A 98,359-nucleotide genomic window follows, 5' to 3' on the forward strand; every position below is an offset into this window, starting at 1 on the left:
ACGTCGGGCTTGGCGCCTCGGTCTGGTCCTCCGATCCGGCCCGCGCACGTGCGGTCGCAGCCCGCATCGAGGCCGGCACCGTGTGGATCAACAAGCACGGCGCAGTTGACCCCCGCGTCCCCTTCGGCGGCGCCAAACAATCCGGGTACGGCCTGGAATTCGGCGTCGAAGGCCTCAAAGCCCTCGGCATCCCCCAGGTCATCAACGGCTAACGGGTCACCTACCCTCGGCAGAAGAGCCGACGTCGCTCCATGCGACGGCGGCTCTTCTTCGTCCTCGCGAACCATTTTCAGCCGGGAACCAGACCCGCCGGGGAACGCCGGCTAACGCTACTCCCCGAGTCACAACAACCAGTTTCGGTTTGCAGTCAATGGTCACGAACCGGTAACGTTGGCGACTGGTCCAGAGGACCTGGCCCCAGAGGGGCCCCGGATGCCCGAATGCTGGGCCCGGAGCGTCGAGTGGCGATACAGCCGCTACGACCCCCTGCCAAGGGGGGCCGAAAAGAGCTTCCCCCACGCGGTCATCACCTCGTTGTGGTTACATACGTGTGCGCCTGTCTATGCCCCGGAGGGTCTTTTGTTCAATAGAAAACTAGCCATTGCAATGACCATTGGTGCCGTGTCCCTGACCGGATGCGGCGCTGCAACGACCCACCAGGCATCAGCGCCCGGTTCCGCGGCCCCGGCTGTCTCCGCCGCGGCTGCGACGGCCCCGACGGCCGGAGTCTCAGCTGCTGCCAAGGCGCCGGCGTCCGCCGCCGCGAACAAGGCAAAAACCGCCCACGCCGCGGCAACCGCTAAGCGCGCGGCAGAGAAGGTCCCCGCCGCAGCAGCCCCCGCGCCCGTGGCCAAGACTGCTGCGCGCCAGGTAGCGCCCGTTGCTGCTGCCCCCGCTACGGCAGTGGCGGCGAAGGCCGCGGAGGCAGCCGCCCCTGTCAAGGCAGCTCCACCCGCGCCGTCAAAGCCGGCACCTGCGGCTCCCGCACCCGTCGCACCGGCCAAGCCGGCGCCGGCAGCCCCCGCACCCGTCGCCACCGCGGGCAACGGCACCCAAGCTGCCACCACCCACGGGTGGGGTCCGGTTGTTACCGGCGATGAGTTCTCCTACGCCGGCGCTCCGGACCGCACGAAGTGGGGTGTCTACAACGGTTCAGGCCACGCGGGCAAGGGCGTCCGCAGCCCCCAGGCCTGGTCGGTCGGCAACGGTGTGGCCACCGTGAGCGGCAACTCCGCCGGAACCACGGGCGGCATGTCAGCCAAGTTCGCTCAGCAGAAGTACGGCCGTTGGGAAACGCGCATGAAGACCAACGTCCGGGACTCTGAATACCATCCGGTCCTTATCCTTTGGCCCAATAACAACGCTTCCCCGAACTGCGCCGAGATCGATTACGCCGAGAGCACCTCGGACACCGCTCTGATGAAGTTCTTCCTGCACTATGCCTGCGGCGGCGGCGCCCAGACCACGATGGCGAAGCCGGTGGATAGCACGCAGTGGCATAACTACGCGGTGGAGTGGACCCCCGCCGGCATCACCGGGTACATCGACGGCGTGAAGACGTTCACCGACACGAACCCGGCGCACCAGCCCTCCGTCGGCATGCACCAGACACTTCAGCTCGACTGGTTCCCTGACGGCTCGGCCACGTCACCGTCGCAGATGCAGGTCGACTGGGTGCGCGTCTACAAGTAGGCCAGCACCGACAAAATCAGCCAAGCAGGATGCCGGCGCCCGCGAGGGTGCCGGCATCCTTTCTTTGTGGCCGGCTGCGAGCCGCCCCTGCCGTGGCAGGGTCTAGGCCAGCACCTTGTCGAGCTTGGTAAACGAGGTACCCCAGCCCTCGCGCGTCATGTCCACCCATTCGGTACTGTCGAACGGGCCCTGCGTAAGGTGCAGCCGGGTCCGGCCTCCTCCGAGGTCCTCGAACTCAAGTCGCATTTCGACTTGGCGGGTGGTGCCGGTGTCGGGCTCTGCCCTCTGCGTGGCCACCAGCAGCGACGGCGGGTCGTAGGCGGAGATCACGGCGTCGATGGGCCCCTCCTTGGCGACGCCGTCCTCGTCCCAGACCATGACCAGCTGCCAGGCTCCGCCGACACGGGGTTCGACGACGATCCGCTCCCGGGGCGAGTCCACTCCCTCCGGGCCGAACCATGCGGCGAGCTGGTCCGGATCAGTGAAGGCTTTGAAGACCAGTTCGCGGGGAGCATCAAACTCCCTGGTCATGGTGAGGGTGTGGGACTCAGTGGTGTTCTCTTGGGTGTTCATTGCCTGACTCCTGATTCTTCGGATCTTGTTGGATCTTTCGCAAATGCGCATCGAGACGGCTGAAGCTGTCGTCCCAAAAGCGCCTGTACCTGTCCATGTATTCGGCGGCCTCGCGCAGCGGTGCGGCCTCGAGCTTCGAGGAGCGCCATTGCGCATTCCGGCTCCGGGTGATCAGACCGGCGGTTTCGAGCACCTTAAGGTGGCGGGAGATCGCCGGAAGGCTGATGTCGAAGGGCTCTGCCAGCTGATTGACGGTGGCTTCGCCCTCCGCCAGCCGGGCCAGGATCGCCCTGCGAGTGGAGTCGGCGAGCGCCGAGAAGATGAGGCTGAGCCGGTCGGATGACATCAGAGGGCGCCTTTTATACTTAACGCTTTTGCTAATTAACTAATACGTTAAATATGTGCTCCGTGGGTCCCGCTGTCAAGGGTTCCGCAGGACGCCTTGCCTACTGAACCTGCTCGATGGCCTGCCCGCCACCTCGTTTGTACACACGGTAGGCAGTAATGACGATTACGAGCCAAGCCCCACCCAGCGCCCAACCCGCCAGGACATCAGTGAGCCAGTGGTGGCCGAGGTAGACCCCGCTGAGGCCCATGGTCACGGCGAACAGGACCGCAACGGAGGCGGCGAGCACACGGCTCCGCGTCCTATCCACGCGCAGCGTGATCAAGTAGGCGATCATGCCAGCGATGACAACCGAGTTCAACGCATGCCCGCTGGGAAACGAGGCGGAGAAATCATAGGGCGGTACAGCCTCGAGCAGAGGTGGGCGGATGCGGACCACGAGCCGCTTGCCGACGATCGTCATCAGCAGCGAACCGGCCGATGCCGTGACTATGTGGGTTGCCGGGATCCAGGACTTCCACCTGATGGCCAGTATCCCTGCGGCAGTCACGACAAGAACTGGCATCCCAACCGTGTCACCGAAGAAGGCGTAGGCAGTGACCAGGACATCCAGCGCGGGAGTCCACCGACCCGGACACCCAGACGAAGAAGCAAATCAGGCCCAAAGCGGTCGCCGAGCCAGGCAGCAGCGTCCGGGGCACTGCCACAATGACAGCCCCGGCTTGGAAAAAGTTTGGGCAGCCCTCAAGAAAAGGTTGCCGGAGGCCACTAACATGGGGGGGTCAGCGCGCTGACGCCGAAGCGGTTGTTGCCTGCCCGGGATTAATCCGTAGCTGCGGCCGGACGGGACGCGCCAGCCGAACCGTCGCCTCTTGCCCCCGAGCGCTTCGGGGAGCACCATGACAAATGACGACAGGGACGGCCCCTAAGACATCGTCCCCGTGACCAGCGAGGGAGGATCCATGATCCGGGACAACAGCGCGGCCCACGAGCCGCAATCATGACCATCAAAGGAGCTCTTGCCGCCGGGGCTCTGGCGGGAGCCGCAGGCACTACCGCCCTGAACACCGTCGCGTACCTGGACATGGTCTGGCGGGCCCGCGCCGCCAGCAGCACTCCCGAAGCCACCGTGAAGAAGCTTGCGGACGTCACTGGCATTCCGATCCCGGGCACCGAGGACGAACGCACGAACCGCATAGCCGGATTGGGGCCATTGATGGGCCTCATGGCGGGAATCAGCGTCGGTGCCGTTCTCGGGCTGGTCCGCGGGGCCGGATACCGGCCCGGTCCTCTCGGTACTTGTCTGGCCGCCACGGCCGGGGCGCTCGTCGTCGGCAATGGCCCCATGACCGCGCTCGGAGTGACCGACCCCCGCACGTGGTCCCGTACGGACTGGCTAAGCGATATCTTCCCGCATCTGGCCTACGGGATCACCGCGGCGGCCGCGCTGCGGGCATTGGACCCGGAGCCATCAGCAGGTTAGACGCCCGGCGCTGGATGTCCCGCCCTGCGTCCCCGGCCGGCTCCGGCCACCGACACTGCAGGCTGCACCCGAATGGGCGCAGCCTGCAGTTCATAAGTGGATAAGGAGCCGGTTTACTCAGTGGTCCAGGAATTCGGGGACGCGCTTGCCTGCTCGCAGGAGGGGCGCGAAGAAAGCGGCGAGTTCCGCCGTCGCCGTCAAGGGCAGGACGTTCGCTACGTACTGGTCCGGGCGCACCACCACGACGACCCCGCCGCGGTCGATGCCGCGCAGTTCGAAGATATCCGCCGCCGGATCGGTGGCGTAGACCTTCTCGAGATAGGTGAGCTGGAACGGACCGACCTCCGGCTTGAACACCGCCGGGACGGTGCCGATGTCGATGTTCGTGTGGTCCTGCTGGTAGATCATCTTCACGTCGAACCATGCGTCACGGTCGGCTCCCGACGGCGTTGCGGACAGCGGCGAGTCAGGTGAGTTCGCGATCCACTCGGCAAAGTCGGCCACGGGCGACGGGGCGCCGGCCGCGGCCGGGTCGGCAAAGACGTAGATGCGCCACCGGCCGTCGGCAGTGGCTTGGTGCCCGAGCTGCAGCGGGTTTGTGTCGCAGACACGCACGACGGGCGCGGACTTGAAGCGCTTCCCGATGGTGAAGCCGGTGGCCAGGTCTTGGTGTGCGGACTCGGCGATGAGCATTGAGGGGGAATACTGGGTCATGAACCCTGCCGGGAATTCGGCGGTGCTGACATAGAAGTCCTCGAGCTCGGAGGGGTTGTCGAATTCCTCCGGCTTCTTCGCCATGAGTGTGGACCACTCCTTGTCGAAGTCGATAAGGTTCTTCGCGACGACCTGGCGCTCGGCCGAGTACGTGGACAGCAGGCTCTCCGGGCTGCGGCCCTCGAGGACGTGGCCGAGCTTCCATCCCAGGTTGAAGCCATCCTGCATGGAGACGTTCATCCCCTGGCCGGCCTTGGCGCTGTGCGTGTGGCAGGCATCACCGGTAATGAACACACGCGGCGTGCGGGTGCCGCGCTGGTCCGGGAGGACGTCGTCGAACCTGTCGGTAAGGCGGTGGCCCACCTCGTAGACGCTGTGCCACGCCACATTGCGGACGTCGACGGTGTAGGGATGGACGATCGCGTTGGCCTTGGCGATGATCTGCTCGATGGTGGTCTTGCGGACGGCTCCACGGTCGTCCGCGGCCACCTCGCCGAGGTCGACGTACATGCGGAAGAGATGGCCGCCCTCGCGCGGGATCAGCAGGATGCTGCCGCCGTCATGGGACTGGATGGCGCACTTGAGGCGGATATCGGGGAAGTCCGTGGTGGCGAGCACGTCCATGACCCCCCATGCGTGGTTGGCCTGGTCTCCTGCCATGGTGCAGCCGATCGACTCCCGCACCTTGCTCCGCGCACCATCCGCGCCCACAACATACTTGGCCCGGACCACACGCTCCTTGCCCTCGTCGGGGCCGGACGTGTGAGCAAGCGTCACTGTGACCGGGTACTCCCCCTCGCCGACTTCCAGCCCGCGGAACTCGTAGCCGTAGTCCGGCGACATGCGCGTTGGGGCTTTCGCCATGACATCGGCGAAGTAGTCCAGCACACGGGCCTGGTTGACGATGAGATGCGGGAATTCGCTGATCCCGGCCGGGTCGTCGAGCGTGCGGGCGGCCCGGACGATGTTTGAGGGGTTCTGGGGGTCCGGCTTCCAGAACGCCATTTCGGTGATCCGGTAGGCCTCGGCGATGATCCGCTCCGCAAAGCCGAAGGCCTGGAAGGTTTCGACGCTCCGGGCCTGGATGCCGTCGGCCTGACCGATCTCGAGCCTCCCGCCGCGGCGCTCCACGATGCGGGTGGTGATGCCGGGGAACTGGGACAGCTGCGCGGCCGTGAGCATGCCTGCGGGCCCGGTGCCCACGATCAGCACGTCGACCTCGTCGGGAAGCTCCGTGGGCCGGTTGATGCCGACACCGGCGGCCGGCTGGAATCGCGGGTCACCGGATACGTAACCGTGATGGTGGAAATGCACGGGGATTCCTCACTTCGTTGTGTGGCTGTTTAGGGCAGTCAATTGTGTTCGATATCAGAACTAATCGTTCTATAATAGAAATCTTTGGATGATTCAAAACTGTACGCAGATATGACCTGCGTTACAAGTGCCCTTGAAAACACCCGAGAAATCAGGGGTTGACGTTCGGTGGCTCCTAGGCAATAGTGATTGTATACGATTTCGTACTCGATGAGGAGTAACTCTTGGAACAGGTCACCGACCACATCCTGGCCGCGGCCCGCAAGGTCATCGCGGTGCACATCAACTACCCCAGCCGGGCAGCCCAGCGCGGCCGCACTCCGGAACAGCCGTCTTACTTCCTGAAGCCATCCTCCTCCCTGGCCCTCAGCGGCTCAACGGTGGAACGCCCTGCCGGCTGCGAACTCCTCGGCTACGAAGGCGAGATCGCCCTGATTATCGGCAAGCCTGCCCGTCGTATCGGAGTGGAGGACGCCTGGAGCCACGTCGAATGGGTCACCGCGAGCAACGACCTCGGCGTCTACGACCTCCGTTATGCGGATAAGGGCTCCAACCTCCGGTCCAAGGGCGGCGACGGCTTCACTCCCGTCGGCCCCGGACTCATCGCCGCGGACGCCGTCGACCCGGCCGGCTTGCGCATCCGTACCTGGCACAACGGCGACCTGGTCCAGGACGACACCACCGAAGACCTGTTGTTCCCTTTCGCCCGGCTCGTCGCTGATCTTTCGCAGCTGCTCACGCTCGAAGAGGGCGACATCATCCTTACCGGCACGCCGGCCGGCGCCTCCGTTGCCAAGCCAGGCGACGTCGTCGAGGTTGAAGTCAGTACGACGACGGCGGGAACCGGCGGCGCCGAACTCACCGGCGCCGGCCTCGCCACCGGCCGTCTGGTCACCCGGGTGGAGGAAGGTACGACGCCGTTCGCCGATTTTGGTGCACGGCCCAAGACGGATGATCTCCAGCGGGAGGAAGCCTACGGCTCCCGGGAAGCCGCCGGTCTGGCAGCCGGGGCGGCGACGGTGTCGGTACTGACGCCGGAGCTGAAGGCCAAGCTAGAGAGCGTCTGCACCGCCACGCTGTCCTCCCAGCTGCGCAAGCGGGGCCTGAACAACGTCAGCATCGACGGCCTCAGCTCCACCCGGCCGGATAGGCGGATCGTGGGCCTCGCCCGGACCCTGCGCTACGTGCCCAACCGCGAGGACCTCTTCAAGACCCACGGCGGCGGCTTCAACGCGCAGAAGAAGGCGATCGATTCGGTCAACGAGGGCGAGATCCTCGTCATGGAAGCCCGCGGCGAGAAGGGCACCGGCACCATCGGCGACATCCTAGCCCTCCGCGCCCAGGTCCGCGGTGCCGCAGCCATCATCACCGACGGCGGGGTCCGTGACTTCTCCGCGGTGGCCGCCATGGACATGCCCACCTACTATTCCAACCCGCACCCCGCCGTCCTGGGCCGCCGGCACATTCCCTGGGACACGGACATCACCATTGCCTGCGGCGGCACCACCGTGCAGCCCGGAGACATCATCGTGGCTGACTCTGATGGCATCCTGGTCATCCCGCCGGCCCTTGCCGCAGAGCTCGCGGACGATTCGATCGCCCAGGAACGCGAGGAAGTCTTCATCGCCGAAATGGTGCAGCAGGGCCACAGCGTGGACGGCCTCTACCCGCTCAACGCCGAATGGCGGGCACGCTACGAGGAATGGGAAGCGGGCACCAAATGACTGAAACAGCCACTGCAGGCACGCGCGCAGGCAGCAAATCAGAACAGGCCTACGCGGCCGTCAAAGCGCGGATCGTGGACGGGACCTACTCCCCCGGCTACCGGCTGGTTCTCGCCAAGATCGCCGAGGACCTCGGGGTCAGCGTGGTTCCGGTCCGCGAAGCCATCCGCCGGCTCGAAGCCGAAGGGCTGGTCAAGTTCGAACGGAACGTCGGCGCCACCGTGTCCGGGATCGACCCCACCGAGTACCTCTACACGATGCAGACCCTGAGCATCGTCGAGGGCGCCGCCACCGCACTGTCCGCCCCGCTGATCGGGGAGGCTGACATTGCCCGTGCCCGGGCAGTGAACGCCGAGATGCGCGAATGCCTGGAACACTTCGACCCCGTCCGGTTCACCCGGCTGAACCAGGACTTCCACAGCGTCCTGTTCGAGCACTGCCCCAACCCGCACATCCTGGACCTTGTCCACCGGGGCTGGAACCGGCTCGCGTCCCTGCGGTCCTCCACGTTCCGCTTCGTCCCCGGCCGCGCTCATGACTCAGTGGCCGAACACGAAGCCCTGCTCCGGCTCGTCGAAACCGGCGCCAGTGCCGACGACATAGAAAAGGCGGCCCGCCTGCACCGCAGCGCCACACTGGACGCCTACCTGGCCCAAACCCCGGCAGCAGTGCAGGCCGCTGCAGCCGACCACCCGACCCCGCAGACCTCCCAGCAGTAAGGAAAGTAACAATGACGTTCACTGCCGCAGAAACCACGGCCCACTACGTTCCGCAGGATCTTCCCACCCACATCCAGCACTACATCAACGGCGAATTTGTCGATTCCGTGGGCGGCAAAACCTTCGACGTCCTGGACCCGGTCTCCAACACCAACTACGCCACCGCCGCCGCGGGCCAGAAAGAGGACATCGAGCTCGCTGTTGCCGCCGCCCGCGAAGCCTTCACCAACGGCCCGTGGCCTAAGATGAAGCCCCGCGAGCGCGCGCGCGTCCTGAACCGGATCGCGGACGCCGTCGAGGCCCAGGAGGAACGGCTCGCAGAACTGGAGACCTTCGACACCGGCCTGCCCATCACCCAGGCGAAGGGCCAGGCCCTCCGTGCAGCCGAGAACTTCCGCTTCTTCGCGGACCTGATCGTGGCCCAGTTCGACGACGCCATGAAGGTCCCCGGCTCGCAGATCAACTACGTGAACCGCAAGCCGATCGGCGTCGCCGGCCTCATCACGCCGTGGAACACGCCGTTCATGCTGGAGTCCTGGAAGCTCGCCCCTGCACTGGCGACCGGCAACACCGTGGTCCTCAAGCCGGCCGAGTTCACCCCGCTCTCGGCCTCGCTCTGGGCACAGATCTTCAAGGACGCGGGCCTGCCGGACGGCGTCTTCAACCTGGTCAACGGCCTCGGTGAGGAGGCAGGCGACGCGCTGGTCAAGCACCCGGACGTCCCGCTGATCTCCTTCACCGGCGAGACCACCACGGGGCAGACGATCTTCCGCAACGCCGCGGCCAACCTCAAGGGCCTGTCCATGGAACTTGGCGGCAAGTCCCCGTGCGTCGTGTTCGCCGACGCCGACCTCGACGCCGCGATCGACTCCGCGCTGTTCGGCGTGTTCTCCCTCAACGGGGAGCGCTGCACCGCCGGCTCCCGCATCCTCGTCGAACGCGCCATCTACGACGAGTTCTGCGAAAAGTACGCGGCCCGCGCAAAGAAAATCGTGGTCGGCGATCCGCACGATCCCAAGACCCAGGTCGGTGCCCTGGTCCATCCCGAGCACTACGACAAAGTGGCCTCCTACGTGGAGATCGGCAAGTCAGAAGGCCGGCTCCTGGCCGGCGGCGGACGCCCGGAGCACCTGCCCGAGGGCAACTACATCGCCCCCACCGTGTTCGCCGACGTCGCCCCGGACGCCCGGATCTTCCAGGAGGAGATCTTCGGCCCCGTCGTCGCCATCACGCCGTTCGAGAACGACGACGAAGCGCTGGCTTTGGCGAACAACACCCGTTACGGCCTGGCGGCCTACATCTGGACCCAGAACCTCACCCGGGCCCACAACTTCTCCCAGAACGTGGAAGCCGGGATGGTGTGGCTGAACAGCCACAACGTCCGCGACCTGCGCACCCCGTTCGGCGGCGTCAAGGCCTCCGGGCTGGGCCACGAGGGCGGCTACCGCTCCATCGACTTCTACACCGACCAGCAGGCCGTGCACATCACGCTCGGCACCGTCCACACCCCGAAATTCGGCGCCTAAGTCTTTCGTCAGCGCCCAACCAGACCCCTTTCAAAGAAGAGAGAATCCCATGAACCGCCAAATTTCACAGGACAACATCATCCCCAAGCCTTCCGTACCGGCGCCTGACATCGTCCGCTGCGCCTACATGGAAATCGTGGTCACCGACCTCGCCAAGTCCCGCGAGTTCTACGTGGACGTCCTCGGCCTGCACGTCACCGAGGAAGACGAGAACACCATCTACCTGCGCTCCCTCGAGGAGTTCATCCACCACAACCTGGTCCTGCGCAAGGGGCCGATCGCCGCCGTCGCCGCCTTTGCCTACCGGGTGAAGTCCCCCGCCGAGGTGGACGCCGCCGAGGCCTACTACAAGGAACTGGGCTGCCGCACCGAACGCCGCAAGGATGGCTTCACCAAGGGCATCGGCGACTCCGTCCGCGTAGAGGACCCGCTGGGCTTCCCCTATGAGTTCTTTTACGAGACCGAGCACGTGGAGCGCCTCACCCAGCGCTACGACCTCTACTCCGCCGGGGAACTGGTCCGGCTGGACCACTTCAACCAGGTCACCCCCGACGTTCCGCGCGGCCGCAAATACCTCGAGGATCTTGGCTTCCGCGTCTCCGAGGACATCCAGGACTCAGACGGCGTCACCTATGCCGTGTGGATGCACCGCAAGCAGACCGTGCACGACACCGCACTGACGGGCGGCAACGGCCCGCGCATGCACCACGTCGCATTCGCCACGCATGAGAAGCACAACATCATCCAGATCTGCGACAAGATGGGCGCCCTGCGCATCAGCGACCGGATCGAGCGCGGCCCCGGCCGGCACGGCGTCTCCAACGCGTTCTACCTCTACATCCTGGACCCGGACGGCCACCGCATCGAGATCTACACCCAGGACTACTACACCGGCGACCCCGACAACCCCGTGGTGACCTGGGACGTCCACGACAACCAGCGCCGCGACTGGTGGGGCAACCCCGTCGTCCCGTCCTGGTACACCGAGGCGTCCCTGGTCCTTGACCTGGACGGCAATCCTCAGCCCGTCATCGAGCGCACCGACGCCTCGGAGATGGCCGTCACCGTGGGCGCCGACGGTTTCTCCTACACGCGCAAAGACGGAGCCGACGCCGAGGGGTTCAAACTCGGGGCGCAGGTCTAGCCAGACAGCGCTGCCGGCCCCGCGCCATGGCGTGCGGGGCCGGCAGCCGTCCGACGGACTGACCTGCCCACCATTGAGGAGCGCATGAATGCTTGACCCGAAAACAATCGAGGCGATCGCCGACGAACTCGTGGAGGCCGGCCGCAGCCGGACGCCGGTGCCGCGCCTGACCGCCCGCTACCCGGACATGACGGTGGAGGATTCCTACGCCGTGCAGCAGCTGTGGCGGCGGCGGAACGAGGAAGCCGGCCGGAAGCTCGTGGGCCGCAAGATCGGCCTCACGTCCAAGGCGATGCAGGCGGCCACGGGCATCACCGAACCCGACTACGGCGCGATTTTCGACGACATGGTCCTCGAAACCGGCTGCTCCGTTCAGTGGGACAGGTACACACACCCGCGGGTCGAGGTGGAGCTCGCGTTCGTGCTCAAGCAGGACCTCTCCGGCCCCGGCTGCACCATCTTCGACGTCCTCAACGCCACCGACTACGTGGTCCCGGCGCTCGAAATCCTGGACTCCCGGATCGAGATGGAGGGCCGGACCATCGTGGACACCATCGCGGACAACGCGGCCATGGGCGCCATGGTGGTGGGCGGCAATCCCGTCCGCCCGGACGCCGTCGACCTCCGCTGGGTATCCGCGATCCTCTACAAGAACCAGACGGTGGAAGAGACCGGCGTGGCCGCCGGCGTCCTGGACCATCCCGCCGCGGGCGTGCACTGGCTCGCCAACAAGATTGCCGCCCACGGCGACGGCATGAAGGCCGGGGACATCATCCTCGCCGGCTCTTTCACCCGACCGCTGTGGGTCTTCAAGGGTGACACCGTCCACGCCGATTACGGACCCCTCGGGAGCATCACGTGCCGATTCGAGTAGAACCCGATGCAACATTCCGAGACGCCTTGGCAGCCGCGGACAGGCCGCTCGCCGGCATGTGGGTCTGTTCCGGCAGCCCGCTCGTGGCCGAGATCTGCGCCGGGGCAGGCCTGGACTGGCTCCTGATCGACGCCGAACACAGCCCCAACGGCCTGGAATCAATCCTGGCCCAGCTCCAGGCAGTGCACGGCTACCCCGTCCAGACCCTGGTCCGTCCCCCGGTCAACGACACCGTGGTGATCAAGCAGTATCTGGACCTCGGCGTCCAGAACCTGCTGGTCCCCATGGTGAACTCAGGGGCCGAGGCCGAAGCTGCCGTCGCCGCCACCCGTTACCCGCCGCACGGCGTCCGCGGGGTCGGCTCCGCGCTGGCCCGCGCCGCCCGGTGGAACCGCATTCCGGACTACCTGGCCCGCGCCTCCGAAACGGTGAGCGTGACCGTGCAGATCGAATCCGAATCCGCCGTTGCCGCGGTGGAGGACATCCTGGCGGTGGACGGTGTGGACGCCATCTTCCTGGGACCGTCAGACCTCGCCGCCTCGATGGGCCTGCTGGGACAGCAGGAACACCCAAAGGTGCGCGCCGCCGTCGAACACTGCATCGCCGCCGCCAACACGGCGGGCAAACCCGCCGGCGTGAACGCCTTCAGCCCGGACACCGCCCGCAGCTACCTGGCGGCCGGCGCCGCGTTTGTTCTGGTGGGCGCCGACGTGGCAATCCTGGCCCGCGGCTCCGAAGCACTAGCCGCCGAGTACATCACGCGGGACGCGGTAACTGAGCCTGCTGAAACCCCGACCAGCTACTGACTCGAACCGCTGGTTGAACCTGTCGAAACCGCTTCCCCTGGTAGAACCTGCCGAAACCGCTTCCGCTGGTTGAGCCTGTCGAAACCCCGACCAAAACTTTCTGAGGAGACTCCCGCATGTCCACTTCGCCCGCACTCTCCCCTGCCATCTCACCCGCCCGTGAGACTGATCTTCTCGCCTCCGTCCCCACCGGCCTGCTGATTGGCGGGCAGTGGCGGCAGGCGTCCGACGGCGGCACGTTCGACGTGCACGACCCCGCCACCGGGGAGGTACTCGCCACCCTGGCCTCCGCCACGAGCGCAGACGCACTGGCCGCTCTCGACGCCGCAGACAAGGCCCAGGCCTCCTGGGCCCGGACGGCGCCGCGTGAACGTGCCGAAATCCTGCGCCGCGCCTTCGACCTCGTGACCGCACGGGCCGAGGACTTCGCCCTGCTGATGACCCTGGAAATGGGCAAACCGTTGGCCGAAGCCCGCGGCGAAGTTACCTACGGCGCCGAATTCCTGCGCTGGTTCTCGGAGGAGACAGTCCGTGATTACGGCCGCTACCTCACCACACCGGAGGGCAAGAACAAGATCCTGGTCCAGCACAAGCCCGTGGGCCCCTGCCTGCTCATCACTCCGTGGAACTTCCCGCTCGCCATGGCCACCCGCAAGGTCGCCCCGGCCGTCGCAGCCGGCTGCACCATGGTCCTCAAGCCAGCCAAGCTCACCCCGCTGACCGCACAGCTGTTTGCCCAGACCATGCTCGACGCCGGCCTGCCCGCCGGCGTCCTGAACGTCGTCTCCTCCTCCAGCGCTTCGGGGATCTCAGGGCCGCTGCTGAAGGATTCCCGGCTGCGGAAGGTCTCCTTTACCGGCTCCACCCCGGTCGGCAAGCGCCTCATGGCCGACGCCGCACAGAATGTCCTGCGCACCTCCATGGAACTCGGCGGCAACGCCCCGTTCATCGTGTTCGAGGACGCCGACCTGGACAAGGCTGTGGACGGAGCCATGGCCGCCAAGATGCGGAACATGGGCGAAGCCTGCACCGCAGCCAACCGCTTTCTGGTCCAGGAATCCGTGGCGGCCGAGTTCACACAAAAATTCGCCGCTGCCATGGGAGCCCTGGTCACCGGCCGCGGGACGGAACCGGACACCAAGGTCGGCCCGCTGATCGACGCCGGCGCCCGTGACGACGTGCACGCACTGGTGAGTGCCGCCGTCGAGGCCGGCGCCACAGCGGTTACCGGCGGCGCACCGGTAGCGGGCGCTGGCTACTTTTACCAGCCCACCGTCCTGGCCAACGTGCCGAATGACGCCGAGATCCTGCGCCAGGAGATCTTCGGGCCGGTGGCTCCCGTCACCACCTTCACCACCGAATTGGACGCCATCCGGCTCGCCAACGCCACCGAATACGGTCTGGCGTCCTACGTCTACAGCCGGGACTTCAACCGGCTGCTCCGTGTGGCCGAACAGATCGAGTTCGGCATGGTTGGCTTCAACGCCGGCGTCATCTCCAACGCCGCCGCTCCGTTCGGCGGCGTCAAGCACTCCGGGCTCGGGCGTGAAGGCGGCTCCGAAGGCATCGCCGAATACACCACCACGCAGTACATCGGCATCGCCGACCCGTACGCTTCCTGACTTTCTGGACTTCGTCAAAAGCCACCGCTAGCGGGACACACCGACGTGCCCGCAGGAAAGAGACACAATGAGCGCCCTGTCGCATCAACAACGCAATTCGGCACCGCAACGAAATTCGGGACGGGAAAACCGTCGCGTAGCGTTTGCCACCATCGTCGGGACCACCGTCGAGTGGTACGACTTCTTCATCTACGCGAACGCTGCCGGCCTGGTTTTCGCCAAGCTTTTCTTCGAACCCGCCGGCAACGACATAGCCCTGTTGGTTTCCTTCGCGTCAGTGGGTCTGAGCTTCCTGTTCCGGCCCTTGGGCGCATTCCTGGCCGGACACTTCGGAGACCGACTGGGTCGCCGGGCCATGCTGGTCCTCACCATGATCCTCATGGGAGCCGCCACCACCCTGATCGGCGTGCTGCCCACCTACGAGACCGCCGGCCTGACTGCACCCGTCCTGCTGCTGCTTCTGCGCATCCTGCAAGGCATCTCTGCGGGCGGGGAATGGGGCGGTGCGGTCCTCATGGCCGTGGAACACGCGCCCAGTTCCAAGCGCGGACTGTTCGGTTCGTTCCCGCAACTCGGCGTCCCCTTGGGCATGCTGCTTGCGGCCGGCGTCCTGGCCCTGATGTCCGGCGTGGTCTCGCCCGGTGCGGCTTTCGTCGAGTGGGGCTGGCGTGTCCCGTTCCTGCTCAGCTTCGTGCTGATCATCGTGGGCTTCATTGTGCGTCGGAGCGTAGACGAGAGCCCTGTCTTTGCGGAAATCGCCACTCGGAGGCAGCAGACGCGCGTTCCGATCGTGGAGCTGTTCAAAAAGCACTGGCTGCTGGTCCTCCTTGCGGCGCTGGTCTTTGCAGGCAACAACGCCGCCGGGTATATGACCACCGGCGGCTATATCCTCAGCTACGCCACCGCCCCGAAGGGACTGGCCATGGACCGCACCCAGGTGCTCCTCGCCGTCACGGCCGCGGCCGCCCTGTGGTTCGTCTTTACGCTCATCGCCGGCTTCCTCGCCGACAGCATCGGCCGCAAGAAGACCTACCTCATCGGCTATGGCTGCCTGATGGTCACGTTCTTCCCGCTGTTTTGGCTCATCAATAGCGGCAACATCTGGGCCATGTTCCTGGGCCTGGCCTTGTTCAGCGTCGGACTCGGCCTCACCTACGGACCGCAGGCCGCCCTCTACAGTGAACTCTTTCCGGCATCCATCCGTTTCTCCGGAGTGGCCATCTCCTATGCTCTGGGCGCGATTATCGGCGGTGCCTTTGCTCCGGCGATCGCCACCGCACTGGTCCAGGCGACGGGGACCACCATGTCGGTGTCTGCGTACCTGCTCGTTGTCGCGCTGATCTCAACGGGCGCGGTGCTGATGATCCGCGAACGGAAGGGCATCGACCTGGGCATCGATAACCAGGCCGAGCAGGAAGTCGGCGCCACCGTCTTCGACCGGCGCAGCCCCGTCACGAACGAGGTCTGATCCCCGGTAGTGAGCCTGTCGCCCCCCGGTCCTCGACAGGCTCACTACCGGCAGTAGGGCTACCCGGCCTGCCGCGGCAATGTCGGGGTCGGCTCCGGCAATAGACTGAAGCCATGGCCCAGACAGGACTCTCCGCAAGCAGACGGTTCCTGCGAGGAAGGATCCGCACGGGGGTGGTCCGGAGCCGCAACTCGCTGGTCCCTGCCATCCAGATGACGGTCTGCGCCGTGGGTGCCTATGCGTTCGCCGAGTACATCCTGGGGCACACCGGTCCCCTGTTCGCGGCCACGTCGTCGCTGATTGCCCTCGGGTTCTCCCGGGATCCGCGCCTCCGCCGGGTGGTGGAGGTTGGCCTGGGCTGTACCCTGGGCATCGTCGTCGGCGACCTGCTGCTTCACTGGCTGGGCGCCGGAATCTGGCAGGCCGCCGTCGTCCTTCTTTTCTCCATCCTGCTGGCCCGCTTCCTGGACAGCGGCACCATCTTCACCACCCAGCTCGGGCTGCAGTCCCTGCTCGTGGTGCTGCTGCCGGCGCCGGCCGGCGGGCCGTTCACGCGGAGCATCGACGCCGTGGTGGGCGGTGTTTTTGCGCTGCTGGTCACCATTCTGGTGCCCAAGGACCCGCGCCGTGAGCCCCGGAAGGACGTCCAGAAGCTCCTGCACGAACTCGCGGAGGTGCTGCGCGAGTGCGCGTCGGCCCTGCTCCACAGCGATTCCACCGAGGCGTGGCATGCGCTGGTGCGCGGCCGCAACTGCCAGCCGCTGGTGGATGCGATGAGGCAGTCGCTGCGGGCGTCCGGCGAGGTGGCTACCCTGGCGCCGGCCTACCGCAGGCACCGGGACGAGCTGGACCGGCTGGAACAGTCACTGGATTTCATTGACCTCGCGCTGCGCAACAGCCGGGTCTTCGCGCGCCGGCTGACCAGCGCCATCAACCACGCGGCGCTCTCCGACGAAGCCGTCGAGAATATTGCCGAGGTCCTGCAGGAGACGGCTGCGGCCATCGATGAGCTCTCGCTGGGGCTAGCGGAGGTCCACGACGGCGTCCGCCGCACCCATCTGCGCACGGCCCGCGTCGACCTGAGCGACATCGCCGGGCGGCTGCACCCGAGGATGCTCAAAGTGCAGCGGCTGGAGGGTGAAACCGTGGTGATGCTGTTCCGGCCGCTCATGGTGGACCTGCTCGAGGCCACCGGCATCGACCCGCGCGAGGCCCGCGACATCCTGCCGCCGCTGTAGGAGGCCGCTGGCTGAGTTCGCCGTGTATCCGAGGACGCCTGACGCGCAGCGCATGACGTTGGATCAGTGCCGAACAGTGTCCAAGGGATCGGCAGTTGCAACCACGGGGTGGAAGCCCGGGCGCTGCGGTTCGTGGGTCATGCGGTCATTTTCGCATGCGGCCATTTTGCCGGCCCCACTAACGGGCTGGCGTCATCAGCTCAGCAGTTTGGGTGGAGGTGTTTTTCCTCGCTTCGGAAAGCGCTAGATTCCACGCCAAGCCAAGCGATAGACCAGTTCATTGGCAAATATTTTGTGAGACAGGTGCGGTTACGAGACATTTCGGCCGCTTCCCTCCGGTGACGAGGTCCGCCGGGAGAGCGCAGCGAGGGCTTAGGACCGGTGGTGGTCCATGAGCAGCTCGGCCATGGCCCTGGCGCGGCCAGCGGCGCGGGAGTCGCCCTCGGCCGCGGCGACGATGGCTCCCTTGATCAGGATGTGAATGGACCAGGCGAAATCGTGCGGGTCGTTAAGGCCAGCGGATTCTGCGAGTTCCGCAATCTGTTGCCGCGTCTGGTCCATGTACCGGATGCTCGCTTTCCCGAGGGGGTGGTCGGGGCCCATTTCCATCATCACGTGCAGGAAGGAGCTAACCTGGGCCGCGCCTTGGCGGAACCAGTCGTCGAAGACATCGAAGATCGTCAGCATGGCTGCCTCGTCGCTGGTCCCGCGCCGGGCGATTGCGTTCTGGATCGCGGCCGTGCGTTCCAAGTACCACTGCTCGAGGAAGGCAAGGACGACATCGTCCTTGGAGCGGAAGTGCCTGTAGAAGGTTGCCTTGGCCACGCCTGACGCACGGATCAGTTCGTCGACTGCGACATCGCGGATCCCGCGACGGGCGAACAGTTCGTAGGCGGCGGCAACGATCTTCTCCCGAGGCCTGTCCATTGCAGGGCGCCTTGACTGTTCAGCTCTGCTCTCGGGGGTCTGCACACATGGATAATACACAATCCCCTTGGGCCGAGACAGACCGTTCTGTCTAGGGCGTCCCGACTGCATCAGTTCGACGACGGGGGCTGGATTCCGATGGCCCCGTCAGCCCAGCCGTTCGGGCAGCTGACCGTTCCGACACCGATGACTGTCACCATGATCCGGGCTTTTTTGAGGCCGCAACTCGAGGGCTCAGAACTGGTCGGCCAGGGCCCGGTTCACAGCGGGGATATCCAGGGAGGCAGGGTCGAACGGTTCATTTGAACCGGTGATCTCGGTCACCCACGCGGAATATTCGGCGTGATCGGGATGGGCCGGGTCGGCCAAAGCGTCCATGATCGCCTCGTAGCCGGGTAATCCGCCGGAGTCCTCCAGCGGACCGCGGCGTTCACCGTCGGTCAGCAGGGCCGGCGGAGCATCTGCTTCGGCCGGCCGGCCGGAGACTAGTTCAAGGGAGAACAGCTGCTCCAGGGTGCAGTCCTCCTCGGGCCTGTCCTCCGGTTCTTCACACTCCCGGCCCGGGAGCCACTGCAGGGTCTCCGGTACTTGGCCATCGACCGGCCGCAGCGGCGCGAAGGGGTCATTCGGGGTGAACCGGTGCAGGTGCGCGTCCTCCCAGCCGAAGGCTGCCTGCAGGACCTGGTGCACCTGAGGCAGCGCCAGGGAGCCAGGCATCTCCAGCTGACGCCAAATGGAAGGCTCGCTGTCGACGAGCTCCACGCGAGCCTCCAGTATCGATTCGGCGCACCGGGTCGCCAGCCTCCAGTTTGTCCATGCAGCCCATTCTTTCAGGGCCCGCGGCTGCAATCGGAACGGTGGCGGACGCCGGAGCAATCCTTTGCTCTAGCGCACGAAGGGCGGGACGGAGGTGTCGTTGAATGGCTCGAACCAGTCCTGTAATTTCATGGGGGCGGGCCCAGTTGCATGTTCAACTCGATGTCGCTTTCGAAATCCTCCATGGCGTTCTGGTAGACCATCTCGCTGTCGGTGTCTTCGAACATGTGTTGTTCGAGAAAGCCCCGCCAGTCGGCTGCAAGATCGAGGTCATACAGGTCCTGAATGACCTCAACCTGATCGAAAAGGCAGCGGAGTGCCAGTTCCTGGGCGACGCAGGACGGACGAGTCCAGCCGCTGGTCAGCGCCCCCGGTCATGTCCGCGGCTATGACCAGAAACTGCCGGGCGAACCGGATGTCGTATTTGTCGGCGTGCCTGGATGGGAGTCCGGACAGGACGAAGGTGTTTGCGCGGGGCGGGAGCTGGAGCTGCAGCGCCTGCCGAGGTCTTGATCGCCTGGCCGGAGCAGATGATCGAGCCGCTGCTGGCCGAGGTGGCGGCCTAAGCGGGTTGTGCACCTGTTCCGTGGTCAAAATCCCTGTGGCAGGCAGTTCTCGAACTTCTTCGGCGGATCGGGAATTCCGTCCGGCCATCGCGTCGCACCATTGCAGTTGTTGGCCAGGATGGCCTTATCCAGGTTCCGGGCGCGGGAAAGATTGGCGCCGCCCAAATCGGAGCTTGAGAGATCGGCACCGTCGAGATCCGCGTCGGTGAAGTCGGCCCACGAAAGGTCCATAAGGGACAGGTCGGTGTTCTTGACGTTTGCGCCGGAGAAATCAGCGAAATCAAAGCACCTTTCCACTACTTCCTTGTCCTTGCAGCCGAATCTCAGGCCTTTCAAGCTCAGGCCCTCAAGGCCAACACCGTGGAAGGGCATCGCGGTGGAACGCTGGATGTAGACGCTTCTGACGAACTGTAGGTCGGCAGCCCTTTGTTGCCGGAGCGCTATGTTGTTGTCCCACGAAAGCGCAACGGCCGAAAGGACGGCTCCGCTTACCAGGCCGCCGATAATCCCTGCAAAGACATCGTGTAGCAAACTGTCTTCGGCGAGCCTTTGCCGAAAGCGACGCCACAACGAAAGGCGCTCGGGCTCAGCCATGGCCTGGCCTACTTAGGCGCTGGACTGCAGCAGGAAAACCAAGCCCTGGAGGTCTCCAGCGGCTAGTGTGATCAGTCATCATCGACCGCCTCTCACCGTATCCCCAGCGGTAGGTTTATGCTCCCACTGGCGGCCGAAGAGGTCGAGATTCGACGTCAGAAAATCCGCGAATTTCGGCCAATAGGGGCTTTATCAACCTCTAGAGGGTGACAGAATCTTCATTATCGGCTTTTGAATGGGTCTTCGCGACATGACCGAAGACTGGACGCTTCCGCTCCCTCGTCACCGCAGGCCTCATGGCGGTCCTCACCATGACCTCGGTGTTTGCAGGGTGGAACCGGGAAGTCAGGGCCTCAACCTGCCGACTAACACTGGCTAGTTACCAGACGGGTGTGATCCGGCTTGCACTACATGTCCATGACTTCCGGGCAGTTCCGCGGCGCGAAGGGCACTGCGATTCTCCACCGACGGCATCCCCTCGGTTAACCGGGTGTATCTGTGGGAGCAACACAACCGTGCCGTCGGGATTCTAGGGCTGCCAATGGTTGTTCTCGGGCAGCTCGGATAGGTTGATCAGCTCTAGAAACGCATGCGTCGCGGGGCTGGGATTGAATCTGCTCCAAGCTACATATTCGGATCGTGACGGCCCGTCGGTGATCGGGATGCTGACTAGGGCCGGATGGCGCGGCACATATCCTGCAGGTAGGAGCGCCACGGCCAGGTTGTGGCGGATGAGATCCACGGTGAGATCCGTAGCCATTGATTCGAAGGCTACTTCTCGGTGGATATTCGCAGCAGCGAAGGCCTGATCACTCTCGTCGCGTGCCGGAGTTCCGCCCGGAAAATCCGCAAATGTCTCCTGGGCCAGATCACATAGTCTTATTTCGCGAGAGTTTGCTAGACGATGTTCTTGGCTGGTCACAGCGACCAGCGGATCAGAACCCAAATGCCGCCACGACACTCCCTTTGGTTTACGGTTTTCCGGCAAACCGAGGAAGCCCACGTCAAGATCTCCCCGCGCGATAGAAGTTTCCAGTTCGTCGCTGCCGCCGGCCTGCAACATGATGTGGATTTGTGGATGAGCTTCTCTGAATTCTCGCAACGAGGCTGAAACGCTGATTGCGGTCACTGTTGGAATGACACCTACGCGCAGGCGTCCAGTGATGTGACCTGCCGCCGCTGCCGCGTCAACGGCGGCACGTTCTGCAGCATTGAGCGCGGTGCGGGCTGCTGCGAGGAAAGCCGTACCTGCTGCTGTCAGTTCAACGCGTCTGCTTGTCCGATCGAACAGCTTGACGCCCAATTCATCCTCCAAACGCTTGATCTGGTGACTCAATGCTGACTGCACCACGAAACAGCGCGCGGCCGCGCGAGTAAAGTTCCCTTCTTCTGCCACGGCCACGACATAGCGGAACTGTTGTAACTCCATCCATCCATGATCCATATCGATTGGTGTGATGACAAGTATGTGTTGGACTCATAGAGGTGGGCACCGGCAAGATGGCATTACACACGAAAAAGACCACGAGTGCACACAGCGTCCAAGCGATGCGGACGCAATAGCCCGTGGTCCTCTTAGATCGAGAAGGAGATCAGTTTTGATCAGGCACGTATTCATGTGGCAGGCGGCAGAAACGGCTGAAAACTCGGCCATCCTTGACCTTCTGACCCAGCTTTCAGACAAGCTGACCGTCATCCGTAGCTGGGAACCTGGCGGCCATGTCGGCGAACCCAACGAGAACGGTGAGCCGTGGGACGGTGTCCTGATCACGGACTTCGATTCCTGGGCTGACCTTGAGTCCTACTCGTCCGACCCGTTCCACGAAGAGATCGTACAGCAGTTGCTGCCGATGGTGCGCAGCCGTGCGGTCGTCGACTTCATCCGGGAGGGAGAGTAATCGTGACTGCGAATATTTCAGAAGCCAGGGCGGGCATCAAGGTCGCGATGAGCCCCTACGGTGCTGACGACGAGCTCGGAGCGCTGAACACTCTTGCTTTGGCCGCCCAGGCCAACGCCTTGGGCCGTGCAGACACCTCAAAGGTCTATGACCTGAGTGTGGACTACTTTGTGGGCATGCCAAGTTTCCAAGCGGCAGGCGACCCGTCGTACCAGATTTTCATGAGCCACACGCCGGATGGAACCGTCGTCGATAACCTAAACGGCGCAGGGGACCACGTTAATCAGCACGTCTGCTACTCGGGCGATGTCGTTTTCCTGTATACCCACACTGGCACCCACATCGATGCCCTGAACCATTTCGGCGTTGACGGTGCCATCTACAACGGCTTCACAGCCAAGGAACATCTTGGCAGCCGTAACTGGACCAAGGGTGGCGTGGACACGATTCCGCCAATCATCGCCCGCACCGTACTGCTGGACATCGCCAAGCTCAAGGGCGTGCAGTGCCTTGAGGACTCCTACGCCATCACGGTTGAAGACATCGAAGACGAACTGCAGCGCACCGGCTTGACTATCGGGCAGGGCGACGTCGTGTTTGTGCGTACAGGACGGATGGCTTTCTGGCCCGACGGCAGCAAAGCACTCGGCAACCCTCCCGGCCTCAGCCTGGATGCATCCCGTTGGCTCACTGCACAGGGAATCAGCGTCATCGGCGCGGACCAGGAATGCGTGGAGGTTGGTCCCAGCCACCATGAAGACAACTGGCTTCCCGGGCATTGCCACTTCCTGGCAGAGGCCGGCGTACCGATGATTGAGTTGCTGAACCTCGAAGAGCTCTCGGCAGACGACGTCAACGAGTTCTGCGTCATTGCGGCGCCAATTCGCCTCAAGGGAGCAACGGGTGCGCCAATCCGCCCCATGGCTCTGAAGCTGAACTAATTCGCCAACGCGGAAAGCAGTTCACCCGTTCAGGTCTTGCTTGACGTGAACGACAATCGAAATAACCACGGGAGCCCAACGGTGAACAGCAGACCGGACCCAGTGTCCAGTTTTGCTCAAGAGACCACGGGCTCTTAGTTCCAAGTTTCAAAGGAGAAACTCATGGATCTCAAGGGCACAAACAACACGGTCGAGGTTACAGACGCCTTGTACCGTACTGGTTCCGACGAGGACCAGATGGGCAAATGGTCACTGCTGATGGCGTTCTACGGCATCGCCAGCGCCATGTTCATGCTCTACATCGGCGCAGCCATGGCGGTCGCATACGGCACGGTCAACGCGATCATCGGCATCGTGCTAACCATTATCACTTACAGCCTGATCAATCGTGTGTTGGCGAAGCATTCGATCAACAACCGCACCACTGTCGCGCGGTTCTCCCGGACCATTCTGGGGAAGGCCGGCACGATTATCGCCAGTGTGATCTTGGCATTGACGGCCATCTACTACGCCGTGTTCGAGGGCGCAATCGTGGTGTACGCCTTCCAAGCGGCCTTTGGCGGCGAACATTGGATCTGGAGCCTCGTGGTCGTGGCTTACTCCACGCCCCTCATTCTGGGCGGAGTCCGACGTTTCCTGGACAAACTCAATGGTTGGCTGCTGCCGCTGTACCTGCTGGGATTGGTCGTCATGGTGGTATGGGCCGGGGTGAAGTTCGGGTTCACCGATGCCTGGCTGACCCAAACTCCCGGAGAGCTTCCCCTCGCGGCCGGCGGCCCTGGATGGCTTGCCACCTTCGCAGCATACTTGGGCGTGTGGGTGCTGCTGATGTACACCATGGATTACGCGGCGCTCGGCAAGCGGCAGGACACACGGTTCCACACCAAATACACCTTCACTTGGCCGTTCTGGACACTCACCTACGGCGTGAACGCCCTGGTAGGCATCTTCCTGACCTTCACGATTCCCGGCCTGCAAGTTTCGGAATCAGGCCTATCCGGCGGGCTGGTGGCTTTGATGGGGCCGATCGGCCTTGTCCTTGTCCTCGTCTTCCAAACCCGAATTAATACCGCCAACTATTTCATCGGCGCAGCCAACCTGCAGGAATTCGGGGAACGGCTGTTCCGAGTAAAGCTTCCAGCAGCGTTCTGGGTGATTGTCTCCTCGGTGATCATCTACCTGCTGATGCTGCTGCCGGTCATCCAATACCTTCTGCTCGCCTTGGCATGGCAGGGAGTACTGGTCAGCGGATGGGTTTCCATCGCCCTCACGCACATCCTCCTAAACCGGACACGGAAGGAAGAACACGGTCTGCTCGGAGACGAACACTACAAGCAGGTCCACTACCCGGGACTGATCGCCTGGGTCGCAGCGACCGTGGTTGGCATCTTCCTCACAAGCGCGTTCCCTTGGGGTGCAACGTGGGGCCCAATCGCAACAGTCGTTGTAGCCAGCGGCCTATATGCCGGGCTGAGGGGTGCTTTTAGGCAGCACAGTGCCCTGCACCTGGAGACCAAAGCCGGCACAACACGGGCCTTTACGGAGGCGGGGTAACCTGCGACTGAACAACAGCAGCGACCGCACCTGACCTCGGCCAGGACCCCGCCCAACCGGACCAAGGGCAGACGGCAACCAGGATCGCAGCGACCGTACGTAATTCACAACAATGAAATTGGAGAAGTAGCAATGAAACTCGGAGTCTTCCTTCCGAATGGTCAAAACGGATACATCATTTCGGAAAACGCACCGCAGTACGAGCCCTCCTTTGAACACTGCCTGGAGATCGCACAGGAGGTCGAAAACATTGGTCTCGACTTTGTCCTCTCGATGATCAAATATCACGGCTTTGGCGGCAAAACCGGTTACTGGGATGGTTGCCTCGACTCGGTCGTCCTGGCTACTGGCATCGCCGCCCTTACCAGCAAGATCGATGTCTTCGCAACGGTTCCGATCCTCGGTATTCCTCCAGTGATCGCGGCCCGCCAGCTTGCGACCTTCGATGAGATTGCCAAGGGACGGGGCGGCGTAAACCTTGTAACCGGCTGGAATCGTCCTGAATACGACCCCATGGGTCTGTGGCCAGGCGACGACTACTACGACAGGCGCTACGACTACGCAGCGGAGTACGTACAGATCCTTCGTGGGCTCTGGAGAGACGGGCGCACCACGTTCAAGGGTGAGTTCTTCGATATTCAGGACGCGACGTGCTTGCCGAGCTCGGGTCGTGAACTCCCCATTGTCACCGCCGGACAGTCAAGGAAGGGCCAAGAGTACACCGCGCACCACGGTGACTACAACTTTGTTTTTGCAGATCGTGCGCTATTGCCACAGATCACGAAGCCGATGAACGAGGAAGCAGAGCGGGTTGGGCGTACAGTCGGCAGCTATGCTCTCTTTACGATTATCGCCGCGGAGACCGACGAAGAGGCATTGGCAAAGACTCAGCACATCATTGACGGTCGTGACCTGGAAGCGCTCAAAAACGTTGCTGGCAGTGCGTCTCTCGACCCTCAGACCGGAGGCACCAGTGCACACTTCGTCGCGGGGCTCACTGCGCCTGCTGAAGAGGGCAACCTGACCTTCATGAGCTTTCCGGTCATTCACGGCTCCTACGAGAATGTGGCTGAGCAGATCGCCACGATGGAGCGTGATACGGGTGCGGCCGGCGTGCTCATGACGTTTGTGGACTACGTGCCGGATATCAAGATTTTCGGCGAGAAGGTCCTGCCGCTCATCCGCGAAAAGCTGGCCGCGCTCCAGCCTGCCTAAGAGGCCAAAGTGCACTGCCAGGCTGGTCCTGTCCCGGCGACGACGTTGCCGGGACAGGACCAGCCTGGAAGTCCCCGGCTGACCTACGGTAGGGCTTGAATTTATCAGCGTCACGTACTTAAAGGCTCGGTATGGGAAAGTTTTCGGGCACGACCACTTCAGGCCGTGAAAAGGCATACGCGCACCTGCGTGAAAGTGTCCTCACGGATCCGCAGCTGCAAGGCCAGTTCATCAACGAGACAGACCTTGCAGCCGACCTCGGCATTTCCCGCACCCCTGTCCGGGAAGCGTTGATGCTCCTCGTCTCAGAAGGTCTCGTCGAGCTGATTCCGCAGCGCGGCGCATACGTCCCAGCCATCTCTGGCAGGGAAATCTCGGAACTCATGGAACTTCGCAGCGTTCTTGAACGCTACGCGTCCCGGCTGGTCATCACGAAACAGCGTGTGCCGGCTGAAAGGATGCAAACGACACTCGACCTTCAGGCCGCCGTCCCAGATGACGATGATCCAGAGTCCGCACGCCATTTCATGCGCCTGGGAACCCTGTTTCACCAACAGCTCATTGACGCCGCTGGAAGCGATCTGATCTCCCGCACCTACAGCAATCTCCATGTCAGGCAAACGTTGGCAGGCGCTACCGCTGCGTGCAGGACCTCATGGCGGCGCCATGTCGTCTGCTCCGAACATCAGGGAATACTCGACGCCCTCATCGCGGGAGACGTTGTCCAGGCCCAAAAGGCAGTCGATGAGCATCTGGCCTCAACGAAGGACAACCTGTTCCGCAACTGACCGGAAAATTCCGGCCCACACCTCAACCACGCTTAACCGATGGGAGTTCTTCCATGCGTCTCGCAGTTGCCCAGATCATCAGCGGTGCCGACCCGACAGCGAATCTTGGCCTCATCAGGCAATACGCTGTTGAGGCCAAGAAAACTGGAGCCGAGTTGGTCGTGTTCCCTGAGGCGGTCATGCGCGCATTCGGTCACTCCCTCAACGACATCGCTGAGCCCCTCGATGGTCCTTGGGCCAACGAGGTCCGCAGCATCGCAAAAAGCTTGGATCTTGTCATCATTGCTGGAATGTTTACACCCGGCCGCGACGGCCGTGTCCGGAACACACTGCTCGTCACGGGACCCGGCATTGAAACTTCATACGACAAGGTGCACCTCTTTGATGCATTCGGATTTGCCGAGTCCGAAAGCGTCGATGCTGGGGAGAAATCGGTGACTTTCGAGGCGAACGGTACGGTTTTCGGGCTGGCCACCTGCTATGACGTCCGTTTCCCTGCGCTGTTCTCCGCCAATGCCAACGCCGGAGCCCAAGTGAACATCGTCTGTGCTTCGTGGGGATTTGGAGAAGGTAAAGCCGAGCAATGGGACCTGCTGGTCCGGGCAAGGGCATTGGACAGCACGACGTTCGTCGTCGCTTGCGGTCAGGGCGACCCGGAAACCATCGGTGCCGGGCCTGCTGGCGCAGCTCCCACCGGAATCGGTCGCAGTGCTGTTATCTCGCCGCTTGGATCCGTGCTGGCCAAACTTGGCGGCAAGCCCGAACTTGTGGTCGTTGACATCGAACCGTCACAGGTTGCCGAGGCCCGCCAAAAACTGCCGGTTCTGGCCAACGCCCACCAGTTCTAAGGTCAAGGCACGGACCATCCATATCTACTGACCACGAAGAAGTGAGAGACACACCATGACGCTGAAAGCAACGATCGTCGTAGGCAACCCCAAGCCGCAGTCTCGCACACTGGAGGTGGCCAAGAGTCTCACCGACAAGCTCCTCGTCCCGGGCACCTACATGCTGGAAATCATCGATCTCGCCGATCACGTCGCGGAAATCTTCGCCTGGCCATCGGATGAGATGGCTGCATTGAACGCCCGTGTCGCGGAGAGTGATCTTGTGGTTTTCGCCTCCCCGACCTACAAGGCCACCTACACGGGCCTCCTTAAAGCATTCCTGGATCGGTATCCAACCAATGGTCTAGTCGGTGTCACAGCCATTCCCGTGCACACAGGAGGCGATCTCACCCACGCCATGGGTCCCACGGTGAACCTCGCACCGCTGCTGGCTGAACTTGGTGCGGTTGTTCCTGGCCGCGGCTTCTACTTCGTGTCCAGCCAGATGGAGAACCTGGACGAAATTACTGCCCAGGCGGCGGCGGAGTACGCGGCTAATCTCAGCCGTGCCGCTAACATCGCCGCGTCATTGTCCGCGCCGGTTGCCTGAGGGAAGAAACACCACGTCTCTCGCCCAAACCTTGCCATGGTCCAGACCCCGGCGTTTGATCCCCGGGTTTTCCGTGACACGCTCGGGCACTACGCTTCCGGCATCACCATCATCAGCGGCATCGACGAGGACGACCCGATCGGCTTCGCCTGCCAGTCCTTCTACCCCGTCTCGACCGAACCGCTCCCGGACTCCTTCAGGTCAAGACCAACTCCCCACGGCGCCGACGAGGCCTCTACACCCGATACATAGGTATTAGTGACCCCCATGCCAATTGACCCCACCATTACGGTGCTGCTTCCACTAGGTTGGGCCTGCCGTGACTAGCGCGGGGGCTCCGGAGCACGGTCGAGAGAATGAGAATGCAATGCGAATGGCACGACTATTGACCAGTGAAGGCATTCGGCATGCCGTCTACCTGAATGAGGAATGGCATCACATAGATGATCCGTTTGCTCCGGTTCCAACGTTCTTGGGTCCAGTAACCTCGGCCGGGAAGGCCACACTGCTGGCCCCAACGTGCCCGGCGGTTATTGTCGGAATCGGGCACAATGACGGTAATCACCCGGTGCCTATACAGCCTTGGCTCAAGTCGGTCCACACTGTTGCCAGCCCGAATGATGTCATCGAGCCGCCGTGGCGGGTGGGCGCTGTGAATGTGGAAGGTGAACTTGCCGTCGTCATTGGTAAGAGTGCTGTTGACCTTACGGCGGAGAATGCTCTGGATCATGTCTTGGGCTATACCATCGCCAACGATGTCACCAACGCCACCCAGGCGGTGATTGACGAAAAACTCTTTCAAGCCAAATCAGGAACCCATTACACGCCGTTGGGGCCGTGGATTGAAACGGATATCGCAGATCCGGGGAACCTTGGCATCGACGTCACGGTCAACGGCCACGCCGAAGCCCGCTCAGGCACCTTCAACCTTATCTTCGGCGTGGTGGAGTGCTTGGTCCACGTGACGAAGTGGATGGCACTGGAACCCGGTGATGTCGTCATGACTGGAGCCCCTGGCACTATTGTCGGAGTCCAGCCCGGAGATACAGTGGCCATAACGATTGATGGGATCGGGACCTTGGTCAACGCTGTTGCCTGATCTTCGTGCGCATCCGGGCCTCTATCCCTTAGGCCGTAAGAGAACGGCCCAATCATGCAAGAAACCCCGAATAAGACACTGTTTTCGGTCCGGCAGTGTCATGTGAGTGTGGCTCCCTGGAAACCCTGCAAGCTTGGAGAAAAGGGACGGTGCCCGCTACGGAGCTTTTCTGCCTCCATGTCAGGACGTGCCACACGTGCGTGAAGAGCGCAGCCGGGACAAGATGCGGCGGGGCGACGTGGTGACTCTGACAGTGGTGCGCGGGAACGGCAGCGGAGGCCATCGAAGATTACTTGAAGACCGCAGGATGGTATTGATCCGTCTGCACGACTCACAGAGTGTGGATTGATATCCCCGACGACGCTATCGAGATTGGGGTTATAGGACAAAACGTGTGTAATTCCCGGGTGTGTCATGTGCGTCCTGCCCATCCGGTGCGGTGCCAGAGGCCTTCTTCAGGGCTGAGTCCGGTGCTGTAGAGCTCGGGGCCGGGGTCCCGTTCTGTCGGGGCGCTGGCTTTGGTCTTGGCTGGTCCGTAGTGGCGGTCTTGGATGAGCTTTGTTGGCGGTCGGGGTTGCTCGCTGTGCAGGTAGAGGTACCACTCGATGGCACGCTTCTGGTGTTCCTCGCTCGTGCCCCGGTGCGCCCGCAGCAGGAGCCGGAGCTGGGCGTTCGTGCCGCCTTCGATCCTGTTGGTCGTCGAGGCGATGTCCAGCCCGGCGTATTCGGCTTCCAAATACGTGAACAGCGTTCCGGCTTGGCTGAGGCGCTCCAGGAGCCGGTAGGCCTTGCGGAGCCTGTCATGCGTGTACCACCAGGACTGGTTGGACCGCACCCAGCCCGGACCATGGCGGTAGTGCTGCGGTAGGTGCGCGCTTTGACCAGGTGCCCGTGCTGCTGATGCCAGTCATGGAACCCGGCCAGCCAGGCTGCCGCGTCCGCCGGGGCCTTGATCCTCGTCAGCGCCCGTCCCAGCCGCAGCAACGCCTTGCCCGCATCGGTCCTGGGCCGGCCGGTCAGGTAGGTGCGCACGTTGCGCTGGACATGGACCAGGCAGCGCTGCACCGAGGTTTCGGACCAGCACTCGGACAGGGCCGCAGCGATCCCGGAACCACCGTCAGTGATCACAACCCTCGGGGCCGGAAAGCGTTCCAGCAACGCCGCCCACGCGGCCTTCTTCTCGGTGTCACACCACTGCCAACCCAGCACGTAGTCACCGGCAACAGCGATCAGGCAGCACCATGAACCCACGTAGATCCCATCGACCTGGATCTGGTCATGGACCTCGCCGGTCACCGGGATCCGCGGGGCAATGTTCCAGCACCACGCCGTGCGCCGACGCAATGACCGGGCCGTGCCGAACGAGGTGAACGATGACTGACTCGAGGTGCCCATCAGCCAGCCAAGGAACGCCTCCAATTCGGAGCGCCGGCTGACATCCGGGCGTTCACTCGAGCGGCTCGCACCGCATGCCAGACACCGGTAGCGCTGCTTACCGGCCGCCGTTTTCCCGTTCCGTACCAGCGATTGACCGCAGACAAGACATTCCAGAGATATGCAAGCACCCCAGCCACCCTAAGCGTCGAAAGCTTAGCCATCCCGGAATTCGCCCGCCAACACTGGGAAGCGAGCCCCTCCCATACACACGTTTTGTCCTATAACCCCGAGATTGTCTAACGGTGACGACGCCCCTCAAGCAAGAGGGCCACCCATCTCGCAACTTGGGTGGCCCTGACCGTTTAACTCCGGGGTAGGGGCTCACTGTGTGAGTTAGTGGAGGATTCCGCGTCGGATGGCTTGGGCGACCGCGGAGGCCCGGTCAGAGACTTCGAGCTTTTCGTAGATGTGTTGCAGATGCGTCTTAACGGTCGTCAACGAGATGTGCAGCTCGTTGGCAATCTTCTGACCCGAATGGCCATCTGCTGCAAGACGAAGAATATCGACCTCGCGGGCGGTGAGCGTCGGCCTCTTAGGGGTGTCCCGGCGAGTCCGTAGTTCACGGGCGAGAACGTCCTGCGCGAACGGGGCGATGATGGTTCCACCGGCACCAATGCGCAGGACTGCATCCGTGATCTCATCAAAGGACGCCGCCTTCTCCAGGAACCCGCGGGCTCCATGCGTGAAGGCTCTGAAGACCGTCTTGCTGTCCATGTATGCGGTCAAGACAAGAATGCTCGTCGGTGCCGCTTCAGCGAACAGCGTCTCAAGAACTTCCATGCCGCCGAGTTCAGGCAGTTGTAAATCCATGACTGCCACGTCTGGCTTCAGTTCCCGGATCGCTGCTAGTGCACTCTTGCCGTCTCCGGCGGAGCCCACAACCTCGATTTGAGGCACGTTCTTCCAGTTCTGGGCGAGGCCCTCCCTGTAGACCGGGTGGTCATCGGCGATGAAGACGGTGAAGATCTTCATGCCAGAGCTAGCGCCTGGCGAACTGTCCGCGCAAAATGCTCGATATCGAACGGTTTCGTTAGGTAGTCAAGGATTTTCATACTCCGGAGTTCGGCTATGCGCGCCGGAGTTGCATCTGCGGAAAGAATAATCACCGGGATGTCCTTCGTACGCTGGTCCTGCTGCAAGAGTTTTACGACTTCAACCCCTGACATGTCGGAGAGATTCACGTCCAGCAGGATAAGCTGAGGCGCGTTGTCCTGGGCCAAAGCTACCCCGGACTCACCACTTGTAGCGGAAATAAGGTTCAGCCCGCCCATCCCGGAAATGATGTTCTCCACCAAGCGGATATTCGCGTAAGTGTCTTCAATCTGCAGGATCGTAGCATGAGCAGCGTCGCTGGTGTCGACAGCATCTTTTTTGGGGGCCGACGTGTCGAGATCCTCCTCCGGCGCAGGCGCGAGCGGCATGTCCACGTAAAAAGTTGATCCCTCGCCCGGGGCGGTGTGTTCAATGCCCAAGGAGCCGCCCATTTCCTCCACAAGTCGCCGGGAAAGGGCAAGGCCCAAGCCGGACCCCTCAATGGAAGCCGATTGATCAAGGCGCACAAATGGTTTGAACAGCCGCTCCACGTCGTCCTCGGACATCCCAGGGCCTGTGTCCATGACCAAGAAGCGCAGCGCCCCGTCCACTACCTCGCACCAGACCCTGACAGCACCCTGGGGGTTGTTGAACTTCACAGCATTGCTCAGCAAGTTGATGAAGACTTGCCTTAGCCGCTGAGTGTCAGCTAGGACGTAACGGTGCAAGGCACCATGCAAATCGCTAGCGATCTCGATGTCCTGTGCAGCGGCCAGGGGGCGGACCAATTTGAGGGCCTGGTGGATCGAGTCGATTGCCGGTACAGGAACGGAGGCAATGCCAGGGGCGCCGGCCTCGATCCAGGTGATGTCCAGAACATCATTAACGAGTGCCAAGAGGTGCTTGCCGGCATCGAGGATATGACTTGCACTCTCGGCTGCGCGGGGGCTCAGGGGCAAATCCTGAAGCAGTTGCGCGAACCCTAATATGGCGTTCAGCGGCGTCCGCAGCTCGTGGCTCATCCTGGATAGGAATTCGCTTTTCGATCGGTTAGCACGCTCCGCGTCATGCATCGCTTCCCGCGCGGCCCTTTCTGCCCGTTTCCGGTCAGTGATGTCCGTGGAGATCGCGCCTAGAGCGTATGGCTTGCCGGCGTCATCCAGAAGCGGGAATTTTATGGACAGCCAACGGCTGTCTTCATCCAATTCGGACTGGTCCCGGTCTGTCGCCAAGAGTTCCTCGACTTCGATTGAGCTGGAGGTCCTGATGACCATGTCATCGTTGTTGGAGTAGTTGTCGGCCACGGCCTTGGGAAACAGGTCATAATCAGTCAGGCCGATGATTGATTCTGCTGTGACCCCCAGGCGTCGGGCATAGTAGTGGTTGGCAATTAGGTAACGGCCGTCCAGGTCTTTGACGTACATGAGGGCCGCTGAATTATCTAATAGATCCTTCAACTGCCTGATTGTCGAGTGTAAGTCGTGTTCGATGGAGTCCGGCTCCGCAAGCGCAGCCAACTGAACGACCATATACTCCGCAGGATCGCCGGGAATGTTGAACGTCTTGACCTGCGGGCGGAAGGCAGCCAGCTGATCGCCCAGATGAACCGTCATGGTTTGATCGTCCGCCAGTTCAGAAAGCGATGTCGCAACAAGTTTTATCAGGGCCGGTGTTGGGGCTTCATCCGGATCAACGGCGGGCTCGGTTGAGCCGTGCAGCAGTGCATCGAGCTTGCTGTTGCCTCCCAGGAACACCAGCCCTTTAGGGGATTCCTTTCGAAAGATGGCAGTGGCCAGGGGGGCCGCGTCGAAAGCGCTTTGTTTCAGCAGGCGAAGGGCCTCATCGGGGCTCACGGCAATAGTCTTTCACGGTGCTCGGTCCAGTCGGCAGGTGCTGCGTTGAATAATTCATGGATCAGCGGATCAGGCGTAAGCGCCTCCGTTGTACTCAACACTGGACCTCCAATTCATTTGTGGGAATGGAAGTCGGCCGGGTCCTTTCAGGACCAGGCCGACAAGACGTGGCGGGCCCTAGCTACCTACCCACCACGGCAAGAAGCTTTTCCCGGGACGGGTATTGCCATTCGACCCATTGCAGCGGAAGACCAACCCGCTCAGCCACAAGAGAATGTGTAACGGTTTCGGGGCCTCCTGTACCACTTATCTCCGTGATGCAGGCAATGAGAGCCGCTGTCCTTCTTTCGTTGCGTTCCCGGAGGATGTCGGCAAGGGCTCTTGCCGGTTTCGTTTTGCGTTTCTCGCGCCAAAGCGACATGTTAGATACCTCTGGCAAATTGCCAATCCAGAGTTGGTTGGTCGTAACTTTCTTGGCCATAGCCGTCGCCCCGAACCCAATGCAGTTCAGTTCGGGAGGGATAACGGCGGTGGGGTCTATACCTTGTCGTCGATACCGCGGAGGTGGCGGTACTGACCTTTGAAGTAGAGCAGTGGTTCTTCTTTGTGCCAGGTGGCTGGGCTCATTTCGTTGACGCGTCCGATGACGATGTAGTGGTCGCCGGCTTCGTGTTCTGCCCAGACGTCGCAGTCGAGCCACATCAGGGTGTCGGCGATGACGGGGTTGCCTGCGTTAGTTTGGGACCAGTCGATTCCGGCCCATTTGTCGGTGCCTTTGCGAGCGAACTGGTTTGAGACGGTGTCCTGGTCGTGGGCGAGGACATTGACGACGAACTTGCCGGTCTCGCGTAGCCGCGGGTAGGTCGTTGAGTTGGTCATGACGCTGAAGGAGACCAGGGGCGGATCGGTCGAGACGGAGTAGAAGGACTGGCAGGTGAAGCCGATCGGGCCGTCCTCGTCGATGCCGCTAATGATGGTGATGCCGGAAGCGTAGTGCCCGAGCGTGTCACGGAAAACCCGCGGATCAAACGCCGGTTCAAGGGCCGTCTTCTGGTCCAGAGTGATTGTCATATTCCTCAACTCCTTTGTGTGGTGTGGATAGTCGTTCATTCGCCGTACATGAGGCCGGCGAGAAATGGTTCAAGTTCAGGGTTGGGCTGCGTACTGCGGGCCATTGACTCCGCAGATTCGTCGCTTGGCTCGATGTAGACGCCCTCCCAGGGAAAGGCGCTGATCTGTCCGGGTGCCACAAGGGCTTGGCGGGCCTCTGCAGTCTGGAAAGACTGGTCGGCTGTTGAAGCGGGGATGGCCCTCCGCTTTGAACGGAAAGTCATGGGCAGTTGGAGCGTGATTGACATGACGGCTTCCTCCTTGAAGCGAGCTACCAATAACGTGGACAGGAATCAGGTGTTCTGTGACCCGCCCTTCAGGCCCTTACAACATCAATTCTTTCGTCAGGTGATGTGGCGCACATCGACCGGTTGGGTTTCCGATGGGATGGTCTTTTCCCGACCAAAAGGATGATGCAAGTTCCCCAAAGACTGTGATTTGGTAGGGGCAAGTCAACTTCCGGTAGGGAGGCTCCCCGGCAATATCTGCCTCTGGGTCAAATGACACTAAACATATAGTCAGTGCTTATACCTGAGAACAACTGGCCAGGAGGGCCGCGGCCGATGACCTTGCCCCAACCCACCCCTAAGCCAATGAAACGCTTCTTCCTGTGGCTCGCATCCTGGCGGATTGAACTGGCCGACATGGAGAGGCCGGGCAAGAAGGAGTGTTCTGACTGCGGACACGACTCTGGGGGAACGGCGGAAAACCTCAATTGGCTCGCCGCACTCAATGGAATCCCAGTCGAAACCATGCGTGCAACAGAGGAGCGAAACAAGGACGAGCGTTGCGGCTGCACAAACGATGCACACATCAGTTACCGAATTCTAAGTCCCTTCCCCTCACCCAGTTCCCTTAGCTGAGCTACCACCACCGGTGTTCGATCCAGCCAGCGCAAATACGGGAAAGACATATCGCCCGCCGGCTTGCGCGACGGCACTGCCCCGGTTCAGGCTGAAGCACACCCCAACCCGACTAAACGGGCCGTTACATCTTGACTTTCTTCTGACACGGGCCTAGAACTCAACCTGACAGTATGAGGGTGGAGGCGCCGGTGACTGGACAGCGGATCGGATACGTCCGCGTGAGCACGCTGGACCAGAACGAGAAACGCCAGCTCGAAGGCCAGGTTCTGGACCGGGTCTTCACGGACAAGGCCTCCGGCAGGGACACCGCCCGGCCAGAGCTCACGGAGTTGCTGCGATTCGCCCGCGACGGGGACACCGTGGTTGTGCACAGCATGGACCGGCTCGCCCGCAACCTCGATGACCTGCGTGCCCTCGTCCAGGGCCTCACCCGTAAGGGCGTGCGCGTGGAGTTCGTCAAAGAGAGACTGGTCTTCACCGGCGAGGACTCCCCCATGGCGAACCTCATGCTCTCTGTCATGAGTGCGTTCGCTGAATTCGAACGCACCCTGATCAGGGAACGCCAAAGGGAGGGCATCGCCCTGGCACAGCAGCGGGGCGTCTACAAAGGACGGAAGAAGACTCTCACGCCGGAACGGACGGCCGAGCTCGTTCAACGCTCCGGCAACGGTGTTCCGAAAGCCGTCCTTGCCCGTGATTACGGGATCAGCCGGGAGACGGTGTACCAGTACCTGCGCCGCGCCAAGCTGGAGTGAACCACTCCCCGGGCCATCGCCGACGCGGCCGTAGCCTGACGGAAGGCCCGATATCGGCGTCATTGAGCACTGCTAAAGCCGTTGCCCACAAGATCTTCCGTCATGTAATCCCCGCTCCCCCTGCGTGATGCCGGCTTTGGGCAAAACGTAAATCTAATGAATCATTGATTCAGAATTTGGAACGGGTTGGAGGCGGAATGGCCGCCTTGGACCCGCCTAATAGTTTCCGGCGTCAGCGTTTGCGAGACAGGCAGGTCTGCCAGTGACTCCTGCTGCATTCCGAGGTCCGCGTAGACAGCATGAAGGCCCGCTACCACGGCCCCCACAGCGCCGGAAAAGTCACCAAGGGCTGCGGGCAGCAGCCTCGGGGACATCCGCAGGTTGTGTTCAAGGGCGCTCTCATATCGGCCAAGGCTCGACGTCAGTGATTTGGCGATGCCTCCCCCGAGCACAATGATGTTCGGCTCGCAAGAGACCGTGATGGCCGTCAGTGCAATCAGAAGAGCATGATCGAAGTGTGCACGCAGGGTTTCAATCCCGCCCTTGTCCTTCTCAACGAAAAGTTCCGCGGGACTCAGCAGCGCAACACCTGCTTCAGCAGCCCTCCGCAGTATTCCCGGACCCGTAAGCATGTGTTCGAGTTTTGTACCAAGCGGACCCACTGGGAGTTGGCCAAATTCTCCTACAAGGCCCCTATCTCCCTGGAGGACCTTCCCATCGATGGCGATCCCTGCACCGAGCCCTGTTCCGAGGGTCAGCATCGCAGCGGTCGGCGATGTCCGTGCGGCCCCGAATCTTTGCTCGCCGAGGAGGGCCAGGTTTGCGTCATTGTCTATCATGACGACCTTCTGGACCGCTGCCTCAAACCTTTGCAGAAAGCGGGGGTCTTCCACCTGCGTCAGGTGGTGGGCGTTGGAGATAGATCTGTCGATGCGGCCGACCGCTCCTGGGAGACCTAGGCAGACGGCGCCTACGAGCCGCCAGTTACTACCAGCGGCCGAGCGCACCTCCGCCGCCAACCATTCAGCGAGATCCGGGGCGTTCAGGGCCGAGGGGGTGGCCACGTCAAGCGCCAGGATCGGGTTGGCCAGAAGATCGGCAACAATAATGCGGGTGTTCGAGGCACCTAGGTCTATGCCGACGACGTACGACCGGCCCGCGACGACGTCCAGAAGCACGGCTCGGCGGCCCCTGTTTTCGGACACGATTTCCGAGCCTTCGAGCAGAAGTCCTTCGTCAATCAGCGAGTCAACGGCCCGCGTGACAGTTGCCGTGGAAATGCCGGTGGCTTCAGCGATCTGTTTTCTGCTCGCTGGGGCCAGCCGGAAGACCTCGGCCAGCACGGTGCCACGATTCATCATCCTCGTGCTTTGAACCATCGAGATCCTCGTAGTTTTGGAATCAGCATGAAGTAAAAGATACCCGAGATCACTACTTTTCCACCACCCCAAGCACATTTTCCAAATATTTTCCCATCGCAGCCCTTGACTTTGATTGCACTCTGAAATCAAAATGGATGAACACGTCAAGGGCGACTCCGTCCAGAGGTCCGGACTCCAGCGACTGGGTGCCATGGCATCGTCCCCTGACAAGCAGCTCAAGGAAGGTCAAGGACCCGATGGAAACACTCACACTCACAAGACGGCGCCAGATGCGGTGGCTCGTCGCCGGCGCAATGGCGCTGGCACTCTCACTAACCGGCTGCTCCGGCCCCGGGGCAGCACCCGGGGCGGGAGCTCCGGCCACACAGGCAACTGAGCCCAGCCTCGCATTCGTTGGCCCCAACGGCGAAAAGCCAGGCAAGCTCGCTGACCTCGTGCTGACCGCTGACGAAAAGGCCAAAGTCAAGAGCGGCAACTACACGGCCGCGTTCGTTTGGCACACGTCCTCGGAGTTTGTTTCCGCAGTTGAAAAGGGCGCCCGTGAGCAGTTCAAGGACCTGGGGATCAAAGTCGTAGCGAGCACGCAGGCCGGCTTCGACGCTGCCACGCAGGCCAACAACCTTCAGACAGTGCTGGCATTGAACCCCGACATCATCGTCACGATCGCAGTGGACCCGGTTTCGGCGGAAGCGACATTCAAGCCGGCAGTCGAGAAGGGGATCAAGCTCGTCATCATGACCACGCCCCCCGCGCACTACAAGGCGGGGCAGCAGTTCGTGTCCATCGTGACGGAATCGCTTACTGAAGCCGGCAAGCTGAACGCCACAATCCTCGGAGACGCACTCGGCGGCCAAGGCGACATCGGCTACATGTACCACGATGCCGACTTCTGGTTCACCAACCAGCGCGACAAGGCTTTCAAGGCTTGGACGTCCTACCTCTACCCCAACGAGAAGATCGTCGCCGAGGAGGGCTTCACTGACGAATCAAAGACCCAGGAGATCGCCGCGGCGATGATAGCGCGCCACCCGGACCTGAAGGGCATCTACGTCCCGTGGGCAACTGCCGCCCAAGGTGTGCTCGCCGCCCTTCGCGACGCCGGCCGATCCGATGTCAAGGTAGTGACCAACGACCTCGACGCCACCCTTGCAGCCGACATGGCGCGGGACGGCAATGCGGCCGGCCTCGTGGGCAACAGCTCCATCTCTATTGGCAAGGGACTGGCCATCGCCTCCGCCTACGGCGTGCTGAATAAGCAGGCGCCTGCGCTCGTGGCTGCGACTCCGACGGGGATCACCAAGGACAACCTGGCCCAGGGCTGGAAGGACGATTACGGCACCGAACCGCCGTCGAGCGTCACGGGGAAGTGACCCGGCACTGATTCCGGGCCCGGCGGAAAAGCGCTGGGCCCGGAATCAGAAAAGGGTGAACCCCGTTGGCCAATGACGCGCCACATGCCCACATCACTAAGGCCCAACCTACGGGCACCTCTATAAAGGAAACTCCCATGGCACAATTTGTGCAGACCGTACTCGGTCCGGTCGACCCGGCCAGACTTGGAAAAATCCTCCACCACGAACACCTCACATCCCTGGTCCCTGGACCATGGCTGTCAGGTGGACGTCCGGAGACGCTCGCTGATCCGCACCGGCTGGTGGTTTCGCCGACCGACCCCGCCTATGCAGACGACCAGGTGTGCCAAGCCGTCGGTGCCCTTAGCGGGCTCAAGGACTTAGGCTTCGACACGGTTGTGGACCTAAGCCCCTACAGCGTCGTCGGCCGCTCGGCGCTGGGCGAAAACCTGAACATCCTGCAGCGCGTATCGGAGCAGTCCAAGGTGCACATCGTGGCGGGAAGCTCCGTCTACCTGGAGCCTTACAGCCCGGTCTGGACCGCCGAGGCGTCCCTCGAGCAGATGACGGAGCGGTTCACCCTGGACGTCTCCACGGGGATCGGTTCCACGTCGATCAAAGCCGGCGTCCTGGGTGAACAGGCCACGGGACTGAACGAAATCACAGCCCACGAAGAGAAGTGTCTTCGTGCTGCCGCGCGTGCGCACCAAGCCACAGGCGTGTCGCTGGTGACGCACACTACACACGGGACGATGGCCCTTGAGCAGATCCAGATACTGAATGAGGAGGGGGCCGATCTCAGCCGTGTGGTCATCGGGCATATGGACATCCAGCCCGAGTTCGAGTACCTGCTCAAGGTGCTGGACACCGGAGTCAACATCGCCTTCGACACCATCGGCAAGGAATTCTGGGACTTCGTACTGGAGCCCGGCCCCGCCCAGCCGACCGAAGGCGAATACTCCAAAAGGGCCTACTACCGCTCCGACGCGAGCAGGGCAGCACACCTGGCCGACCTGTCCGACAGGGGCTACGCAGGGCAAATTCTGCTCTCCCAGGATCTCACCGGCGCCGAGGTCTACCTCAACCCCAGAACCCACGGAGAGTGGGGTTACAACTACCTTGGCGCGGCCTTCATCCCGATGGCAGCCGAACTGGGACTGTCACAGGCCCATGCCGATCTGATGCTGCGGGATAATCCGCTCCGGCTCCTGACGCAGGAGGCGCCATGAGCACCGGCTCAAATCGTGCCGTCAAAGATGCGGCCTACGTGGTGGGCGTTGATCTCGGTGGGACAAAGATCAGGGCCGGCATTGCCAGCGAAACCGGGACCATCCTGGCTGACCGGAAGGTGCCCACCAACGCCGGAGGCGTCAATGTTATTGAACAGATTGTCGGCCTCGTCCGTGAGTTGTGCGCAGTCGTCGGCGCCGGCACCGATCAGGTCGCGGCGACCGGCATCGGCGGTGCCGGAGTTCCAGACAGCTCCGGGGAGAACTTCGACCAGGCCCCCAACCTTGCGGGACTGCGGGACGTGCCTTTTGCGCAGGACCTCATGCAGAGGCTCGGGCATCCCGTGATCATCGAGAATGACGTCAATGTCGCCGCTCTCGGAGAATTGCACTACGGCCTCGGACTCGGCCACTCTGACTTCGTCTTCGTGTCCGTCGGTACCGGGATCGGCATGGGCATCGTGGCGGACGGCCGGCTCATACGCGGTGCCAGCGGGGCGGCAGGGGAAATCGGTTACCTTCCCTTCGGAACGGACCCATTGACCGCGGAAAACCAGGTGCGTGGCCCGTTGGAGGAAGCGGTAGCAGGCGACGCACTGGCACGCCGGTACGAGATGGCTACAGGGTACAGAATCTCCACCCGGGAGATCTTTGCGAAGGCCCAGGACGGTGACACACACGCGCTGGCCGCCATCGACGATGAGGCACGATGGCTCGCCGCGGCCCTCGTCGCAGTCAACGCGGTCCTCAACCCGGAAGTTTTCGTGATCGGCGGCGGCATCGGCAGCAGGAAGGAGCTGTTGCCCCACCTCCACACCTGGCTGACCCGCCACGGAGTGTCTTCACTCGATATCCGCATCAGCGAACTCGGCCACCGCGCACCAGTAGCCGGCGCGGTCCGGCTCGCACTCGCGGCCGCCAAAACCGGACTGCCCAGCCCTACCGAGACCGTCTCCGCACTGCACGGCCCTGCTCAGAAAGGACACACACCGTGAGCACCACAACTCTAGCGAAACCAAATTTCCTCACCCACGTCAAGGAGATGAACTGGAGCAACTACGTCGTCTACATCGGATTCGCGCTCGTGTTCCTGTTCTTTGCAGTGACACAGACGGCGTACTTCCTCAACGCGACTAACCTGCTCAACATCGTGATCCAGGCAGCACCGATCACGATCATGGCGATCGGCATGGTCTTCGTGCTGAGTACAGGCGAAATCGACCTCTCCATCGGCTCGACCGTAGCACTGTCTGCGTTGACAACCGGCGTCGTCCTTCAAGGAACCGGGCAGTTTTGGATCGGCGCTCTGGCCGGGCTGGGGGTCGGCATCATTGTCGGGCTCGTCAACGGCTTCTTCATCACGATGGTCCGTCTTCCCTCATTCCTGGTGACTCTGGCCACGATGGGCCTGATCGCCGGCCTCGCCCGACAGCTAACAGACCTCCAATCGGTACCTGTGACAGACCGCGCCTTCGTCTGGCTCTTCGGCGGCGGTGATCTTCTCGGGTTGCCGATCATGCTGTGGTGGACGGTCTTGGCGGTCCTCGTCGGCTGGCACCTGCTACGGCAGCGCCGGTATGGCGCCCACGTTCTGGCCGTGGGCAACAGCGCGTCGGCAGCCCGGGTGAGCGGCATCAAGGTCAACCGCATCCGGCTGATGGTCTTCGTCGGTAGCGCCATGGCCGCGGCCCTCGCCGGTCTCCTGTACGCCGGCCGCCTGCACGGCGCCCGCTACACCCTGGGTGAAACCGACCTGATGACAGTCATCGCGGCTGCCATCGTCGGCGGCACCAGCCTGTTTGGCGGCAAGGGGACGGTCATCGGTGCCCTGATCGGCAGCCTCCTCATGAGCATGATCAACAACGGACTCATTCTCGCCGGCCTCAACGTCTCCCAGCAGATGATCGTCCGCGGCCTGATCATCCTCGTTGCGGTCTCCTTCTCCCTCCGCGGCAAGAAAAGCTAGAGAAAGGATCCCCATGTTCCTCGACCTGCTTCGACGACGAAACCCCCGTTTCCTCTCGGCAATTTCCCAGCTGCACACAACCGGCGACCTGCCCGTCAACTGCTACGCAATTGACCTCGACGCCGTCGAACGCAATGCTGTCGCATTCGCCGCGGAAGCGGCGCGTCTCGGACTGACGCCGTTCGCCATGACCAAGCAGATAGGCCGCAACCCCGACGTCTCCAAGACACTCGTGCGCTCAGGCATCACCCACGCCGTCGGCGTCGACCTGCAGTGCGCCGTGGCAGCGGCTTCGGGAGGCCTCCGCGTGGGGCACCTTGGCCATCTCGTCCAGATACCCAGGCACGAGGCCAACCTGGCCGCGTCGCTGGAACCTCTGTACTGGACGGTCTTCAGCGAGACCAAGGCCCGGGAGGCAGGTGCCGCCGCACTAAGGCGCGGACGCGTCCAGGATGTCCTCCTCCGCGTTTTCGCCCCCGATGACCGCTTCTACACCGGGCACGAGGGCGGCTTTGCCTTGGACGGAATCGTGCAGGCGGCCGACACCGTCGACGCTCTCCCCGGCGTGCGCTTCGCCGGCATCACCACGTTCCCCGCCACCCTCTTCAATCCGGCAACAGGGACGGCAGAGGCAACCCCGAACCGACGCACCCTCGCCCGTGCAGCGGCGCTCCTCGAAGCCAGCGGACGGACCGGATTCGCCGTGAACGCGCCCGGAACCACGTCAATTTCGGTGCTGGAGGGGCTTGCCCGCGACGGAGCCACCCAAGTGGAGCCAGGCCACGGGCTAACGGGAACCACCCCCCTGCATGCCGTGGCCGATCTGGCCGAAGAGCCTGCCATCGCGTACGTCACCGAAGTCTCCCACCTGTGGAATGACAAGGCCCACGTCTTCGGCGGAGGGTTCTACGTCGACCCGGTCCTTGGTGAAGGCACCACGCGCGCGATCGTCGTTCCCGGCGCCTCGGACGTCTCCGCCGCGCCGGCGCTTCCGGTCGAAATGCCTGCGCCACATGCGATCGACTACTACGCCACCATCCCCTTGGACCACGCAAGTCCCGTCGCAGAAGGCGACACGGTGATCTTCGGGTTCCGTCCGCAGGTGTTTGTCACCCGGGCACTGACCGCGGCCATCTCCGGCATCTCCACAGGCACCCCCCGGGTCGAGGGCATCTGGGCAGCGGACGGCTCCGCACCGCTCGCCCTGGCCCAATCCTGACACCGAAGACAGATAGGACACATCATGACACTCTCACCTTCGGCAGCCGAGGCTGCCACCCCTGAATCCGCTTCCGCTCCACCCCTCCGGCTGAAGGGCATCCACAAAAACTTCGGGGGCGTGGTAGCCATCAAGCACTTTGACCTGGAAGTAAGGGCCGGCGAGATCGTGGCCCTGGTGGGCGACAATGGCGCGGGCAAATCCACCCTGGTCAAGATCATTTCCGGCCTGTACCAGCCCAGCGACGGTGAAATCTGGCTGAACGGCGAGCAGGTCAGCTTCCGCGACGCCTCCGACGCGCGGACCAAAGGCGTCGAGGTCGTCTACCAGGACCTCGCGCTCGTAGAGGACCAGCCCGTCTACATGAACATGTTCCTCGGCCGGGAATTGACCAAGGGGCCGTTGGGCATCCTGGACAGGAAGGCCATGGCCACGCAGACCCAGGAACTCGTGGACACCCTGGACGTGCGGATCCCCTCCGCCAAGGCCACCCTGAGCGATCTGTCCGGCGGGCAGCGCCAGGGCGTCGCGATCTGCCGCGCCACGCACTGGGCCAGCAGCCTCGTGCTCATGGACGAGCCCACCGCGGCGCTTGGCGTTGCCGAGACGGCGAAGGTCGAGGAAGTCATCCTCAAGCTCCGCTCCAGGGGAGCCGCCGTGCTCATCGTCAGCCACAACATGGACCAGGTGTTCCGCATCGCCGACCGCGTCTCGGTACTCCGCCGCGGGACCCAGGTCGGCACCAAGAGGCTGGCCGAAACATCCCACAACGAGGTCGTGGCCATGATTACTGGACTGAGCTCATGACCGCCGAAGGGCACCCCTTGCCGGGGGACCACATGCGGGCCGAGATCGCCGAACAGCCGGCACGCTGGCAGGATCTCATCACGCAACAACAGCCCCGCCTCCTGGAAGCTGCGGAACTGTTCCGCACCATCAACCCGGAGCTGCTGGTCTTCGCCGCCCGCGGGTCCAGCGATCATGCCGCCATGTACGGCCAGTATCTGGCCCACAACCTCCTCGGCATACCCGCCTCGCTATCGACGCCGAGCACGGTCACGGCGTTCGGCACGGAACTGCGGTATCCGAGGTCGATCATGCTGGCCGTGTCGCAGTCCGGCGAGTCACCGGACCTCCTCGACACGGTTGGCGCCGCAAAGCGGGCCGGAGTCCCCGTTATTGCCCTGACCAACAACGAATCGAGCACGCTTGCAGCTTTGGGTGATGTGCATGTCAACCTCACGGCAGGACCTGAACTTTCAGTGGCAGCCACCAAAACCTACACGGCCGAACTGCTCGCCCTGTATGTCGTACTGACACTCGCCGCAGGCGGTTCCTGGAGCGAGATCAAAACACGGGCGAACGCAGCCATCGAAGCCGCGAACCGGGTAATCGACCGGGCCGCGTCGTGGGGGAAACGGCTTGCAGAGACCCTCCAGGACGCTGACAGGGTCCTGGTGGTCGGCCGTGGCTACTCAATGTCGACGGCAAAGGAAGGAGCGCTCAAGCTGATGGAGACCAACTCCATGGCAGCCTCGGGCTGGAGCGCCGCCGACGCGACCCACGGGCCTCTCGGACAAGTGGAGCCGGGCACGCCCGTCATTGCTCTCACAGCCAGCCCCGGAGGGCGCGAATCCGTTCACGCCTTTGCCCAGGCGGCCCGCGCCCTTGGCGGCCGAACCATCATCATCGGGCCACACGGAAGTGATGATGAGGACGACCTTCAAATTCCGGCTGCCGGTGCCTCCGGCCTCGATCCCGCGCTCCTGCCCCTGATGGAAATCATCCCCCTGCAGCAACTGGCGCTGTGCCTGGCCCTGCGCCGGGGACTGGACCCAGACCGCCCCCCGGGACTCAAGAAGGTGACAAAAACTATTTGACGACTCCCGGGGAACGGCCGCCGCGCCGCCGTCAGTAGACGTAGCGGTGGAGATGGCCACTTACAGCGCGGCGGCCACACCGGCCGTGGTTACCAACCACATACGCCCGTCCGGATTCTTGAACGTCAAGGGACCGGCCGGAGCTTGAACTCCCCCAAACGACCTCCATGAGCTCGCTGCCGGACGACCAGGACCTGTACCTGGTGCATAGTGTCCTTCGCTGATGGGTTGGTCGTGGCGGAGGGGTGGTTCTTTGTTTCATGCGTTTTTCCTCTTCGGGGCGAGATGTGGGCGAAGGGGACGATGCAGGAGCCGCCCCTAGGATCAGAGTCCTTCGCGCAGACTTTTCTCGCCGTTATTGACGTGAAGTAAATTCAAATTAAGGAGAACGTATGGCGCCGCATGTCCGCATGCCACTTCCGATCCCTGTGCTAGCGGTGCTGACTTGGTTCGATGACGAATGTCAGCTTCTAGTTCATTGTCAGGGAGACATCCCGTGTTCCGGGTCCTTCATCGTGGGGCTTGAGGTGAAAGGCGATGGCGGGGGGATCCGACACTGCTGCATCGAGTATTCAGACGCTTCGCCGGCCGGAATCTTCACTTTCGACCTTACAGAGAACCTTCAGTTTGCCCATGACGTTGCCACCGTGAACTCGAACGGATCCGTTCTCGAAGGACGGTTTCCGGCCTGGGCGGTCGGCACTCCGGGTGCCGAATGGTCTTTTTCGGCGTTTTGCATCCAAAACGGAGTGACCACCGCCCGCGGCATCGAAGTCGAGCAGTCTCGGGGCCGGGCAGGGCCGGAAGCAGTGAGTGACCTCCACCCACCTGCTACCCAGTCGAGTCGCCGGGCGACCACTGATATTCTGTCAGACCGTTTCCACTTCGAGCCCAGCTGACGGCAGAGCTTCGAGTATCTCAGGCTCTATGCCCAGCAGTTCTGTGGCAGCTGTCCGGGCGGATTCCTCGCCACGAGCGAGCTTGGTTTGGCCTTGGGAAATTAGGTGCGCGGCGGCCTTCGGTGGGTAATTTCAGACCGTTTCCACTTCCACGCCAGCTGAGCGTAGGGACTCGAGCATCTGTGGCTCTATGCCATCATCCGTTAAGACAAGGTCGATGTCGGCCAACCCGGCGTGTTTCCAATTGCTGACCCGTCCAAATTTACTGTGGTCTGCCAAGAGGATCCGGCGGCGGGCGCTGGCACACATCAGCCGCTTCACTGCGGCTTCGGCGGCGTCGGGCGTGGTGAGTCCTCGGTCGAGTGAAACGGCGCTGGCTCCCAGGAAGGCGACGTCCACGTTGATGTCGGACAGGGCGCGGGCGGCCCAGTCATCCACTTCCGCTGAAGTAACCGGGCGGACCCGGCCCCCGAGCGTGTATACCGTGAGGAGAGGCGAGTCCATCAGCGTCATGGCGATCGAGAGCGTGTTGGTGTAAACCCTCATCGACCTGTCCCGGGGAAACAAGTCAGCGAACCGTGCGGTAGTTGACCCTGCATCGATGAGCACCGACCCGTCGGCAGGGAGGTGACGGAGTGCTGCGGCGGCTATTCGGGTCTTTTCCTCTGTGAAGGCAGTCCTGGAGGCAACGGGGGGCTCGTAGGTGAGCCGTCCGACGGGTATCGCTCCGCCGTGGACCCGCTTAATGAGCCCTAGCTGCTCAAGGGCCACCAGATCCTTGCGGACGGTTTCGTTCGTGACTCCCAGCTCCAGGGCAATAGCTGTGGCATCGGCACGCCCTTCCGTCCGAAGCGTCGTCAGGATGAGTTCCCGCCTTTGGTCGGGAAAAGGGACACGGGTCTCGAGACGTGTGGTGGCCGGGTCTGCGGCTGGTGTCATGCGGCCTCCTTCAAGTGTGGCATCAGTGATGTACCCAACCGTGTCACGAAGAGTGCCCTAATGAGAAGCCAGGTTAAGACAACCTTAACTGGTTCACCGTCGGGCCTCTGATGGACGTGACACTTTAGCGACCGCAAAGGGTGCCGGGGCCATGTTTCGGCAGGAACGCCGCGCCATGATCCCCGCCCGCGCGGCCTTCCCTTGGGTATCCAGTTGGCCCCCGTTCAGTCGTCACCCGCCGTTAGATGGCGAAAATGGTCCAGTTTGCGATGTGCGTCGCCCCGGGCAGGAGGTGAACGACGTCTTTGCCGGAGTTGAATGCATCGGGCGGGCAGCTCATCGGTTCGACGGCAAGTCCGAGCCGGTGGCGCTCAGCGACCATGTGGTCGGCGGTGTGAACCTGGACCCAGTCGCAAGACCGATCCCAGCGGATTCCGACACCGGATCCGCCGGGATCCGTGAGACGAACCGTTGCATTCCCCTGCGGATCCCGGACGAGGTCGGTGAATGGATGATCGATTTCGATGTCACCCAATGTCCGTGCCTCGCGGAAGTCAAAAGGCCCGTCAGCAGCCGGGCGCCTGCCCAGGGGCAGAAGCCGGTCGGGGGTGACCTCCAGGAATGTATCGGCCGGGAGCTCAAGGCTCCAGGAATTGAATGCTGATTTCCCGGCCACCAGGTAGGGGTGCGGACAGACCCCGTAAGGTGCGGTGTGATCGCCCGTATTGGTAGCTGACACTTTTGTGTGGAAGCCGCCATTATCCAGCCGATAGGTGACGTCCAGCAACACCGAAAACGGGTAGCCTGCGCTTGGCCTGATTTGGTGCCGCAACCGGACGCCGGATGGCTCCGATGAAACCAGAGTCCACGGCCGTTCACAGACCAGGCCATGTAGGGCGGCGTCACGTTCTGGTTCGTTTACGGGCACCCGAAGCTCCCGGCCTTTATATATATAGCGTCCATCCGCGATGCGGTTTGGCCAGGGGGCCACCAACGCGCCACGGAAGTCGGGAACCGGCTCGTCTGCCATGAACCCCACAATGAGGTCGCGGGCACGGAAGCGGAGCTGTCTGACGGTAGCTCCTTGTTCGGTTACGACGGCGGTGTAGTTGGCCGCCGATATTTCGTACTGCGCCCCGGTGGCGCCGATGCTCACATTTTGGGCTGTCTTCACGGGATCTTCCTGGCTGGTCTTCTCCACTGCAATTCCTAAGCCTTGTCGGTATATTGGCTTTCTAGCCCCACGATTGTTCGGACATATGCCGGAAGGCAACCTCAAGTATCCGCATGTGCCGCGGGCGGGAGAGAGCAAAGAGCACAACCTCGGCGACATCGGCAGGAGTCATCATGTCTTCCAGTTCCGGCATGCCCGGCCGGCGCAGGCCGCGTCCCATCCCGAAATTGCTAGCGACACCTCCGGGACAGATATTCGTGCAGCGGATGCTGCTGCCCCTAAGCTCATGATCCAGCGATCGCGTGAATCCGACTTGGGCGAACTTGGTGGCAACGTACGCGGCTTCATCGGGCAGCCCCCGGCGGCCAGCTTCGGACGCCACAGTGATGATGTCCCCTGCGCCTCTTTCCTTCAGATAGGGAAGAGTGGCTTCCACGGTGTGGAAGAGGCCCGTCACATTCACCTCGGTCATCTCCTGAATGTCACTGTCGGGGGTGTCGATGAAAGGTCCCCAGGAGCCAACCCCGGCGTTGGCGACGACGATGTCGATACCTCCAAAATGCTCGGCCGCAAGCGCGGCGGCGCCCTTCATCGCCTCCCTATCCCTGACATCGGCCGCAACCGTCAAACTGTTGGGAAGCCGGGAACCCGAGCCGGATCTGGACACGATACATACGGCCGCTCCTGATTGGGACAGGGCGTCCGCGACGGCGGCACCGATGCCGCCGCTGCCTCCCGTAATGAAAGCGGTTTTGCCCAACAGCGGCCGGTTGACTGTCTCGTTCATGATTGTCCTGTCCTAGGTGAAGAAATAGCTTTCAACGCTTCACGTACGACCCGGGCGGTCCGGGTCCGCGCTGGTGCCAGGTACTTGCGGGGATCCACCAGGTCCTGGGCGCGGAGAGCCTCCCGGACGGCCTCCGTAAAGGCGATGTTCAGCATGGTCCCGATGTTGATCTTGGTCATGCCGGCCTCAATGGCAAACGCTAGTTCTGTGCTCGGAACGCCCGAAGATCCGTGCAATACGAGGGGCACGTCGACGACGGCGCGGATCCGTCTGATCAGGTCATGGTCAAGAAGCGCTGTCTGGGCGGTCATCGCATGTGAGCTCCCCACGGCAACAGCAAGAGAGTCGACGCCGGTGGACTCGATGAAGGCCGCCGCTTCCGCCGGATCGGTTCGGACGCCAGGGGCGTGCGCACCGTCTTTCCCCCCCACCTCGCCAAGCTCGGCTTCAAGATGCCAGCCCTGGGTTCGGGCAAAGGAAACCGCTCTCCGGGTAGCGGCAATGTTTTCCGCGATGGCGAGCTTCGATGCATCAAACATGGCGGAGGAGACCCCCGTCCCCATTGCTTGCTCCAGAAACTGAAACTCTTCGATATGGTCCAGGTGCAAGGAAACGCGGGCATCCGACGCTTCCGCCATGGCGGCTAGACCGGCCAGCAGCGGCCTGACCTGGCCCCGGTGGAACTTGACGCAGTTTTCGCTCACCTGCAGCACGGCAGGAAGCCCGAGTTCTTCGGCGGCTTCAACGATCGCCTCGCCATGTTCAAGATTGATGACGTTGAAGGCAGCCAGCCCGACCCCGCCGGCCATCGCCTCCCGCAACAACTCTCCGGTGTGGACCACAGGCATGCAATTCTCCTCAGTTAATTCCCCGAAACCCGGGACGAAAGCTTTGTAGGCGGCTGCGATCACAGGACTTTCAGATGTGACCTTGACAACACTCCAAGCAAACACAATAATATCCAATAGAACGCAATAAGCAATGGGAGCCAAGGAGGTGACAAAGCGATGGTGCTAACAGTCGGTCTGGATGTCGGAACTACATCAAGCAAGGCAGTAGTTGTCTGTGAAAACGGGAAGGTCCTGGCTCAGGGCCGTGCCCGAACGCCGTGGGACACCTCGCCGTCCGGCGTGCAGGTCGCCGCTTGCGATTTGTTGGAATCAGCAAAGGCGGCTCTGTCACTAGCCCTGAAGGATGCGCCCTCCGGCCGGATTGTCGCGCTCGGCATTACCAGCATGGGCGAGTCGGGTGTCCTCGTTGATGCCCAAAGCCGACCACTCACTCCCATAATCGCGTGGCATGACACCCGGGACGGCCAGGAGCTGGCGGACCTGAGGAACCATGTCACGGAGGACGATTTCGCAAGGCGGACGGGTCTGCCCTTGCGGGCCCAATGGTCCCTGACGAAACACCGGTGGTTGCTGGACCATGTCCCCGCCGCCGGCCGCGCCGTGCGCCGGTTGAATATCGCCGAATGGATAGCTTTTTCGCTTGGCGGCGAAGCGGTCACAGAACAATCTTTGGCATCCCGCACGGGCTGGCTTGACTTGGCGACCCGAGACTGGTGGAGCGACGCCCTGGAGTGGTCGGGCCTCAACGTATCCCTCCTGCCGGAGCTGGTCACGGCCGGCACCAATATTGGCACCGTTGCGGCCGAGGCGGGCTTGAGCCGTCTAACAGGAGCCGCGCTCACGGTCGCAGGTCATGACCATCAGGCCGCGGTCGTCGGCGCAGGTGCCGGCGGAACAAGAGACGTACTGGACTCCTGCGGCACCGCAGAAGCCCTCGTTCGAACGATTGATCCCGGTCTGGAGCCGGGCGCTGTCCTGAAACTGACCCGGGCGGGCATCACCGTTGGCTGGTCGGCTATTGCGAACAAGTGGACGATGTTGGGCGGCACGCAAGCCGGCGTGATCCTGCAGACCACCCTGTCCATGCTCGGGCAGTCCACCCGTGACATCCGCCGTCTGGACGGGGAAGCAGCAGGCGCCCACACTGGCGCCCTTCGACTCAGAGGCAAAGATCCCGCGGCGCTAACTCTCGAAGGGATATCGGGCCACGTGACCCCGGCCCGGGTATGGATGGCCGCCATGGACGCGGTCACAGCCCAGGCGGACGAAGTCCACTCCGCGATGAACGCCGTGGTCGGTCAGCATGCCTCCATGGTGGTGACTGGTGGATGGTCCCGCAGTACGGCACTCCTCGAGGCCAAGGAGCGCGCCTTCGGTAAGGTGCGGCTCTCCTCGGTCCAGGAGACCGGAGCGCGCGGAGCGGCCCTGTTTGGCGGAATGGCTGCGGGCCTCTTTGGAGACATTCATGACTTTCCGGTGCCGGCCCAAGCTCCCGTTGCGGCTTTCCCGCAGCAGGGCTCCCCCGCCGAGCCGGACAACGCCTCAAGAGACAGGGTGCCCTCATGACCGAAATCGAAGACATTTCCCGTCAAGACCAGCGGCTGCTCTATCCGGAACAACGCCGCGAATTCATCCTAACCATGCTCCGTACAGAGGGACGGGTCGACGCAACAGGAATCGCCGAGGACCTCGCTGTAACCAATGAAACGGTCCGAAAAGATCTGGTGTTCCTGGAACAGTCTGGCCTGTTGCGGCGCGTACATGGGGGTGCGGTGCCCGTCGGTCGCCTGACCTATGAACCCGCGGTTGCCAGACGCACTGGCTTTGCCGAAGAAAAGACCCGGATCGCCAAGGCGGCCCTGGAACACCTTCCCCCGGGCGGGTCAGTGCTGATCGACGCAGGTTCGACCACTGCGCGTCTGGCGGATCTATTCCCCCGCGACCGGGAGATGACGGTTTATACGAATACGCTCACCATCGCGGCCTCCCTACTTGACCGGCCTCTGCTGACCGTCTACACCTTTGGTGGCCGGATAAGACCACTGACGGCGGCCCAAGTGGACCACTGGGCCGCCAGATCACTCGATGAGATCAACGTTGACGTGGCTTTCCTAGGAGCAAACGCAGTGTCCGTGGATCGCGGGTTGACCACTCCGGACCCTGCAGAGGCAGCCGTCAAGAGGATCATGCTTTCCAGCGCGCGCAAGCGAATCCTGCTGACTGACCACAGCAAGTTTGGCTGCGTAAGTAACTGCAAGCACGCTGATCTGGCCGATATCGACCTCATGATTACCGACAAAGGCGCGGACAGCCGTGAACTGAAGGCCCTGAGAGCGGCGGGAGTCGAGGTGCAGCTGGCATGATTGTGACCGTTTCACCGAACCCCAGTTTGGACCGGACCATGCGCGTTGAAGCGCTGCCCCGTGGAGAGGTTGTACGCAGCCTGCGGGCCTACAGCGAGCCGAGCGGCAAAGGCGTGAATGTGGCGGTTGCATTGCACGCCCACGAGATCGACGTCCTGGCGGTTCTACCCGCAGGCGGCTTCGCCGGGACGCAGATCACTTCGATGCTGGCCGCCATGGGTGTACCCTTCCTTGCCGTACCGATCGCGGACGAGATCCGCAGCAACGTCAGCCTCGTGGAGCCCGACGCGACCGTGACGAAGATCAATGAGCTCGGCCCCACGCTCGACCGGGCGGAAGCGGCATCTCTGGTCAGCGCGGCACTGAACGGCGTCGGCGAAGGCGACTGGATGGTCGCCTGCGGGACACTGCCCGTCGGCGAAGTCGAGTCCATATACACAGACCTGGTAGTCGGCACACAGGTGCGGAACGCACGCGTCGCTGTCGATACCTCGGGCGAGGCCCTGCGGAAAGTGCTGCAGTACGGGCCGGACCTCATCAAACCCAACGCCAGCGAGCTCGCTGAGCTCACCGGCAGGGCGCTGGAGAATCTCGGTGACGTCGTCGACGCCGCTGCAGAACTCCGGCAACGAGGTGCACGGGCAGTCCTGGCCAGCTTGGGATCCGACGGAGCAATCCTCCTCGACGATTCCGGCTGCTACTACGGTCGTGCTCGGGTTGATAGCGTCGTCAGCGCCGTCGGCGCCGGCGACGCGTTGCTTGCCGGCTTCCTGGCCGGCGGCGGAAGCGGAAGCCAAGCCCTGCGGCAGGGCATGGCGTGGGCGGCTGCCGCCGTTCAGCACGAGGGCACTCTTTATCAGGGCCAGGGCGTCTCGATAAATGTGGAAATCAGCGACGATCCCGACCGTACCCGAGCCCTCAAGGAACCTTGCACTGACTGGTATCAGCCGGAAGAATGCCCCCGCTAGTCCCTGCCGGCCAACAATCTCTACGCCACGGCGGTGGTCTTACGTCGGTCATCGGGCTTGCACCCCACCAATTTGTGGCTACACCCTACCCATTTTAGGAGCATCATGCTTACAAAACGCGCTACGCGCTTCGCTCTCATCTCCTCCCTGGCCGCCGCAACAATGATTGTCGCGACGGGATGCAGCGGGTCGGCCCCAGCCGCCACCCCGTCCTCCAACGAAAGAGGCCTGATCGGCATCTCGATGCGCTTCATCGCCGGAAACTCCTGGCTAAGTACCATGTCCGACGGCGCCGTGAAGTCAGGCAAAGCCAAGGGCTACACCATGGAGGCGGTCGATGCGCAAGGAAGCGCGCAGACCCAGATCCAGCAGATGCGCACCTTCATCAACAAGGGAGCCAAGGCGATCATCATCGAACCCGTTGGTGACCGAAACGTAGCCAGCGGCATTGAAGCTGCAAAGACTGCCGGCATCCCCGTCGTTGTCGTCAACGACAGGGTCTCAGAAGAGCTCGCCAAGCAGGTCGCCTGCAACGTTCACGACGACGGCGAGGCTACCGCAGCGCTCGTGGGCGAGAAGGCAGCCGCCGCAGCCGTGGCGAAGAAGGGCGAAAACTCCACCATCAACCTGTACATCCAGGCGTTGTTCCCTCAGGAACTCGTAACGGAGAGCCGGGAGAAGGGCTTCATGGCCGGCTGGGAGAAGTACATGGCCCAGCACCCGGGTGTGAAGACCAAGCGGATCCCTAACAACTACGGCGAAGCGCTGCCGGACAAGACGCTGGCCGCCATGCGGAACGTCCTCGCCGGCAACCCGGATATCGACGTCGTGTTCAACCAGACGGACGTCGTCATGCCCGCCGTTACCGAAGCGCTCAAGGGCTCCGGGCTGATGGACCAGCAAGGCAACACCAAGGTCGTCATCGCCGGATTTGACGGCGGAATGGACGTGATCAAGAGCATGTCCACTAACCCGTCTTCACCTGTCGTGGCCGACGGCTTGAACCAGCCGGCTCTGCAGGCGGGTTACGCCGTGGATGAGGCGATCGCCGCCGTGGCCGGCAAACCGACCGGCAAGTGCAGCGGCTCACCTGCCACGCGTGTGCTCCCCGCTCTCGCTGTCACACCACAGGACGCGTCCAAGTACGTCACCGACAGCCTCGCCTTCGCCGGCGAAGAATAAGCAGGAGAAATCATGACTGCGCCCGCTGAGATTGCCTCACGGTCACTGATCGCAGTGGCCGGGGTTTCCAAGGCCTACCCCGGCACCCAGGCCCTGAGTAATATCGATCTGCACATCATGCCTGGAGAAATCCACGGAATTGCCGGGCAGAACGGTGCCGGGAAGTCCACGCTGGTAAGGATTCTATCCGGAGTGGAAAAGCCTGACTCCGGAACAGTCCTCCTTGACGGGCTCCCGGTCAGTTTCGACAATCCACATGCGGCCCAGCGGGCGCGGATCATGACGGTGCATCAGGAGTTGAGCCTGATGCCACACCTGTCCGTAGCCGAGAACATCTACGTCGGCGAGCTGCCCCGGACAGTGCTTGGAACTGTCGACTGGCGGGCGGTCCGGTCGCAGGCACGCGAACAGTTGCTCCGCCTCGGGTTCGATCTCGACGTCCGGGCCCCCGTCGGTTCCCTGCCGATCGCGCACCGGCAGGCAGTGGAAATCGCCAAGGCTGTCAGCGGCGACGCCCGGGTGCTGATTCTGGACGAACCGACCGCTACATTGCCCCGGCACGACGTCCGCCAGCTGTTTGACCTCCTCAACCAGCTGAAGAAACTTGGCATCGCCATCATCTACATCTCGCATCATTTCGACGAAATGTATGAGATCTGCGACAAAATCTCCGTGTTTCGTGATGGCAGGCGGGTGGCGGTCCATGAGGCCGACGCGAGCCGCCATGACCTGATCCTGCAAGCAATGCTGGGCGGAGTAAGCACGGAGCAGTCGGCGAAACTGCAACTGGGTTCCAGCGAGACGCCCCGGCTGGGGGTGGGCCGAACCACCGGAGAGGTAGCCCTGGCCGTCCGGGGGCTCCGGGATGGCCATGACCTCCATGGCATCGACTTGACGCTCCATCGCGGGGAGGTGCTGGGCGTCGCCGGCCTGTCCGGGAACGGTCAAAGCCAGCTGGCGGCGGCCCTGTTCGGGGCCGAGAAATCGACCCAGCAGAGTTTCGAGATCAACGGCCGGAAGCGGCACACAGCGGATCCCGCAGAATCGATCAGGCTCGGCCTCGGGCTGTTGCCGGAGGAACGCAAGACCCAAGGCCTGGCGCTGACGATGTCCGTGACCGAGAACATCACCATGGCCTCACTTGCGAAGTTTTCGCCCGGGTTCTTCCTAAACCGGGGCAGCGAACACAGGGCCGCCCTCCGCATGCGGGACGCGCTGGTCATAAAAGTGGCGTCCGTAGGGCAACCCGTCGGCAACCTCAGCGGCGGCAATCAGCAAAAGGTTGCCCTCGCCAAGTGGCTGGTCAGCGGCGTCAAGACGCTGATCATCGTGGAACCCACAAGAGGCGTGGACGTGGGTGCAAAGCTCGAAATCTATGAGCTTATCCGTCAGTTCGTGGAAGACGGCGGCAGCGTCATCGTGATCACCTCAGAAATCGATGAAGCGCTCATGTGCGACCGCGTGCTGATCCTCAGCCGTGGCCGGATCTCCGGGTCCGTGGACCGTGCCGAGATCGACGAACACGGCGAAGCCGCCGTCCTCAATCGATTCAACTGATCACCCAAGAACCAGTTCTAACAATGGAGTTGTAACTCGTGGCCCTCAATACCAGTCCAGTCACCCCGCCTCAGCCCCAGACCTCCGGTCTGTCCGCCGCCGTCAATGCCCTCCGGACATTCACCAACTCGCTTGGCTCCAAGGGATATCTCTTCGTGGTCGGAGCCCTTGTGCTGGCGGTGGGGAGCGTTCTCTCTCCCTATTTCATGACGTCCCGGAACCTGATAGCCGTGCTCATTACGGCATCGGTTGTCTCCGTGCTTGCCGTCGGCCAGTATCTGGTCATCGTCACCGGCGGCATTGATCTTTCCGTCGGGGCCGTAGCCGCACTATCCTCCGTCACTGTGGGGCTTGCCCTGCAGGCAGGCGTCTCTTGGCCATTGGCGCTGCTGCTGGCGCTGCTGGTCGCTGGCTTCGTGGGCGTCTTCAACGGTCTGATGATCATTTATGGAGGAATTACCCCGTTCATCGTGACACTCGCGATGATGAGCATTGCCCGTGGAGTGGCGTACATCCTGCAGACCGGGCGCCAGGTGGCCATCGATGATCAGGGTTTCCTGTCCGCCTTTACCGCAGATTTAGGGCCGCTGCCTGCCCCTGTCGTCATCGCCATGATCGTCATGATCGTCTTGGCCGTGACCATGTCACAGACGCGCTACGGACGTCGCCTTTTCGCGATCGGCGGGAACCCCGACGCTGCACGGCTTTCGGGTCTTCCGATCAAGCGGGACATCGTGGGTGCCTACTTCTGTTCGTCTCTGCTGGCAGGGCTCGGCGGCGTCATGATCGCCGCCCAGTTGACGGAAGGCAGCGCAATTATCGGCGAAGGATACGAGCTCAACGCTATCGCGGCCGTAGTGGTAGGCGGCGCGTCACTGTTCGGTGGTACGGGAGACCCCATCAGCGCGGTGCTCGGCGGCCTGATCATCGCCGTGATCCTCAACATCATGGATCTGCTTGGAATCCAGGCCCAGCCGCAGCTGATCGTCAAAGGTGCAGTCATCCTCCTCGCAGTGCTGTTCACCAGCGGGGTGGGAAACAAGCTCCCTGGTGCGATACGAAAGCTCGTGTTCCAGAAGCGCTACACCGGGAAGGGTTCCGACCTCCCGTCCGAAGGAAAGGAAAAGGAGAAGATCGATGCCGCCAAGTAGCGATACAACCGTGACCCAGTGGCAGTTCCTCACGCAGGCAGAGGCCGAGACAATCGAGGCCGTCTGCGAACGTATCTTCCCGAACGACGACGGCAGGGCGGGTGCCCGCGATGCGCGCGTGATTGTCTTCATCGATCGGGCCGCTGCGGACGAGGACGAAGCCTTGCGCCTGTGCTACCGAGAAGGCGTCCAAGCACTCAATGCCTTCAGTAACGACGTGTACGGGTCCCCGTTCGCCAAATTGTCCGGCGACGCCGCGGACAGCCTCCTGGAGCGGATTGAGAATGCTGAGTCCTCTACCCACCCGGATGTGCCCCACCCGCTGGCAACCTTCTTCGCGCTTGTCTGGGAACACACCATCCAAGGCATGTTCTGTGACCCGAAGTACGGCGGAAACCACGACACACTCGGCTGGCAGCTGGTCGGCTTCCCCGGAGCGCAATGGGGCTACAACGCCGAACAGATGAAGCCCGGGTTCGACTCAACCATCATCCCCATCAAATCCCTGGAAGATCTACGCAACGAATTGAGGGGCGCGAATGCCTGAAAAAGCAGAGGCCATCGTCGTCGGCCTGGGCGCATCGGGCGGCATCATCGCCGAACAGCTGACCAAGGCCGGCATGCGTGTCCTTGCCCTGGACAAGGGCCCGATGCACAGCAACGAGGAGTTCACCTTCAAGCATGACGAGGTCAAGTACTACTCCCGGGGCTCCCTCGTTCCCCAGCTGTCCACCGATCCGGTGACGTGGCGGCCGAATGAAGCGACCGAGGCCCAACTTCTGCCGTGGGCAGCCGGCGTCCGCGGCAACAGCGAACCGCTGCACCTGCCGCCGTCGATCGGCCCCGGCGGCGGAACGCTTCATTGGGGCGGTGCCTCCTGGCGCCACCGCGACTCCGACTTCCATATGAAGTCACTCATCGAGGAACGCTTCGGGCCCGAGGCGCTGGACGGCGACTCCACCATGGTGGACTGGCCGGTGAGCTACGGCGATCTGGAGCCCTACTACGACAAGGTCGAATGGGAACTCGGCGTCTCCGGCCAGGCCGGGAACGTCAAGGGTATACACAATCCGGCAGGCAGCCCATTCGAATCCGACCGCCAACGCGAGTACCCAATGCCGCCCTTGCGCCGGGCACCGGCCGACGACCGTTTCAAGGCCGCCTGTGAAAGACTCGGCTATCGCCCATTCCAGCAGCCCGCGGCCGTGGCCTCCACGGACTACAAATCACTGAAGGGCTGCGAATACTGCGGCTTCTGCCATGGGTTCCTGTGTCACGTCAACGCCAAGCAGTCCAGCCGCATCACCTCGGTGGAGATGGCGCTCCAGACGGGCAACCTCGAAATCCGCTCCTCCTCCCGCGTCTTCCGGTTGAACCGCGACGCGACAGGACGCAGCATCACCGGCGTCTCCTACTTCGACGCTGATGGCGTGGTGCACGACGTTGAATCGGACCTGGTGGTTGTCGCCTGCTACGCCCTCGAAAACAGCCGGCTACTGCTCGCTTCCGGCATCAACGCCAACGGACAGGTGGGACAGAACTTTATGACCCACAGCTTCGGCTGGTGCACGCTGGTGTTGCCGGAGTTCAGCAACCCGTTCATGGCGCCCCTGGTGGCCGCCAGTGTGGTGGATGATCTCAACTGCGACGGCGTGCCGGACAACGACGAAGGTGTTCTCTGGGGATCCGTCCTCACGAGCATCCCCGGCGACCTGCAGCCCATCGAGGCCGCACACAACCTGCCACCGGGCATGCGCCGCTGGGGCGGGGAATTCAAGGACTGGTTTTCCGAGAATTACCGCAAACTCATGGGCATCCACAACCAAATCCCGAGTTTCCCGACGAAACGGTACTACTGCGACCTTGACCCGGTGGTAAAAGACAAGTTCGGCCAGCCCGCGCTTCGAATCACCCACGACTGGTCCCAGCACGACGTTGCGGCGCTGAACTACTTCGAAAAAATAAAGCGCAACATCGCCGACGAAATGGGCGCCACCCAGTTCTGGTCCGAAGCCAACCCGCCAGCTTACCACCTTTCCACCCATGAAGTGGGCACCCACCGCATGGGCGAAAATCCCGCGGATTCCGTCGTGGACATCTACGGCGAGTCCCATGAATGCAAGGGTCTTTACGTGGTCGGAGGCGGACAGTTTCCCACGCTGTCCGGCTACAACCCCACCCAGACCCTGCAGGCCCTCGCGTACCTGAGTGCCGACCGAATTCTGGAGAAGGTCTAGCACCTCCGGGTGATGCTTCTCCAGAGCAGCAAGAGCATCTGTAAACCGAACAGTCGGCCTGAATCCGGGCCGACGGTAGTGAAGAAAAAGAAAGAGAAGAAACCAATGGTTGACCCGTATTCCATCGTGGCCCTGTCCAACGTCGTCCACACGATCAAGAAGCGCGAAGACGCGATCGAAAACACGAAGCGCATCTGCGATTTCATGGACCCGGCCGTCATGGTCGCCGCCACCGACGGCGCACCCGTAAAGCTGGTAGTCCTGCCCGAGATGGCGATCCAGGGCATGTTGCCGGACTTCAAAGCCGGCAACAAGGAAGCCCACGAAGCATTCGCCATGACGATCCCCGGACCCGAAACTGACATCCTGGGCCAGAAAGCCCGCCAGCTGAACACCTACATCGCCGGTGAGCTGTACTTGGTCAAGGACGAGGACTTCCCGGGCCACCTGTTCAACGTGGCGTTCATCATCGATCCCAACGGTGAAGTCATTTACAAGCGCTACAAGTCCACATCCGACGCCTACGAAGGGGGCGCGCTGGGCACCACCAACCCGCACGACATCTGGGACGAGTTCGTCGAAAAGCGCGGCAACGGCAGCGTGCTGGACGCGTTCTTCCCGGTGGCCAGGACCGAGATCGGCAATATCGGCTACATCATCTGCCACGAAGGCGCCTACCCCGAGACCTCTCGTGGCCTGGCCATGAACGGTGCCGAGATCATCATTCGGGGCACGCTGATCGAACCGCAGGTGGGCGCCGGCATGTGGGACCTGCAGAACCGCGCGCACGCCATGTTCAACCAGGTCGTCGTCGTCGCTCCGAACCTCGGCCCGCAGCGCAACGACGACGGCAGCCTGTTCGACCTGTTCGGCGGCCAGTCAATGATCGTGGACCACAAGGGCAACGTGCTGGTAAAGCAGGCTGGCGTCAGCGGCGGCGACTCGTTCGTGAGCTCTGTCATCGACCTCGAGGCCCTGCGCCGCTCACGCAGCGCCAACGGCGTCACCAACTGGTTCAAGGACCTGCGCACCGAAATGTACGCCGGCATCTACGAGCAGCCGATCTACGAAAAAAACCAGTACCTGACGTCACCACCCACTGAAGGCTGGCTGGCCCGCGAGGAGAAGCGCCGCGCAGGCAACATCGACAAGCTCATCGAACGCGGCCTGCTGGTTCCGCCGTCGGGCACCTCCCGCTAAGAGAGCATCCACCTGATCGAGTGACCAGGTAATGCGGGCGCCCGGGCCGCCGGGCCCGGGCGCCCGCACACCCTTTAACCATCGTCGTCCTCCGAATTATCCGGAGCACCTGAAAGCGAGCCGCATGTACGCCGCCATCCTCCGCACCCCCGGTCCCATCGAAAGCAACCCGCTGGACTACGTCGAAGTCCCCGAACCGACACCTGGCCCCGGCGAAGTATCGATCGACATACTGGCTTGCGGGGTATGCCGTTCCAATCTCCATATGATCGAAGGTGACTGGCTGCCGGGCACGCCCGCCAGCGTGCCCGTCATCCCGGGTCATGAGGTGGTGGGCAGGGTCAAGGAGCTCGGCCCCGGCGTCACCAACCTGGCCGTGGGCGACCGGATCGGCGTGCAGCCCATTTGGTCCACGTGCGGTCTGTGCATTCATTGCCTGACAGGGAACGAGCAGCGCTGCCGTGCACGCCAGATCACCGGTGAAACGCGGGACGGCGGCTATGCCGAAGTCATGCTGGCGAACGCGGCCTACGCTTACAAGATCCCCGACGGGCTCTCCGACGCCGAAGCGGCCCCGTTGCTGTGCCCTGGCATAACCGCACACGGTTCAGTAAAAAAAGCGCAACTGTCCCCGGGCCAGAAAGTGGGCATCTTCGGCGTCGGCGGCGTCGGTCACATGGTCCTACAAATGGCGGCCCTCACCGGGGCCGACGTTTACGCCGTCTCCAGGAGCGCCGCACACCGTGGCCTGGCTGAAGAGCTGGGTGCGACAGTGTCGTATGTCCCGGCCGGGCATGAAGGCGGCCCGGTGCTGCCGGACGCCTCGCTGGACGCTGCCATTGTCTTCGCTCCATCGGATCATGCCGTTGCCGATGCCATCCGCGTGGTCAGGCCAGGCGGACGCGTGGTTCTCGGGGTGGCACAGTCGGTGGGGCCCCTGGACATTGGGGACGAAAAGACAGTGGTCGGCTCCGTCCTAGGCAGCCGCTGGGAGATGTCCGAGGTGCTGGGCCTGGCCTCCGACGGAAAACTACGCTCCGTGCACGAGGACTTTCCTCTCAGTGAAGCCAACCTCGCGCTGTCGCGGTTGAAGTCCGGAGACCTTCTGGCGCGGGCCGTTCTGATTCCGGGCGCATGAACACCGACGCCAAAGTGCAACCGCACCGGTTTCTCGTCGTCGGACGCGGCTGGCGCGCCGACTTCTACTTCCGCATCGCCCGGCAACTGCCGGAGCTGTTCACCTGCGTGGGCGCGGTCACGCGGACCGCCGAGGGCGGAGCGGAGATCGAGCTGCAGTGGCGGTTGCCGACTTTCCGCACCATCGATGAGGCTGTCGAGCTTTTGCGGCCGGACGTTGCAGTGACCTGTGTTCCGCGGGAAGCCAATCTGGACGTGCTGCGGACCCTGGTCGCGCTGGGCATCCCCGTCCTGACCGAGACCCCGCCCGCGGTTGACGTTTTCTCGATGACTGAGTTGTGGAACGACGTCGGCCACACAGGACTCGTTCAGGTAGCTGAACAGCACCCGTACCTGCCTACATTTGCCGGTGTCCGATGCCTCATCGAAGACGGAGCCTTCGGCGAGGTTAGCTCCGCGTCCGTCTCCTGGACCCATGACTATCATGCCGTTGCCATCCTCCGGGCACTCATGGACACGGGCAGCGATCCCGTACGTGTCCTTGCAACCGCCCAGGATGTTCCCATCATGGCCGGGCCGGACCGAACCGGATGGCCCGAAAACCAGAATCTTGGGACCGAACGCCAGACCCTCGCCATTCTCCGTTTCGGCAGCAAGACGGGCTTCTACGATTTCACCGATACACAGTGGTTCAATCCACTGCGTAGGCGGCAGATCCAGGTTCGCGGCAGCCACGCCGAACTGGTGGGCGACCAGCTCACGTGGCTGGCGGACGACGGCGCACCTGTCAGCGCCCCGATCGTGCGCCGTCAACTCGGCATCGACGGCAACCTGGAAGGGGCCGAGCTGGACACCCTGAGCGTCGGAGGCCGGGTCATATACCGCAACCCGTTCCCGGGCGCGCGGCTCTCGGACGAAGAGATCGCCATTGCAGTTTGCCTGCTGAACACGCTTCCAGAAAATCGTTCCGAGGGATACTCCCTTGCTGACGGCTGCCAGGACCACTATCTCTCCCTTCTGATACATGAAGCTGCTGGATCCGAAGGGGGCACCAACTCCAGGCTTCAACCTTGGTCAAACGCCCAGCACTGCGCGCAGGCTCTGTCCTGACCGTAAAACTACGACTCTTGATACAACCCATGGTCGTACACAACAGATAAGCAAAGGAAAAAGCATGGAAAACCGAGCTCTTGGCCGTACCGGGCTGTCAGTCTCACCCGTTTGCGTGGGAACGAGCGCCCTGGGCAGCCATCCCACTCAGTACGGTTACGAAGTCAGCACTGACACCGCCGTTGCGACCATCCGCAAAGTCATGGAAGGTCCATTCAATTTCGTCGACACGTCCAACGAATACGGCCACGGGGGCGACAGCGAACGCCGGATCGGCCAGGCCCTCGCGGAAGCGGGCGGCGTGCCGGAGGGCTTCGTCGTGGCCACCAAGGTAGACCCGATCGTCGGGACCAGGGACTTCTCGGGAGACCGTGTCCGCCGGTCCGTGGAGGAAAGCCTTCAACGGCTCGGCCTGGACCGTCTTCAGCTCGTCTACTTCCACGATCCCGAAAAGATCACCTTCGAAGAAGGCACCGCGGCCGGCGGTCCCCTCGAGGCCCTCATTGAACTGAGAGACCAGGGCGTGATCGAACACCTCGGCGTCGCCGGCGGCCCCATCGACCTTGAGCTGAAGTATCTGGCAACAGACGCCTTCGACGTCGTCATCAGCCACAACAGATACACCCTTGTGGATCAAACAGCCGAACCGCTCATTCAGGACGCAGCCTCCCGGGGCGTGGCGTTCGTCAACGCCGCACCGTTTGGTGGCGGAATGCTCGTCAAAGGCCCCGACACCGTTCCCAACTACTGCTACGGACCGGCCAGCCAGGCCATCATCGAGCGCGTGCGAAAGATGCAGAAACTATGTGAGATGTACTCGGTGCCGCTGGCCGCCGCCGCCCTTCAGTTCTCCACCCGCGATCACCGCGTAGCATCCACCATCGTCGGCATGTCCGAACCCGGCCGCGTCGACCAAACAGCACGTCTGGCCGAATGGGACATTCCGGCTGAACTCTGGTCCCAGCTCCTTCCCCTGGCCGCTGCCGGTACGGGAGAACTGGGCTAGCCACAGGTCGTGAGTTCGACGTTTCCGCCCACTTTGACCGGTTTCTTGCCGAAGCCATCGCTGCCGACCGGGAGGCAGGACCAGGACTCGGGCCCGATGCACTGTACGGCCTGTACACCATCTGGTGCCTGATCACCCACTCCCCAAGGGCCCCTCCCTTGGTGGAATTTAAGGCGCTGAAGGACGTGCATGGCATCAGTCCCACGAGCAATGCCCTGGCCATGACCGGTCCTGCCGCGACCGATTACATCCTGGCCAGCGTGCCGAACGTCATCTGAGTTTCGTGGGTGCAGGAGCTTTGTTGGGAGCCAAGGGAAGGGCTTCTTGGATGAGTTGGCGGGCGGCAGCGTGTGCCAGGCGCGGGTAGCCGGTATGCAAAGGGGGCATGCCGAGCGCCTGCGCCCCTTCCAGGAGAAGTGCCAGCTTTCTGGCCAGCCCGTCGGGATCGGCGGCGCCGCCCTGGCGGGACATGCGAAGGGGCGCGCCGCGACCAGCTCAGCCAGGTTTTTCGGCCCCGTGAAAAAACCACGGGCCTGCATGGTCCGGAGCTCGCGGCGGTCTATTAGTGCCCGATGCTGACGGTTAGATCAATGGGATGCCGTCATTGGCGGCGAAACGAGTCCGAAGCCACGGCGCAGGGACGAGGCTCTCCGCTCGCGGCGCGGAGGTGCTACAACCCACCGCCGATAGCCGTGATTCCGTAAAGCTAATGCCAGCTCGTTTCGCCGGACCAGCCGCCCCAAGCACACTGGGCCGGCACCAGGGCGCGTATGTTCCTGCAAAGGACCGCCCGACTGATACGAATGCCACCAACCACAGCGCACCGGACGAGGGGTATGACCCGCTCATCCAGACCTTGGAGAAGCGCGACCCGCCGGACGAATGGGACCCCAATCAGGCCAAATAGTCGAGAGGCTCTCGCCGGGTTACTCCACTTGAACAACCGAGTAGCCGTAGCAGAACAGGGCTGCGGCAGCTTTGTCTTTGGTTGTGCCCTCGGCCTGCATTTTCGTCAGTCTATCCGCGAGCTGTTCGGTGGCCTGTCGGAACGCATACGCGTCGTTATAGGCCATTCCGACCGTGGCATCGACCAGGGAGCTCTGGAACTGCTCCGAGTTCTTAATCTCTCCTGCTGCCCAGGCGCAGGCGATGTCGACCCCCGCGGAGACAGCCTTGTTCTTCTTTGCGGCCTTGGCTATTTCCGCCATCCGGTCTGCACTCGCTTGAGGGATCGACCAGCCGCTGTAGTTGTCGGCTTGCCCTGCCACGGCGGTGACCTCCTCAGCAGAGGTGTGATACCGGCTGGCAAGTTTGGACGCATCAGAGGCGGCGACTTTGATTTCTCCGGCGTCGTGGCCCACTGCGCTGGAAACCTTGGACGTTGCGCTTTTCGCGAGCTGAACGGCAGCTTCCCGTTCTCCTCCGGTGCAGGCTGTCAGGCCCAAGGCGACGACCGCCACGGCCGTGAGCACAGTGAACCTTGCTCCTGGTTGTTTTCTCATCAGAGGTCCTCTCGTCGCGCAGGACCCCCCAGACCCCTCGTAATAGTGCAGTGTGGCACCCAAGCTGTTGGGTTTCAAGGGCCTCGTGGGCTGGAAGGGAAGCGCCGCCGGAGCTAAGCCCTGCGCATATGTACAGCGGGCAGATACTTCTGATACCGAAAGGCTTCAAGCGTGGCTTCCTGCACCGAGCGCACTAGGGTCAAACTGAAGTATTCGAAGTGGACTCCCTCGAGAACGGCGTTGCGGTTACCGTCGCCAGGTCGCCATCACCGAGGTCAGCCACAACAATCAGTAAAACCGCCTGACGGCGAGAAGGAGACCATCTATAGCATCGGCGTCAACCACATGCCGCCGGGTCGTGGCCGACAGGACTCTCATCAGCAGGTGAAGCGGATCCATATGCAGGTCCCTCCCCGACCATTTTAGAACGTCGATAACGGATATTCCGTCAGGCTACGGCGACTCCGGATATACGCAATGCCGGCCCGGCGGCGAAACTCATTCCAGCTTTGCGAGCCGGAGGTACTGGTAGACGGTCTCCCGGCTGATCCCGTAGTCACGGGCAAGGAGGGCTTTTGGAACACCGGTGACGGCGCGCTGAACGAGTTCGGCGGCCCGTTCTGGCGTGAGGGTCTTTTTCCGTCCTTTGTATGCGCCACGTTGCTTGGCAAGGGCGATGCCTTCCCGCTGGCGTTCCCTGATGAGGGAGCGTTCGAATTCGGCGAAGGCGCCCATGACGGAGAGCATGAGATTGGCCATAGGGGAGTCCTCGCCGGTGAAGACCAGGCTCTCTTTGATGAACTCCACTCGAACTCCTTTTCGGGTTAGGCCTTGGACAAGGGCACGCAGGTCATCGAGGTTACGAGCGAGCCGGTCCATGCTGTGCACCACCACGGTGTCCCCGTCACGGGCGAACCGCAGCAACTCCGTAAGCTCTGGCCTCGCGGTATCCCTGCCGGAGGCCTTGTCCGTGAAGACCCGGTCCAGAACGTGGCCGTCAAGCTGGCGTTTCTCGTTCTGGTCCAGCGTGCTTACGCGCACGTACCCGATCCGCTGGCCAGCCATCGGCACCTCCAACCATCGTCCTGTCAGGTTGAGTTCTAGGCTCCTTCCAGAAGAAAGTCAAGACCAGGTGTGGACATCAACAGTTTTGGGTGCAGCTAAGAATGCCCCAAAGACCTGCCTGCGCCAGATCGCGTGGCAGCTGTAGGTACAGAGGCATATCCAGGGAATTATGGTCCATCATTTTCGTCTCAGGCGGCAAACCCCTAGGGTTCGATGCCAGTGCCCGCGTTGATCAGGTAGATCCTGGAGACATGCCGGTCCTGACAGCCCGCATCCAGACGATTTCTGAGGCTTCCCGCTCTTCCAGGTTCGGCACGATCGGGATGGGCAATTAGTTCTCCCGGAAGACCAGAGAGGTCCTAAGCTTGTACGACTGGATTGGCGCCCGGCTCTGAGGATGGACATATGAGAAGCAGTTTTTCCTCCTTTCCTTCCCCTTCATCTCGAAAGGGAAGGAGGGCCCCGGGCTGGCACAACCGGCGGCGTCTACTTTCCCAGACCGTTCGCCAAACACCTTTGGGGCGGGGGGCCCATCGAGGCCGCCTCGGAGGCGGCCTTCACATCCCCCTGCTTGCTTTTGGTGCTTCCATTTTGACCTTTATGGTGGTAACACCGAGCTCCCGCTTTCAGTCAGAGAACACGGCGGGAGCGGACCTGGGATTTTGGTTAGTGACATTGGCTACGGCAGCCGTAGTGGCGCTAGTTATTCAAGCGAGCAAGGGTCCAAATGCGTGGTGGACCACTATGGCCGTGCTTATAGGGATAGTGAACACGCTTGTCGTTCCTTGGGTTCTTTGCATTACTCTGGAAATCCCCGCTGTGGTCGGCATGCCTCCGCTGATGTTTTCCTTCTGGATATCACTGGCAGCTATGGGGGTTCTGCTCGCCGTCAAGGTCCATCGCATGGATCCAGGATCTGTCACAAGGGTGGCTATCGGGGGTAGCGTTGGCCTCGCCGGTTTCGCGCTCGTGATAACCCAATTCGGGACCTCTGCGTTTGGCTACGAAGCAGTCGTGCCGCTTTCCCCGAACCCAGGGGCAGCCGGCTTGGATGTAAGGGACATATCAGCCGGAGATACCAAGCTCACCTTGAGGTATGACAGCGGACTGGTACAGCAGGCGTACTTTGACAAAGGGCTCCTACGAGTAACGAGGCCAGCCTACTTCCGTTATGTGGACTACACATTCACTAATGGACCCCGCCGGGCCCGAAGACTCCGGGCGGAGAGAGATGCGGATAGGTGCAACTTACACTGAGGCCATGCAGTTCTTGGCGACAATGGGTTTCGTTAAGCAAGTTGAAGCGGGAATTTCGGCACGAAGATGAAAACGACAAATTCGGATATACAAAGCTTGCTTAACCGTGCCGCAATAGTCCGCACGCAAAGCGCTTTTCGTTAGGGGAGCCCTTTTAGCCCCTAGCCTTACGTAACGACGCTTATCGGCGCTCCAAAATACGTGGGGGAGCGGCTTCAAGAGAGGCTGTTTCCTGCCCGCATTTGGTGGCGTTTTCTCCCAACGGGACTGTCTGAACGGTGCGTGGGTCCGGACGGTTTCATTAGTAAATGACCGGTTCGGTCCGCGGGGTGCCGGATGCGTACCTTCGCTGTGGCTCCGGCCAGTGCCGTCCGAGCACCACTTGATATTGGCACCCTTGTAATGAGCTGGCGATTCTCCCCGGCCTCTGCACATTGCCCCGATTCGCATTGCAACAGTCAGGTAAGGAGGGCATCGCTTTTGACGACGTTGATCATTGGGGACAGTAGTTCTAGAAGGTTGAGCGCCTGGACATGCGCAGCGTCGCTCTGACCAGCACACCCGTCCTCGACCACCGTCACATATCGACCTGCGTCCGCGGCACCCAGGGCGGTGGCAAGGATGCAGCAGTCAGTTGCCACACCGGTGAGGATGATCTCTTCCCCGACCGGAATCAGTTCGGCCAGCTCTTGCCCCCATTTGGAGAACGTTGGAAGGTCGATGGAGCCTCGGGTCTCAATGTCTGGAAGCTCGGTGTGCCAGATGGGATCGGCGGGATCCAGGCGCATGCTTTGCCAGCGGTCGTAGTACGACGACCACGCGCCATTCTCCGCAGGGTCGGGGATAAAGCGTGTGCTGATGGGTTCCAGTCCGGATGCCGCCAGACGTGCGATGGTTCGGGCCGCTTCGTCGTAGCGAGGGATGTGCCACTCCCCTTCTTGGCGGAAGGCACGTTGCATGTCAATCACGACCAGATGACGCTTTTGCCCGCCCGGCGGGACCACGTTCGGGCTGCCCGTCATGATTTCTGGCCTTCCCGGCCGGTGTAGGGGTCGGCAATGCCGATGTATTGGGTGGTGGTGTATTCGGCGATGCCCTCCGTGCCGCCTTCGCGGCCGAGCCCTGATTGTTTGACGCCGCCGAAGGGTGCTGCGGCGTTGGAGATGACGCCGGCGTTGAAGCCGACCATGCCGAACTCGATCTGTTCGGCCACGCGTAGAAGCCGGTTGAAGTCGCGGCTGTAGAGGTAGGAGGCAAGCCCGTATTCGCTGGCGTTGGCGAGCCGGATGGCGTCCTCTTCGGTGGCGAAGGTGGTCACCGGGGCGACGGGGCCGAAGATTTCCTGGCGGAGGATCTCGGCGTCGTTCGGGACATTAGCCAGGACGGTGGGCGGGTAGAAGTAGCCGGGACTGTCCACGGGTGTGCCGCCGGTGACGGCGGTGGCGCCGGCGGCGACGGCGGCCCTCACGAGTGCGTGGACGTCGTCGCGGGCCCTGGCGTCGATGAGCGGGCCGACTTGGGTGTCCGGTTCGGTGCCGCGGCCGGTGGTCAGGGCGCCCATGGCTGCGGCGAACTTGGCGGTGAATTCCTGTGCCACGGATTCCTGGACGAGGAAGCGGTTGGCGGCGGTGCAGGCCTCGCCCATGTTGCGCATTTTGGCGGCCATGGCGCCTTCGACGGCTTTGTCCAGGTCGGCGTCTTCGAACACGATGAACGGGGCGTTGCCGCCCAGTTCCATGGAGGTGCGGAGCACGTTCTGTGCGGCGTCGGCGATGAGTCGTTTGCCTACCGGGGTGGAGCCGGTGAAGGAGACCTTGCGTAGGCGCGGGTCCGCGAGCAGCGGACCGGAGATCCCGGCGGCACTGGAGGAGGACACCACGTTCAGCACGCCGGGGGGCAGGCCGGCGTCGAGCATGGTCCGGGCGAACAGCTGGGAGGTCAGCGGCGTGAGTTTGGCGGGCTTGAGGACCATGGTGCAGCCTGCGGCGATCGCGGGGGCGACCTTGCGGGTGGCCATGGCGAGCGGGAAGTTCCAGGGGGTGATGAGCAGGCAGGGTCCTACCGGTTTGTGCTGGACGAGGATCTTGTTTTTGCCCTCGGGGGTAGTGAGGTAGCGGCCGTAGTCGCGGACCGTCTCTTCGGAGAACCAGCGAAGGAACTCGGCGCCGTAGATGACCTCGCCGCGGGCTTCGGCCAGGGGCTTGCCCATTTCCAGGGTCATCAGCAGCGCGAAGTCCTCGGCGCGATCGGTGACCAGGTCGAAGGCGCGGCGCAGGATCTCGGCCCGTTCCCGTGGTGCGGTGTGCGCCCAGGAGGCCTGGGCGGCGTCGGCCGCGTCGAGCGCCGCGACGGCGTCCTGGCTGGTGGCCGAGGCGAGGGTGGCTATGGCCTCGCCGGTGGAGGGGTCGTGCACGTCGAACGTGCCGCCGTCGGACGCGTCCCGCCACTGTCCATTAATGAGGAGGCCGGTGGGCACGGAGGCGAGGAGCCTCGCTTCAGGCCCGGTGATTACGGTCTCGGTGGTCGTGGTGTTTCCTTCAGCCACTTAGGGCTCCTTCCAAAGTCCTTGTGAGTTGGTCATTGTGCAGCAGCCAACGTCCGGGGCAGCGGCCAAATCGCGGCGCCGTTCTCGTGCGATCCTGGCGAAACGAGCCAACGATAGTGCTGTTGTGCCCAGTTCCGGGTTGCTGTGACGTCGTGGTGCAGTTGCTCGGTGAGGGCGTTGATGGTCGAGAAGGTTTGTTGATCCCGCAGCTTGGCAGTCAGGGTGACGGTCAGCTGCCGCCCGTAGAGGTCGTCGTTGAAGTCAAGGAGGTGGGCTTCGAGCAATTTGTTCCCGGTCTGGGCATAAAACGTCTGCCGTCGTCCGATGGAAACTGCCGCGAGCCAGGGCTTTCCGGAGTCGGTCCGGATCACCGCAGCCCATACCCCGTCCTCGGCCTGGTTATCGAAGAGCTGGATGTTGGCGGTGGGGAATCCGAGTGTCCTGCCTCGTTCGTCCCCGTGTTCAACGATGCCTTGAATGACTGTCATGATCCTGTTCCGTGCTGGTCCGGTGGTACCGGGGCGGCCTCGAGGACCTGATCCAGCCACGTCACACGGTTGCTGAATCGCCTTATCTTCGAAGGCGCCGTCCAGCGGAAAGTGTCGTGTTCGTCATTGATGGTCAGCCTGCGGCGCCGGGTGACGGCTGTGAAGGTGTGCACCAACCACGGGTTGCCCTGCTTGTCTGGCAACAGAAGCGGCGTCCCCTGCCGGAAATCAGTCAGGTCGTTCTCGGTAAGCCCTGTTTCCTCGCGAAGTTCTGTGAGGGCTTGCCCTTCAGGCGTGGTGCCAGGTTCGAGATATCCGGTGATGCAATGCCAGAGTCCGCGGTCATGTCCGACGGACTGGCTTCGTTTGAACAGGGCGATCCGTCCTCGCCACTGAATGATCACGGCCACCACGGTGCGGGGCTGGCATTCTGCGAGTGCATGTGCCACTCCGCCTACCCGTAGGAGCGGTGCGATACTCATGTCGATCCTTGTCCGGCTCGGTTGTTGGGCGGATGCGGTTCTACCGTGTGGCGGTGGCGTCCATGGCTGTTGTGGATGGGACAGGTGGCTCCCCGCCTGTCGGTCGGGGAGCCACCTGGTCTTAGAGGGTTTGCCCGGCGATGCTGCGGTCGAGCATTTTGTGTCCCGAGAGGCGCTGGCGCCGGTGGGTGGCGAAGTAGACGCCGGTCGCGACGGCGGCTCCGACGTAGTAGGAGAGGTCGCCGATTTGGGGGAACGCGGCCGCGATGGGGCCGGTGTAGATCGAGGACATCCAGAATGGGGAGGAGATGACGACGCCTGCAGCCCAGGCCACGAAGCCCCATTCGAATTTCCTGCTCTTGTCGAAGAGTTCGCGGAGGCCTCGTTCGGTGCGGCGACCTCCGAAGAGGTAGTCGCACACGAGGACAGCCACGTATGGGGCGATGCAGTACGCCGTCAGATTGAGGAACGCGGTGAAACCTGCGTTGAACCCTTCCTGGCCCAACAAGGCTACGACGTATGAGGCGACGCAGATGACCACGACGGCGGTGTGGCGTTTGACGGGCACGCCCATGGTCTGGATGGATATGGCGCCGCCGTAGACGTTCAGGAAGTTTTGGGTGAAGGATGACAACGCGACGACGCCGAGTCCGATGGCGGCCCAGGGTCCCAGGACTTCTTTGAGGGCGCCGATGCTGTCGGAGGCACTGGTAGTGGATCCGAGGACGGTTCCCAGGATTCCCATCCAGACCAGGGTGATGAAGTTGCCGAGCATGGTCGCCCAGCTGGCACCGCGCCTGTTGCCCGGTGTGTTGGGGAGGTAGCGGGAGTAGTCGGAGGCGAATGGCATCCAGGCGACGATGAAGGAGAAGAACCATCCGAAGAAGACAATCCATCCGCCGATCCCGTTGAAGCCGGGGGCGGTTGTGTCGGCGACGTTGATGACTCGTCCGTTGGCGGCGGCCACGATGGTGATGAAGGCGAAGCCGATCACCAGGACGAAGGAGAGGATGCGCTGGAGGAAGTGGATCAGGTTGTATCCGATGACGGCCACTCCGAGCTGGATGCCCATGAGAATAAGGGACGAGAGCCAGAACGGAATGCCGGTCAGCAGTGAGATGGCCTGTCCGCCGAGGATGACGGTGACGGCGGCCCATCCGATGCCGGCGAAGACATTCACGTATGCCACCGGGAACAGGTTACCGATGAATCCGAGAGGTCCCCGGCCCTGCATCTGCTGTGGGACGCCGAGCCGGACGCCCATGGCGGACAGGTATCCCATTCCTGCCGAGGAGGTTATGCCGGCGAGGACGATCGCTAGGACGGCGGCCCAGAAGGGCAGCCCGAAATAGGCGGCACTGAAGCCGAGGACGACGATGGGGAAGTTCATGCCGGCCGCGAACCAGAGGAAAAACTGCGATCGGGGCTTGCCGTGGCGTTCCACGTCAGGGATGTGTTCGATGCCGTAGGGCTCGATTTTGGTGAGGCTGTCGCGGTACCCGCGGTCTTCGGCGACACTGTTTTCGGCAGCGCGCATGGTGTCTGGGCTCATGATTGTCCTAAAGTTGGATGCGCACTGCGGTGCGCTGCTTACGAGCAGATTGGGTCGGCGCGGCTGGTTTCCTGTCCGAGGGCGGTCAGCCGCGCCGGAACTTACAGTTCGGCGAGCTGTGCGCCGTCATAGAAATGCCCGGCCTTGTAGACCATGGGTGCCGTGTTGTCGATCTCGGCATGCCGTACCCGGCAGATAAAGACGGTGTGGGTCTTTGCTTGGAAGCGTTCCTGAATTTCGGCTTCGAGGGATGCGGCCGAGCCGTCCAGGAGCGGGCTTCCGTTCGGGCCCTCGTGCCAGTCGAGTTCCGCAAACTTGTCCGGGGCCTTGGAAGCGAACACACGGACTGTGTCCTTCTGCCCTGTTCCCAGGATGTTGATGCCGAGGTGGCTCGAGGAGAAGAGCGCAGGGTAGGTGCTTGAGGTCTTCTGGACGCAGACGAGCACTAGTGGCGGCTCGATGGAGACTGAGCAGTAGGAGTTTGCTGCCAGTCCTTTGGGGGTTTCGCCTTCCTTGGTGGTGACCACGGTGACGCCCGTGATGAATTGGCGGTTGAACGCCTTCATCAGGTCTGCGTCAAGTTCGGGAAAGTCGCCGCCGTCTCCAACCTCCGGCGCGGCGATCCCGCGCAAGGGGCGAATCCCAAGACCAGCGAGCAGTTCGCTCCCGTCCCACGTGACCGTTTCCTTCGTGATCTTCCCGTCTTGGAGGATCAGGATGTTCGAGCCCCTGGTCTGAACGGTAAGTCCTGTTGCCGGGACGCCGAGGTATTCCTGGGTGTGGGTGCCAGTGGAGGTCCAGAAGACGGCCACTGTTTCCGAGCCTTCGACGATGTCATCGATGGTCGTGCGCAGGTCCGGGAAGGCTTCCCGTACTGCGGCGATCTCTTCTTTGAGACCAGTGATGTCGACGGTTGCGCCTGTCGCCTTACTGGTGCGCTTGTAGCCAGCTGCCACGAGGCCGTCGAGGGCATTGAGGTCACCCTTGTCCCAAGCAGCGAGCCAGGCTGATGTGATCAGCGGTTCAAGTGTCTGTTGCATACCAATGACGGTAAGGCAGATCACACGATCGAGTCAACAAAAATCTACAAAAACCCGCAATGGCGCGGAATTTGTGAACTTAGGCAAAAGGACGCACCTCTCCCTTGACTCCCTTCTTGCATGCAACATAAGCTGTGATGCATGCAAGAAGAAACGATGCTGAGTGTTGAGGCGGCTGAGCGGGAGAACCTCTTGGACAAGATCCGGATGCTGGTCCTGGGGGGTGACTTCCCGCCGGGTGCCGTTGTTCCGGAGGCTTTCCTTGCCCAGGAGTTCGACGTCAGCCGCACCCCTGTCCGGGAAGCCCTCAAGCAGCTTCAGCATGAGGGACTGGTGGAGATACGTCCCAAGGTGGGCACGTTCGTCCGCGAGCCCACCCGCAGGGAGATCATCGAGCTGTTCCAGATCAAGGAGTCCCTCGAAGGACTCGCAGCGTCGCTGCTCGCGCGCCGCGGTGGGACAACGGAATTGTCCGCGCTCCGCTTGAACCTCGAGGACTCCGAGGCCGCAGTCCTCACGGACGACACAGAGGCCTACGCCCGACTGGTACACGAGTTTCACTGGACCATCGTCCGGGGCTCGGACAACCTCAAGCTTGTCGAGCACTATGGACGGCTGATGAACCAGCTCGCATACCAGCGGCTGGTCCTGCGCACCGTTGAACACCCGGGCCGGCTCGCAGCCTCCACCCGGGAACACCGCGCAGTACTGGAAATGATCGAACACAAAGACCCCTTCGGCGCAGAAGCCGCCATGAGGAACCACGTCCATGCCTCGTCCCGAGAGGCCCTCACCGAACCGGTGCAGTCGCTCCGGAACTGAACCAACCACGAAAGGAAGCCATGCGCTTCTCCACATTCCCGGCCCTCGGCGCCCCCGTGGACCTCGCAGCCGAGGACTACGGTTCCCCTAAGCAGTCCGCCCTAGGCGGGACCAAATGTTGAACGACCAGGGCCTGGGCATCCGCAAGATCGTCTATTACAGCGAGGAGATCCTGCTCGAAAACGGCCTCTCCCCCGCCGTCCCGGCAGTGCGCGCAACTGCCGCGGCAGTCGTAGCCAACCCCTGGTTGGGTGGAAAGGCCACCAATGACCTGAACGAGGAAGTCATCCGGCTCGCCCCGGTGCTGGCACGCAAACTCACCCACGTGCTAACTAAGGAACTCGGGGGCGTGGACGCAATCGAAGCCTTCGGCAAGGCAGCGATTGTGGGCACCGACGGCGAGATTGAACACGGCGCCGCCCTCATCCACACGCCGTTCTTCGGCAACCTTGTTCGGGAATATTTCGACGGCGAATCGATCATCTGCTTCGCCGACGACCGGGCCGACGCCGGCGCCTCACTCGTCGTACCCCTTTGGCACAAGAACGCCGCCGCCACACGCACGCACTACCAAACCATCACCACCCGGATCAGCGACGCACCCCGGCCCGGAGAGATCGTCGTCGTCCTCGGCGCATCAACCGGACCCCGCCCGCACGCGCGTATCGGGGACCGGCTCACCGACCCCATCGTTAAAGCAGAAAACCTAGGAGAACTAGTTTCATGAGCATTCGAAAAATCGTCACCCTGACCGAAGACGTCCTCATCGAAGGTGGCCGGGAGGTCGCGCCGACTGCGCGGGTCGCCGTCGTCGCCGCCATCGTCAAGAACCCCTGGGCCGGGCAGGGCTTCGTTGAAGACCTCTCCGCCGGGATCGACGCCAACGCCTCCGACATCGGCGCCCTGCTCGCACCCCGCGTACTCGAAGCCCTCGGCGCCCCCGCCGAAGCCTACGGCAAAGCCGCCATCGTGGGCCTCAACGGTGAAATCGAGCACGGTTCAGGCCTCATCCACACCCTTGCCTTCGGAAACCACTTCCGTGACGCTGCCAACGCCACCACGCTACTGCCTGCCGTGGAAAAGCGCGGACCTGCCGGCGTCGTGTTCGACATTCCGCTCAAACACATCACCGATGCGACCATCCGCTCCCACCACCAGAGCATCGAGGTCCGGATCAACGACGCACCCCATGCTGACGAAATCGTGATCGCCCTCGCCGCGGCTGCCCAGGGACGCCCGCAGCAGCGCCTCGCGGCGTTCGCCACAGAAACGAAGTAGGTGACCTCCGTCGTGAGCCGCGTCCGCGTAGCCCTGATCCACGGCGTCGGCCTCGACGGTTCGATGTGGGGACCCCTGCGAGAATTCCTCGAACCGGAATACGATGTTCAGGTTCTCGAACTACTGGGCCACGGACACCGCGGAAAAGCTGCCCCCGAAGGCGTGACACTGGCAGAGCTCGCGGCGGACGTCGCGGAGCGCCTCGAACCGGGCACCCATGTCGTGGGGTTTTCACTGGGCGCCCTCGTCGCGCAGCATCTGGCCCGGTTCCGGCCCGATCTGGTTGCCTCCCTGGTATCCGTCGGATCGGTATGCGCCCGTACGGCCGAGGAACACGCCGCAGTGATGACGCGGCTGGCCTCAGCGGAATCAGACTTTCCGGCAACGGTGGAAGCATCAATCCGGCGGTGGTACCCGGAAGGGTCCCCCGTCCCGGCCGAAATCATCGAGGCGACGAGGGAAGTCCTGCTTCGCAATGACCCCGAGTCCTTCCTGGCCTGCTACCGCGTCTTCGCAACGGCAGACGCGGAAATCGCACCCGAACTCCCCCGGATCACCGTTCCGTCCCACGCCGTGACCGGTGAGCTGGACCCGGGGTCGACGCCGGAGATGAGCGCCCGGCTCGCAGCGGCCATCCCGGGCTGCACATATTCCGTCATCAGCGGGGCTCGTCACATGATGCCAGTGGAACGGCCCCAAGAGCTCGCCAACACCCTGACCGCTTTGTTCAAGGAGCATTCACATGTCCACTGATCGCCGCTACGAACACTTCATCAACGGCGTCTGGGTTCCGCCGTCATCCGGGGAATACTTCGACAGCACCAACCCGGCCACCCTCGATGTGCTGTACCAGGCCGCGCGCGGTAACGACGCCGACGTCGACCGGGCCGTGGCAGCCGCAGCGGCAGCCTTCGAAAATCCCGCATGGAGGGACCTCAGCCAGACGAAGCGTGGGCATCTTCTCCGCCGCCTGGGTGACTTGGTGGGCGAGCACGCGGACGAACTCGCCCGCATGGAATCCGAAGACAACGGCAAGCTCCTGAGGGAAATGCGCGCTCAGCTCGCCGCGATGCCCGAGTATTACTACTATTACGCCGGCCTGGCTGACAAGATCCAGGGCGATACCATCCCTGGCTCCAGCAGAGCGGTATTGAACTACACCCTTCGCGAGCCCCTCGGGGTCGTGGGTGCCATCACGCCATGGAACTCGCCGCTGACGCTGACGACCAGCAAGCTCGCCCCCGCCCTCGCGACGGGCAACACCATCGTGATCAAACCGTCCGAATACACCTCCGCCACCGTTCTGCGCCTGGCCGCGTTGGCCGACGAAGCCGGATTCCCGCCCGGTGTCATCAATGTCGTCACCGGCTTCGGCGCGGAAGCCGGTGCCGCGCTGGTCGAAGACCGCCGGCTGGCGAAAATCTCGTTCACCGGCAGCACAGCCACAGGTGCCCGCATCGCTTCCTCAACCGCGTCCCGCTTTATCGGCTCGACGCTTGAGCTGGGCGGCAAATCCCCCAACATCGTCTTCGCCGACGCGGACATAGCCAATGCGTCCATGGGAGTGGTGGCCGGCATCTTCGCCGCGGCCGGCCAGACGTGCATCGCCGGCAGCCGCGTCTTCGCGCACAAGTCCGTCTACGACGAACTGCTCGAACGGGTCGCCAACCGCGCCCGGAGCATCGTCATCGGCGACCCGCTCCTGGACGCCACCGAACTCGGGCCGCTGGCCTTCCAGGACCAGCGTGACAAGGTCGCCAGCTATGTCGATCTCGGCGTCTCCGAAGGTGCCACGGTCCTGACCGGCGGCGGCCGGCCCAACACCGGCCTCAATGGCTACTTCTTCGAACCCACGGTTCTGACCGATGTGGACAATTCCATGCGTGTGGTCAGGGAAGAGATTTTCGGCCCCGTCGCGGCGATCATGTCGTTTGAAACAGAGGAAGAGGTCCTGGCTCTGGCGAACGACACCAGCTACGGGCTGGCCGCCGGAATCTGGACCACCAACCTTTCCAGGGCGCACCGGATGGCGAGCCGCCTGGAGGCCGGCACCATCTGGGTCAACACCTACCGCGCCATGTCGCCCCAATCACCCCGGGAAGGCTTCAAGACCAGCGGCGTCGGCGTCGAACACGGCATCGAGAGCATCCGCGAATACACCAGGGTCAAGAGCGTCTGGATCAACACCGACGAATCGCCGCTCGCCGACCCCTTCATCATGAGGAGCTGAACACCTTGCCACTTATCGAAGTCTCGATCGCCCGGGGTCGGACCCCCGACCAGCTCCGCTCGCTCATCGACGAGCTGCATCGTGCCGCCGAACGCTCGGTGGGCGCGGCACCGGAAAACACCACCGTCATTGTCCGCGAAATCGAGCATGAACACTGGTCCCGCGGTAACCAAACCATCGCCGAACGCAACGCCGCATCCCAGGAAGCGGCACCCGCCCGGGCAGTACCGGCGAACATCGCCGCAGATCCAAGGAGTAACTAATGCGCTTTTCCCTCTTCGCCCACATGGAGCGCTGGGACGAGACCGTCTCGCACCGTGAATGCTTCGAAAACTTAACGGAACTTACCCTCATCGCGGAAGCCGGAGGGTTCAGCACCGTCTGGATTGGTGAACACCACTCGATGGAGTACACCATCTCTCCCAGCCCCATGCCCCAGCTTGCATACCTGGCAGCGCGCACTTCCCGCATCCGACTCGGCGCCGGAACGATCATTGCGCCCTTCTGGAACCCGCTCCGCGTCGCCGGCGAGACCGCGCTCCTGGATGTCATCAGCAACGGCCGAATGGAAGTGGGACTGGCACGCGGCGCCTACCAGTTCGAGTTCGACCGCCTCATGGGCGGCATGTCTGCAGTCGATGGCGGCAAGCACCTGCGCGAGCTCGTCCCGGCCGTGCGCGCGCTCTGGGAAGGTGACTACGCCCACGACGGCGAGGTCTGGCAGTTCCCGACCTCCACCAGCGTCCCCAAGCCTCTGCAGAAGCCGACCCCGCCCATGTGGATCGCCGCCCGCGACATCTCCTCGCACGAATTCGCCGTCGCCAACGGCTGCAACGTGATGGTGACACCGCTTATGAAGGGCGACGAGGAAGTAGAAGACCTTGCCCGCAAGTTCGACACCGCTGTGGAGAACAGCCCCGGCGTCCCCCGCCCGGACCTCATGGTGCTTCGCCACACGCATGTCCACGCCGCTGACGAGCCCGAGGGATGGCGGCGTCCGGCCGAGGGTATCCAGAAGTTCTACCGGACATTTGATGCCTGGTTCGGAAACAAGACCACTCCCAAGAACGGTTTCCTCGAGCCCAGCCCGGCAGAGAAGTTCGCCGACCGTCCGGAGTTCACGCCCGAGTCCCTCCACCAGACCGCGATGATCGGAACGCCTGAGGAGGTTATCGAGCGGCTTCGCCACTACGAGGCACTCGGCGTAAACGAGTTCAGCATCTGGGCTGACAACAGCCTGACCCATGAGGAGAAGAAACGCTCGCTCGAACTCTTCATCAAGCACGTCGTACCGGCCTTCCAGGAGCAGACGGCTACCGCGGCACGCTGATGCCAACCAATGGCTAAGCCACGACGATGGCTCCCCGGCACTGCAGGCCGGCGTCGGTTCCAGGTGACTGGACCCGGCTCCAGCCTGCAGTGCGCAGCTAGTTAAGAGTCCACATTTCCACGAGCTGAGGCGCCTCCGCGCCATCCCCTTCATCATCCGGAGCTAGGAATATGCTCCTCGCCGACAGCGCCCGTATGCCTCGGACCCGGCAAGAGCGGACCTCCTGCTTGCCCCGAAAACTATGCGAGCGGGAGATGCTCCAAGAGGGTACTCCGGCGACTCTATCTTGCCGAAATAGCCAGGAAGCGGATGGGCAGATCCAGGAGTTCCAGCGGGCCGTGAGGGCCTTCGCCGTCGAGAAGCAGGGAGTCCCCGGCCTCCATGGTGTATTCGTAGGCCCCGTGGCCGTAAATCATCCTGCCGGAGAGCATATAGATGAATTCCGTTCCGGGATGCTGGAACAGCGGGAACACATCCGAGGCATCAGTCAGCGTGACGAGGGTTGGCTCGAGGGCGTCAGTGCGGCCTTTGAGGGTACCGAGCACACGGTATTCATGCCCGTGCTGAGTGCCGCTGCGTACGGTCAGGCTTCCCTGGCCGTTCTTGGTGAACGTCGCGTCCCGGTCGGTGTCCGCGCCGCGGAACAGGGCCGTGACCGGTATTTTCAGCCCGTCAGCGAGCCGCTGCAATGTGGTGAGCGAACACGAGGTGCTGGCGGACTCAATTTTGGAAATCATCGCCTTCGACAGCCCGGTCCGCGCTGCAAGTTCGGCCGCCGACAGCCCCTGGGCGGTCCGGTAGCGGCGCAGCTGCCCGGCTATGACACGTTCGAGCTTGCCTGCCACTCCGTCTTCTGCAGCCTCTACTGACATGCCCGTCTCCCCGTCAGTCTGGTTGGTCACCCAGCCATCATAGGCAGGGCGATGGCTCTATCCGATTATGCGGGCCTCGCCCAGCAGGCCGGCGAGAACGTCGGCCAGGGCCCGGGCCCCAGTTTCGGCGTCTGCGTCGTCGACGAGTTCCTCCGGGGAATGCGAGATCCCTGTCGGGTTCCTGACGAACAGCATGGCAGTGGGGATGTGACCGGCAAGCACTCCGGCATCGTGGCCGGCCCCGGTGGCCAGGACCGGGGCAGCCGGGAGCAGGGTCCGGAGCTGGTCACGCAGGCCGGCGTCAAAGTGGACGGTGGGGCTGAGGGATTCGACGCCGAAGGACACCGTGCAGTCTTCCTCGGCGGCGATGACCTGAGCGTTGAGGTGGACGGATTCGACGAGGGCTGCGGTGACTTCATCCCGGGGGTGCCGGACATCGATCCACATCTCAACCCGGGAGGCGATGACGTTGGTCCCTCCGGGGACGGGCTGCAGCCGGCCCACTGTCGCGCGGGCATCCTTGTAGTTCCTGGCTATATCCCGGATGCCGATCATGATCTTGGCTGCGGCGATCATCGGATCCTTGCGGTCCATCATCAGCGTCGTTCCGGCGTGGTTGCCCTGGCCCTTCACTGACAGCTTCCACCGGCCGTGGCCCAGGATGGAGGAGCCGATGGCCACCGGCTGGCGCAGGTCGATGAGGCCCCTGCCCTGTTCTACGTGGAGTTCAACGAACAGGCCCAGCTGCTGGAGGGTTTTGTGGTCGGCGCCGATGAACCGGGGGTCCTGTCCGTTGGCCGCGGCCACGTCGGCATAGGTGTTTCCGTCCGCGTCCCTGAGATTGCGTGCCTTGTTCGGATCCAGGGCGCCGGTGAGCAGGCGCGACCCCAGGCAGGCGACACCGAATCGGGAGCCCTCCTCTTCCGGAAAGATGGCGATGACCAGCGGCCTGCGGGGCCGGAAGCCCCTGTTCTTGAGAATGTCGACGGCGACCAGCGCGGAGGCCACGCCCAGTGGGCCGTCGTATTCACCGCCGCCGGGAACGGAGTCGAGGTGGCTGCCCGTAACGACGGCATCCTTCCGTGTACCGGTGGCAGTGTCCCACCACGCCCAGATGATCCCGTTGTGGTCGGTGGCGACGTCCAGTCCGCGCCGGCCGGCCTGCTCGATGAACCAGCTCCGCAGCTCGGTTTCGGCATTCGAGAAAACCGGCCGGGAATATCCGCCGCGGCGAGCGTCTGTCCCGACGCCGGAGATGTCCCGCATAAGGCCCGTTACGGTGCCGGTCGCCGGTTTGGTGGCGGAAGAAGTCACGGGCTGTTCCGTTTCTGTAGGTGTGCTTTGGAGTGCCCCGGCCTGCTGGTGCTGGCCGGTTGTTGATACTGGCCGATCAGCGGGTGCTGCTGCGGGTGGTTGCCTGACGGAACCGGGCCGGGACATCGCCGCTGCCGGTGGCCAGGCCGGCCGCCCACCGCCCGATCAGCGGCGCGAACTTCGCACCGTGCCCCGAGCACGGGGATAGGATGGTGATCCCGTCCGCCCTGTCGATGAGGAAGTCCTCATTCGGGGTGTTGGTGAACAGGCACGTGGTCTCGGCGTACGGCTCGGGGTCAACGCCGGGCAGATATTTTCGCACGTAGTCCACTACGCGGCGGCGGTTGTCGGGGTCCACGAGGCCGGTTTGGCCGGCGGCCGACGGGATGAACTTTCCGCCGTTGTACTCAGCGACTTTCTGCCCGGCGAAGCCGGCATCCCGTCCCCCGGGCAGGCCGTAGGTTTGGATGGCCGCGCTTTTGTGGATGAAGGTGGGCCATGCCGGAGCGCTGCCGGGATCGCGGTAGTGGAAGTGGTAGGCCTGCTCCTGCCGGACGGTGATCTCGGGCAGGCCGGCAAGGAACCCGGCGGGGAGATCCAGCTGTCCCAGCAGTGACGGCAGCCAGCCGCCTGCGCTGACGATCACGTTTCCGGCGTCGATGGCCTCCCCCGCTGCCGAGTGGACGCGGTAGCCGGCACCCCGCCGCTCCAGGCTCGCGACGTTCCAACCGGTCAGCAGCCTGGCGCCGTGCTTCAGTGCTTGGTCGATCATCGCGTTCACGGAACGTTCGGCGTCGATCACCCCTGCTCCCGGGTGCCAGAGCACGGGCGTGTCGAAGGCAATCTGCGGCCACCGTGATCGTGCGTCGGCGGCGCTGAGGAGTTCATGCTCCACGCCAGTGTCTGCCAGGATCCCGGCCAGGTGTTCCGGCTGCCGTTCGGGCCCGTAGTCCACGGCCCCGGCAGGGGTGATCAGGTCCAGTGCGCCGGCCCGGCCGAGTTCATCCCAAAGGGTTTTGGCTTCGATGACTGCCCGGGTGTAGAACTCGTCCGGGTAGGCATAACGGAAGATCCGGGCGGACCCGTGGGAGCTGCCGTCATGGGCCGCCGGAACTGAGCGCTCCAGGATGGTCACGTCATGGCCTTGGGAGGAGAGTTGCCAGGCGGTGGCGGCGCCGGCCAGTCCGGCGCCGACCACAACATATTCGGCGGATTCCGGCATTACGTGGCTCCGGGGATCCAGGACGTGCCAGCCAGGGGAACCCGCGCCATGGCGGATGCTTCGATGGTCAGGGCCACGAGGTCTTCGGGTTCAAGGTTGTGCAGGTGCGATTTTCCGCATGCCCGGGCGATGGTCTGGGCCTCCATGGTCAGGACGCGGACGTAGTTGGCCAGGCGCCGTCCGCCGGCGATGGGGTCCAGCCGGGAGGAGAGTTCCGGGTCCTGGGTGGTGATGCCGGCGGGGTCGCGGCCGTCCTGGAAGTCGTCGTAGTAGCCTGCGGCAGAGCCGAGGGCGGCGTATTCGGCGGCGTAGCGGGGATCGTTGTCGCCCAGTGCGATCAGCGCGGCGGTACCGATGGCCACGGCGTCCGCACCCAGGGCCATGGCTTTGGCGACGTCGGCGCCGGTGCGGATGCCGCCGGAGACGATGAGCTGGACCTTGCGGTGCAGGCCCAGCTCCTGCAGGGCCTGGACGGCCTGCGGGATCGCAGCCAGAGTGGGGATGCCGACGTTTTCGATGAAGACCTGTTGGGTCGCGGCGGTGCCGCCCTGCATTCCGTCGACGACGACGACGTCGGCTCCGGCCTTCACGGCCAGGGCGGTGTCGTAGTACGGGCGGGCGGCGCCGATCTTGACGTAGATGGGGGTCTTCCAGTCGGTGATCTCACGCAGTTCGCCAATCTTGATTTCCAGGTCGTCCGGGCCGGTCCAGTCCGGGTGGCGGCTGGCGGAGCGCTGATCGATGCCGACGGGCAGGGTGCGCATGCCGGCGACGCGCTCGGTGATCTTCTGTCCCAGCAGCATGCCGCCGCCGCCGGGCTTGGCACCCTGGCCGAGCACGATCTCGATGGCGTCCGCCTTGCGCAGGTCATCCGGATTCATCCCGTAGCGGGAGGGCAGGTACTGGTAGACAAGGTGCTTGGACTGGCCGCGCTCCTCAGGCGTCATGCCGCCGTCGCCCGTAGTGGTGGAGGTGCCCACCTCGGACGCGCCACGCCCCAGCGCTTCCTTGGCGTTGGCGGACAGCGCGCCGAAGCTCATCCCAGCGATGGTCACCGGGGTCTGCAGGTGCAGCGGACGGGAAGCATGCCGGTCACCGAGGACGACGTCGGTGTCGCACTTTTCGCGGTAGCCCTCCAGCGGGTAGCGGGACATCGAGGCGCCCAGGAACAGCAGGTCATCGAAGTGCGGGACCTTCCGTTTGGCGCCCCAGCCGCGGATGTCATATACGCCGGTCGCGGCAGCGCGCTGGATGTCCGCGATGGTGGCCCGGTCGAAGGTAGCGGACTCGCGCAGGCCCAGCTCAGCAATGTTTCGGGGACGCTCCTGGGCGGGGAGAACCGTATCCTGGGGCAGTGAGGTGATGGTCATGAGGGGTTGTCCTTTAGTACGACGTCGAGTTGTGGACGCTGAAGTGGTAGAGGCTCCGTGCCGAGCCGTAGCGTGTGAAGTCCGCCGGATTATCGGCGCGTCCGGCGGCAGTGAGCAGGCCGGCGACTTCCTCGAGGTGTTCGGATTCCATCGGCTTTTCGATGCAGTCAGCACCCAGAGACGCCACGGTCCCCTTGACGTAGATCCGGGCTTCGTAGATGGAGTCGCCCAGCGCGTCACCGGCGTCGCCGCAGACCACGAGCCGGCCGGCCTGGGCCATGAACGCAGACATGTGCCCGATATTGCCGCCCACCACGATGTCCACGCCCTTCATGGAGATCCCGCACCGGGCCCCGGCATTGCCGTCGATGACCACGAGTCCGCCGTGCCCGGTGGCCGCAGCCGATTGGGAGGCGTCGCCGTGCACGTGCACCTTGCCGGACATGATGTTCTCTGCGAGTCCGACGCCGGCATTGCCGGTGACGGTCACCTCGCCCTTTTGGTGCATTCCGGCCGCGTAGTATCCGGCGTGGCCGTTGATGGTGACGCTGACGTCGGCGTTGATGCCCACCGCGAGGCTGTGCTTGCCTTCCGGGTTGGTGACGGTCCAGGCCTGCCCGTCGGCGGCGTCATGAAGGGCATGGTTCAGTTCCCGGACCGTGCCGCCGGCCAGGTCAACGCTGAAGGAATCAAGGGTGGTTTCCAAGTTTTCGGGGGCTGTCAGAGTGACCATGTGTAGACCTTTCCGGGTTCCGGTTCCAAGATGCGGGCGTTTTCGATGCCGGGCAGGGCAGCCAGGGCCCGGTATTCGGAGGCCATGGCGACGTAGTCGGCGGTTTCGGCGATGATGGCCGGCTTGCAGGCGATCGGGTCCCGGACCACGGCCATGCTGTCGGCGGTGGTGACCACCAGGGTGTAGAAGCCGTCAAAGACCTTGCCCAGGTTGGTCAGCGCGGTTTCCAGATCATCGCCCTGCTGCAGGCGGGAGGCGATGTAACGGGCCCCCACCTCGGTGTCGTTGTCGGAGTCGAACACCACACCGTCGCGCACGAGGCCCCGCCGGATGGTGGCGTGGTTGGAGAAGGAGCCGTTATGCACCAGGCACAGGTCGTCCGCGACGGAAAAGGGGTGGGAGCCTCCGGCGGTGACGGCGGACTCGGTGGCCATGCGGGTGTGGGACAAGCCCTGGCTTCCGGCCAGGGCTTCCAGCCCGTGCTCCGCCGCGATGTCCATCGGGTGGCCCACGCTCTTCATCACGGCTACGTGCTCGCCGCGGCCGATGATCGTGGGGCCCCGGAGGGTTTCGCTGACGGCCTTCACCAGCAGACCGGTGTCGACGGCGGCGCTCACCAGGGTGGTGTCCCCCACAACCCTGACGGCGGTGGATGCGGAGACGGGCAGCAGGGTTTCCAACGCTGCGGTGATGTCACCGACCGGCATGCCCTGGTCCTTGCCCAAGAGGCTCAGGGTGGCGGTGCCCTTGGACACCAGTCCCGGGGTGTCGTAGACGGCGAGTCCGGCGGAGTCCGGTCCGCGGTCCACGATCTGGCACATCATGGAGGACAGGAGGCTGCCCATCTGGGGGTGCAGCCGGGGATTGCGCAGCTGCAGCGCGGCGATTCCGCACATATTGTGTGTCCTTTTCTAGTGGTTGTCAGATCGAGGTCAGGTAGGTTCTGATTTCCCAGTCGCTGACCTGGTTGTGCCAGCTCAGGAACTCTTCTTCCTTGGCGTCCGCGTAGTACTTTCCGATCTCGGCGTCGCCGCTGAGGCTGGCGAGGATGACCGGGTCACGACGAAGGGCCTCGACGGCGTGCAGGAGCGTCGCGGGAAGGGAGTGGGCATCCGGGCGGGCTTCACCCGGGCCCGATGGCGCACCCGGGTCGGTTCCTTTCGCGACTCCGTCCAAGCCGGCTTCGATCGCCGTGGCGATGGCGAGGTACGGGTTGGCGGAACCGTCCCCGGAGCGGAGTTCGATGCGTTTTTCGTCCGGGACGCGGATCATGTGTGTGCGGTCGTTGCCCCCGAACGAAGCCTTCCTTGGAGACCACGTGGCACCGGAGGAGCTGGTGGTCGCCCCTGAGCGCTTGTACGAATTGACCGTCGGTGCCAGGAAGGCCTGGAGTGCCGGGGCGTGCTCCAGCACTCCGCCGATAAAGGAGTAGGCGAGCTCCGACAGCCCCAGTCCGCGTTCGCCGTCGTCCCCCGGAAACAGCGCTTCCGCGCCGGACCACAGGGACAGATGGAAATGCAGGCCCGTGCCGGTCCTGTCCGTAAACGGTTTAGGCATGAACGTGGCGGTCATCCCGCGTTGTTCCGCGAGGATGTTCAGGATGTAGCGCAGGGTGACCACGCGGTCCGCCGTGGTGAGGGCGTCGGCGTAGTTGAAGTTCTGTTCGAACTGTCCGGCCGCGTCCTCGTGGTCGTTGGCGTAATTGCCCCAGCCCAGGCCATTCATCGCTTCGGAAATGGACGTCAGGTGCTCATACATGCGGGTGACGCCGCGGGCGTCGTAGCAGGGGCGGGGCGAGTCATCACGGGAATCGGCCGTGCTCAGGGAGCCATCAGGGTCCTTGTTGACCAGGAAGTACTCAACTTCCGCGCCGATCTTGGCCTGCATTCCTTTTCCTGCCAGACGGCCGAGCGTGTTCTTCAGGATCACCCTGGGGGCGAAGGGCCACGGCTTGCCGTCCACGTGCGGGTCGCAGTGGATGATCGCCAGGCCCTCCTTGATGAACGGCACAGGGGTAAATGAGGTGAGGTCGGGAACTGCGATGAGGTCCGAATCCTGGGGCTTCTGCCCGATGAGCCCTGCGGCGTAGCCGGCGAAACCCATGGCGCCGGCTTCGAGCTCATCCGCGGCTTCGACGGGAACGAGCTTGGCGCAGGGCTTGCCGGTCATGTCCACGAACGTGGCCAGGAGGAACCGCACGTCGTGGGCCTTGGCGATGTCCGCGAGGGAAATCTGTCCGGCTTCGGCCGGCACCGATTGCTCGGTGAGTACTTCAGGGGTTGCGACACTGGTCATCGGAACTGTCCTGTTCAAATTGGTGTTACCTGCGGTGAAACCTTGTTGAACCACAGTAGTCAAAGCGATGTTACGGCCGTACTCCCCGAGTGTTAAATCCGCGTGTCGCGGTATGGCGGCGAACGCAACCGGAATTTTACGTGCGCGAAACCCGCAATCGTTCACTGTCATGAATCATGGTTTCATCCCGCGGTTGCGTTGAGTTCCTCCGCTTCCGCCGGATATTGACTTCCACCCCTTTTGATTGGAGTTCCATGAATTCTGGAGACGTCGCCTGGATCCTCGCCGCAGGCGCACTGCTGTGCATCATGATTCCCGGCCTTGCCCTGTTCTACGGCGGCATGGTCGGGTCCCGCAGAATCCTGAACATGATGATGATGTGCTTCGGCGGAATGAGCATCGTCGCCGTCCTGTGGGCCGTGTTCGGCTACTCCATGGTCTTCGGCAATTCCATCGGCGGTGCCGGACTGCTTGGTGATGTCACCGAGTACTTCGGGATGGAGAAACTGCTGGCCGAGGACCCTAACGCACCCATCCCCGCGGCGCTGTTCGCGGCCTTCCAGCTGTTCTTTGCCGGTATCACCACGGCCATCATCGCCGGGGCTGCGGCGGGCCGAATGAAGTTCGGCGCGTGGGTGACGTTCGCCGCGCTTTGGGCAACCCTGGTCTACTTTCCCGTCGCCCACTGGGTATTCGCGTTCAGCTCGACGGACGGCTCGGTGACCGGCGGCTGGATCGTCAACAGCCTCAAAGCCATCGACTTCGCCGGCGGAACCGCCGTCCACATGAACGCCGGCATCGCGGCCCTCGCCCTCGCCCTGGTCCTCGGACGCAGCGCCGGCTGGCCCAAGAGCGAACACACCAAGCCCCACAGCCGGCCGCTGGTACTGGTCGGTGCCGGGCTCCTGTGGGCCGGCTGGTTCGGCTTCAACGCCGGCTCCGCGCTCACCGCCGGGCAGGCCGCCTCCGTAGTGTTCCTCAACACCGCCGTCGCCGCGTGCGCCGGCCTTCTATCGTGGGCCTTGGTGGAACGCATCAGGCTTGGCAGCGCCAGCAGCATGGGCGCCGCCTCCGGCCTCATCTCTGCCCTCGTTGCCATCACCCCGGCCTGCGGCGCCGTCAGCCCACTCGGCGCCCTCGCCATCGGACTCATCGCCGGCGCCGTCTGCTCCCTGGCAATCGAACTGAAATTCCGGCTCGGCTTCGACGATTCACTCGACGTCGTCGGCGTCCACCTGGTGGGCGGCATCCTCGGAACGCTCCTGATCGGCTTTTTCGCCACGGAGGCCGCGCCCAACAAGGTCAACGGGCTCTTCTACGGCGGTGGATTTGGACTGCTCGGCGTCCAGGCACTGGCAACCCTGGCCGTGCTTGCCTATTCCTTCGTCGTGACATGGGTCATCGCAAAGGTCCTCAACGTCACAATGGGCCTGCGCGTGCATGAGGCCGATGAACTTCGCGGCATAGACATCGCCGCACACTCGGAGGCCGCATACCTCAGCGACGAGGAACCCGTAGAACTCGGCTCCCCGAGCCGTGCCTAAGGCGGCAGAAGACAGTCCGCTGCTTCTGATGCCTCCAGGCCCCACCGGCCGCCTGCCGCGCATCCCGTGGAGGAACGCGGCAGGCATCACCCGGGAAGTTGCCGTAGATACGGCTCCGGCAGGGTCGCCATGCTTCCGATGGAGGCTCAATGTGGGCGGCATTGACCACGACGGCGCTGGTTCTGCGTGTCTAGTCCACCCGCCCCACGAAGTGCTCGTAGGGTCAAAACATGCCGAGAGGACGAGCGGAGAACGGGCCGGGAGCTCATCCCCTCTTGGTGGGCCAAACCTCGATCGATGACGTTCTGAAGGAGCAGTACGACCTGACTCCCCAACTGCCTCTGCATTGGGGCGCTTTTCAGACCACTCCACCAGGCCAACGCCGCGATCCCGCCGACTCGGAACCCGTGGCTCCAAGGGTCCGGTGAGAACCGCCAAGAACGAATCAACATCAGCACTCGTCCGAAAGACTGCGGGGACAAACGGGATTGCGGGCAGCCTCCAACCTGAGCAAGCCCAAAGCGAGGCGGCATACAGCGCGCCGGCCAGCTGCTTCGATTAGGGCGCTGTCGTCTCCCTATGGGCCAGCCACCGATAGGCGTCGTTACGTCACCTTGCGCCAGCAATCCGCCAAACACTGATTCCCGCGGCCTGAGGGTGCCATTTGCAACTACCCGGTCCTGACATATGGTGATACGCACCACACGATTTCCGTGTGGGACTAAAGGAGACTCTCATGCTGCTTTGGATAGCGATCATTATCGCAGTTCTCTGGCTTCTCGGCCTGCTCGGCAACATCGGCGGCGGGTTAATTCACATACTTTTGGTCATCGCCGTGGTCGTCTTGATCATCCACTTCATCCGCGGCAGGTCACGCGTTTAGATACGAAACTCTGGTCCGCCGCTGCGGGACGGCGAGATGTGAGCTGTTGCCGCATTCTCGGGCAAGGCTCTGAAGTTGACCACATTCTTCAATCGTCTCTGCGATCCGGTCGCCTCCGCCGTCTGTCCGCCAGATTGTCTGGGAGCTGGTGCGCAGCGTGAAGCAGCGCCCGAGCTTTAGGGAAGCCCCCAAGTAGAACCGCAGCTAGACGGATCGAGCATCCACGAAACCGCGCTGACGAATCCTCAGCTTCGGTGGAGAAATTGTGATTGGGGAATCGGCTTCGAATGCGCCAACCACGTCGACAAGGCAGCTGAGTCCTCTTCGGCTGTTTCGCCAATAGCCACCGCCTCGTGGGCGACGGCAGGACCTGAGCGAGGTTGGGAATGGCTCTAGTCGTTCTCCCATACCAGTCCGAGGAAGTGGAAGGCAGTGGTGAGTTCGTGGCTGTCGTGTTGCAGCTCTTCGGCCAGCGATTCCTGGATTCTCGGCGTGGTGGGAGAATCGCCAGGGCGCTCGAAGATCGCCCAGAGCTGGAGATCATCACCGTGGCGGGACGCGAAGGTGACGCCATCGAAGTCTGTCATCTCGTAGAGCCAAGAGGCGACAGCCTGGGTAAGGCGACGCGGGCGGGCGTCTTTCAGGGCAGCGGCGTCAAAGTCAGCCAGACCCAGACTGAGAGCCAGGCCAATGAAGTGCGGGTACAGGGCCGCGACGCTGCCTGAGGCGGTCACGGCACAGTACCGCCCGGACAGCCCTGCGGACACGGCAGCGCGCACATCAAGCCACTCCCTGGGGACCTGCCCCGGGACGATGGTGGGGTGCAGGACCTTATCCTCATCGTCCTCAACGATCTCGTCCAGCTCCATACTCAGCCGTGCATCCTTGCGGAAATGTGCCAGAACCTCCAACAGGCACGCCAGCAGGGACGAGCCGGCGTAGATGGTGCGGAAGTTGCCGTGGAGGTCATCCCACCGGCCCGGGAACCGGCCGTCTGTGGCCCATTCCCAGCCGCTCCAGGCCCACGGTTCCGGGCGGAAGCCGACACGCCAGACCCTGCCGGCGGCCTCGGCCGCCGTCAGTTCTGCAGACGCCACCCGGTCAGCCCGCGGCCGCGAATGCGCGTGCAGCGGCCAGCACCTGCGGGCCGGCGTCGTCCAGCTGGCCTTCGCGGAGCAGGCGCGCCGGCGGGACGTCCTCCAGCTGCGGGTTCATGCCCTGGAACCAGGCCTGCACTACGGCCCGGGAATCACGCTCCGCGAGCAGGGCGGCCACGTGGTAGGCGGTCCTTAACCGGTGCATCACGTCGGCGGAGGGCTTCCGTTCCCCGTCGGCCCATTGCCGGACGGCGCGGGTTTCCTTCACGGAACCGATGTAGGCGACCAGCTTTGCGCCGAGCAGGTCTCTCAGATCACGGACCAGCACGTCATCGGCCAGCCGGATGGAATCCTGGTGCGCCTTCAGCCCGCCGCGGGCGCCTGTCACTGCTGTCATGCTTCATGATCCCACGAAAACCCGTGCCGGATCAAGGTCTGAATCCCATGCAGAATCACAAGCGGTTTACGCCGATAAGCGTGATTATGTAAGCCTACGGCCGAGAAGGGGCTTCCGGCCGGGCTTTTTGCCACACCCGACGGGCCCCCCGCGTCCCGGTTCGCGGCAATAAATCCAGCTCCGGCCGGTGTGTTGCATGGATCACATCTGGTCTTGGTTGTCCGGGGTGCCACAGCGTTGTGGCACCCAACTTAGAGCAGAGAAGATTTCGTGACGACAGACAAGCTTCGAGTGCTGGTCCAGGAATTGGACTGGTGCCCGCGAAACCTTGAAGAGTTCTGCGGCGGCCACCTTCGGTCCGGGGGCTGGCGAAGAAACGGCACCGGGCGTGTAAGCCTCGCCGTCCGTGGCACCGGTTGTGCACTCTCCCGTCAAGCAACCCTGTACTGCCTGCCCGTTTAGGAAGACTCCACCGATCAGCCCTGGCGGAACTGCCCGGCCTCCGTACACGCGCAAAGCATGGATGCTGCGGTCCTCGTTGCTGCTGGTTCGGTAATGTCAGATCATGATCCCCACCGTTGCCGTGCCGGCGCTGTCCTCTTATCACTGGCTGGGCATCCCGATCGCCATGGCCGGGGCGGTCCTGCTGGCCCTGGGTACCCTGTTCCAGCACAGGGCCGTCGAAGATCAGCCCGCAGCACGGGGCCGGGCGGCCGGGAGCATGGGTGGTGGGCGCCTGCAGGCCCTCCTGGGCAAACCGGTATGGCTGGGCGGAACGGCCATGATCGGGGCGGCGATCCTTTTGCAGCTCACGAGCCTGCGGTTCTCTCCCCTGATCGTCGTCCAGCCCATCGGTGCGGTGGCCCTGGTCGTGACCACCGTGGCCACCGCCCTCACGACACGCAGGTCTCCTGGCCGCCGCGCCCTCACATCTGTGGCCCTGTGCGTGGCCGGTGTGGGTGCCTTCGTTGCTGTCGCCGCAGTGTCCGCCGAAGACGTTGAAATCAGTGACCGGCACCTGATCACGATCCTGGTCGTGCTCGGCGTCGTCCTCGCCGCACTGGCAGTGGCCTACGGGCGTTGGCGCCGCCGGTGGGGCGCCATCGTGTACACCGCCGCGGCCGGGATCCTGTTCGGCTTCGTCGCGGCCCTGGCCAAGACCGTCATCGCCCGGCTTTTCCAGGGCGACTTTGAATGGTTGTCCCTGACCTGCCTGGCCGGGCTGGTCATTGCGGCTTTGTCCGGAACGTTCCTGGTCCAGACAGGACACACGCGCGGCTCATCCGAGCTCGTCGTCGCCGGACTCACAGTCATCGACCCGCTCGTCGCGGTAACCATTGGCATCACCATTCTCGGAGAAGCCGACTCCGCCCCGCCTCTGGCGTTCATCGCCTTCCTCCTCGCCGGCGCCACAGCCATCGCCGGCGTCATCCTGCTCGCGACGGTCAAAAAGGTACCGACCACCCGAGCCGCATGACAGGGCCGGGTCAACCCCTGGCCGGCCAACGGGAGGGTGCCGGGCCATCATGCCTCGCTAGCCTGCGCCGCTTCCGGACGAGCGGATGGGATGCACTACTAGATGGCTGCTTCCCTGAATCTACCCACGCTTGCTTCGGCGGGCGTTCGTGGCCCCGACGGCTCACCCAGCCCGAGCCTCACGGGCAGTACCAAGCGGGCACACCGGAAGTCCTGATCTGCAAATGCAGCTGTCAAGGACGGCGTGTTTGGTGGCGGTTAGGGGCTTTGGCCGGGCCGCGGATGTCGAGTTGGGGGTCTTCGAGATGGGCTTCGGTGGCTACCCGGTTTGTGGGCCGCTTCGGCGGAATCTGGCCCTCGGCCGCAAGTCCTGCTGCAGGTCTCACCGCTCGGCGCCCACCGAGATGATCTGCCGGGCGTTCTGCGCACTGTGCAGCAGGTTACCGACATAGCCGTCGTCGTGAAAAATGCCCTGCGTATTCGGCTTTGAACCCTCGCGGAAGGGCTCTGCTGCCGCAACCCGCTCCGTTGGCTCTTTCGACAGTGCACTGTCCAGGGCCGACAGCCCCTCCAAGTACAGGCTTTGTTTATCGCTGTATCCATCTGGTGTGAAACCCAGCACCGTCCCAAGATCATGTCCCGGGGGGCCTAGGGGCTTCACTTCAGCGTAGGACGGAAACCGGCGGTGGAAAGCATCAACATCGTCGGGTGTGATGCCATCCTTGTAGGTGAACTCTCCCAGCTCGCCCCAGTCAAAGGGCATCTTGAAGTGCGGCTTGTACCTCTCGGTCTCCCGTGTCACCGCATAGAACTCCAGTTTGTTTCCGTCGAAGACTGCCCGGACGGTGTAGTCCTCATGCCGATAAATGTTCAGCACGGGTTCATGCGACTCCGTCGGTTTACACCCGATCTCCGAGCACAGGTCCATGGACTGGCGGGGTTCGCCCAGTCGGCTGCTTACCGACGAGATTGCATCCCCCAGCGCCAGGGAAGCCACGGCATCCTGCTCGCGCTGGTTGTGGGTGATCACGGCCCAGGCGTCGGTGCCGAGTTGGCGCACATCGTTGAAGGCCGCAATCACGGCTAGAAGAAACACGATGAGGACCGCCCAGCTGCTCTTCTTGTGTTTTTGAATTATGTGCACAAGGCGTGCGGGCACACCCTTCTCGTCTTGAGCTTCATCTGCCATGACGCCCCCTGTCTTCGGGACCCGCTCATGCCGGTAATTCTATGGTGCACCCGCACCTCCCCGCGAGGTCATGAAAATCCCCCAGATGCTTCAAGTAGGGGCGGTATTAGGTAGCTAGTCCCCCTGATGGGCGTCGGAACTGGACTTAGTGGGGTGGGCGTTCATCAATGCCCGCGGCACATTCATGATCGCCATTCGGCGTCGTCGGGCAGAACCCGGCCCCGGGGATGTGGAGCTCCCCCGCGCCGGTTCTGTCCATCTGGAACCCGAGGGACCCGGCGCTGGCCGGGATAACTTCCGCTTCGGTGACGGCCAAGCCCTTGGCCATGGCACTGAGCGTGTCCCGGTCAGGGAAGTTCTTCACCGGCCGGTTGCCGTCGGCCATCTGCTGCAGCCACCACCCGGCAGGCATGCCGCCGCAGTCTTCAGCCCGGCCAAGGCAGGTTGACGGAATATCCGTTATCAGCGTTTGAAAATAGGCGGGGAAGTTACCTAAGGGAGAGCTTGCCGTGCACCTTTTGGGGCTGGAATGGGTCACCTATAGTGGCAAGGAACTGTTAAGTAGGACGCGCAGAGTTCGCCGTCCCTAGCGGTGTGGTGTTTCCGTGAGGTGGTGTGTGGGGATCCTGTCCCTGTCGTAGGTGATTTCCTTGTAGCCGTGCGGCTCGGGCTTGCCCTGGCTGTTCAGGTTCACGAACACGATCTCCTCGATGGTGAGGATGCTTCGTCGGGTGATCATGTTCCGGACTTCCGCTCGCATGGTCAGGGAGGTCCGGCCAAATTTAGTTGCCGTTAGACCCATTTCTATAAGGTCTCCTTGGACTGCTGAGCTGACGAAGTTGATTTCCGAAATATACTTCGTCACCGCCCGGCCATTGCCCAGTTGGAGGATGGCATAGATTGCTGCTTCCTCATCAATCCATTTCAGGAGGCTTCCACCGAACAGGGTGCCGTTGGCGTTTAGGTCTTCTGGGCGCACCCATTTTCGCGTGCGGAAGGTTATATCGGAGGATTCCATGGTGTGACCTTGCTTCTGCAGTGAAGATGGTTTACTTTTCATGTCTTTGAGACGAGTTCCGGCGGACGTAGCAGCGTCCCCCATTGGTGGGCTATGGCTCGACACCGGCGAGGCTGTCGGGACGACCGGCCCAAACCTGGTCCGCAAGCGTGAGGACCGGTGGCAGGGCCGGGTTGTCCGAATCCCCGCGCCAAGCCATCCTCAGGTAGACCGGCAGTGTCTCGTCGAGCACCCGCAAGAACCGTACATGCGGGTCGGTCACGTTTTCCGCGACAGAGGAAACCGTCAGGGAGCAGCCTACTTCGGCTCCAACCAAGGCCATTGCGGTCCACGAATCAGGTGCACTTTGCACGATGTCGGGATCGAACCCGGCTCCCAGGCTCAACCGGCGCAGGCGGTCGGTCAGGACGGAACCTTCATGCGGGGGCAGTGCGACGAACGGCTCGCCAGCTAGTTCTGCGAAACGAACTTCGCCTTGCGAGGCTAGCCGGTGTGATGCAGGGACGGCCATCACGAGGTGTTCCTCCACGATGATGCGGGACTTGACGCCCGCGGGCACAAAATCCCAGCGGCCAAGACTGATATCAACTTCACCGCGGAGGACCCGGGCGAGGGCCGGGAGTGCGAAGTCCTGGCTGTTGAGGCGAACTTCTATGCCCGGGTGGACCTTTCGGACTTCCCGTGCCAGTACGCCCACAAGAACATGGGTTGACGCGCCGGCGTAGGCAAGCTTGACCATTCCCGCCTCTCCGCGGCCAGCGGCAAGTGCGCCAGCCCTTGCACGCTCCGCTGCAGCCAGGATCTCCCGGGCTGATGCCATCAGGGCCACTCCCGCCGCCGTCAGCTGGACGCTGCGTGTGCTCCGTATAAAGAGGTCGATCCCTAGATCCCGCTCAAGCTGTCGCACGATGCGGCTGACGGGCGGTTGGGCCATATGGAGCCGCGTCGCAGCGCGGCCGAAATGCAACTCCTCCGCCACGGCGAGGAACACCCGTATTTGTTGAATCTCCATCCCGCCATTATTGCAGAAGCATCAATAATCAGGCCTTCAATAAGTATTGGACGCACTGTAATCCCCGGTGGGATAGTGAAAAAGAACCCGCTATGGAAGAGGACCCATGACACTGCAGAGCAACGCCGCTCCCCTGGCTCCAGGGGCTGCTGCTCACGACCGCCAACCCGATCACGCACGCCGGGACGCCTTCGGTCGCAACGTCAGCGGTCCTTTGGCCGGAATCGTCATTGCCGACTTCAGTCGGGTCCTCGCCGGACCGTACTGCACCATGCTCCTGGCGGACATGGGTGCCACGGTCATCAAAGTCGAAAGCCCCGCCGGCGATGAAACACGGGCCTGGAAGCCCCCGGTCTTCGATGGCCAATCCACGTACTACCTCTCAATCAACAGGAACAAGAGATCCATCGCATTGGACTTCGGCGATCCCGATGACATCGACACGGCACGGAACATTGCTGCGGGCGCCGACGTCGTCATCGAGAACTTCAAACCTGGCGGGCTGGACCGCTTCGGCCTGGACTACGCGTCCATCGCCGAACGCAACCCCGCTGTGGTCTATGCGTCCATCACCGGGTTCGGCTCGGCCGGCGGAGCGGCCCTGCCGGGTTATGACCTGCTCGTCCAGGCCATGTCCGGGCTCATGAGCCTCACCGGGGACCCGGAGTTTCCCGCGTACCGTTCCGGTGTTGCGGTCTTTGATGTCATCACAGGACTCCATGCCGCCATCGGCGTCCTGTCAGCGCTGCACGAACGCAGCCAAAGCGGCCGCGGACAACGCATCGAGGTGAACCTTATGTCCTCGGCCCTGTCCGGCATGGTTAACCAGACCGGCGGATACCTGCTCAGCGGAAACGTGCCCACCCGCATGGGTAACGAGCACCCCAGCATCTACCCCTATGAACCGCTCCCCACCGCGGACGGGGAAATCATTCTGGCCATCGGCAACGACCGGCAGTTCCGGACGCTCTGCAACGTCATCGGTGAGCCCGAACTTGCAGACGATCCCCGGTTCTCCACACCCCCGGACCGCAGCCTCAACCGATCGGCGCTGCGCCCCATCCTGCAGGAACTGCTGGCCGTCAGGACCGCATCGGAGTGGTTCGACATCTTCACCGAGGCAAGGCTGCCGTGTGCTCCGATCAACGACGTCCGCAGTGGGATTGATTTTGCCCAGCGCCTGGGACTGGAACCGGTCGTGGACGTGGGCACCGGTGAGGATTCCATCCCCGGCGTCCGTAACCCGATCACCTTCTCAGCGACACCCGCCAGCTATGACCTCGTGCCGCCAGGCATCGACGCAGACCGGGGGGACATCCTCCAGTGGCTGCAGTCAGCGACGCACGGCTAGCCCTCTCCCACAAGCAGCCACCCCACAAGCACCCAGTACCCGTCCGCGGAACCATAAAGGACCTGTCATGACAACCACTACAACTGCCCGCACCGCCGTGAACTCCGACTACTTCAACCTCGACGATGAGCTGGCGCCCGAAGAGCTGGCCATCCGCGACAAAGTCCGCCAGTTCGCCGAAGAACGCGTCCTTCCCATCATCAACGACTACTGGGAACGGGCGGAGTTCCCGGACGAACTGCTGCCCGGCCTCGCGGAACTCGGCATCATCGGGACCTACATCCAGGGATACGGATGCCCGGGAATGAGCCGCAAGGGCGCGGGAATGGTCGCGCGCGAAATGGCCCGCGCTGACGGAAGCATCAACACCTTCCTGGGCGTCCACTCCAACCTCTGCATGGGCGCCCTGTACATGCTGGGCAACGAGGAGCAGCGGCAGCACTGGTTGCCTGCCATGGCCCGGCTGGAGAAAACGGGTGCCTTCGCCCTCACCGAGCCTAACCATGGGTCCGACACGGTAGCGCTGGAAACGAGCGCCCGCCGCGAGGGAGACACCTGGATCATCGACGGCCACAAACGCTGGATCGGCAACGGCCACGCGGCCGACGTCGTGGTCCTGTTCGCCCGCAACACCGAGGACGGCAAGGTCAACGCCTTCGTCGTCGAAAAGGACGCGGACGGAAACCACCCGGCCGGCTACAACCCCACCGTCATCACCGGCAAGATCGGCAAACGCGCCATCCTGCAGGCCGACATCGTCGTCGAGGGCATGCGGATCCCGGAGACCAACCGGCTTCAGAACTGCAGGTCCTTCGCTGACGTCTCCCGCGTCCTGCAGGCGACCCGTGGCGGTGCCGCATGGGAAGCAGTCGGCCACGCAATGGCCTGCTTCGAGATTGCAGCCGACTATGCCGCAAAGCGGGTCCAGTTCGGCAACCCGATCGCCAGCTACCAGCTGGTCCAGCACCGGCTCGCCAACATGCTCAGCGAGCTGACCGCGATGCAACTGATGGTCAACCGCATGGCTGAACTGGCCGAGAAAGGCACCCTGACTAACGCCATGGCGTCCATGGTCAAGATGGCCACCGCGCAAAAGGGCAAGTGGATCTGCAACGAGGCACGGGAATTGCTCGCCGGCAACGGTCTCCTGCTCGAAAACCATGTCGCCCGCCACCTGACCGATATGGAGGTCGTTTCCACCTACGAGGGCACTGACTCCATCCAGGCACTGCTCGTAGGCCGCGACATCACGGGAATCTCAGCCTTCCGCTGACC

94 protein-coding genes and 1 pseudogene are annotated in these 98,359 nt (G+C 63.1%); 55 read left to right on the forward strand and 40 right to left on the reverse strand.

Annotation, left to right across the window (positions count from 1 at the left end; all coding sequences use genetic code 11):
- Both LQ144_RS06395 and LQ144_RS06400 read left to right on the forward strand, forming a co-directional pair.
- A partial coding sequence (locus LQ144_RS06395; RefSeq protein ID WP_230117323.1) for an aldehyde dehydrogenase family protein occupies positions 1-212 on the forward strand: 212 nt, incomplete at its 5' end.
- 394 nt (positions 213-606) lie between these two features.
- Positions 607-1,692, forward strand: a complete 1,086-nt coding sequence (locus LQ144_RS06400) for a glycoside hydrolase family 16 protein (RefSeq protein ID WP_230117736.1) — start codon at positions 607-609, stop codon at positions 1,690-1,692.
- A gap of 102 nt (positions 1,693-1,794) precedes the next feature.
- Here the strand turns inward: LQ144_RS06400 and LQ144_RS06405 are convergent, their stop codons facing one another.
- The 3 genes from LQ144_RS06405 to LQ144_RS06415 form a co-directional block, all read right to left on the reverse strand.
- Positions 1,795-2,265, reverse strand: a complete 471-nt coding sequence (locus tag LQ144_RS06405) for an SRPBCC domain-containing protein (RefSeq protein ID WP_230117737.1) — start codon at positions 2,263-2,265, stop codon at positions 1,795-1,797.
- The gene (locus tag LQ144_RS06410) at positions 2,240-2,611 is read right to left on the reverse strand and encodes a metalloregulator ArsR/SmtB family transcription factor (protein WP_230117738.1); all 372 of its coding nucleotides are present in this window, start codon (positions 2,609-2,611) and stop codon (positions 2,240-2,242) included. Before LQ144_RS06410 ends, LQ144_RS06405 begins: the two co-directional genes overlap by 26 nt.
- Before the next feature lie 100 nt (positions 2,612-2,711).
- Complete coding sequence (locus LQ144_RS06415; protein WP_230117739.1) at positions 2,712-3,176, reverse strand: phosphatase PAP2 family protein; 465 nt, start codon at positions 3,174-3,176, stop codon at positions 2,712-2,714.
- A 435-nt stretch (positions 3,177-3,611) separates the two neighbouring features.
- Between LQ144_RS06415 and LQ144_RS06420 the strand changes: the two genes are divergently transcribed.
- Entirely contained in the window at positions 3,612-4,094 is a 483-nt protein-coding gene (locus LQ144_RS06420; RefSeq protein ID WP_230117740.1) for a hypothetical protein, read from the forward strand.
- A 117-nt stretch (positions 4,095-4,211) separates the two neighbouring features.
- Here the strand turns inward: LQ144_RS06420 and LQ144_RS06425 are convergent, their stop codons facing one another.
- Positions 4,212-6,122 (reverse strand): FAD-binding monooxygenase, encoded by a 1,911-nt coding sequence (locus tag LQ144_RS06425; RefSeq protein ID WP_230117741.1) that lies wholly within the window; start codon positions 6,120-6,122, stop codon positions 4,212-4,214.
- A 224-nt stretch (positions 6,123-6,346) separates the two neighbouring features.
- Here LQ144_RS06425 and LQ144_RS06430 point away from each other — a divergent pair, with 224 nt between their 5' ends.
- The 9 genes from LQ144_RS06430 to LQ144_RS06470 all read left to right on the forward strand — a co-directional run bounded on the left by LQ144_RS06430 (position 6,347) and on the right by LQ144_RS06470 (position 17,243).
- Positions 6,347-7,846 (forward strand): fumarylacetoacetate hydrolase family protein, encoded by a 1,500-nt coding sequence (locus tag LQ144_RS06430; protein ID WP_230117742.1) that lies wholly within the window; start codon positions 6,347-6,349, stop codon positions 7,844-7,846.
- Positions 7,843-8,565 carry a GntR family transcriptional regulator gene (locus LQ144_RS06435; RefSeq protein ID WP_230117743.1) on the forward strand — a complete coding sequence of 241 codons (723 nt, stop codon included), beginning with the start codon at positions 7,843-7,845 and terminating at the stop codon, positions 8,563-8,565. The genes LQ144_RS06430 and LQ144_RS06435 overlap by 4 nt, the downstream gene beginning before the upstream one ends.
- 11 nt (positions 8,566-8,576) lie before the next feature.
- Positions 8,577-10,091: a 5-carboxymethyl-2-hydroxymuconate semialdehyde dehydrogenase gene (gene hpaE, locus LQ144_RS06440; RefSeq protein WP_230117744.1), complete on the forward strand. Its 1,515-nt coding sequence runs from the start codon at positions 8,577-8,579 to the stop codon at positions 10,089-10,091.
- 49 nt (positions 10,092-10,140) lie between these two features.
- Positions 10,141-11,235, forward strand: a complete 1,095-nt coding sequence (gene hpaD / locus LQ144_RS06445; RefSeq protein ID WP_230117745.1) for a 3,4-dihydroxyphenylacetate 2,3-dioxygenase — start codon at positions 10,141-10,143, stop codon at positions 11,233-11,235.
- 88 nt (positions 11,236-11,323) lie between these two features.
- Entirely contained in the window at positions 11,324-12,109 is a 786-nt protein-coding gene (gene hpaH / locus LQ144_RS06450; RefSeq protein ID WP_230117746.1) for a 2-oxo-hept-4-ene-1,7-dioate hydratase, read from the forward strand.
- A complete protein-coding gene (locus LQ144_RS06455; RefSeq protein WP_230117747.1) occupies positions 12,094-12,915 on the forward strand; it encodes an HpcH/HpaI aldolase/citrate lyase family protein in 822 nt (273 codons plus the stop codon). The genes hpaH and LQ144_RS06455 overlap by 16 nt, the downstream gene beginning before the upstream one ends.
- Before the next feature lie 116 nt (positions 12,916-13,031).
- A complete protein-coding gene (locus LQ144_RS06460; RefSeq protein ID WP_230117748.1) occupies positions 13,032-14,537 on the forward strand; it encodes an NAD-dependent succinate-semialdehyde dehydrogenase in 1,506 nt (501 codons plus the stop codon).
- A 67-nt stretch (positions 14,538-14,604) separates the two neighbouring features.
- Positions 14,605-16,005 (forward strand): MFS transporter, encoded by a 1,401-nt coding sequence (locus LQ144_RS06465; protein ID WP_230117749.1) that lies wholly within the window; start codon positions 14,605-14,607, stop codon positions 16,003-16,005.
- 113 nt (positions 16,006-16,118) lie between these two features.
- On the forward strand, positions 16,119-17,243 hold the full coding sequence (locus LQ144_RS06470) for an FUSC family protein (protein ID WP_230117750.1): 1,125 nt from the start codon (positions 16,119-16,121) through the stop codon (positions 17,241-17,243).
- Positions 17,244-17,615: 372 nt separating this feature from the next.
- Here the strand turns inward: LQ144_RS06470 and LQ144_RS06475 are convergent, their stop codons facing one another.
- The 4 genes from LQ144_RS06475 to LQ144_RS06490 all read right to left on the reverse strand — a co-directional run bounded on the left by LQ144_RS06475 (position 17,616) and on the right by LQ144_RS06490 (position 21,575).
- Positions 17,616-18,170 carry a TetR/AcrR family transcriptional regulator gene (locus LQ144_RS06475; RefSeq protein WP_230117751.1) on the reverse strand — a complete coding sequence of 185 codons (555 nt, stop codon included), beginning with the start codon at positions 18,168-18,170 and terminating at the stop codon, positions 17,616-17,618.
- Positions 18,171-18,404: 234 nt separating this feature from the next.
- Positions 18,405-18,932, reverse strand: a complete 528-nt coding sequence (locus LQ144_RS06480) for a plasmid pRiA4b ORF-3 family protein (RefSeq protein ID WP_230117752.1) — start codon at positions 18,930-18,932, stop codon at positions 18,405-18,407.
- Positions 18,933-19,576: 644 nt separating this feature from the next.
- Complete coding sequence (locus LQ144_RS06485; RefSeq protein WP_230117753.1) at positions 19,577-20,146, reverse strand: pentapeptide repeat-containing protein; 570 nt, start codon at positions 20,144-20,146, stop codon at positions 19,577-19,579.
- 529 nt (positions 20,147-20,675) lie between these two features.
- Positions 20,676-21,575 carry a LysR family transcriptional regulator gene (locus tag LQ144_RS06490; RefSeq protein ID WP_230117754.1) on the reverse strand — a complete coding sequence of 300 codons (900 nt, stop codon included), beginning with the start codon at positions 21,573-21,575 and terminating at the stop codon, positions 20,676-20,678.
- 169 nt (positions 21,576-21,744) lie between these two features.
- On the opposite strand from LQ144_RS06490, the gene LQ144_RS06495 reads away from it, so the two are divergent.
- The 9 genes from LQ144_RS06495 to LQ144_RS06535 all read left to right on the forward strand — a co-directional run bounded on the left by LQ144_RS06495 (position 21,745) and on the right by LQ144_RS06535 (position 29,078).
- On the forward strand, positions 21,745-22,044 hold the full coding sequence (locus tag LQ144_RS06495) for a Dabb family protein (protein WP_230117755.1): 300 nt from the start codon (positions 21,745-21,747) through the stop codon (positions 22,042-22,044).
- A gap of 2 nt (positions 22,045-22,046) precedes the next feature.
- The gene (locus tag LQ144_RS06500; RefSeq protein ID WP_230117756.1) at positions 22,047-22,985 is read left to right on the forward strand and encodes a cyclase family protein; all 939 of its coding nucleotides are present in this window, start codon (positions 22,047-22,049) and stop codon (positions 22,983-22,985) included.
- 162 nt (positions 22,986-23,147) lie between these two features.
- A complete protein-coding gene (locus tag LQ144_RS06505; RefSeq protein WP_230117757.1) occupies positions 23,148-24,539 on the forward strand; it encodes a permease in 1,392 nt (463 codons plus the stop codon).
- A 132-nt stretch (positions 24,540-24,671) separates the two neighbouring features.
- Positions 24,672-25,754 (forward strand): LLM class flavin-dependent oxidoreductase, encoded by a 1,083-nt coding sequence (locus tag LQ144_RS06510; RefSeq protein WP_230117758.1) that lies wholly within the window; start codon positions 24,672-24,674, stop codon positions 25,752-25,754.
- A gap of 131 nt (positions 25,755-25,885) precedes the next feature.
- Positions 25,886-26,542, forward strand: coding sequence for a GntR family transcriptional regulator (locus LQ144_RS06515; protein ID WP_230117759.1), 657 nt, complete (start codon positions 25,886-25,888; stop codon positions 26,540-26,542).
- A gap of 53 nt (positions 26,543-26,595) precedes the next feature.
- Positions 26,596-27,390 carry a carbon-nitrogen hydrolase family protein gene (locus LQ144_RS06520; protein WP_230117760.1) on the forward strand — a complete coding sequence of 265 codons (795 nt, stop codon included), beginning with the start codon at positions 26,596-26,598 and terminating at the stop codon, positions 27,388-27,390.
- 55 nt (positions 27,391-27,445) lie between these two features.
- Positions 27,446-27,979 carry an NAD(P)H-dependent oxidoreductase gene (locus LQ144_RS06525; protein WP_230117761.1) on the forward strand — a complete coding sequence of 178 codons (534 nt, stop codon included), beginning with the start codon at positions 27,446-27,448 and terminating at the stop codon, positions 27,977-27,979.
- Between the two features lie 36 nt (positions 27,980-28,015).
- Positions 28,016-28,231 carry a hypothetical protein gene (locus tag LQ144_RS06530; RefSeq protein ID WP_230117762.1) on the forward strand — a complete coding sequence of 72 codons (216 nt, stop codon included), beginning with the start codon at positions 28,016-28,018 and terminating at the stop codon, positions 28,229-28,231.
- Between the two features lie 121 nt (positions 28,232-28,352).
- The gene (locus LQ144_RS06535; protein WP_230117763.1) at positions 28,353-29,078 is read left to right on the forward strand and encodes a fumarylacetoacetate hydrolase family protein; all 726 of its coding nucleotides are present in this window, start codon (positions 28,353-28,355) and stop codon (positions 29,076-29,078) included.
- Positions 29,079-29,490: 412 nt separating this feature from the next.
- Here the strand turns inward: LQ144_RS06535 and LQ144_RS06540 are convergent, their stop codons facing one another.
- The 6 genes and pseudogenes from LQ144_RS06540 to LQ144_RS06560 form a co-directional block, all read right to left on the reverse strand.
- Complete coding sequence (locus LQ144_RS06540) at positions 29,491-29,913, reverse strand: hypothetical protein (protein ID WP_230117764.1); 423 nt, start codon at positions 29,911-29,913, stop codon at positions 29,491-29,493.
- A 29-nt stretch (positions 29,914-29,942) separates the two neighbouring features.
- Positions 29,943-30,635, reverse strand: a pseudogene (locus LQ144_RS23075) (transposase); the annotation flags it as partial.
- A 213-nt stretch (positions 30,636-30,848) separates the two neighbouring features.
- On the reverse strand, positions 30,849-31,487 hold the full coding sequence (locus tag LQ144_RS06545; protein ID WP_230117765.1) for a response regulator transcription factor: 639 nt from the start codon (positions 31,485-31,487) through the stop codon (positions 30,849-30,851).
- Positions 31,484-33,400, reverse strand: a complete 1,917-nt coding sequence (locus tag LQ144_RS06550; protein WP_230117766.1) for a PAS domain-containing sensor histidine kinase — start codon at positions 33,398-33,400, stop codon at positions 31,484-31,486. Before LQ144_RS06550 ends, LQ144_RS06545 begins: the two co-directional genes overlap by 4 nt.
- A gap of 537 nt (positions 33,401-33,937) precedes the next feature.
- Positions 33,938-34,471, reverse strand: coding sequence for a flavin reductase family protein (locus LQ144_RS06555; RefSeq protein WP_230117767.1), 534 nt, complete (start codon positions 34,469-34,471; stop codon positions 33,938-33,940).
- A gap of 35 nt (positions 34,472-34,506) precedes the next feature.
- Positions 34,507-34,758, reverse strand: coding sequence for a hypothetical protein (locus LQ144_RS06560; RefSeq protein WP_230117768.1), 252 nt, complete (start codon positions 34,756-34,758; stop codon positions 34,507-34,509).
- An 806-nt stretch (positions 34,759-35,564) separates the two neighbouring features.
- On the opposite strand from LQ144_RS06560, the gene LQ144_RS06565 reads away from it, so the two are divergent.
- Positions 35,565-36,131, forward strand: coding sequence for a recombinase family protein (locus tag LQ144_RS06565; protein ID WP_230117769.1), 567 nt, complete (start codon positions 35,565-35,567; stop codon positions 36,129-36,131).
- A gap of 161 nt (positions 36,132-36,292) precedes the next feature.
- Here the strand turns inward: LQ144_RS06565 and LQ144_RS06570 are convergent, their stop codons facing one another.
- Entirely contained in the window at positions 36,293-37,510 is a 1,218-nt protein-coding gene (locus LQ144_RS06570) for an ROK family transcriptional regulator (RefSeq protein WP_230117770.1), read from the reverse strand.
- Between the two features lie 239 nt (positions 37,511-37,749).
- On the opposite strand from LQ144_RS06570, the gene LQ144_RS06575 reads away from it, so the two are divergent.
- The 7 genes from LQ144_RS06575 to LQ144_RS06605 all read left to right on the forward strand — a co-directional run bounded on the left by LQ144_RS06575 (position 37,750) and on the right by LQ144_RS06605 (position 45,159).
- A complete protein-coding gene (locus LQ144_RS06575; protein WP_230117771.1) occupies positions 37,750-38,883 on the forward strand; it encodes a substrate-binding domain-containing protein in 1,134 nt (377 codons plus the stop codon).
- A 137-nt stretch (positions 38,884-39,020) separates the two neighbouring features.
- Complete coding sequence (locus LQ144_RS06580) at positions 39,021-40,094, forward strand: hypothetical protein (protein ID WP_230117772.1); 1,074 nt, start codon at positions 39,021-39,023, stop codon at positions 40,092-40,094.
- The gene (locus LQ144_RS06585; RefSeq protein WP_230117773.1) at positions 40,091-41,089 is read left to right on the forward strand and encodes an ROK family protein; all 999 of its coding nucleotides are present in this window, start codon (positions 40,091-40,093) and stop codon (positions 41,087-41,089) included. Before LQ144_RS06580 ends, LQ144_RS06585 begins: the two co-directional genes overlap by 4 nt.
- Positions 41,086-42,060, forward strand: coding sequence for an ABC transporter permease (locus LQ144_RS06590; protein WP_230117774.1), 975 nt, complete (start codon positions 41,086-41,088; stop codon positions 42,058-42,060). The genes LQ144_RS06585 and LQ144_RS06590 overlap by 4 nt, the downstream gene beginning before the upstream one ends.
- A gap of 13 nt (positions 42,061-42,073) precedes the next feature.
- Positions 42,074-43,279: an alanine racemase gene (locus LQ144_RS06595; RefSeq protein ID WP_230117775.1), complete on the forward strand. Its 1,206-nt coding sequence runs from the start codon at positions 42,074-42,076 to the stop codon at positions 43,277-43,279.
- A gap of 24 nt (positions 43,280-43,303) precedes the next feature.
- The gene (locus tag LQ144_RS06600) at positions 43,304-44,086 is read left to right on the forward strand and encodes an ATP-binding cassette domain-containing protein (RefSeq protein WP_230117776.1); all 783 of its coding nucleotides are present in this window, start codon (positions 43,304-43,306) and stop codon (positions 44,084-44,086) included.
- Entirely contained in the window at positions 44,083-45,159 is a 1,077-nt protein-coding gene (locus LQ144_RS06605) for an SIS domain-containing protein (RefSeq protein WP_230117777.1), read from the forward strand. Before LQ144_RS06600 ends, LQ144_RS06605 begins: the two co-directional genes overlap by 4 nt.
- 1,031 nt (positions 45,160-46,190) lie before the next feature.
- On the opposite strand, the gene LQ144_RS06610 is transcribed toward LQ144_RS06605, so the two are convergent.
- The 4 genes from LQ144_RS06610 to LQ144_RS06625 form a co-directional block, all read right to left on the reverse strand.
- A complete protein-coding gene (locus LQ144_RS06610; protein ID WP_230117778.1) occupies positions 46,191-46,997 on the reverse strand; it encodes a DeoR/GlpR family DNA-binding transcription regulator in 807 nt (268 codons plus the stop codon).
- A gap of 241 nt (positions 46,998-47,238) precedes the next feature.
- The gene (locus tag LQ144_RS06615; protein ID WP_354962130.1) at positions 47,239-48,198 is read right to left on the reverse strand and encodes an aldose 1-epimerase family protein; all 960 of its coding nucleotides are present in this window, start codon (positions 48,196-48,198) and stop codon (positions 47,239-47,241) included.
- Positions 48,199-48,232: 34 nt separating this feature from the next.
- Positions 48,233-48,958 carry an SDR family oxidoreductase gene (locus LQ144_RS06620; RefSeq protein ID WP_230117779.1) on the reverse strand — a complete coding sequence of 242 codons (726 nt, stop codon included), beginning with the start codon at positions 48,956-48,958 and terminating at the stop codon, positions 48,233-48,235.
- The gene (locus tag LQ144_RS06625) at positions 48,955-49,950 is read right to left on the reverse strand and encodes a class II fructose-bisphosphate aldolase (RefSeq protein ID WP_230117780.1); all 996 of its coding nucleotides are present in this window, start codon (positions 49,948-49,950) and stop codon (positions 48,955-48,957) included. The genes LQ144_RS06620 and LQ144_RS06625 overlap by 4 nt, the downstream gene beginning before the upstream one ends.
- Positions 49,951-49,965: 15 nt before the next feature.
- On the opposite strand from LQ144_RS06625, the gene LQ144_RS06630 reads away from it, so the two are divergent.
- The 13 genes from LQ144_RS06630 to LQ144_RS06690 all read left to right on the forward strand — a co-directional run bounded on the left by LQ144_RS06630 (position 49,966) and on the right by LQ144_RS06690 (position 64,627).
- On the forward strand, positions 49,966-51,375 hold the full coding sequence (locus LQ144_RS06630; protein ID WP_230117781.1) for an FGGY family carbohydrate kinase: 1,410 nt from the start codon (positions 49,966-49,968) through the stop codon (positions 51,373-51,375).
- Entirely contained in the window at positions 51,372-52,172 is an 801-nt protein-coding gene (locus tag LQ144_RS06635; RefSeq protein WP_230117782.1) for a DeoR/GlpR family DNA-binding transcription regulator, read from the forward strand. Before LQ144_RS06630 ends, LQ144_RS06635 begins: the two co-directional genes overlap by 4 nt.
- Complete coding sequence (locus LQ144_RS06640; RefSeq protein WP_230117783.1) at positions 52,169-53,140, forward strand: 1-phosphofructokinase family hexose kinase; 972 nt, start codon at positions 52,169-52,171, stop codon at positions 53,138-53,140. Before LQ144_RS06635 ends, LQ144_RS06640 begins: the two co-directional genes overlap by 4 nt.
- Positions 53,141-53,245: 105 nt before the next feature.
- The gene (locus tag LQ144_RS06645) at positions 53,246-54,322 is read left to right on the forward strand and encodes a sugar ABC transporter substrate-binding protein (protein WP_230117784.1); all 1,077 of its coding nucleotides are present in this window, start codon (positions 53,246-53,248) and stop codon (positions 54,320-54,322) included.
- A 12-nt stretch (positions 54,323-54,334) separates the two neighbouring features.
- Complete coding sequence (locus tag LQ144_RS06650; RefSeq protein ID WP_230117785.1) at positions 54,335-55,879, forward strand: sugar ABC transporter ATP-binding protein; 1,545 nt, start codon at positions 54,335-54,337, stop codon at positions 55,877-55,879.
- A gap of 38 nt (positions 55,880-55,917) precedes the next feature.
- Complete coding sequence (locus LQ144_RS06655) at positions 55,918-57,030, forward strand: ABC transporter permease (RefSeq protein WP_230117786.1); 1,113 nt, start codon at positions 55,918-55,920, stop codon at positions 57,028-57,030.
- A 10-nt stretch (positions 57,031-57,040) separates the two neighbouring features.
- Entirely contained in the window at positions 57,041-57,577 is a 537-nt protein-coding gene (locus tag LQ144_RS06660; protein ID WP_230117787.1) for a gluconate 2-dehydrogenase subunit 3 family protein, read from the forward strand.
- Entirely contained in the window at positions 57,570-59,267 is a 1,698-nt protein-coding gene (locus LQ144_RS06665; protein WP_230117788.1) for a GMC family oxidoreductase, read from the forward strand. Before LQ144_RS06660 ends, LQ144_RS06665 begins: the two co-directional genes overlap by 8 nt.
- A gap of 105 nt (positions 59,268-59,372) precedes the next feature.
- Positions 59,373-60,467, forward strand: coding sequence for a nitrilase-related carbon-nitrogen hydrolase (locus LQ144_RS06670; protein ID WP_230117789.1), 1,095 nt, complete (start codon positions 59,373-59,375; stop codon positions 60,465-60,467).
- 124 nt (positions 60,468-60,591) lie between these two features.
- Positions 60,592-61,605, forward strand: coding sequence for an alcohol dehydrogenase catalytic domain-containing protein (locus LQ144_RS06675; protein ID WP_230117790.1), 1,014 nt, complete (start codon positions 60,592-60,594; stop codon positions 61,603-61,605).
- Positions 61,602-62,714: a Gfo/Idh/MocA family oxidoreductase gene (locus LQ144_RS06680; protein WP_230117791.1), complete on the forward strand. Its 1,113-nt coding sequence runs from the start codon at positions 61,602-61,604 to the stop codon at positions 62,712-62,714. Before LQ144_RS06675 ends, LQ144_RS06680 begins: the two co-directional genes overlap by 4 nt.
- A 64-nt stretch (positions 62,715-62,778) precedes the next feature.
- Positions 62,779-63,720, forward strand: coding sequence for an aldo/keto reductase (locus LQ144_RS06685; RefSeq protein ID WP_230117792.1), 942 nt, complete (start codon positions 62,779-62,781; stop codon positions 63,718-63,720).
- Between the two features lie 709 nt (positions 63,721-64,429).
- Positions 64,430-64,627 carry a hypothetical protein gene (locus tag LQ144_RS06690; RefSeq protein WP_230117793.1) on the forward strand — a complete coding sequence of 66 codons (198 nt, stop codon included), beginning with the start codon at positions 64,430-64,432 and terminating at the stop codon, positions 64,625-64,627.
- A gap of 19 nt (positions 64,628-64,646) precedes the next feature.
- On the opposite strand, the gene LQ144_RS06695 is transcribed toward LQ144_RS06690, so the two are convergent.
- The 8 genes from LQ144_RS06695 to LQ144_RS06730 form a co-directional block, all read right to left on the reverse strand.
- Positions 64,647-65,222 (reverse strand): hypothetical protein, encoded by a 576-nt coding sequence (locus tag LQ144_RS06695; RefSeq protein WP_230117794.1) that lies wholly within the window; start codon positions 65,220-65,222, stop codon positions 64,647-64,649.
- A 498-nt stretch (positions 65,223-65,720) separates the two neighbouring features.
- Positions 65,721-66,287: a recombinase family protein gene (locus LQ144_RS06700; RefSeq protein ID WP_230117795.1), complete on the reverse strand. Its 567-nt coding sequence runs from the start codon at positions 66,285-66,287 to the stop codon at positions 65,721-65,723.
- A gap of 1,715 nt (positions 66,288-68,002) precedes the next feature.
- Positions 68,003-68,566, reverse strand: coding sequence for a cysteine hydrolase (locus LQ144_RS06705; protein WP_230117796.1), 564 nt, complete (start codon positions 68,564-68,566; stop codon positions 68,003-68,005).
- Complete coding sequence (locus tag LQ144_RS06710; protein ID WP_230117797.1) at positions 68,563-70,089, reverse strand: NAD-dependent succinate-semialdehyde dehydrogenase; 1,527 nt, start codon at positions 70,087-70,089, stop codon at positions 68,563-68,565. The genes LQ144_RS06705 and LQ144_RS06710 overlap by 4 nt, the downstream gene beginning before the upstream one ends.
- Positions 70,090-70,121: 32 nt before the next feature.
- Complete coding sequence (locus LQ144_RS06715; protein ID WP_230117798.1) at positions 70,122-70,577, reverse strand: riboflavin kinase; 456 nt, start codon at positions 70,575-70,577, stop codon at positions 70,122-70,124.
- Positions 70,574-71,059, reverse strand: a complete 486-nt coding sequence (locus LQ144_RS06720; protein WP_230117799.1) for an NUDIX domain-containing protein — start codon at positions 71,057-71,059, stop codon at positions 70,574-70,576. The genes LQ144_RS06715 and LQ144_RS06720 overlap by 4 nt, the downstream gene beginning before the upstream one ends.
- A 121-nt stretch (positions 71,060-71,180) precedes the next feature.
- On the reverse strand, positions 71,181-72,611 hold the full coding sequence (locus LQ144_RS06725; RefSeq protein WP_230117800.1) for a cytosine permease: 1,431 nt from the start codon (positions 72,609-72,611) through the stop codon (positions 71,181-71,183).
- A gap of 101 nt (positions 72,612-72,712) precedes the next feature.
- A complete protein-coding gene (locus LQ144_RS06730; protein WP_230117801.1) occupies positions 72,713-73,651 on the reverse strand; it encodes a flavin reductase in 939 nt (312 codons plus the stop codon).
- A gap of 141 nt (positions 73,652-73,792) precedes the next feature.
- Between LQ144_RS06730 and LQ144_RS06735 the strand changes: the two genes are divergently transcribed.
- From LQ144_RS06735 to LQ144_RS06765, 7 genes are all read left to right on the forward strand, one after another.
- Positions 73,793-74,473 (forward strand): GntR family transcriptional regulator, encoded by a 681-nt coding sequence (locus tag LQ144_RS06735; protein WP_230117802.1) that lies wholly within the window; start codon positions 73,793-73,795, stop codon positions 74,471-74,473.
- 115 nt (positions 74,474-74,588) lie between these two features.
- Positions 74,589-75,200 carry an amino acid synthesis family protein gene (locus tag LQ144_RS06740; RefSeq protein WP_230117803.1) on the forward strand — a complete coding sequence of 204 codons (612 nt, stop codon included), beginning with the start codon at positions 74,589-74,591 and terminating at the stop codon, positions 75,198-75,200.
- The gene (locus LQ144_RS06745; RefSeq protein WP_230117804.1) at positions 75,197-75,751 is read left to right on the forward strand and encodes an amino acid synthesis family protein; all 555 of its coding nucleotides are present in this window, start codon (positions 75,197-75,199) and stop codon (positions 75,749-75,751) included. The genes LQ144_RS06740 and LQ144_RS06745 overlap by 4 nt, the downstream gene beginning before the upstream one ends.
- Positions 75,752-76,504 carry an alpha/beta fold hydrolase gene (locus LQ144_RS06750; RefSeq protein WP_230117805.1) on the forward strand — a complete coding sequence of 251 codons (753 nt, stop codon included), beginning with the start codon at positions 75,752-75,754 and terminating at the stop codon, positions 76,502-76,504. It abuts the gene before it with no gap.
- Complete coding sequence (locus tag LQ144_RS06755; RefSeq protein WP_230117806.1) at positions 76,494-77,981, forward strand: aldehyde dehydrogenase; 1,488 nt, start codon at positions 76,494-76,496, stop codon at positions 77,979-77,981. The genes LQ144_RS06750 and LQ144_RS06755 overlap by 11 nt, the downstream gene beginning before the upstream one ends.
- A 5-nt stretch (positions 77,982-77,986) precedes the next feature.
- The gene (locus tag LQ144_RS06760; RefSeq protein ID WP_354962131.1) at positions 77,987-78,244 is read left to right on the forward strand and encodes a tautomerase family protein; all 258 of its coding nucleotides are present in this window, start codon (positions 77,987-77,989) and stop codon (positions 78,242-78,244) included.
- A complete protein-coding gene (locus LQ144_RS06765; RefSeq protein WP_230117807.1) occupies positions 78,244-79,311 on the forward strand; it encodes an LLM class flavin-dependent oxidoreductase in 1,068 nt (355 codons plus the stop codon). Before LQ144_RS06760 ends, LQ144_RS06765 begins: the two co-directional genes overlap by 1 nt.
- A 281-nt stretch (positions 79,312-79,592) precedes the next feature.
- Here the strand turns inward: LQ144_RS06765 and LQ144_RS06770 are convergent, their stop codons facing one another.
- The 7 genes from LQ144_RS06770 to glnT all read right to left on the reverse strand — a co-directional run bounded on the left by LQ144_RS06770 (position 79,593) and on the right by glnT (position 87,117).
- On the reverse strand, positions 79,593-80,213 hold the full coding sequence (locus tag LQ144_RS06770; RefSeq protein ID WP_230117808.1) for an XRE family transcriptional regulator: 621 nt from the start codon (positions 80,211-80,213) through the stop codon (positions 79,593-79,595).
- A gap of 27 nt (positions 80,214-80,240) precedes the next feature.
- On the reverse strand, positions 80,241-81,449 hold the full coding sequence (locus tag LQ144_RS06775) for an allantoate amidohydrolase (protein ID WP_230117827.1): 1,209 nt from the start codon (positions 81,447-81,449) through the stop codon (positions 80,241-80,243).
- Positions 81,450-81,573: 124 nt separating this feature from the next.
- Positions 81,574-82,719 carry an FAD-dependent oxidoreductase gene (locus LQ144_RS06780; RefSeq protein ID WP_230117809.1) on the reverse strand — a complete coding sequence of 382 codons (1,146 nt, stop codon included), beginning with the start codon at positions 82,717-82,719 and terminating at the stop codon, positions 81,574-81,576.
- On the reverse strand, positions 82,719-84,089 hold the full coding sequence (locus tag LQ144_RS06785) for an FMN-binding glutamate synthase family protein (RefSeq protein WP_230117810.1): 1,371 nt from the start codon (positions 84,087-84,089) through the stop codon (positions 82,719-82,721). Before LQ144_RS06785 ends, LQ144_RS06780 begins: the two co-directional genes overlap by 1 nt.
- 13 nt (positions 84,090-84,102) lie before the next feature.
- Positions 84,103-84,822, reverse strand: a complete 720-nt coding sequence (locus LQ144_RS06790; protein ID WP_230117811.1) for a protein glxC — start codon at positions 84,820-84,822, stop codon at positions 84,103-84,105.
- Entirely contained in the window at positions 84,810-85,718 is a 909-nt protein-coding gene (locus LQ144_RS06795) for a glutamine amidotransferase (protein ID WP_230117812.1), read from the reverse strand. Before LQ144_RS06795 ends, LQ144_RS06790 begins: the two co-directional genes overlap by 13 nt.
- 25 nt (positions 85,719-85,743) lie before the next feature.
- Positions 85,744-87,117, reverse strand: coding sequence for a type III glutamate--ammonia ligase (gene glnT / locus LQ144_RS06800; RefSeq protein WP_230117813.1), 1,374 nt, complete (start codon positions 87,115-87,117; stop codon positions 85,744-85,746).
- Positions 87,118-87,371: 254 nt separating this feature from the next.
- Between glnT and LQ144_RS06805 the strand changes: the two genes are divergently transcribed.
- The 3 genes from LQ144_RS06805 to LQ144_RS06810 all read left to right on the forward strand — a co-directional run bounded on the left by LQ144_RS06805 (position 87,372) and on the right by LQ144_RS06810 (position 89,544).
- Positions 87,372-88,661, forward strand: a complete 1,290-nt coding sequence (locus tag LQ144_RS06805; protein ID WP_230117814.1) for an ammonium transporter — start codon at positions 87,372-87,374, stop codon at positions 88,659-88,661.
- 28 nt (positions 88,662-88,689) lie between these two features.
- The gene (locus LQ144_RS23080; RefSeq protein ID WP_354962132.1) at positions 88,690-88,962 is read left to right on the forward strand and encodes a HutD family protein; all 273 of its coding nucleotides are present in this window, start codon (positions 88,690-88,692) and stop codon (positions 88,960-88,962) included.
- Positions 88,963-89,397: 435 nt separating this feature from the next.
- The gene (locus tag LQ144_RS06810) at positions 89,398-89,544 is read left to right on the forward strand and encodes a lmo0937 family membrane protein (RefSeq protein ID WP_230117815.1); all 147 of its coding nucleotides are present in this window, start codon (positions 89,398-89,400) and stop codon (positions 89,542-89,544) included.
- A 392-nt stretch (positions 89,545-89,936) separates the two neighbouring features.
- Here LQ144_RS06810 and LQ144_RS06815 read toward each other — a convergent pair whose 3' ends face one another.
- Complete coding sequence (locus tag LQ144_RS06815) at positions 89,937-90,641, reverse strand: RES domain-containing protein (protein WP_230117816.1); 705 nt, start codon at positions 90,639-90,641, stop codon at positions 89,937-89,939.
- Positions 90,642-90,645: 4 nt separating this feature from the next.
- Complete coding sequence (locus tag LQ144_RS06820; protein WP_230117817.1) at positions 90,646-91,038, reverse strand: hypothetical protein; 393 nt, start codon at positions 91,036-91,038, stop codon at positions 90,646-90,648.
- A gap of 565 nt (positions 91,039-91,603) precedes the next feature.
- Here LQ144_RS06820 and LQ144_RS06825 point away from each other — a divergent pair.
- On the forward strand, positions 91,604-92,515 hold the full coding sequence (locus LQ144_RS06825; protein ID WP_230117818.1) for a multidrug DMT transporter permease: 912 nt from the start codon (positions 91,604-91,606) through the stop codon (positions 92,513-92,515).
- Positions 92,516-92,896: 381 nt separating this feature from the next.
- On the opposite strand, the gene LQ144_RS06830 is transcribed toward LQ144_RS06825, so the two are convergent.
- The 4 genes from LQ144_RS06830 to LQ144_RS06845 all read right to left on the reverse strand — a co-directional run bounded on the left by LQ144_RS06830 (position 92,897) and on the right by LQ144_RS06845 (position 95,733).
- On the reverse strand, positions 92,897-93,703 hold the full coding sequence (locus LQ144_RS06830) for an ETEC_3214 domain-containing protein (protein ID WP_230117819.1): 807 nt from the start codon (positions 93,701-93,703) through the stop codon (positions 92,897-92,899).
- 145 nt (positions 93,704-93,848) lie between these two features.
- Positions 93,849-94,115, reverse strand: a complete 267-nt coding sequence (locus LQ144_RS06835; RefSeq protein WP_230117820.1) for a hypothetical protein — start codon at positions 94,113-94,115, stop codon at positions 93,849-93,851.
- 174 nt (positions 94,116-94,289) lie between these two features.
- Positions 94,290-94,721 (reverse strand): hotdog domain-containing protein, encoded by a 432-nt coding sequence (locus tag LQ144_RS06840; protein ID WP_230117821.1) that lies wholly within the window; start codon positions 94,719-94,721, stop codon positions 94,290-94,292.
- 91 nt (positions 94,722-94,812) lie between these two features.
- Positions 94,813-95,733: a LysR substrate-binding domain-containing protein gene (locus tag LQ144_RS06845; protein ID WP_230117822.1), complete on the reverse strand. Its 921-nt coding sequence runs from the start codon at positions 95,731-95,733 to the stop codon at positions 94,813-94,815.
- Between the two features lie 106 nt (positions 95,734-95,839).
- On the opposite strand from LQ144_RS06845, the gene LQ144_RS06850 reads away from it, so the two are divergent.
- Both LQ144_RS06850 and LQ144_RS06855 read left to right on the forward strand, forming a co-directional pair.
- The gene (locus LQ144_RS06850; protein ID WP_230117823.1) at positions 95,840-97,084 is read left to right on the forward strand and encodes a CoA transferase; all 1,245 of its coding nucleotides are present in this window, start codon (positions 95,840-95,842) and stop codon (positions 97,082-97,084) included.
- Positions 97,085-97,151: 67 nt separating this feature from the next.
- Positions 97,152-98,357 carry an acyl-CoA dehydrogenase family protein gene (locus tag LQ144_RS06855; protein ID WP_230117824.1) on the forward strand — a complete coding sequence of 402 codons (1,206 nt, stop codon included), beginning with the start codon at positions 97,152-97,154 and terminating at the stop codon, positions 98,355-98,357.
- Positions 98,358-98,359 lie beyond the last annotated feature (2 nt).

The organism is Arthrobacter sp. Bi83 (genome assembly GCF_918698095.1).
Lineage (GTDB): Bacteria > Actinomycetota > Actinomycetes > Actinomycetales > Micrococcaceae > Arthrobacter.

Bases quoted from the DNA above. Each gene is read 5' to 3' on its own strand.
- LQ144_RS06850 (WP_230117823.1), top strand. From the start codon at position 95,840: ATGACACTGCAGAGCAACGCCGCTCCCCTGGCTCCAGGGGCTGCTGCT.
- LQ144_RS06605 (WP_230117777.1), top strand. From the start codon at position 44,083: ATGACCGCCGAAGGGCACCCCTTGCCGGGGGACCACATGCGGGCCGAG.
- LQ144_RS06490 (WP_230117754.1), bottom strand. From the start codon at position 21,575: ATGGAGTTACAACAGTTCCGCTATGTCGTGGCCGTGGCAGAAGAAGGG.
- LQ144_RS06545 (WP_230117765.1), bottom strand. From the start codon at position 31,487: ATGAAGATCTTCACCGTCTTCATCGCCGATGACCACCCGGTCTACAGG.
- LQ144_RS06795 (WP_230117812.1), bottom strand. From the start codon at position 85,718: ATGTGCGGAATCGCCGCGCTGCAGCTGCGCAATCCCCGGCTGCACCCC.
- LQ144_RS06680 (WP_230117791.1), top strand. From the start codon at position 61,602: ATGAACACCGACGCCAAAGTGCAACCGCACCGGTTTCTCGTCGTCGGA.
- LQ144_RS06640 (WP_230117783.1), top strand. From the start codon at position 52,169: ATGATTGTGACCGTTTCACCGAACCCCAGTTTGGACCGGACCATGCGC.
- LQ144_RS06725 (WP_230117800.1), bottom strand. From the start codon at position 72,611: ATGAGCCCAGACACCATGCGCGCTGCCGAAAACAGTGTCGCCGAAGAC.
- LQ144_RS06840 (WP_230117821.1), bottom strand. From the start codon at position 94,721: ATGGAATCCTCCGATATAACCTTCCGCACGCGAAAATGGGTGCGCCCA.
- LQ144_RS06715 (WP_230117798.1), bottom strand. From the start codon at position 70,577: ATGACAGTCATTCAAGGCATCGTTGAACACGGGGACGAACGAGGCAGG.
- hpaD (WP_230117745.1), top strand. From the start codon at position 10,141: ATGAACCGCCAAATTTCACAGGACAACATCATCCCCAAGCCTTCCGTA.
- LQ144_RS06460 (WP_230117748.1), top strand. From the start codon at position 13,032: ATGTCCACTTCGCCCGCACTCTCCCCTGCCATCTCACCCGCCCGTGAG.
- LQ144_RS06530 (WP_230117762.1), top strand. From the start codon at position 28,016: ATGGTCCAGACCCCGGCGTTTGATCCCCGGGTTTTCCGTGACACGCTC.
- LQ144_RS06475 (WP_230117751.1), bottom strand. From the start codon at position 18,170: ATGGACAGGCCTCGGGAGAAGATCGTTGCCGCCGCCTACGAACTGTTC.
- LQ144_RS06675 (WP_230117790.1), top strand. From the start codon at position 60,592: ATGTACGCCGCCATCCTCCGCACCCCCGGTCCCATCGAAAGCAACCCG.
- LQ144_RS06645 (WP_230117784.1), top strand. From the start codon at position 53,246: ATGCTTACAAAACGCGCTACGCGCTTCGCTCTCATCTCCTCCCTGGCC.
- LQ144_RS06510 (WP_230117758.1), top strand. From the start codon at position 24,672: ATGAAACTCGGAGTCTTCCTTCCGAATGGTCAAAACGGATACATCATT.
- LQ144_RS06720 (WP_230117799.1), bottom strand. From the start codon at position 71,059: ATGAGTATCGCACCGCTCCTACGGGTAGGCGGAGTGGCACATGCACTC.
- LQ144_RS06835 (WP_230117820.1), bottom strand. From the start codon at position 94,115: ATGCCTGCCGGGTGGTGGCTGCAGCAGATGGCCGACGGCAACCGGCCG.
- LQ144_RS06585 (WP_230117773.1), top strand. From the start codon at position 40,091: ATGAGCACCGGCTCAAATCGTGCCGTCAAAGATGCGGCCTACGTGGTG.
- LQ144_RS06845 (WP_230117822.1), bottom strand. From the start codon at position 95,733: ATGGAGATTCAACAAATACGGGTGTTCCTCGCCGTGGCGGAGGAGTTG.
- LQ144_RS06855 (WP_230117824.1), top strand. From the start codon at position 97,152: ATGACAACCACTACAACTGCCCGCACCGCCGTGAACTCCGACTACTTC.
- LQ144_RS06765 (WP_230117807.1), top strand. From the start codon at position 78,244: ATGCGCTTTTCCCTCTTCGCCCACATGGAGCGCTGGGACGAGACCGTC.
- LQ144_RS06600 (WP_230117776.1), top strand. From the start codon at position 43,304: ATGACACTCTCACCTTCGGCAGCCGAGGCTGCCACCCCTGAATCCGCT.
- LQ144_RS06620 (WP_230117779.1), bottom strand. From the start codon at position 48,958: ATGAACGAGACAGTCAACCGGCCGCTGTTGGGCAAAACCGCTTTCATT.
- LQ144_RS06560 (WP_230117768.1), bottom strand. From the start codon at position 34,758: ATGTCAATCACGCTCCAACTGCCCATGACTTTCCGTTCAAAGCGGAGG.
- LQ144_RS06790 (WP_230117811.1), bottom strand. From the start codon at position 84,822: ATGGTCACTCTGACAGCCCCCGAAAACTTGGAAACCACCCTTGATTCC.
- glnT (WP_230117813.1), bottom strand. From the start codon at position 87,117: ATGACCAGTGTCGCAACCCCTGAAGTACTCACCGAGCAATCGGTGCCG.
- LQ144_RS06690 (WP_230117793.1), top strand. From the start codon at position 64,430: ATGCCAGCTCGTTTCGCCGGACCAGCCGCCCCAAGCACACTGGGCCGG.
- LQ144_RS06730 (WP_230117801.1), bottom strand. From the start codon at position 73,651: ATGCAACAGACACTTGAACCGCTGATCACATCAGCCTGGCTCGCTGCT.
- LQ144_RS06465 (WP_230117749.1), top strand. From the start codon at position 14,605: ATGAGCGCCCTGTCGCATCAACAACGCAATTCGGCACCGCAACGAAAT.
- LQ144_RS06570 (WP_230117770.1), bottom strand. From the start codon at position 37,510: ATGGTTCAAAGCACGAGGATGATGAATCGTGGCACCGTGCTGGCCGAG.
- LQ144_RS06410 (WP_230117738.1), bottom strand. From the start codon at position 2,611: ATGTCATCCGACCGGCTCAGCCTCATCTTCTCGGCGCTCGCCGACTCC.
- LQ144_RS06515 (WP_230117759.1), top strand. From the start codon at position 25,886: ATGGGAAAGTTTTCGGGCACGACCACTTCAGGCCGTGAAAAGGCATAC.
- LQ144_RS06400 (WP_230117736.1), top strand. From the start codon at position 607: ATGACCATTGGTGCCGTGTCCCTGACCGGATGCGGCGCTGCAACGACC.
- LQ144_RS06555 (WP_230117767.1), bottom strand. From the start codon at position 34,471: ATGACAATCACTCTGGACCAGAAGACGGCCCTTGAACCGGCGTTTGAT.
- LQ144_RS06820 (WP_230117817.1), bottom strand. From the start codon at position 91,038: ATGACAGCAGTGACAGGCGCCCGCGGCGGGCTGAAGGCGCACCAGGAT.
- LQ144_RS06810 (WP_230117815.1), top strand. From the start codon at position 89,398: ATGCTGCTTTGGATAGCGATCATTATCGCAGTTCTCTGGCTTCTCGGC.
- LQ144_RS06735 (WP_230117802.1), top strand. From the start codon at position 73,793: ATGCAAGAAGAAACGATGCTGAGTGTTGAGGCGGCTGAGCGGGAGAAC.
- LQ144_RS06700 (WP_230117795.1), bottom strand. From the start codon at position 66,287: ATGGCTGGCCAGCGGATCGGGTACGTGCGCGTAAGCACGCTGGACCAG.
- LQ144_RS06825 (WP_230117818.1), top strand. From the start codon at position 91,604: ATGATCCCCACCGTTGCCGTGCCGGCGCTGTCCTCTTATCACTGGCTG.
- LQ144_RS06665 (WP_230117788.1), top strand. From the start codon at position 57,570: ATGCCTGAAAAAGCAGAGGCCATCGTCGTCGGCCTGGGCGCATCGGGC.
- LQ144_RS06685 (WP_230117792.1), top strand. From the start codon at position 62,779: ATGGAAAACCGAGCTCTTGGCCGTACCGGGCTGTCAGTCTCACCCGTT.
- LQ144_RS06610 (WP_230117778.1), bottom strand. From the start codon at position 46,997: ATGACACCAGCCGCAGACCCGGCCACCACACGTCTCGAGACCCGTGTC.
- hpaH (WP_230117746.1), top strand. From the start codon at position 11,324: ATGCTTGACCCGAAAACAATCGAGGCGATCGCCGACGAACTCGTGGAG.
- LQ144_RS06575 (WP_230117771.1), top strand. From the start codon at position 37,750: ATGGAAACACTCACACTCACAAGACGGCGCCAGATGCGGTGGCTCGTC.
- LQ144_RS06435 (WP_230117743.1), top strand. From the start codon at position 7,843: ATGACTGAAACAGCCACTGCAGGCACGCGCGCAGGCAGCAAATCAGAA.
- LQ144_RS06670 (WP_230117789.1), top strand. From the start codon at position 59,373: ATGGTTGACCCGTATTCCATCGTGGCCCTGTCCAACGTCGTCCACACG.
- LQ144_RS06755 (WP_230117806.1), top strand. From the start codon at position 76,494: ATGTCCACTGATCGCCGCTACGAACACTTCATCAACGGCGTCTGGGTT.
- LQ144_RS06580 (WP_230117772.1), top strand. From the start codon at position 39,021: ATGGCACAATTTGTGCAGACCGTACTCGGTCCGGTCGACCCGGCCAGA.
- LQ144_RS06775 (WP_230117827.1), bottom strand. From the start codon at position 81,449: ATGCGGGACATCTCCGGCGTCGGGACAGACGCTCGCCGCGGCGGATAT.
- LQ144_RS06805 (WP_230117814.1), top strand. From the start codon at position 87,372: ATGAATTCTGGAGACGTCGCCTGGATCCTCGCCGCAGGCGCACTGCTG.
- LQ144_RS06630 (WP_230117781.1), top strand. From the start codon at position 49,966: ATGGTGCTAACAGTCGGTCTGGATGTCGGAACTACATCAAGCAAGGCA.
- hpaE (WP_230117744.1), top strand. From the start codon at position 8,577: ATGACGTTCACTGCCGCAGAAACCACGGCCCACTACGTTCCGCAGGAT.
- LQ144_RS06595 (WP_230117775.1), top strand. From the start codon at position 42,074: ATGTTCCTCGACCTGCTTCGACGACGAAACCCCCGTTTCCTCTCGGCA.
- LQ144_RS06635 (WP_230117782.1), top strand. From the start codon at position 51,372: ATGACCGAAATCGAAGACATTTCCCGTCAAGACCAGCGGCTGCTCTAT.
- LQ144_RS06420 (WP_230117740.1), top strand. From the start codon at position 3,612: ATGACCATCAAAGGAGCTCTTGCCGCCGGGGCTCTGGCGGGAGCCGCA.
- LQ144_RS06485 (WP_230117753.1), bottom strand. From the start codon at position 20,146: ATGGCTGAGCCCGAGCGCCTTTCGTTGTGGCGTCGCTTTCGGCAAAGG.
- LQ144_RS06535 (WP_230117763.1), top strand. From the start codon at position 28,353: ATGGCACGACTATTGACCAGTGAAGGCATTCGGCATGCCGTCTACCTG.
- LQ144_RS06470 (WP_230117750.1), top strand. From the start codon at position 16,119: ATGGCCCAGACAGGACTCTCCGCAAGCAGACGGTTCCTGCGAGGAAGG.
- LQ144_RS06705 (WP_230117796.1), bottom strand. From the start codon at position 68,566: ATGACGGGCAGCCCGAACGTGGTCCCGCCGGGCGGGCAAAAGCGTCAT.
- LQ144_RS06505 (WP_230117757.1), top strand. From the start codon at position 23,148: ATGGATCTCAAGGGCACAAACAACACGGTCGAGGTTACAGACGCCTTG.
- LQ144_RS06405 (WP_230117737.1), bottom strand. From the start codon at position 2,265: ATGAACACCCAAGAGAACACCACTGAGTCCCACACCCTCACCATGACC.
- LQ144_RS06740 (WP_230117803.1), top strand. From the start codon at position 74,589: ATGTTGAACGACCAGGGCCTGGGCATCCGCAAGATCGTCTATTACAGC.
- LQ144_RS06785 (WP_230117810.1), bottom strand. From the start codon at position 84,089: ATGACCATCACCTCACTGCCCCAGGATACGGTTCTCCCCGCCCAGGAG.
- LQ144_RS06830 (WP_230117819.1), bottom strand. From the start codon at position 93,703: ATGGCAGATGAAGCTCAAGACGAGAAGGGTGTGCCCGCACGCCTTGTG.
- LQ144_RS06415 (WP_230117739.1), bottom strand. From the start codon at position 3,176: ATGCCAGTTCTTGTCGTGACTGCCGCAGGGATACTGGCCATCAGGTGG.
- LQ144_RS06745 (WP_230117804.1), top strand. From the start codon at position 75,197: ATGAGCATTCGAAAAATCGTCACCCTGACCGAAGACGTCCTCATCGAA.
- LQ144_RS06520 (WP_230117760.1), top strand. From the start codon at position 26,596: ATGCGTCTCGCAGTTGCCCAGATCATCAGCGGTGCCGACCCGACAGCG.
- LQ144_RS06780 (WP_230117809.1), bottom strand. From the start codon at position 82,719: ATGCCGGAATCCGCCGAATATGTTGTGGTCGGCGCCGGACTGGCCGGC.
- LQ144_RS06695 (WP_230117794.1), bottom strand. From the start codon at position 65,222: ATGAGAAAACAACCAGGAGCAAGGTTCACTGTGCTCACGGCCGTGGCG.
- LQ144_RS23080 (WP_354962132.1), top strand. From the start codon at position 88,690: ATGCCTCCAGGCCCCACCGGCCGCCTGCCGCGCATCCCGTGGAGGAAC.
- LQ144_RS06650 (WP_230117785.1), top strand. From the start codon at position 54,335: ATGACTGCGCCCGCTGAGATTGCCTCACGGTCACTGATCGCAGTGGCC.
- LQ144_RS06525 (WP_230117761.1), top strand. From the start codon at position 27,446: ATGACGCTGAAAGCAACGATCGTCGTAGGCAACCCCAAGCCGCAGTCT.